The organism is uncultured Streptococcus sp., from assembly GCF_902463925.1.
Taxonomy (GTDB): Bacteria; Bacillota; Bacilli; order Lactobacillales; family Streptococcaceae; genus Streptococcus.
On record NZ_CABQHE010000004.1, the window covers coordinates 56,291 to 161,550 of the forward strand.

Here is a 105,260-nt window from a genome sequence, read left to right on the forward strand (position 1 = left end):
TTAGCTTCCTTATAAATCTTGCAGCGCTAGCCTAAATCTTTGAAAAAAGATAATTATGGCTTGCCTGCAAAAAAATTTATGACAAAGGTCAAATAAAGTCAGAAAAACTATTGACTATTACTGACCAATGTTGTACAATATAAACATAAGGAAATGAAAGCCTTATGAAGGCTGTGTCAATAGCCCATATACCAATAAAAAAGGATTGCAGCTAGTCTGCAAAAATTTTCATCTAAAAGGTCAGTAAAAGTCAAAACCAAATTCTTGACCTGATCAAATGAAAGGTATATGATAAAACTATAAGGAAAAAGGCTTCCTTAATATTCAAGTTTCTTTCTGAAAAACTATTTATGGTTTCGAAAGGGGCTTGGAAGTTAGCTGTATTGAGAGATTCACAGAAAGAAGGTGGCTCTTATGCTAAATGACAATTTATTTAAGACTGAGAAAGTTCTCAGTCTCCTACCAAGAGCAAAACCTGAAATTATTAGAAGAGTAGTTAAAGCTACTAAAAATTTTTAGGATTTTGGTCAGTAAAAGTCAAATCTTACACATTAACATAAAATAACACTCAAAAGATTTCACAAGAAAACACAAAACGAGGTAATTATATGAACAACAACTTTAACAATATGGACGATCTTTTCAATCAATTGATGGGTAACATGGGTGGTTACCGTTCAGAAAACCGTCGCTACATGATTAACGGTCGTGAAGTGACACCTGAAGAATTTGCGATTTACCGTCAAACAGGTCAATTGCCTGGTAATGAAGGTGAAGCAGTCAACCCAACTCAACAACAAGGTAAAGGACCTAAACAAGATGGTATTCTTGCTAAACTTGGTCGTAACTTGACTGAAGAAGCTCGCGAAGGTAAATTGGATCCTGTTATCGGACGTAACAAAGAAATCCAAGAAGCTTGCGAAATCTTGGCTCGTCGTACCAAGAATAACCCAGTCCTTGTCGGGGACGCTGGTGTTGGTAAAACAGCCGTAGTTGAAGGTTTGGCACAAGCCATCGTAAATGGTGATGTCCCAGCTGCTATCAAGAACAAAGAAATCATCTCAATCGATATTTCTGGACTTGAAGCTGGTACTCAATACCGTGGTAGCTTTGAAGAAAACATTCAAAACTTGGTGAATGAAGTCAAAGAAGCTGGAAATATCATCCTCTTCTTCGATGAAATCCACCAAATTCTTGGTGCTGGAAGCACTGGCGATGGTCAAGGATCTAAAGGTCTTGCTGATATCTTGAAACCTGCTCTTTCACGTGGTGAATTGACAGTGATTGGTGCAACAACTCAAGATGAATACCGTAACACTATCTTGAAGAACGCAGCTCTTGCTCGTCGTTTCAATGAAGTTAAGGTTAATGCTCCATCTGCTGAAGATACCTTCAAGATTCTCCAAGGTATTCGTGATCTTTATGAAAAACACCACAATGTTATCTTGCCAGATGATGTTTTGAAAGCAGCGGTAGATTTCTCTGTCCAATACATTCCACAACGTAGCTTGCCAGATAAGGCTATCGACCTTGTCGATGTAACAGCTGCTCACTTGGCTGCTCAACATCCAGTGACTGATGTGAATGCTGTTGAACATGAAATCGAAGAAGAAAAAGCTAAACAAGAAGCTGCAGCTGCCAAAGAAGACTACGAGGCAGCTCTAAACGCTAAGGTTCGTATTGAAGAACTTGAAAAGAAAATTGCTAACCATACAGAAGACCTTAAAGTCACTGCAACTGTTAATGATGTGGCTGAATCTGTAGAACGTATGACTGGTATTCCAGTGTCACAAATGGGTGCAACTGATATCGAACGTTTGAAAGATATGGGTCACCGTTTGCAAACTAAGGTTATCGGTCAAGATAAAGCCGTTGAAGCAGTGGCACGTGCCATCCGTCGTAACCGTGCAGGATTTGACGAAGGTAACCGTCCAATTGGTAGCTTCCTCTTTGTAGGACCTACGGGTGTTGGTAAAACTGAGTTGGCTAAACAATTGGCTCTTGATATGTTCGGAACTAAAGATGCTATCATCCGTTTGGACATGTCAGAATACAGCGACCGCACAGCCGTTTCTAAATTGATTGGTACAACAGCTGGTTATGTTGGTTATGATGACAATAGCAATACTTTGACAGAACGTGTTCGCCGTAACCCTTACTCAATTGTCCTTCTTGACGAAATTGAAAAGGCTGACCCTCAAGTGATTACACTTCTCCTCCAAGTTTTGGACGATGGCCGTTTGACAGATGGTCAAGGTAACACTGTAAACTTCAAGAATACTGTGATTATCGCAACTTCAAACGCTGGTTTTGGTTACGAAGCTAACTTGACAGAAGATGCTGATAAACCAGAACTTATGGATCGTTTGAAACCTTACTTCCGTCCAGAATTCCTTAACCGTTTCAATGCTGTCATCGAATTCTCACACTTGAGCAAAGAAGACCTTTCTAAGATTGTAGACCTTATGCTGGTTGAAGTTAACAAGACTCTTTCTAAGAAAGACATTGACTTGGCAGTTAGCGAAGCTGCTAAAGAATACATGACTGAAGAAGGCTACGATGAAGTCATGGGTGTTCGTCCACTCCGTCGTGTGGTTGAACAACAAATCCGTGACAAAGTCACAGACTTCCACTTGGATAACCTTGATGCTAAACACCTAGAAGCTGATATGGAAGATGGTGTCTTGGTTATCAAAGAAAAAGATGCTAAATAAAAAGCATAAAACCTCCTAATCCTATTTATGAAGCAGAGATGTTAGACGTCTCTGCTTTTTTATGTTCTTTATTGATACTTTGCTTAAGTGATGACGGACGTCAGAGACCGACTTCGTCGTTCCGTAACTAGATTATTTTAAGACTTTTAGCACAGAGGAAAGTCTTGTTTTGTGTATAGCTGTGATTTCCATGTTTATTCTTAATTTTAAAATGAGATGAAATTATAATAATCTTATGAATAGTTAAAAATATATTTTATTTTCAAGAACATGTTGACAATATATATATATATATATAATATTTATGGAAAATTAAATTTAGGTTAGGGATTCTTATGAAAAAGAAAAATTGTTTATTTACATTTTCAGTGATTTTACTATCTATAGCACTAACAGGTTGTTCGGCTAGTAAAAACTTAATAAATACTGCAAAAAACATTTCAGGAGGCGTTACAAGTAAATCTTCAAGTTCTTCAACAACATCAAGCTCTTCAAGTTCTGTAAGTTCAAGTAATTTTAACCCTCAGGACACATCTGATGCCACAATTGGGAGTATTTCAACCTATAACGACTATCTAACGATGTATTCAAAAATTGTTGATGAATATCTAACGAATTATCAAAATGCTGTCGCTGGTACAGTACTAGATGATGCAAATACAATTGAGCAAATGAAACAAGAAACATTGAAATCTTTGGAAGAACAGAAGAAAGAATACGGTGCGATGGGAAACACGAAGATTATTGGTAAAGATAGTCTAGTTGAATTTTTGAAAAATTACCGTAATGGATTGAAGGAATATATAAATAATATTTCAACCCAAATTCAATAATATAATTAAGGAGATTAAATGAAAACAAAAACATTAGCCGTAACAAATGGAGTAGTAGGACTAATCGGAGGAATCTTTCTTCTTTTTGCAGTCTGGTTTATTTTAGGTGTAGCATCTTCGGGATCAGAAGCTGCGACTGGATTAATGACTTTGTTTGTATATCTTGTAAAGCTAGCACTACTAGTACTTGGAATAGTTGGTGCTGTATATTATAAAGGGGATACACCGGTAGGAACTGCTCCTAGTGTACTTTTGATTGTTGGAGGATCGATTTCTCTTATTCCTTTCTTGGGATGGATTGGCGGAATCTTAGGAATAATCGGTGGCTCCTTGTATCTAGCAAGCCTGAAAAAATTTCTTTAATAGTTGAATATGAGAAAATTATTTCAAGGAGTGTAAAATGGATTTATTTTGGCCAATGTTTTTCTTTATGGCATTCGTGGTAATTATCATGATTTTTGCTACAATTTCAGAGGTAATCAATAAATTAGGTAATATAGCAAAATGGCTCGGTTTAGGAGCGATAGCAGGAAATGTGATAAATAATAAAATTAATTCAGACACTGCTATAAAACAAGGTAGGACTTGGAGGAAAAGTCGAAAACATCGTAATAACGGATTTTTAGACGATTTTGAAGAGTTTATCTCACCATCTTATGAATCAGATGAAAAGCATGATTTGTCTGATGAAGAGAGTTTTAGAGAATATCAAGAATTTAAAAAGTGGAAAGCAACTCAAAAAGGTAAGTAGCGTAGGCTACTTACCTTTATTCTTTATCCTCACCTTGATACTTTTGCAAGTGTTCTTGGATGATGCTGAGTCGGGGTTCTAGGTCTTTTTGAAAGACACGTGTTTTATAGCTGAGGTCTTGTTTGATGTCATCAAGCACAAGGTTTTGTTCCTTGATGATGTCAAGGTTACGTTTGATTCTGTCCAAATCGTGAGAAATATTTTCTCGAGATTGGTTGAGGTCTAGGATTTCCTCTTTGATGTCTTCACGTCGTTTATAGGCGTAGTAGGCACCATAGACGAGGGCTCCAAGAGCTAGATAGCGTCCGATTTTCATTCTGTTACCTCTTTAGCAATGCTGTCAGCAAGGCTAGCCAAGGCAGCGAAGTCTGGTTCGTGTTCATCAAAGCTCATGTGGATACCGTCGTCTGCACCGTAACGAGGAACGAGATGAATATGAGCGTGGAAGACGGTTTGTCCAGCAACTTCTTCGTTGTTGTTAAGGACATTCATTCCGATAGCTTTTGTTGCTTTTTGGACGGCACGGGCAATTTTTGGAACACGGCTAAAGACAGTCTCAGCAGTATCTGCAGACATTTCCAAAATGTTGCGGACGTGTTCTTTAGGAATAACCAAGGTATGTCCTTTTGTAGCTTGTGAAATGTCGAGGAAGGCTAGGACCTTGTCGTCCTCGTAGACTTTTGATGATGGGATTTCCCCAGATATAATTTGACAGAAAATACAATTATCCATAATAACGACCTTTCCATGAGTTTTTGTTATAATAGATTATATCATACCAAAGAGAGAAAAGATAATGCTTAAATTAGAAAAGGTGACGGGTGGTTACGCTAATATTCCCGTCCTAAAAGATGTGACCTTTGAGGTGGCTGATGGTGAATTGGTTGGTCTCATTGGTCTTAATGGTGCTGGAAAATCAACAACAATTAACGAGATTATTGGTCTTTTAACACCTTATGGGGGACAGATTGCCATTGATGGGTTAACCATTCAGCAAGATCCAGCCAGCTATCGTCAGAAGATTGGCTATATTCCTGAAACGCCAAGTCTCTATGAAGAGTTGACGCTTCGTGAACATTTGGAAACAGTGTTGATGGCCTATGGTCTTGATGTGACTGAGGGGATGGCACGTGCGGACAAGTACCTCAAACTCTTTCGCTTAGATGAAAAATTGGACTGGTTCCCGACTCAGTTTTCAAAGGGAATGAAGCAGAAGGTCATGATTATCTGTGCCTTTATTGTTGGTCCAAGTCTTCTCATTGTTGATGAGCCCTTCCTAGGTTTGGATCCCTTGGCGATTTCGGACTTGATCGAGCTTTTGGCTGAGGAAAAAGCTAAGGGCAAGGCAATTCTCATGTCTACACACGTTTTGGATTCGGCTGAAAAGATGTGTGACCGATTTGTGATTTTGCACCATGGGCAGGTCTTGGCTCAGGGAACTCTTGAGGAGCTCCGTCAGACTTTTGGCGATGAGAGTGCCAGTCTTAACGATATTTACATGCAGTTAACTAAGGGAGAATTGTCATGATAGCTGAGCTTTTTAGGGAGCGTAGCAAGCGATTCAATACCCGTTGTGCTAAGTATAGTCGCTACGTCTTTAATGACCACTTTATCTTGGTTCTTCTCTTTTTGTTGGGTTTTGTCTTGGTTCAGTATAGCCAGTTGCTTCGACATTTTCCAAAGAATCCGTGGGCAATTGTCCTGGGCCTGCTTGTACTTTGTCTTTTCCTTCCTTTCTGGGGGAACATTGCCACCTATTTAGAGCCTGCTGACAAGCACTATCTCTTGGTGAAGGAAGAAGAAGTGCTAAACCATGTTAAGAAGGCAACAGGACGTGCTTTTAGATTTTGGGTACTCATCCAAACCCTTATTTTTATCTTGTTCGTTCCACTTTTTTTAGCCTTGGGGCTTCCAGTTTGGGGAGTTATCCTTGTAGCTGTGGCTCTGGCTATTCTTAAGTACTTTATTTTCCAGAAAAAGGCTCAACCTTTTTATAAACAGTCTGGCCTGAATTGGACTGAGGCTATTGCAGGAGAAAATAAGCGTCAACAATCGATTCTGAAGTTCTTTTCACTCTTTACCAATGTTAAGGGAATTACATCGAGTGTTAAACGCCGTGCTTATTTGGATGCTATTCTCAAACGTACAAAGAAAGACAAGGAACATACCTGGTACAATCTTTACCTAAGAGCCTTCTTGCGTTCTGGAGATTACTTTGCCCTTAGTTTACGTCTGTTTGCCCTAACACTTTTAGTTATCTTTTTGGTTCCTGAAAAATGGTTGGCTATGGTGCTTGTGGTTGTTTTTGACTACCTTTTGCTCTTCCAGCTCACGGCGCTTAAATCGCACTTTGCTTATCAGAGAATGGCTAACCTTATGCCAGTTGGAAAAGACATGCAGGTGAGCAATCTTAAACGCTTGATTACACAGATTGTACTTGTGTTGACTCTGGTACAGGCTATTTGTCTCTTCGACTTTAAATTTAGCCTGATTCTGGTTGTAGTTATGCTAGTTTTGAGCCTTGTTTACCTACCAGCCAAGCTTAAGAAGATGATTGACTAACACCTATTAAATAAGTTAAAATAGAAGCAAATGACTAAAGAAAAAGGAGATGCCTAGGTGACATCAACAGATAAAGATTTGAGCCTGACTCCTCTCAAAGGAAATAGTGGTAAGGCCTATATGGGAACTTACCCAAACGGAGATCGCGTCTTTGTGAAGATGAATACAACACCAATCTTGGCAGCTCTTGCCAAGGAACAGATTGCGCCCCAGCTCTTGTGGGCTAAGCGTCTGGGAAATGGTGACATGATGAGTGCACAGGAGTGGCTTGATGGTCGTATTTTGACCAAACATGACATGAATAGTAAACAGATTATCCAAATTCTTGGTAATTTGCACCGCTCTAAACACTTGGTTAATCAACTTTTGCAGTTGGATTATCATATTGAAAATCCTTTTGATCTTCTGCACGAATGGGAGGAAAATGCTGCCTACCAATTGCGTGAGAATGGCTTCCTTCAAGGCGTTGTTAGAGATTTGAAACGTCATCTTCCAGAGTTTCGTGCGGAAATTGCAACAATTGTTCATGGAGATGCTCGTCATAGTAACTTTGTTATCACAACCTCAGGATTGATTTATTTGGTTGATTGGGATTCGGTACGTCTAACAGATCGTATGTATGATGTGGCGCAGATTCTCAGCCATTACATTCCATTGGCACATTGGCCACAGTGGTTGTCATACTATGGTTATAAGAACAACGACCTTGTGATGGACAAGATTTACTGGTATGGACAATTTTCATATTTGACACAGATTTCCAAATTCTTTGATAGTCGTGATATGGAACATGCCAACCGAGAGATTTATGAACTTCGTAAATTCAGAGAGACCTTGCACAGGTATTAGAAAGTAGACATGCGAGTTAGAAAACGTAAGGGTGCAGAGGAACACCTAGCGAATCATCCTCAATACGTTATCCTTGAGCCAGAGGCTGCTAAAGGTAAGTGGCATGAGCTTTTTGGTAATGACAACCCTATCCATATCGAGGTAGGATCTGGTAAAGGGGCCTTCATTACTGGTATGGCCCAACAAAACCCTGACATCAACTACATTGGTATTGATATTCAGCTGTCTGTATTGAGCTATGCCTTGGATAAGGTTTTGGCTTCGGGTGCTGAAAATGTCAAGCTCTTGCGCGTGGATGGTTCAGCCTTGACCAATTATTTTGAAGATGGCGAAGTGGATATGATGTATCTGAATTTCTCAGATCCATGGCCTAAGAGTCGCCACGAGAAACGTCGTTTGACTTACAAGACTTTCCTAGATACTTATAAGCAAATTTTGCCTGAAAATGGAGAGATTCACTTTAAGACCGATAACCGTGGACTTTTCGAGTATAGTTTGACTAGTTTTTCACAGTATGGAATGGTTCTCAACAAAGTTTGGTTGGACCTTCATGCCAGTGATTATGAAGGCAACGTCATGACTGAGTACGAGCGTAAATTCTCAGAAAAAGGTCAGGTCATCTACCGAGTAGAGGCTCAGTTTAAAAATTAACTCTTGAAAGCTTGATAAAAATAACGATTAGCCTATTATCGCTAATCGTTTAATGTGGAGAGGTCGCATAGAGGCCGAGTGCGCACGCTTGGAAAGCGTGTAGTCCTTAACGGGGCTCGGGGGTTCGAATCCCCTCCTCTCCTTTGAGTAATAGACAAAAGGTCCCTTCTATGACAGAAGAGACCTTTTTGTTGTCGTTAATTGAAAAATCTTCCTAGTCCCAAGGGCTCTGAATGCCTGCTACCCAACCAGTACAGAGGGCGCTAGTGATATTAAAACCGCCGGTATGGGCATTGATATCAAGGACCTCTCCTGCGAAATGTAGGTGAGGGACTTTTTTACTTTCTAGGGTCTTGGGATTAATTTCCTTAAGGTCAACGCCACCTTTAGTCACAAAGGATTTGGCAAGTGACATTTTACCTGTGATTGGAATTTCCATGTCCTTAAGCTGACTGATAATGTTTTCCAAGTCTTTGGGGTGCAGTTGTTTAACCTTGCTATCAGCCTTATCTTCTGTCAGGAATTCAGCAACACGCTCAGGCACAAGCGCTTTGAGGGTGTTTTTGACAGATTTCTCACGGTTTTCCTCGAAGTAAGTCTTGAGATTATCTTGGTTTTGGTTGGGAAGAAAGTCCAGGTGAGCGATCTCACCACCCTTAACAAAGCTGGAAAGACGTAGGGCAGCTGGTCCAGATAGGCCAAAATGGGTGAAAAGAAGATCGTGGGTAATCTTGTGTTTGCCATAGGACAGAGTGACATCGTCAAGAGAAATTCCCTGTAAAGCCTTGTGTGGAAAGTCGGTTAGGAGTGGACTTTCCGCAGCTTCAAGATCAGTGACATGGAGCTTAAAATGGCGGGCAATATCGTGTCCAAAACCAGTTGAACCAGTCGATGGGTAAGATTTTCCTCCAGTTGTGACGATGAGTTTATCACTGGTAAAAGTCTGGTCTGAAGACTTAACTTGGAATTGCTCATCAACTTTTTTGACAGAGACAACTTCTGTATTGGTAAGGAGGCTAGCACCCAGTTCCTGAATTTTATTTTCCAGAGCTTGGATGATGGTCCGTGATTTATCTGTCTTAGGGAAGACACGTCCGTGATCCTCAACCTTTAGTTTGACACCATTGTCCTCGAAAAAAGCAATGATATCGTGGTTATCAAATTGTGAAAAGACGCTATAGAGGAAACGTCCATTACCAGGAATGCCTGCTAGAAGATCGTCTAAAGTCCCATTGTTAGTAACATTACAACGTCCACCACCAGTACCAGCCAGCTTCTTTCCGAGACGTTTGTTTTTTTCAATTAGGAGGGTTTGTTGGCCATAGAAGGCTGAGGAGATGGTTGCCATCATGCCAGCAGGTCCCCCACCAATAACGATAGTATCAAAATGTTTCATGACCTTATTTTAGCATAATTTAAAAAGGGAGAATAGTTAGTAAATAGTCAGTTTTTTTAGACAATTTATGTTAGAATAGGAATAGAAGTTTAAATTAGAATAGTTATTAACTATGGGGGAAAATATCGTGTCTGAAAATAACATGAAACACCGTTCATCTGTCTACGATAGCATGGTTAAATCACCTAACCGTGCTATGCTTCGTGCGACTGGGATGACAGATGATAGTTTTGAAAAGCCTATTGTTGGGGTTATCTCAACTTGGGCTGAGAACACACCATGTAATATCCACTTGCACGGTTTTGGTCAAATTGCCAAAGAAGGTGTTAAAGACGCAGGTGCTTGGCCAGTTCAATTTGGTACCATTACCGTTGCTGATGGTATTGCCATGGGGACACCAGGGATGCGTTTCTCATTGACATCTCGTGATATCATTGCTGACTCAATCGAAGCAGCTATGGGTGGTCACAACGTCGATGCCTTTGTTGCTATCGGTGGTTGTGATAAGAACATGCCTGGTTCTATGATTGCCATTGCTAACATGGATATTCCAGCGATTTTTGCCTATGGTGGTACCATTGCACCAGGTAATCTTAACGGTAAGGATATCGACTTGGTTTCTGTTTTCGAAGGTATCGGTAAATGGAACCACGGTGATATGACTGCCGAAGAGGTTAAAGAACTTGAATGTAATGCCTGCCCTGGCCCTGGTGGTTGTGGTGGTATGTATACTGCCAATACAATGGCGACAGCAATCGAAGTAATGGGAATGAGTCTTCCAGGATCATCATCTCACCCTGCAGAATCAGCTGAGAAAAAAGCAGATATCGAAGAAGCAGGTCGTGCGGTTGTTAAGATGCTTGAACTAGGTCTTAAACCATCAGATATCTTGACACGTGAAGCCTTTGAAGATGCCATCACTGTCACAATGGCACTTGGTGGTTCAACCAATGCGACACTTCACTTGCTCGCTATTGCTCACGCCGCTAATGTTGATTTGACACTTGAAGATTTCAACGATTTCCAAGAGCGTGTGCCTCACTTGGCTGACTTGAAACCTTCAGGTCAATATGTCTTCCAAGACCTTTACAACGTCGGTGGTGTGCCAGCCGTTATGAAATACCTTCTTAAGAATGGTTTCCTTCACGGTGATCGTATCACATGTACTGGTAAGACTGTTGCAGAAAACTTGGAGGCCTTCGATGATTTGACACCAGGTCAAAAAGTCATCATGCCGCTTGAAAATCCTAAACGTGCTGATGGTCCATTGATTATCTTGAAAGGTAACTTGGCTCCAGAAGGTGCGGTTGCCAAAGTATCAGGGGTTAAAGTTCGTAACATCACTGGTCCTGCTAAAGTATTTGACTCAGAAGAAGATGCCATCGAAGCCGTTCTTTCTGATGAAATCGTTGATGGTGACGTAGTTGTTGTACGTTTTGTAGGCCCTAAGGGTGGTCCTGGTATGCCAGAAATGTTGTCATTGTCATCAATGATCGTTGGTAAAGGTCAAGGGGACAAGGTTGCCCTCTTGACAGATGGACGTTTCTCAGGTGGTACTTACGGACTCGTTGTTGGTCACATTGCTCCTGAAGCTCAGGTTGGTGGACCTATTGCCTACCTCCGTACAGGTGATATGGTTACAGTTGACCAAGATACCAAAGAGATTACTATGCACGTTTCAGACGAAGAGTTGGCGAAACGTAAAGCTGAAACTGAGTTGCCGCCACTTTATAGCCGTGGTGTCCTCGGTAAATATGCTCACATCGTTTCATCAGCATCTCGTGGTGCCGTTACCGACTTCTGGAATATGGATAAATCAGGTAAAGCCTAATTTGCTAACATAAAAGAAATCACACCGGACATAAGTGCGATGTGATTTTTATTACTTAAAAGAGAGAAATGATGTACGAAGATTATATGATTAAACCCTATGTTTCCCAAGATAGAGACCCTAAAGAAGGGGTTAAACCTGTTCCAAAGCGAAACATGGAGCCGTTGGCTGATGGACTGTTAGCTGGTGACATTATTTTGCTCTGGCGAATTAACTTTGGCACTTTTACTAATGAAACTTGGTATCCAAAGTATTTCGAATATACATATGGTATTGATGGACCTAGCCATTTGACTCAACTACTTGAAAATGGGTATGCATATGAGGAATCTGCCTTTGATTCTCTTGATCATCTCAATAGCAGTCAGAAGAAGACCATTCTCAAAGAACGAGGAGTTAAGGGGCTTTCTAAGATGAAGGTAGCTGACTTGGATGAAGCCTTAGCTAAAAATCTATCTGAAGAAGAGCTAGGTCAGTACTTTACGGTACGAGGTATTGCCTTGACTCGAAAGGGAGAGGAAACTCTAGCCAATCATCAAGAGATTATCGATCGTCATCCAAAGAAAAAAATATAGCAAAAAACCGGTTGGAAATGTCCAATCGGTTTTCCTTTTATTTTCCGCCTCGAGGTGAGATACCAAGAGCAATACGTCCATAACGACTGATACGTGTCATCTTCCAGACTGGTGAATAAGTGGTTTCCACCTTGACAGAGTTAATGCCGTCAATGGATTTTAGCTTTTCAGCGATTTCATAAGGCATAGTCTCTTCGCAGCCACAACCAGTATCAGTAAAGGTCATAAGGAAGTAGCAGTGGCCATTTTCATCGACGGTGATTTCATAAATCAGACCAAGATTGTAAATGTCTAGCTCAATCTCAGGGTCGAATACAGTGGTCATTTGTTCAACGATTGGCTCTAAGAAGGGCTGGGCCAAATCATTGACCTTAATATCATCACGGAAGTTTTTCATAGGACTCATTCTTTCTATTTTGCTTTTGTTTATTATGGCATAATTTAGGGCTTTTTTCAATCTCGGATGGCAATGAAGATTTAGTGAGCGAGTAAAGTGACAATAAAAAAACTCCAACAGTTAAACCGTTGAAGATAATGTGATTTATGCTTCAATATCAAGCAGTTTGCAACCAAGGTTGCTCGAATGCACCAATAATTGGAACAAGAATAAAAATCCCAAACCTTGTGGAATTGTTGCCACCATTCCTAGATACAACAGATCTGATACCGACCAAACCTAATTTGGAAGTACCGATTGTTTAAGTCAAAGACTTTCCTTCTATATACATTCATACCCGCGCATAGTTTACCAAAAGCTTAGCTTCCTATCAAGTAAATTATTTGAAGAGTGAAAGGAAAAAAGGGGCTTAAAAAGAGCCCTTCAGATATCCAGAATAACTAGTCAAATTGACAGACAGGAGTGATTGTGATATTCTCATAGTAAGACATTTCAAGAGAATATGAGGCTATTATGAGTATTGAAAAGACCGTCAGCGAGATTGCTGAAATCCTTGGCGTTAGTCGTCAAGCAGTCAATAATCGTGTCAAACAACTTCCAGAAGAAGATCTAGAAAAAAATGCAAAAGGGGTTACTGTCGTTAAACGTAGTGGCTTGATTAAGTTGGAGGAAATCTACAAGAAAACCATCTTTGACGATGAACCAATCGATGAAGAAACAAAGCAACGTGAGTTGTTAGAGATTCTTGTAGACGAGAAAAACTCTGAGATTGCTCGTCTCTATGCTCAGTTGAAGGCCAAGGATGAGCAGTTATCAAACATGGATGATCAATTGCGTGTCAAAGATGTGCAAATTGCTGAAAAAGATAAGCAAATCGATCAACAGCAGCAATTGACCTTGACTGCTATGAAGGACAAAGAAGAGCTTAAATTGGAGCTTGATGAAGCTAAGGTAGAGGTTGACGAAGCCAAGGCTCAAGTGGAAGAAATCCAAACCAAACAAGAAGAAGCTTCTAAAAAAGGTTTCTTTGGACGTCTATTTGGAAAATAAAAAAGAAGCTGGGACTCAGTCTCAGCTTTAACTATTATGGGAGATAAGATGGAAAATTTAGAAACTTATATTGCCTTTGATTTGGAGTTCAACACAGTGGATGGGGTTAGTCATATTATCCAAGTATCGGCAGTTAAGATGAACCAGCATAAGGAAGTGGACCAGTTTGACTCTTTTGTCTATTCGGATGTTCCTTTGCAGTCCTTTATTAATGGTTTGACGGGGATTACAGCGGACAAGATTGCCAAGGCACCAAAGCTAGAGTCTGTTCTGGCGGATTTTAAATCATTTGTTGGTGACACTCCACTTATCGGCTACAATGCACTTAAGTCGGACTTGCCTATTTTGTTGGAAAATGGTTTAGACTTGGAAGAGCAATATGCTTTAGATGTTTTCGATGAGGCCTTTGACCGTCGTGCTTCTGATTTGAACGGTATTGTTAACCTCAAGTTGACCAGTGTAGCTGATTTCTTTGGAATTAAGGGACATGGCCATAACAGCTTGGAGGACGCCCGGATGACTGCTGAGATTTACGAGAAGTTTCTCGAATTAGATGAGAATGCCAAACTTTTGGAGCAACAGGAAGAAGTCAGTAACAATCCTTTTGTTGCTTTAGGTTTGGGCGGCCTTTTCTACTAAAACTTTACAGGAGCTGTAAAGGCTGTAAAGAGTGATAGCTATTTTTTCTGTAAGAAAAGAAAATCCTCTAGGATTAGGGCTTGCATATTACCTTGCGTTATAAGGTAGAATCTAGGTATCAAAGGTGGTGAAGAATCTCCCTTGATAGAAAATCTTAAAAGGAGGTGACAGAGATGTCGCAGTTTTCAACAGGAGAGTTGGCTAAAGCAGCAGAAGTGTCTGTTAGGACTGTTCAGTACTATGATCAGCGAGGCATCTTGACGCCGTCTGAAGTCACAGAAGGTGGTCGGAGAGTCTATCACGAATCAGACTTGGAACGCCTGCAAGTCATTTGTTTCTTAAGAGATTTGGATTTCTCAATTAATCAAATCAAGAAACTCTTGCAAGAGGAGAATAGGGAACAGGTTTTAGAGCTGTTGTTGACAGACCAAATTGAAAGCTTGGAAAAGTCTTCGAAGGAAATAGAGGTCAAACTAAAACGTGCCCGTCACTTGCAAAAAGCAACTGCTAAGCGGCGTCAACTTTCGTTGGAAGATTTGTCAGACATTTCACGTCTTATGGAAAATCAAAAATCATGGCGTCATTTGCAGTTGAGAATGTATGGGAGTGTCATTCTAACCTCCCTTCTTTATCTGATGGGTCTACTGGTTGTCATTTATTATTTTAAGGATCCCAGAGGTTTGTTTATTGTCTGTCCGACATTTTTAATAGCCATAAATCTATTGGTATATCATTATAGAAAGCAGGTCGAATACCTTTGTCCTAATTGTCATAGGACCTTTGATCCAAGTTTTAAAGAATTTGCCATTGCCGGACATACACCTAGGACTCGTAAACTGACTTGTCCTCATTGTCATGTGAAGTCCTACTGTCTAGAGTTGGCTAAGACTAAAACCAAATAATTTATCGAACACAAAAAAACGCTTGAGAATTACTTCTCAGGCGTTTTTAGCTTATTATGTGACTTTAAGTCCGTTTGGCTCCGAAGGTTATACCGTCATAACAAAAAAACTCCAAGCGCGATACAATAAAGGTGTTCAAGCCAATTGTAAAACGAAAGGAGTTAAGACTATGGCGCAAAAAGCTCACAGTTTATCACATACAAAATGGATGTGTTCTACCACATTGTATTTACACCTAAGTATAGACGAAAAATAATCTATAATCAATATAGGAGTAGTCTGGGAGAGATTTTTCATAGACTATGCCAATATAAGGGCATTGAAATAATAGAAGGTCACTTAATGCCAGATCGTGTTCATATGCTAGTAAGTATACCACCACGAATGAGTGTAGCTAGTTTTATGGGATATTTAAAAGGAAAAAGTGCCTTAATGATGTTTGATAAACACGCCAATCTCAAGTACAAGTTTGGAAATCGGCATTTCTGGGTAGAAGGATATTATGTAAGTACGGTAGGACTTAATGAAGCCACAATTAAGAAATATATCCAGGAACAAGAGAAGCATGATATCGATTTGGATAAATTAAGCGTAAAAGAATATGAAAATCCCTTTAGGGATAATGGTAAGTAATGCGAATGCCTCTTTGAGAGACTTGTGACGAGTCAAAAGCAATAAGGCTTAAACAAAGTGAAAGCCAGCGTCTTTAGGCGCTGGCTGGTATTATGGGCTTATAGCCCTTGATTAAACCACCCGTTAGACGGGTGGTTATGATTTTTTAGAATGGCAATTTGCCTGCAAAGGCACCCATTGATTTTTTAGTCGCTTCGTCAATTTGTCCAAGAGCATCGTTAAGTGCTTGAACAGTCATATCTTGAAGTGTTTCCACATCATCAGGATCCACAACAGTATCAGCGAAAGTGATGTTAACGACTTTTTTGTCACCGGTTAATTCAGCCACAACCAAGTCTTGTGCTGATTTTCCAGTGAAGGTTGTAGCAGCCAATTCAGCTTGGCTTTTTTCCATTTGTTTCTGAAGCTTTTGAGCTTGCTTCATCATGTTCTGCATGTTCATCATAATAGTTTCTAGATTCCTTTCATATCAAGGGGTTAGCCCTTGTTTCTTACTTTTTGATGCCTTAATTTGGCTTATAGAATAGGCAGTCAAAACCTCAACTATTATACCATGTTTAGCCTGTTTGACAAAGTGAGGAGAAGTATTGGAGGAATTTGTTAAGACTTGATTTTTTCTTGTTCATAAAAATGTTAGAGCAATTACAAAGCCACCAATCCTTGAATTGTAAGACTTGTTAAAAATAGTGTACAATGGTTTATTGTTAATCCGGTCAAAAATTCGATTGGAGAAAAATAGAAAGAGAAGATGACAATGAAAAAAAGCAATATTTTAGGGATTTTTGTAGGTTTAATTATAGGGCTATATACAGTCTTTGGAATGAGCCTATTTACCTTTTTTAATTTAAAATATCACTCTGTTTATTATGCTCAGCATATTCCTCATAAGAAGGGGACAGAACCAGATCTCGTTATGTTGGTAGAGAATATGGGATGGATTTATACACCTAAAATTGACAATATTAGATATGATGATGATGGAACAAACGCTATTATAGATACTAAAAGCAAATCTTTTTTAACAAAAAGCTCAGGAAGTTTTTTATATGATAAGGATAATATGACTATCGGTTTTGACAGTACGTTTAGATTTGAGGACGTCAGCTATTTTTCAGAAGAAGCAAAAAGAATTCAAGTTAATGAATCGAAAATTAAACGAGAGATTAGGAAAGATTTTTCCCCAATTATGAAGGTTCAAACAAAACCCTTTATCAATCTTCAGTGGTTGTTTAATTTAATTTATCAAAGTAGGTTTAATTAGAGAAAAAGAAAGAGAAGTGACAATGCAAAAAAGAAATATTTTAGGGATTCTTGTAGGACTAGTTATAGGGCTGGTTACAGTCTTAGGAATGAGCCTATTTACCTTTATTAATTTAAAATTTAACTCTGTTTATTATGCTCAGCATATCCCTCATAAGGAGGGGACAGATCCGGACGTCATTATGTTGATGGAGAATATGGGTTGGGCCTATACACCGGAAATAGATGGTATTAGTTATGATGATGATGGGTCGTATGCTATAACTAGAGAAAAAGGAACTAAAACGTCTGTATTAGATCTTACAGGTGATACTCTATTTTTTCACTCGGAGTCAGATGATATGTATCTTCTTAATCGTACTTTTTCTATCCAACATGCTTTTGACAAACGTTATCACAAGATTAAATATAATCAACGAAAAGTCCAAAAAGAAATTAGAGAGACCGTTCAACCTGTGATTGATGCTCAACCAAAACCATTAATTAATCTTCAGTGGCTGTTTAATTTAATTTACCAAAGTAGGTTTAATTAGAGAGTATAATCCTACAGAATGTTTTTGTTGGGATTATTGGTCTGGATGACAGAGTAGCAAAAGCTTGAGGGTTAATAGGCTTATTTCCTTGGTATTCATGACGGCTAACCTTTGAAAACACCTCATTTTTATGCTACTATGAAAGTTATGAAAAAACAGTTACAAGGCTTGACGCAGGTGGAGGTCAAGCGGCGGATAGATGCCGGTAAAATAAATCATTTTAAAGCAAAAACTGGCTCCAGCAATTGGGAGATTTTTAGGCGTAATGTCTTCAACTCCTTTAATATGCTCAATTTTGCAATTTTTGTGGCTTTGATTGCTGTTCAGGCTTGGTCCAATCTATTTTTCTTCGGGATTATCGTGCTTAATGCCTTTACGGGGATGATGACGGAGTTGCGTGCCCGTCGCATGATTGATAAGCTCAATCTCATGAATCAGGATCAGATTCGTGTGGTGCGTGATGGACAGCTTGTTTCTATCGATCCTAAGGATATTGTCTTGGATGATGTCATGCTCTTGTCTGCGGGTGAGCAGGTTCCCAGTGATGCAGTGGTTGTTGATGGGATGGCTGAGCTTAACGAGGCTATGCTGACTGGTGAGAGTGATCACATTCTAAAGAAAGATGGGAAGGAGCTGCTCTCGGGTTCTTATCTTGTGAGTGGTCAGGTCTATGCTAAGGTCATTAACGTAGCTGAGGACAATTACGCCAACAAGCTCATGTTAGAGGCCAAGACTCATAAGCCAATTGTGTCCCGTATCCTTTATAATATGGATAAGATTGCTAAGTTTACGGGAAAGATTGTTATACCATTTGGGCTTGCACTCTTTTTTGAGGCTTACATGATTAAGCAGCTCTCCCTTCAAGAGTCGGTCGTTACCAGTTCGACAGCCCTTCTGGGAATGTTGCCTAAGGGAATTGCTCTTTTGACCATTACATCACTTTTGACGGCTGTCATTAAGCTTGGGATGAAACACATCCTTGTGCAAGAGATGTACTCTGTTGAAACCTTGGCTCGTGTAGACGTGCTTTGTTTAGATAAGACAGGGACGATTACACAAGGAAAGATGACAGTTAAAGGACTGGAACTACTGTCAGAGCGTTTTACGAAAGAGGAGTTGGAGCGTTTGCTTGCGGCTTATATGCAACATAGCAAGGATAAAAACGCAACAGCTCAGGCTATTCGAAATGCTTATGAGGGTCTGGAACATCATTATCAGGTAGGTGATGTTATTCCATTTTCAAGCGATCGTAAATGGGGTGCTGTGAGCATTAATGGGCTTGGAACTCTCTTTTTGGGAGCACCTGAGATGCTTCTTAAGGAGAATCCTAAAGCAGTCGATAAGGCTCAGGCGCGAGGATCTCGTGTTTTGATTTTGGCCTGGAGTCAGTCAGGTATTGCTACAGAGACCATGATTTTGCCGAATGACGTCGAGGCTTTGACCTTACTTGAAATTGCCGATCCTATTCGTGAGGATGCTGCAGAAACTCTGGAATACCTGCGTTCTGAAGATGTGACACTTAAGATTATTTCTGGTGACAATCCGGTGACAGTTTCTCATATTGCCCATCAGGCTGGTTTTGTAGATTATCAAAGCTATATAGACTGTTCTAAGGTCAGTGATGAGGAGTTGGGGGCTTTGGCTGAAGATACGGCAATCTTTGGCCGTGTATCTCCACATCAGAAGAAGTTGTTAATCCAAACCCTTAATGCCAATGGCCATACCACAGCTATGACTGGTGATGGTGTCAACGATATCTTGGCACTACGTGAGGCGGACTGTTCGATTGTTATGGCAGAGGGAGACCCTGCTACACGTCAGATTGCCAACTTGGTGCTTATGGATTCGGAGTTTAAGGATATTCCTGAAATTCTATTTGAGGGACGTCGTGTGGTTAATAATATTGCCCACATTGCACCTATTTTCCTTATTAAAACGGTGTATTCTTTCCTTTTGGGGCTTATCTGTATTGCCAGTATTGTTTTTGGAAAGGCAGAGTACCTCTTGGTCTTCCCATTCATTCAGGTTCAGATGACTTTGGCGGGGCAATTTATCGAGGGTCTTCCACCATTTATTTTGACCTTCGAGCGTAATATACGACCTGTTGAGAAACATTTCCTCAGACGTTCGCTCCAGTTGTCTATTCCTAATGCCTTGATGCTGGTTATCAGTGTTCTTATTTTCCATCTATCTCAGGTCTATCTTGGTATGAGCAATACGGACATGCTGACGCTGTCTTACTATATGATGGGATCAACGGGTGTCCTTGCTGTTATTCGTGCTTGTATCCCGTTGAATAAGGGACGTGTGGCCTTGATTATTTACTCAGTCTTTGGCTTCTTAATCAGTTCTTATTATCTTCGAGATGTGATTGAGATTTCGACACTTAATAGCTACACCTTGCCAATCTATCTGGTAGCAATGGCTATCTGTACACCGCTTTTCTTCTGGATTAGCTACAAACAAGGTGCTTTCCAAAAAGTATAAGTCAAAACTCGAGCTTGATAACAGGCTTGAGTTTTTTTGATACCTCAACAGTAGGAACGGTCTTGATGTGTATGAGATGTGGTACAATAGAGGCATGAAAACAGTAGGGCACTTGACGCCAAAAGTCATTAAAGCTTTTGATTTGGACTACAAGCCTGGTGAAGAAATCACGCTGTCTGCACAACGTAAGAAGCATATGGAAAAGCATCGCCAGGAATTCAGTGATTTTGATGCCACCTATGAACGTATTCCAGAGATTATTGCTCATCCGGACTATATCGGTTGCCATCCTAATGGCCAGTCCTTGGAATACATCAAACGTATTGATGGTAATGTTCTGGTAGCGGTCAGATTATGTGATAAACTTAATGTCCGTACCATGTTTGTGATTAAAGATTCTAAGCTGAAAAATTATCTAAATGCTGGTAGAGCTAAGAAAATGTGATATAATATAGGTAAGAAGTAACAACGAGGGCGGAAGAGGCAGCCGCCACACCTTCGGGTCTGAAAGAGATGCAGGACTGTCACCCTGCCGTTGTTTATCAACCCAAGAAGTCCCTTTAGGGGCTTTTTTATTTTTTAAAGTGTGGTAATAAGACTACCTCACTCTCTGAATGAGGTATAGACGAATCTTATGGGAGAGGAATTGTCAAAATTAACAGAAAATTCTTGACATCCCTCTAAAAAAGAGTACAATAGTTAGTAAATCAGAAAGTAACTGGTCTTAGATTTTCAGGGAGCCTGCGGTGATTGTGAGTAGGTAATCGAGATGAGCGAACATTGGGCTGATTGGATGATAATGAGAAGGTAATACATATTCTTCTCGGTTGGCACCCCTTACCGTGCAACTCCTTGTTAGAGGAGATAGAGATGATGGTCGTTTTTTTGGAGACCATTAACTGAGGTGGTACCGTGTTAAACTAGATTTAATGCCCTCACAGAGTTTTTCTCTGTGAGGTTTTTTGTTTACTTTTATCTTTAAAGAAGTGTTATGTCATTATTCAATGAAAGGTTGGGTATTTATGGATGCATTAAGCGATATTCGAATTGATATTGATAATATTGACAGACAGTTGCTTCGACTACTGGCCCAACGTCAAATACTTGTGGAAAAGGCAGGACGGCTTAAGTCTAAGGGAGACAAGGCTACTGTCCAGGCTAGTGAGCGTGTTGCCCAAGTGATAGCAAACCGTCGTAAGGAGGCACTAGATCTTGGCTTATCGCCAGATGTGGCTGAAAGTGTTTGGAGAAGCATGATTAAAGCATTTATTGCTTTGGAAGAGAAAGTGAACAACGAATAATAATGGTGCCGATACATCCTATAAAGGAGCCTTGCATCAGTCTTATTACTCTCGATAAACCAGTTTGAAAGGAAATATTATGAGAAAAATTTTACCAGCCGATACCTTAACACCAATCTTGGCTTATATGCGTGTTCAAGGGGAACACAAGGTTATCCTTGAATCTATTCCTCGTGAGAAGGAAAATGCACGTTTTTCTATTGTTGCCTACAATCCAGTCTTTGAAGTAACCTTCAATGATGGTGTTCTTTATGAAAATGGTAAGGCGATTGATCAAGATCCTTTCGAATACTTGGACCAAGTAACAGTCAAGGGCATCAAGTCTGATCTCCCTTTCGCAGGCGGTGCTATCGGGTTTGCAGGCTATGATATGATTGGTCTCTATGAAAATATCGGTGAGATTCCTGAAGATACGATTGGAACACCTGATATGCATTTCTTCATCTACGAGTCTTATTTGATTTTTGACCACAAGAAGGAAAAGGTCTATGTGGTTGAGGATAATATCTACTCTGGTCGTGACAACGATGCGGTGCGTCAAGCTCTTGGTCAGGTGGTAACCAACCTCCAGACTCAGGCGCCAAACGAGTTTACACCTAAGGCCTTGCAAGCCTTGCAATTTTCAAATCATATCGAAAAAGAAGTCTTCATGGATATGGTGGCTAAGGCCAAGAAGCTTATTCGTGAGGGAGATATGTTCCAATGTGTGCTTAGCCAACGCTTTTCAGCGGATTTTGAGGGAGATCCTTTGGATTACTACCGTAACTTGCGTGTGACCAACCCATCAAACTATCTTTATTTCTACGATTTTGGAGATTATCAGGTGATTGGTGCTAGCCCAGAGAGCTTGGTTTCAGTGAAAAATGGAGAGGTGGTAACCAATCCGATTGCTGGAACTCGCCCTCGTGGTGCCAATGAGGCGGAAGACGCTGCTCTAGCGGATGAACTCTCACATGATATTAAAGAAACTGCGGAACACCGTATGTTGGTTGACTTGGGACGTAATGATATTGGTAAGATTGCCAAGAATGGTACGGTCAAGGTGACCAAGTATATGGAGGTTGAGTATTTCCGCTATGTGATGCACCTTACCAGTGTGGTTAAGGGACAACTCTTACCGGAATTGACAGCACTGGATGCGCTAAAATCAACTCTACCAGCTGGAACTGTATCAGGAGCACCTAAGATTCGTGCCATGCGTCGTATCTATGAGCTTGAGCAGGAAAAACGTGGTATTTATGCGGGAGCTATTGGTTATCTGTCTGCGACAGGAGATATGGACTTTGCCATTGCCATCCGTACCATGATTCTCAAAAATCAAAAAGCCTATGTTCAAGCAGGTGCAGGTGTTGTCTATGACAGTGTTCCTGAAAATGAATTTTACGAAACGATTAACAAGGCGAAAGCTATGACAAGAATAGGAGATGCCCAATGATTTTATTAGTTGATAACTATGACTCTTTTACCTATAATTTGGCACAATACCTAGGGACATTTACAGAGGTAAAGGTCTTGCGTAACGATGATGCGAACCTCTATGAAGAAGCGGAAAAAGCTGATGGGCTAGTCTTTTCACCGGGTCCGGGTTGGCCAGCTGATGCGGGTAAAATGGAAGCCTTGATTAAGGATTTCGCTGGTAAAAAACCGATGATGGGAATTTGCTTGGGGCATCAAGCTATTGCGGAAACTTTTGGTGGTAAACTCGGCTTGGCTAAAAATGTCATGCATGGGAAACAAAGTAATATCACTTTTGAAACACCATCACCTATTTTCAAGGATATCGACAATGATGTCCCAATCATGCGTTACCATTCCATCGTTGTTGACCAAATGCCAGAGGGCTTTGATGTGACAGCTATCACAACTGATGATCAGGAAATCATGGCCATTCAGCATAAGGAGCTACCTATTTACGGTTTGCAATATCACCCAGAAAGCATCGGAAGTCCAGATGGGCTTAAGATGGTTGAAAATTTCGTAAAAATTGTTGCAGGCTAGTTGGACAGTCTTTGGACTAGATTTGTCTATGCTCAAAATCTCTCGCGTGCATCAGAAAACATTGAACAGTTTTTAAAAGGAAAATAGATATGAAAGAAATATTCCTACAAATCTCAAACCGCCAAGACTTGTCTCAAGACCAAGTCCAAGCAGTCTTTGACCGCATTCTCAAAAATGAAGTCTCAGAAAGCCAAATCGCTGCCTTCCTTATGGGGCTTAAGACTAAGGGGGAAACAGCAGATGAAATCACAGGTATCGTGCGTGCCCTCAAATCACATGCGACTGTCTTGCCTGAGACTTTCACAGATGCTATGTGTAACTGTGGAACTGGCGGGGACCAGTCTTATAGCTTTAACATTTCGACTACTGTTTGCTTTGTCCTAGCAGCAGGCGGTATTCGTATGGCCAAGGCTGGTAACCGTTCGATTTCCTCTAAATCTGGTTCGGCAGACGTGCTTGAAGCTCTTGGAATCAACGTTGCAGCATCACCAGAAACCCTATCTAAAGCACTTGACGAAGTTGGTTTGGCCTTTATCTTTGCCCAAACCATGCACCCAGCTATGCGTTTTATCGGTCCAGCTCGCCAAGCTCTTGGGATTCCAACGATTATGAACTTGGTTGGCCCACTGGCTAATCCACTTGACCTTGAGACACAACTCATGGGGCTCTATCGTGTGGAATTACAAGAAATTGTTGCTAATGCTATTCAACAGTTGGGACGTAAACGTGCGGTTATTATCACAGGTCCTGACAATATGGATGAAGCTGCCCTCTATGGCACTAACACCTACACCCTTTTGGAAGATGGTCACATCAGCCAGCACACTTTCACTTATGAAGATTTGGGTATGGAAAAGGTTGAGTTGTCTGATATCACAGGTGGCGATGCTAAGGAAAATGCAGAGATTCTCCTTAGTGTCTTGAAAAATGAAGCTAGTCCTTATCTTGAAACAACAGTGCTTAATGCAGGCCTTGGCTTCTTTGCCAATGGTAAGGTGGCGACTATTAAAGAAGGTGTTGAGCTTGCTCGTCAATTGATTGCGGACGGCTCAGCCCTAGAAAAACTTCGCCAACTCCAAGAGGTACAAGTATGAGTAAAGCCTTTCTCCCAACAATCTTAGAACAAAAAGAAAAAGAAGTGGCCCAGTTGGTCATGGAAGACTTGCAGTCCTTGCGTCAGACTTATCGTCTTTATGATTTTCTCAAGTCAAATCAAAACAAGCTGCAAATTATTTCTGAAGTGAAAAAAGCTAGTCCAAGTATGGGTGATATTAACCTAGATGTGGATATTGTGGCTCAGGCCAAGACCTATGAGGAAAATGGGGCAGCTATGATTTCTGTTTTGACGGATGAGGTTTTCTTCAAGGGTGATATTTCCTACTTGAAAGAAATTTCGTCACAGGTGGCTATTCCAACCTTGGCTAAGGACTTCATTATTGATGAGAAACAGATTGTGCGTAGTCGTAATGCGGGTGCGACAGTCATTCTCTTGATTGTAGCGGCCTTGCCAGAAGCTCGCCTCAAGGAGCTCTACGATTTTGCGACAAGCCTTGGATTGGAAGTCTTGGTTGAAACGCATAATCTGCCAGAATTGGAAGTGGCTCATCGTATTGGTGCTGAAATCATCGGCGTTAACAACCGTAATTTGGTTACTTTTGAGACAGATATCAACACCAGTCTTGAGTTATCAACGCATTTCAAGGACAAGCCTGTTTATATTTCTGAGTCGGCTATTTTTACAGGTCAAGATGCTGCCCTAGTTGCCCCATATTTTAATGGAATTCTAGTAGGAACTGCCCTTATGACGGCTGACGATGTGGCTGAAAAGGTCAAGGAGTTGCAAATTGACAAAGGTTAAAATTTGTGGGCTATCGACACCAGAAGCAGTGGCAACTGCAGTTGAATCAGGTGCTGACTACATTGGCTTTGTGTTTGCCAAGAGCAAGCGTCAAGTGAGTCTTGAACAAGCTCGCGAGCTGGCTAAAGGTGTGACAGGCCAGACAAAAATCGTCGGTGTCTTTGTTTCACCCAGTCTTGAAGGACTGGAAGAAGCGATCAGTCAGGTTCCCTTAGACATCGTTCAGATTCATGGAACTTTTGATGAAGTTCTGATTCCAGAGATATCAGTACCAGTTATTCGAGCTATTCAGATTTCAGATAGTGATTCTCAAGTCAAGAGCCAGGCGGATTATCTTCTCTTTGATGCTCCCATTGCTGGTAGTGGTCAGACCTTTGACTGGCAGCTTTTGGCTGATAAGCAGATTGAGCAGGATTATTTCATCGCTGGTGGCTTAACTGTGGACAATGTGGCAGAGGCCAAGGAAACTTTCCAGCCCCATGCCTTAGATGTGTCCTCAGGTGTCGAAACAGATGGTCACAAAGATTTAGACAAGATTAAAGCATTTATAGAAAGAGTGAAAGCATGACATATCAACAACCTGATGCAAAAGGATTTTACGGAAAATTCGGTGGTCAGTTCGTTCCAGAAACGCTGATGACGGCCGTTATTGAATTGGACAAGGCCTATCGTGAAGCCAAGGAAGATCCAAGTTTCCAAGCGGAATTGGATGACCTCCTCAAAAACTATGTGGGCCGTGAGACACCTCTTTACCACGCCAAACGTTTGACTGACCATATCGGTGGAGCGCAAATTTATCTTAAACGTGAGGACCTTAACCACACAGGTGCCCACAAGATTAACAATGCCCTTGGTCAAGTCTTACTTGCCAAACGTATGGGCAAGAAGAAAATCATCGCCGAAACGGGTGCAGGTCAACACGGTGTTGCAACAGCGACAGCCGCAGCCCTTTTCGACATGGATTGTACAATCTATATGGGTGAAGAAGATGTTAAACGTCAGGCGCTTAACGTTTTCCGTATGGAATTGCTTGGTGCCAAGGTATTTAGCGTAACAGACGGTTCGCGAGTGCTTAAGGATGCTGTAAATGCAGCCCTCCGTGCTTGGGTAGCAGGTATCGAGGATACGCACTACATCATGGGATCTGCCCTTGGTCCTGCACCATTCCCAGAAATTGTTCGCGACTTCCAATCTGTCATTGGTCGTGAAGCCAAACGCCAATATGCAGAAATTTCTGGCGGTAAATTGCCTGATGCTGTAATGGCTTGTATCGGCGGTGGTTCAAATGCTATCGGTATGTTCTACCCATTTGTTAATGATAAATCAGTAGCTATGTATGGTGCTGAGGCTTCTGGTTTGGGGCTTGATACTGAAAAACATGCCGCAACCTTTGCCAAAGGTCGTCCAGGTATCCTTCATGGAGCGCTTATGGATGTTCTCCAAGATGCGCATGGTCAAATCATGGAAGCCTTCTCTATCTCAGCTGGTCTGGACTACCCAGGGGTTGGTCCTGAGCACTGTTATTTCAACGAAATTGGACGTGCGACTTACGACTCTATCACAGATGAAGAAGCTCTCGAAGGTTTCAAACTTCTGTCACGTTTAGAAGGTATTATCCCAGCTCTTGAGTCTAGCCATGCCATTGCGCTTGCGCAAAAAGTGGCAGCTAAGATGTCGCCAGACCAAAGCCTCATCGTCTGCCTCTCAGGTCGTGGGGACAAGGACGTTATGCAGGTTAAAGAACGTTTCGAAGCTGAAGCAGAAGGGAAATAAACCATGACAAAAACATTAACAAAACACCTACAAGCTATCAAAGACAGTAAACGCGGTATTTTCGTACCTTACATCATGGCGGGTGACCACGCTAAAGGTCTAGACGGACTCTTTGAGACCATTGCTCTCTTGGAAAATAGTGGTGTCTCAGCTATTGAGGTGGGTATTCCATGGTCAGACCCTGTGGCCGATGGTCCCGTTATTGAACTAGCAGGACAACGTAGTTTGGCTAAAAATGTGACTTTAACAGCTATCATCAAGAAGCTTCAAGAACAAAAAACACAGGTACCTCTGGTTATCATGACCTACATCAATCCAGTTTATCAATATGGTATCGAAGCCTTTGTTAAGGACTTGGCTGAGACCTCTGTCAAGGGGCTCATCATTCCTGATTTGCCAAATGAACATGCTGACTTTATCTCCCCTTATTTGAAAGACAGTGACATTGCTCTCGTGCCTTTGGTAAGCTTGACTACAGGTATTGACCGTCAGAAACAGTTGATTGATGGTGCAGACGGCTTTATCTACGCCGTTGCCATCAATGGCGTTACTGGTAAGACTGGTAATTACCGTGATGACCTTGATAAACACTTGGCTAACTTGACTGCTCACGCAGACATTCCAGTCCTCACAGGTTTTGGTGTGTCAACAGAGGAAGACATCAAACGTTTTAACGCTGTGTCAGACGGTGTTATCGTAGGATCAAAAATCGTCCGTGACCTCCACGACGGTAAGGAAAAAGAAGTCGCTGAATTTGTTACATTCGGTTCACACTTTGAAAAATAGCAGATGGTACTCTCCAGAAATGGGGAGTTTTTTTATTGACCTCCAGAAGTTAGATTTTTTCTATCTAACTTCTGGAGGTGCAGTTCATCTTTACATTTCTTTTTAATGTGCTATATGAGGTAGGAAAATATTTTCTCCATAAGAATTATTATATTATGGAAAAAATATTTACCATTTACTACAAGTAAGCAAACAAAATAATGCAAATTGAACATTTTTGGAGGAAAATTAGAGTAAACTAAAAACATCAATAGAGATGTTGAAATAATTCAAAGGCGGATGCTATCATGCTTAAATTTTCTACAAAGAAAATCAAAAAGGCAGGCTGTGTAAGTGTAGGTGCGCTGATTCCAGTTTCAGTTGGTCACTACATTAAAGAAGTAAAAAGTACGGTATAGCTTACTTTTTGAGTATCGCAGAAGCGCAGAAAGATTTTTGTAATTATAATGATTATAAAAGTAATTGAACTTAGAAGCGTTCACTAGAACATTATAATTAGTTATTTTTGTTATGAAAATTTTTATGTGATAACTAATCATTTAAGTAGGTTGATATTATATTAGCTTACTTTTTATTTAAAGATATGAGAGAAAAAAACTTCAGATATTGCTTCAATATCTTTTTCAAGCAACAGTTTCTAATGTTTGTTTAATACTATATACTCTATTCTTTTCGGTTTGTTTAAGAACTCAAAAGGTACTGTTATTGTTAAGTACTCCTACAATAATTGCCTTAATAATTCAACCAATATTAATTGAAAAATTTGCATTCAAAAGCAAAGCTAACTTTTCAAAACATACTATGATGATTATGTTGACTTTGTTAAGTATACTAATTTGCTCATCGAGTAATATGTCTGAGAAAAATATATGGATTTTACATTTTATTTTTATAGGTTATTCTGAAGAAATGTTATATAGAATGATTATCTTAGACAAGTTGAGGTCATCCTATTCAATATTTGAATCAATACTGTTCTACTAGGATTAGTAGAAGTATCATTTGCTACAATAATTCAAAATTTTATTGATTCCCTGGAGTCGTCAAATATTACTAAATTTGAGTTTGCAATTATCTCCTTCGCTGTTTTTCTAGTAATTAATTATGCTTTAAATACTTTTGTAATATGGATTCGGTCAGTTCTTACTAAGAATATTCATTGCATTGATAAAGTTATTAAGGATGTTAATTTAAGTAATAAAAGTAACGAGATTCAAGTAGTTTCTGAAAATGGCGATAATATTTCTGGTGGGGAATTGAAAAAAATAAATATTGCTAGAGCATTGTTAGAAAACAGACCTCTGCTTTTAGTTGATGAATTTGAGTCAGGTTTAGATGAAGAATCATCAAAACTAATAACTGATAAATTATTTGATTCAGAAAACATCATCATAAAGATTTCTCATAATTTAGATAAATCATTTTTAAAAAGATTTGATTCTATAATTTTTATGGAAAAAGGAAAAATTATTGCAAAAGACAAGTATGAATTATTACTTGAAACTTGTGATAATTTTAATGATTTTTTAATGTATACTGCAACTGATGGAGGTAATCACCATGAATACAATATTACGAGTCTGTCATTTGAATAAATCATTTGGAAAACAAGAGGTATTAACCGATCTCAATTTCGAAATTCAAAGAGGTGACATTGTTGGCTTAATTGGGAAGAATGGCTGTGGAAAGACTACTTTAATGAAGATGATCTTAGGACTTACTCCACGCACAAAAGGTAAAATTCAATTTAAAGGGGATTCAGAATATAATACTAAAAGAAATAGTTTAAATAAAATCGGTTTTCTTATAGATTGTAAATTATTTGAAGATTTTTCTGCATATGATAATTTGAAATTATTCTCTATGTATTCTTCATCATTTGATAAGAGTGAACTAGATAAACGGATTAATATGTTGTTAAAATTTGTGGGTTTAGATAGTAGCAAAAAACTAGTAAAATCTTACTCGTTTGGCATGAAGCAGAGATTGGGTTTGGCATTGGCCTTGTTAGATGACCCTGAGTTTCTGATTCTAGATGAACCTTTTGTGGGTTTAGATCCTGCAGGAGTTAGAGTTCTTTTAGACTATATTGTGAAGTTACGTCGTGAAAAAAGGGTTACAATATTAATCTCATCACATCAGTTACATGAAATTGAAGAAATATGTGATTATTTCCTATTTATAAATGGAAAGAGTATTGAAACACATACTAAACTAGGAAAAAATAAAATAATTATTACTTTAGAATATGCAGTGCCGGAGTTGGAACAAAGTCTTAGTAAATTAGTTACCCTAAAAGAAGGTCAGATAATCTTACCACATGATATGATGTTATTGAATTCGATCCTGAAGCTCATTTATAAATATAATTGTGAGATAAAAGAAATCACGGTGAGTGACTCTATTGAAGAATTATTTAGGGGGTGAAAAAATGCAATCAATCGTTTTAGCAGAACTATATAAATTATTGAAACGGAAAAATTTTATTATATTAGCTATACTATCATCGTGGTCTTTGATTTATGGTTTTGGTGCCTTTTTACATTGGGACTTTGTAAAAATAGGGGCTAAATTAGATTTAGTTACCTTTATCACCACGATGTGGACATTTTTATTAATATTAACTATCCCGTTATTATTAATTTTATATACTTCTTCCTTTATTTTAGGAGGAGAGATTCAAGGAGGACAAATTTTATTAGAGGTAAATAGAGTCACTAGTAAGAAAATATTGATAGTCTCTAAGTATATTGTTGTTATCCTATCAATATTATTTTTATATATCTTAAATTGCTTGACGTCGTTAGTCACTTATATCTGCTTTATATCTCATACTGAGTTCGGTTATACACGTTTTTGGGAGCTACATGCTACAAATGTACAATCAATAGTAGTTAGTTTAGTGAATTTAGGATTTATTATTTTGCTTGCTAGCATTGCTTTTTATCTATCACTAAATATTTCGGCAATAATGGCTTCGTTTGCAAGTCTAGGTGTTTATTTTTTATGTCAACTTCTATCAAATATTACTATGATTTCTAAATTCATCCCTGGATATTTTTTTGTTGTGCCTAATTATCACTTTACAATTGGATTATCTCTAATTCATTTACTAAGTTATTTTTTGCTTTGTATACTGTTATTGATTGCTACCATGAGAGGGTTTGAAAGTAAGGCATTTTGAATGATATAATATTAGAAAAAGGAATTTATAGAGACAGATGTATAAAGTAGCAATTTGTGATGATGATAGCTTACAAGTGAGTAATTTAGAAACTCATATTTCAGAATACTTTGATGAAATCAATGTCCAATATGAAATTGATGGATATTACAAAGGAGACCGTATGGTAAATACCATGAGTAGACAAATTGACAACTATCACTTGATATTTTTAGATATTGAAATGGAGGGGCTAAATGGTATAGAGACTGCTAAGTTATTGAGGAATATTGATAAAAACTTTATACTCATTTATGTCACAAGCTATGAGCAATATGCTTTAGAAAGTTTTGAAGTCTCTCCATTTCGTTATCTAATAAAACCTGTATCTATTGAAAAATTAAGAGAGGTTCTCAGAGATGTTCTGGTAGAATTAACTGCAAAACAAAAGTTTATGTTTTATCAGATAGGTATGGAACATTTCCAAATAAGCTTAGATAATATTGTGTGTTTATATTCTGAGTTTGGTAGAAAGATTCACCTTGAATTAGTTAGCGGTAGTGACACATCGTTTTATGGGAGGATATCAGCAATTGAAAAAGAATTACCTCCAACGCATTTTGTTAGGGTTAATAGTGGAACAATGATTAATTTAAATCATATAGCTTCATTTAATCGGAATGATGTAACTATGATAAATGGCAGTTGTATCGCTATTAGTAGAAGTCGGAAGAAAGTCGTGAGAACAGCATATAGCCATTTTATTGAGAGGAGTTTCGGTTTATGATTGATGTATATAAATCAGTGGGACTGCTCTCTCTTTTTTTATTCCAAAGCTTTGTTGTTTGGTTTTATTTACAACACTTTTTTGTGATCAGAATTTCCAAAAGCAAGTTTTATTATTTGATCTTATTTGTTTATTTTATTGGCCACACATCAATAACAATAAATCATAATACATTGTTAGATTTTAAAATCTTATCTTTGCTATTAACTTTCCTGATTCTTTTCCTCTTTTTATCGGGAGATGTGATGAAAAAGGTATTTCATTATTTATTTCTGATCTTTTGGTTTTTGATTCAAGAAGATATAACTATATTGCTATTACATCAAGTTCAACAAACTAAAGAAATCGTAATCTTTTTCGCCCAATTCTTTTTGATGTTGTTAACGCTTTTATTTGTGTTAGGATTAAAACACTTTAAAATAGATAATCTATTTGAGCTGAACAAAATAGAATACGGTATCTTATCGTTGCCTCCATTTTTGTCTATTATTTTACTGTTATATAAGATTCCACTACCTTTAAGTCGAGTTTTGATATTTGATAGTTATTTATTATTGATAAACATTGTCATAATTGTGCTTTACAATTATTTGAGTGAAAAAAATTATAATATTATCAAAGGCAAAATTGCTTTTGATGAAAATAGCATGACCAGTGAAATCATTCAACAAGAAGAAGAACTAGCAATTCTCAGACATGATTTAAAAAATATTGTTTCCTCAATAGATTTTTATGCAGATAGTAATGATTTTGAAAATATCAAAGCAATAACTCGAGAGATATTGGGACAGGAGGTTTTTAATCGCAAAATAACAGGATGTATACCAATTGACGCTATATTAAATCAAAAAATATCTAAAATGAAAAAAGATGGAGTCCAGTTTCATCTAGATTTACAAATCCCCTATAACTTAGATATAAGTTCGATTGCTATAGATTCTTGCGCTATTCTTGGAAATATTATCGACAATGCAATAGAGGAGATTGAACGTAATGGATTAACGAATCCAATCGAAATAGTACTACGTTTTAAGAATAATAAATTAGTTTTTAGAGTGGCGAATCCTATACTTACTTCTGAAATAGATATCAATTACGACGGAATGAAATCTATGAAATTACCTAATAGACGTGGTCTAGGAATAAAAAGTAGTTATGATAGAATCATGAAACTGAAAGGACATCTGAATATTAATATACAGTCAAATCAATTTGTGGTACTAGTTGTTATTCCTTTAAAGATTAAGTAAGTATTGTTTGTAAGTGACTTAGTAAATATATTTTGTGTTATTGAATCCCTGATTTTTCAGTATTACAATAAGGACAATGAAAAAGAAAAGGTTTAGAAATCGTTAATGTTTACCAATAATTCCAGAATTATTTTCCTTAATAGGTTTTTGTCACTGATTATCGAGTACGGTTATGCGATAGCACTGAGCATTATTTTCTCTAAAATCTCAGTGGACTATGTCTTGGGGCTATGGATTGCCAAATTCTTAGGAGGGCTTCTTGCCAATGTGGGACATCAATTTGTAGGAAAAATCACAAATAAAAAATATGTTTTGATTGGTATTGAATTGCTTAAGGCAGTCTGTCTGGCTTTGATCTATCTTGCCATGGGTAGTGTTTTTGTATTTGCTTTGGTGGTTTTGACTGAAGTGCTGACAACTTACTTTAACAGTTTGTTGTCCTCAGCGGTGCCTGTGCTTGTAAAAAAAGTCAACTTACAAAAATTTAACAGTACCTATACCATGATTGGGTCAGCTTCCTATTTCTTAGCACCTATGATAGTTGGTCTCTGGGGTAGCCTTGATTTAGGGAGCTTATTTTTGGTCTACAGTGTGCTAACTCTACTAGCCACCCTCTTATTGTTTAAACTGGGACCGATTATTTTTGACCGTGAGAATAAATCAGAAGAGGAGGTTTCTTCCAGTCAAGGTAGTCCTATTTTTGGAAAGCAGAGTGTCATTCTTAAGATGGTTATGATGACTATACTCTTACAGTCAGTGGGTGTCTTATATGATGCTTATGAGGTTATCTTCCTGACCAAAGATGTCGGTATTTCTAGTCAGGCTTATTCTTACTCTCTGTCCTTCTTGGCCATTGCCTTTCTAGCAACGAGTTCAATTCTATCTTTCAAAAGTCTCACTAAATACTCCCCTATGACCGTTTACTTGTTAGGCTCTCTTGTCTATTTGGGTTACGTTGTCGTCTTTCCATTCGTACCTAACCTACCGACTGTTTTGCTTAGCTATATCTTTTTAGCAGTTGGTCAAACTATTTCTGGAATTTCGCAAAATGTTTACCTGCAAGAGAAGTTGAATCCCCTACAGCTTAATAATCTTTATTTGAAAATCGAAGTCTTGAATCAGGTTTTGACAGGGATTGTTGTATTTGTCAGTGGCATGCTTATTAAGAGAGGTCTGCAAGTCACTACGATTTATTTGGGATATAGTATCCCTATCATTGTACTCGTATTGGGAATAATGCTTATGACTAAACTGTATCAGAAAAATCCTAAGGCATAATTTTTATCCTAAGATAATAAAAACATTCCAAGGTCCTTGAAGTGATCTTGGAATTTTTAAATAAAATAAATCTACAAATGTAGACAAAACCCTTGACGCATTTTCACAATAGCGTTAAAATAAATCTACAAATGTAAACGAGTAACAACATTCAGAAAGGAGCTATCATGCTAACAATTTCATCTGCGGAATGGGAGGTCATGCGAGTGCTCTGGGCTAAGGGGCAGGCGACTTCTTCAGAGATTATAGCGATTCTAGCTAAGAAGCTAGACTGGTCGGCTTCGACTGTTAAGACCTTGCTTGGACGTTTGGCGGACAAGGGTTACCTAACCAGTCAGCGTCAAGGACGAGGCTTTATCTATCAAGCTAGCTTAGGTGAAGATGAAGCGAATTTTCAAGCTTTAGAGGCAGTTTTTGACAAGATTTGTTTGACCAAACACAGTGATTTGTTGGGGCAACTCATGGCAAAGACGCCGATGACTCAAGCTGATGTGGATAAGTTACAGGCCCTGCTTGTGACAAAAGCACCTGTGGATCAGGTGGTTTGTGACTGTATGCCTGGCCAATGTGCTTGTGGGCATCATATGGAGGTGGATTAAAAAATGGCAAAAGAAACCTTTGTGGTTAATGGGATGACCTGTGCATCCTGTGTAGCCAATGTAGAAAATGCTGTTAATAAGTTGGATGGTGTGGACAAGACTGTGGTTAACCTAACCACCGAAAAAATGTCTGTGGATTATGTTGGGGATAAGGTCAGTCCAGAAGCTATTGAAAAAGCTGTGGCTGACGCTGGTTATGAGGCAGAAGTCTACAACCCAGATACAGCTAAGAGTCAGGAAGAACGTGAAGAAGACAAGATTCACAAGGTGCGTGAGCGTCTCATTTGGTCATCAATCTTCACCATTCCTCTCTTTTATCTAGCTATGGGGCCAATGGTCGGTCTACCTGTGCCAAACTTCTTGTCTCCTCATCATGCGGCCTTGACTTATGCCTTGGTGTTGCTAGTTTTGACAGTGCCCGTCATGTGGTTGGGCCGTTCCTTCTATAGTAATGGTTTTCGTACCTTGGCTAAGGGTCATCCTAACATGGATGCCTTGGTAGCCTTGGCAACATCGGCAGCCTTTCTTTATAGTCTCTATGGTACTTATCACATTTCTTTGGGACATGCCCATCACGCCCACCAACTTTATTTTGAGTCAGTGGCTGTTATCTTGACCCTGATTACTCTTGGTAAGTACTTTGAAACCCTCTCTAAGGGTCGAACATCAGAAGCTATCAAGAAACTCATGCACTTGTCAGCCAAGGAAGCAACTGTCCTTCGTGATGGTAAGGAAGTCAAGCTTCCTGTGGATAAGGTTGTTCTTGGTGACCATATTGTGGTCAAACCTGGGGAAAAGATAGCCGTGGATGGTCAGGTGATTTCTGGTAGCTCTGCTATTGATGAGAGTATGCTTACAGGTGAGTCACTTCCTATTGAAAAATCTGTTGGTAAACCAGTGTTTGCAGGTTCTATTAATGGTCAAGGTAGTCTGATTTATGAAGCTGAAAAGATTGGTAAGGACACCTTGCTTTCCCAAATCATCAAATTGGTCGAGGATGCCCAACAAACCAAGGCACCGATTGCTAAGATTGCCGATCAGGTGTCAGCTGTCTTTGTTCCCGTTGTCATGGCTATTGCCCTTGTTTCAGGTCTCTTCTGGTACTTTATCATGGGACAAACCTTTACCTTCGCAATGACTGTCGCAGTCAGCGTCTTGGTTATTGCTTGTCCATGTGCTTTAGGTCTTGCGACACCAACAGCCATCATGGTTGGTACAGGCCTTGGTGCCGAGCATGGTATTCTCTACAAGCGTGGAGATGTGCTCGAGTTAGCTCACAAGGCTGACGTCCTCATTTTTGACAAGACAGGAACCATTACTCAGGGCAAACCTCAGCTCGTTTCTAGCTATACTTATGGCAATGGCGGAGCCGCCTTGCAACTTTTGGCATCCTTGGAAGCCAAGTCTGAACACCCCTTGGGTCAAGCCATCCTTGTGGCAGCAGAAAATGCTAACTTGGACTTGTTAGAAATGGATAATTTCTCAAGTTTGACTGGACGAGGACTTACTGCCATCTATGCAGGAAAAACTTATCTAGCTGGGAATCAAACCCTTATGGCAGAGGAAAAAGTCGACTTGACTTCAGCACAAGCTGATTTCCAAAGCTTGACAGCTGATAGTCAGACACCGATTTTCCTAGCTGAGGATGGCAAGTTAATCGGACTCTTTGGTGTAGCCGATCAGGTTAAAGCAGATAGTGCCGATATGGTGGCAGCTCTTCATCAAATGGGCAAGGAAGTCATCATGTTGACTGGGGATAATGACCAAACAGCTCAAGCCATCGCTCAAAAGGTTGGTATCAAGCGCGTTATCAGTCAAGTGCTTCCGCAAGAAAAATCTAGGGTGATTAGCGACCTGCAAGCAGAAGAAAAATCAGTTATCATGGTTGGTGATGGTATCAATGATGCCCCAGCCCTTGCGACTGCTGATATCGGTATTGCCATGGGTTCAGGGACAGATATTGCCATGGAAAGTGCCGATATGGTCCTTATGAAACCAAATCTCATGGATGTGGTTAAGGCTCTGAAAATTAGTCAGGCGACGATCATAACGATTAAAGAGAACCTCTTTTGGGCCTTTATCTACAATATCTTGTCTATCCCAGTGGCCATGGGTGTCCTCCACCTCTTTGGAGGCCCACTCCTTGACCCAATGATAGCAGGACTGGCCATGAGCTTTAGCTCTGTCTCAGTCGTCCTCAATGCTCTGCGTCTCAAACGTCGCAAAGTCTAAGTGTCGATTGCTTATGCTCCCCATCACTTAAGACGTATATCAAAAAATAATTAAAGCAAAGGAAGAAAGAAAAATGACAAAAACATATAACATTACAGGAATGAAATGCCAAGGCTGTGTCAACACCGTTACCGAAAAACTCTCTGCTGTCAAAGGCGTAGACAAGGTTCAAGTTGACCTCGAAACTAAACAAGTCACTATCGAGGGTAAACCATGGAAGTGGTCACTCAAACGTGCCCTCAAAGGCACTAAGTTCGAACTTGGTGACGAAATTTAAGACAGGAAAAAAACAGCTATCAGGCTGTTTTTTTCTGCCCATAATCTTTTTGAAAATCCCTTCCTTTTGTGATATGATTAAAGTAATTATGTTCTCGAAATTGAGACTAGAAAATCAAGAAAAGAAAACGGTATACCTATGTCTAAACAAACCCTTATCCTTCTCTACGGTGGACGTTCAGCAGAACGTGAAGTGTCTGTGCTCTCAGCTGAGAGTGTTATGCGTGCGGTGGATTACAGCGCATTTAAGGTTAAAACCTACTTTATCACTCAGTCTGGTGATTTTATCAAAACACAAGAATTTACAGAAACACCAGGTGATGACGAGAAGCTCATGACTAATGACACAGTTGAGGTTAGTCAAGCTATCAAACCAAGCGATATTTATGAAGAAGGCGCTGTGGTATTCCCTGTCCTTCATGGTCCTATGGGTGAGGATGGGTCTGTCCAAGGTTTCCTCGAAACCCTCAAATTGCCATATGTGGGTACTAATGTTCTCTCATCAAGTGTGGCTATGGACAAGATTATGACCAAGCATATTCTTGAAGTTGCTGGAGTGCCTCAGGTTGCCTACACAGTCTTCATAGAGGGTGAAGATTTGGAAGCAGCCGTAGCAGAGACGCTTGAAAAATTGACCTTCCCAGTGTTTGTCAAACCTGCTAACATGGGGTCATCTGTTGGGATTTCTAAAGCTGAAAATGAAGTAGAGCTTCGTGCAGCGATTGATTTGGCTCTCAAATATGATAGCCGCATCTTGATTGAGCAAGGTGTGGTTGCCCGTGAAATCGAGGTTGGTATCCTTGGAAATACAACTGTCAAGACGACAGATCCAGGTGAAGTGGTCAAAGACGTTGCTTTCTATGATTACCAAGCTAAGTACATCGACAATAAGATTACCATGGACATCCCAGCTCACGTGCCTGCAGAAGTCATGACACAAATGCGTACCTATGCGGCTAAGGCCTTCCGTGCCCTAGGTGGTTGTGGTCTTGCCCGCTGCGATTTCTTCCTGACAGAGGATGGAGCCATCTACCTTAATGAGCTCAACACCATGCCAGGTTTCACCCAATGGTCAATGTACCCACTACTTTGGGAAAATATGGGACTTTCTTACTCAGACCTAATCAAAGAATTGGTAGCCTTGGGACAAGAAATGTTCGACAAACGTGAAAGCCATTTGATTTAAGAATGATGATTTATAAGACAGACATCTTAGTCTCGGAGAAATCTCTGAGACTGAGGTGTTTTTTTCTTTACAGAAATCCAGATTTTATTTATATCTTTTCTTTATCACCTTGATAAAAAATACATATTATCCAAATAAACTAACAGGTGGTAGAATAAATCTAACGATTCAAATGTAATAAAGCAATTCGTTCGTATTTGATGAAAATTTGTGTCTCACAAATTTCATCAGCGACGAGTCGTGATCAAAGGGCTAGAAGTAGATGTCAGTGAGTACTCACGGAATTTTAGACGCCCTTTGTATCTTGTAGAATTGAACACGGGCTAAATTCCTAGAGCAAAAGATAAACTTCCTAGTGTGCCAGCACACGTCGTCAGTTTCCTATTTGCCACACGGAATTTTAGACGCCCTTTGTATCTTGTAGAATTGAACACGGGCTAAATTCCTAGAGCAAAAGATAAACTTCCTAGTGTGCCAGCACACGTCGTCAGTTTCCTATTTGCCACACGGAATTTTAGACGCCCTTTGTATCTTGTAGAATTGAACACGGGCTAAATTCCTAGAGCAAAAGATAAACTTCCTAGTGTGGTAGCACACGTCGTCAGTTTCCTATTTGTTTTACGGAATTTTAGACGCCTTTTGTATCTTGTTTTGAGGAGGTAGGTTTTGGACTGGTCCATTGTTCAACAGTATTTGCCCTTTTATCAGAAAGCATTCTTTTTAACCTTACATATTGCTGTTCTGGGGATTATTGGGTCCTTCCTTTTGGGCTTGGTGGTGAGCGTTATTCGTCATTATCGAGTTCCAGTTTTGAGTCAGCTTTCGACGGCTTATATTGAGCTGTCTCGTAATACGCCACTCTTGATTCAGCTCTTCTTTCTCTACTTTGGCTTGCCTCGTATAGGTTTGGTTCTATCGTCAGAGGCTTGTGCTGTGGTAGGTTTGATTTTCTTGGGTGGTTCCTATATGGCGGAGTCCTTCCGAAGTGGTCTAGAGGCTGTTAGTCAGACCCAGCATGAAGTGGGTTTGTCTATTGGTTTGACGCCATTCCAAGTCTTTCGCTATGTGGTCCTTCCTCAGGCAGTGGCAGTGGCACTTCCGTCATTTAGTGCTAACGTCATCTTCCTTATCAAGGAAACGTCAGTATTCTCAGCGGTAGCCTTGGCGGATTTAATGTATGTGGCCAAGGATTTGATTGGTCTTTACTACGAAACCGATGTGGCTCTAGGCATGTTGGTGGTAGCATACCTCTTGATGTTGCTGCCGATTTCTCTAGTCTTTAGTTGGATTGAAAGGAGGTTACGCTATGCAGGATTCGGGCTTTCAAGTTCTTCTTCAGGGGAATAATTTCCTACGTATCTTACAAGGTTTAGGCGTAACTATTGGAATTTCCATCGTCTCGGTTCTTCTGTCCCTTTTACTAGGAACCCTTTTGGGGATTGTCATGACTTCGAAGTCTAAGATTGTTCGGCTTTTGTCACGTATTTATCTGGAATTTATTCGTATCATGCCTCAATTAGTCTTGCTCTTTATTGTCTATTTTGGTCTGGCTAGGAACTTTAACATTAATATCTCAGGTGAGCTATCGGCTATTATCGTCTTTACCCTTTGGGGAACGGCTGAGATGGGCGATTTGGTGCGTGGGTCAATCACATCGCTACCTAAACACCAGTTTGAGAGCGGAAGGGCCCTTGGCTTGACCAATGGACAACTCTATACCTATGTGATTATTCCACAAGTCTTGCGTCGCTTGTTGCCTCAGGCTATTAACCTTGTGACACGGATGATTAAGACCACGTCCTTGGTGGTTTTGATTGGGGTGGTTGAGGTGACCAAGGTTGGTCAGCAGATTATCGACAGTAACCGCCTGACTATTCCAACAGCTTCTTTCTGGATTTATGGCACGATTTTGATTCTTTATTTTGCCATTTGTTACCCAGTATCTAAGCTGTCTACTTATCTTGAAAATCGTTGGAGGAATTAAGATGACAGAAAGCATTTTACAAATCAAGGATTTGAAAAAGTCCTTTGGGGACAATGAGATTCTCAAAGGCATCTCCTTGGATGTTAAACAAGGTGAAGTCGTTGTTATCTTGGGTTCCTCAGGTTGTGGGAAATCGACTTTGCTACGTTGTATCAATGGCTTGGAGACCATTCAAGGAGGCGATATTCTCCTTGATGGCAAGTCTATCACTGGCAGTAAGAAGGATTTCCACTTGATTCGTCAGAAAATCGGAATGGTCTTTCAAAGTTATGACCTCTTTCCACACTTGGACATCCTACAAAATCTGATCTTGGGTCCAGTCAAAGCTCAAGGGCGTAATAAGGAAGAAGTCATTGCGGAGGCTGAGAAACTTTTGGACCGTGTGGGACTTCTGGACAAGAAGCATAGCTTCGCACGACAACTGTCAGGTGGTCAAAAGCAGCGTGTGGCCATTGTCCGTTCTCTGCTTATGCATCCAGAGGTTATCCTCTTTGACGAGGTGACGGCTTCGCTTGACCCTGAGATGGTTCGTGAGGTTCTGGAATTGATTAATGACCTGGCTCAAGAAGGGCGTACCATGTTGATTGTCACCCATGAGCTTCAGTTTGCGCGTGCCATCGCTGACCGTATTATCTTTATGGATAAGGGCGTCATCGCTGAGGAAGGTACTGCTGAAGAATTCTTCAATCATCCAAAGACACAGCGGGCTCAAGAGTTCCTTAATGTCTTTGACTTCAGCCAGTTTGGTGCCTATTTGTAACCCATTATTTTTAGTGAAAATAAATTATTTTAGGAGATATTTATGAAATTAACAAAGAAAATTTTTGCCCTATTAGCCCTCGTCTTTGCCTTGGTGGCAGTGACTGCATGCTCAAGTAACAGTAGCTCTGGTAAATCAACAGCCAAAGCACGTACGATCGAAGAAATTAAGAAGAGTGGTGAACTCCGTATCGCCGTCTTTGCGGACAAGAAACCTTTCGGTTATGTAGATAACAAGGGAGCTTACCAAGGTTACGATATTGAACTTGGTAACCGTTTGGCCAAAGATTTGGGTGTTAAACCTAAATACGTTTCAGTAGATGCGGCCAACCGTGCAGAATTCTTGATTTCAAATAAGGTAGATATTACCCTTGCCAACTTTACAGTGACTGATGAACGTAAGAAACAAGTGGATTTTGCCCTTCCTTATATGAAAGTCTCAATCGGTGTGGTATCACCTAAAGACAAGGTAATCAAGGACGTTAAAGAGCTTGAAGGTAAGACTTTGATTGTTACTAAGGGGACAACTGCTGAAACTTACTTTGAAAAGAACTACCCAAATATCAAATTGCAAAAGTATGACCAATATAGTGATGCTTACCAAGCCCTCCTTGATGGTCGTGGTGATGCCTTCTCAACTGATAATACAGAAGTTCTTGCTTGGGCTCTAGAAAATAAAGGTTACGAAGTAGGAATCACATCACTTGGTGACCCAGATACCATTGCCCCAGCGGTTCAAAAAGGTAACAAAGAACTCCTTGACTTTATCAATAAAGACATTAAGAAACTTGGTGAAGAGAATTTCTTCCACAAAGATTATGAAAAAACACTTCACCCAACCTATGGCGATGCAGCAAATGCTGACGATCTCGTCGTTGAAGGTGGCGAAGTGAAATAAGACTGACATCCTTCGTAAGAGGTAAGTCTTGCTTAACAAGAATAAAACAAGTAAACCACCTCGTGGCTATCTAGGTTAACTAGAAGCAGGGGTGGTTTTACTTGTTTTTATAGTTTCTTTTAATCTTCCATTCAACAAAAAGGATATATAAACAAGCTTCCAAACATTCCAAATACGATATAAGGTCTTAGACGATCAAGCAAGGTCTTTCGTTGATTATAAGGCGATTTTGAACCGTCTTTCCAGGTAATACTTTTGTCCTTATCATCCACCAGTTTGTAAGATTCGACATTATAGGTCAGATAATTGTCTTTACGAACATAAATATTCAAATAGTTGTGGCCGTTCTTAGTGGGGAGGTCTGTCAGGTAACCTTCCACAGTGTAGAGCTCCATGTGAAGAGTTCCGTCATTAAGCCGCTTGACTGGGCGAGCTCTAGCAGCATAGATAATATCCTTATTGACTGTATAATGACCATAATAATAAAAACCACCATACAGCAGTGCCAGTAGCACTAAGATAATCAATTCAGCTGTTGGCTCTGGTAGGATGATCTTTCTCCAATTAAGGCGTCATCATTTAGGTTCTTCGATACTTTGACAGGCGCTATTTATATTTTCCTCTCCTTTAGAGGTTGATTAATTTTTTCTTTGTCATGCCTAATCCTTTCATCAACCATTGTAACAAATTCGTCTCCCAAGCAAAAGCTAGCCTGATTTGTGATATAATTGGGAGTGATTGTAGACAAGGAAATCTTATTTCTTGCCAGACTTGTAAAAATAAAACAGAGGATTTTAAGATGAAACTGACACTCCATGAAATTGCCAAGGTTGTTGGCGCTAAAAATGATGTCACAGCCTATGAAGATGTTGCCATTAACCAGATTGAGTTTGATAGCCGTAAGATTACAGAGGGTGACCTCTTTTTGCCACTAAAAGGTGTGCGTGATGGGCATGATTTTATCCAAACAGCCTTTGGCAATGGTGCTCTAGGGACATTCACAGAAAAAGAATTACCAGCTGATCAAGTCCACATCCTAGTTGATGATGCTCTTGAAGCTTTCCAAAAGCTAGCTGCCTACTATCTTGAAAAGATGGGTGTTGATGTCATTGCGGTAACTGGTTCTAACGGTAAGACAACAACCAAGGACATGATTCATGATATCTTAGCAACAACCTATCGTACTTACAAAACTCAAGGTAATTACAACAATGAGATTGGTCTTCCTTATACAGCCCTCCACATGCCTGATGATACAGAAAAAATCGTCCTTGAGATGGGACAAGATCACATGGGAGACATTCACCTCTTGTCAACCTTGGCAAAGCCAAAGACAGCTGTTGTTACCTTAATCGGAGAGGCTCATTTGGAATTCTTCGGTAGTCGTGACAAGATTGCTCAAGGTAAAATGCAAATGCAAGACGGTATGCCTGATGGTAGTCTCTTGCTTGTACCAAGTGATCCAATCGTTGATCCTTTCTTGCCAAGCAATCTTGAAGTGGTACGCTTTGGGGATGGTGCAGAGCTTACAGTCTCTGATTTGATGGAATACAAGGATCACCTCACCTTCTCAACTAACTTCCTAGACGGACAAGTTACCTTGCCAGTCACTGGAAAATACAATGCTACAAATGCTATGGTTGCTGCCTATGTCGCCAAACACTTGGGTGTAACTGAGGAAAATATCCTCACAGCTCTTGCTAACTTGCAGCTTACAAAAAATCGTACTGAATGGAAAAAAGCAGCTAACGGTGCGGATATTCTTTCAGACGTTTACAATGCCAATCCAACAGCCATGAAGCTCATTTTGGAGACCTTCTCAGCTATTCCTAAGAATGAAGGAGGCAAGAAAATCGCTGTCCTAGCTGATATGAAAGAACTCGGTGAACAGTCTGTGCAACTTCATACGCAGATGATTCTAAGCCTGACACCAGATGCTATTGATACGGTGATTTTCTACGGTGAAGACATTGCAGAATTGTCACAACTTGCTAGCCAAATGTTCCCTCTTGGTCATGTTTATTATTTTAAGAAAACAGCTGATGAAGACCAATTTGACGCTATGGTTAAGCACATCAAAGAAAGCCTAGGCGAGCACGATCAAATCTTGCTCAAGGGCTCTAACTCTATGAACCTAGCTAAGGTCGTGGAAGAACTCCAAGCTAAGAATTAAGTTATCCAACCTGCTCTCTGAAGCAGGTTTTTGCTTTACCCTGAAATTTGATATAATAGCAGGCATAGTAGTTTCATCAGGAGAAGAGAATGAAGGATTTTTTGACAACGACCCAAACTCATCCACCCCATGTACCTTTGCCCTATTATTTACTTATGCTCTTGGCAATGGTGTTTTTGAGTTACTTGAGTTGGCTTTGGCATAACAATAATATATGGCGTTGGACCTTTCTTACTATCCAAGCCATTCAACTCTTTGCCCTCTATACCTGGTACCTCTGGCAGGGCTTTCCGCTTTATATTAGTCTACCCCTGTACCATTGCCGCATGGCCATGTTTGCTGTTCTCCTTCTGAAAAATAGTAGGATAAAGAGCTATTTCGCTATTATGGGAGTTGTCGGGACCTACTGTGCATTGGTTTATCCAGTATTTGATCCCTATGAGTTTCCTCATATCACAGGCTTTTCTTTCCTAATTGGTCACTATGCCCTACTGGTCAACAGCCTGAATGTCATTTTTAACAGTTATAAAACCCAACCCATCAGTCAACAACTGATTGTGGTGGCTACCTTGATACTGAATCTAGGTCTTGTAATAGTTAATCAGACCATCGGTGGAAACTATGGCATGCTTAAACACACGCCATTTATTATGGGAACTCCCTTATTTGTCAAATACCTTGCTGTTTCAGGAGCTCTGATTATTCTTATGATAATTATGAAAAAAGGGCTGGAGCATTCTGAAGAGAAATATTAAATAAATGAAGAAACACGCTATCAGAAAGTTGATAGTGTGTTTCTTCATTTTATTTGTTTTATTCTAACACAAAACGCTTTCAGAATTGCTTTCACACTGTAATTTGGATATAATAAAAGAGCTGTGCCTGCGAGAATTATTGCAAGCCTCGACAACAAATGTAGCTTTTAAAAGCCAGAGATTTTCTGAAAGAAGTGCTACAACTATCTTCCTTTTCGATCTGGTAAAAACCGATGACTGTCAGTTCCTATTTAGCATGGAAGTTTTACAATTCCTAAGGAAGCTACTGACGTCCGATACTGCTAAGGAAAAGTATCAAAAAGATTATTTTTAAAGAAGAAAGAAAACTATGAGTATCCAAGACGAAATCAAAAAACGCCGTACTTTTGCCATCATCTCTCACCCCGATGCTGGTAAAACAACAATCACTGAACAATTGCTTTACTTTGGGGGTGAAATCCGTGAAGCTGGTACCGTAAAAGGTAAGAAAACCGGAAACTTCGCTAAGTCAGACTGGATGGATATCGAGAAACAACGTGGTATCTCAGTAACTTCATCTGTGATGCAGTTTGACTATGCCGGCAAACGTGTTAATATCCTTGATACCCCAGGGCACGAGGACTTCTCAGAAGATACCTACCGTACTCTTATGGCGGTTGACGCTGCCGTCATGGTCGTTGACTCAGCCAAAGGTATCGAGGCCCAAACCAAAAAACTTTTCGAAGTTGTCAAACACCGTGGGATTCCTGTCTTTACCTTCATGAACAAATTGGACCGTGATGGACGTGAGCCGCTTGACCTATTGGAAGAATTGGAAGAAGTGCTTGGTATTGCCAGCTACCCAATGAACTGGCCTATCGGTATGGGTAAAGCCTTCGAAGGACTTTATGACCTCTATAACGAACGCTTGGAGCTTTACAAGGGTGACGAGCGCTTTGCCAAGATTGAAGATGGTGATACCCTTTTTGCCAACAACCCATTCTATGAGCAAGCTAAAGAAGATATCGAACTCTTGACAGAAGCGGGTAATGAATTCTCTGAAGAAGCTATTTTAGCTGGTGAATTGACGCCGGTCTTCTTCGGTTCTGCCCTCACTAACTTTGGGGTTCAAACCTTCCTCGATACCTTCCTCAAATTTGCGCCAGAACCACATGGCCACAAGACAGTTGATGGTGACGAGATTGATCCTCTTAACAAGGACTTCTCTGGTTTTGTTTTCAAAATCCAAGCCAACATGGACCCACGTCACCGTGACCGTATCGCCTTTGTTCGTATCGTGTCTGGTGAATTCGAGCGTGGTATGAGTGTTAACCTAACCCGTACTGGTAAAGGAGCTAAGCTCTCAAACGTCACTCAGTTCATGGCCGAATCTCGTGAAAATGTTGAAAATGCCGTGGCAGGAGACATTATCGGGGTTTACGATACAGGAACTTACCAGGTTGGTGATACCCTTACTGTAGGTAAAAATAAATTTGAATTTGAGCCACTACCAACCTTTACGCCAGAGTTGTTCATGAAAGTTTCTGCAAAAAACGTTATGAAACAGAAGTCCTTCCACAAAGGAATTGAACAATTGGTGCAAGAAGGAGCCATCCAGCTCTACACCAACTACCAAACAGGCGAATACATGCTTGGTGCCGTTGGGCAACTTCAGTTTGAAGTTTTCAAACACCGTATGGAAAATGAATACAATGCCGAGGTCGTCATGACTCCAATGGGTAAAAAGACTGTGCGTTGGATTCAACCCGAGGACCTTGATGAACGCATGTCATCAAGTCGAAATATCTTGGCTAAAGACCGCTTTGACCAACCAGTATTTCTCTTTGAAAATGACTTTGCCCTCCGTTGGTTTGCCGATAAATACCCAGATGTAACGTTGGAAGAGAAGATGTAATACGGCACAAAAGATGACGATTTTAAATCGTTCATCTTTTGACGCTAGCCACTATCTTGTGGCTAGCTAGCCGTCTCACTAACTACGTCAGACGAATAATATCGATTCGTCTGACTTCGTGGCGTAGCATCTTTATAATGCAATCTACGCCACGTCCTATGAGATCGTGGCTAAGTCCCTTACTAACTCGAAAATGGAAAATATCGTTTCCGTTTTCTCATGTCGTAATATCTTATATAAACACAAAAACCATAGGACTGCCACTTAAGACTGTCCTATGGTTTCTTTTATTTTTCCGTATTGAGTAACCTGCCTAGGAATCGTTGTAGGGCGAAGAAAACGATGAGGCTGGCTAATGTTTCTCCAAGGAAGGATGAGCTATTGACAATAAACGAATAGAGATAAGGGCTTTGTCCTTTAGGGGCATAGCTTCCCCAAAAGATGACACCGGCTATAAAGTGAATGAGGTAACGAGCAAAGCTACCAAGCAGAATCCCCCCAGTGATCACCATCAGAGACTTGACTTTATTGCCTTGTTTAATGGCTTTATCAAGGGCTGGTTTGACAATACCACTGATACCAATCAGGCTAAAGGCGACAAAATACTCCAGAAAACCTTGTGTTAAGGTTAGCCAACCACCGGCTGCCTGTCCTGTCACCACTTGAAGTAGCCCCCAGATAAGACCGCCCATAGCACCAGCTTTTGAGCCCCAGCGAAAACTGAGGAGAAAGATAGGTACCATCTTAAAGGAAAGGGAAATCCAAGGGCCTAGTGACATAGGCTGGGTAACTAGGTCCAGGATATAAGCAATGGTTGCCAAAAGGGCAACCTCAATCATTGGCCGAATATTTGTTTTCGACATAAAAAAACCTCCTATACCAATCGTCTTGATTGGCTGTTTTTTTGCCACATCAAAACGACGTCATAGAAGTTCCTCTATTTCAATCTATTTTGAGACACATCCCTACGCAGGTCCTAACCTGATCAGGTGGTAAGAGTTTAGGCAAGTCTTGAAGAAAAAATTCAAGCTAGCCATTCTCAGCAATTGCTCCTCTTGTGACCCTTTTATTGTACTACCAGAAACCCATTTCTGCAAGTGTCTGAAATCTTAAAATTGTGGTATAGTTAAAGCAAGGATTATCTTTACAATACAATAAAAAAGGAGAAACAACTATGGGAATTTTTTCAGGACTGCTTGGCAACGCATCTAAAAAAGATAATGATAAGGTTGAGCGCCAATTAGAGGGAATCTTAATTCCAGGTGAACAGGTGGAGTTAGCCTATGTTTTAGTTCGTGACTTGATTGTTTTTACAGAGAAGCGCTTGATTTTAGTCGATAAGCAAGGTGTTACAGGAAAGAAGACTTCCTATAAATCTATCCCTTATCACTCAATCTCTCGTTTTACTGTAGAAAGCTCAGGACATTTTGACCTAGATGCTGAGCTTAAGATTTGGATTTCATCAGCACTGGAGCCTGCAGAGGTCCTTCAATTTAAGAGTGATAATAATGTTTTTGAAATCCAACAAGCTTTGGCAGCAGCAGTGCTAGAGTAATGAGGAAGAAAAATGTTTATTGAAAAAGAACTGAGTTATAAGCGTCACTGGATTAATATTGACTCAGATATTATTTCTGAGCAATCCTACCTTTATACCAAGTATGATATTGACCAAGAAACCATAGAGTATGCCTTGGATAAAAATGAACGAGCTCATATGGATTACAACCGTGAGAATGGGACAATCACCTTTATCTATAATGTTCTGGCGCTTGAAAAGGACAAGGAATACTATGAAACTATCCCTCTGACCTTTATTGTACAAGATACGCGTTTGGTGACCATTAGTAACGAGGATAATGCTTATGTGATAAGCAAGATGCAAGACTATGTGGATAACCATGAGGATTTGTCTATCTACAAGTTGCTCTTTGCAGGACTTGAGATGATTTCAAATGCCTATTATCCCGTTATTGAACGCTTGGATCAGCAAAAAGATGAGGTTAGTCGACGCCTAAGGCAGACCACGACAAGTAAGAATCTGTACGACCTTTCAGATTTGGAAACAGGCATGGTCTATTTGGTGGCTGCAGCTACACAAAACCGTCTCCTTTTGGAACATATTAAGGGGCATGCCATTTATCGTCGTCTCAATGAGGTCGAAAAAGAGCAGTTTGATGATGCCATGATTGAAGCTAGGCAGTTGGTTGCCATGACGGATCTTATTTCTAAGGTCTTACAACAACTATCAGGTTCTTATAATAATATCCTAAACAACAATCTGAACAACAACTTGAGTAATTTGACTATTATTGAGGTACTATTGGGAGTTCTTGCCGTCATTACCGGTTTCTTTGGGATGAATGTTCCTCTACCTTTTATGACTGTCAGTCCAGCTTGGATTTTCATCATTTTTGGTAGTGTGATTCTTTGTTTGGTCTTGGCCCGCTATCTGCGTTGGTTAGTTCATAAATAATTATCAGTGAGTGAAACCGTCTTCTCAAATTGGAGGCGGTTTTAAAACGTTATTTTCTGTCTTTTTATTTCTAAATATGATAGACTAGATGAGTTGTTAAATTAACGACTATAAAATACAAGCAGATGCTTTATCTGCTCACCCAAGTTTCATAAGGTGGCTTCGCACCGCCTTCAAATAGAAAGAAGAATACTTTGAAATTTACAGATTTAAACCTATCAGAAGACATCCAATCAGCTGTTGTAGCTGCCGGTTTTGAAAAACCATCACCTATCCAAGAGTTGACAATTCCACTCGCTCTTGAAGGTAAGGATGTTATCGGTCAGGCCCAAACTGGTACTGGTAAAACAGCTGCCTTTGGTCTGCCTACCCTAAATAAAATTCGTACAGAAGAAAATACAATCCAAGCTCTTGTTATTGCCCCAACACGTGAGTTGGCAGTGCAATCTCAAGAAGAGCTTTTCCGTTTTGGTCGTGACAAAGGTGTTAAGGTTCGCTCAGTCTACGGTGGTTCTAGCATTGAAAAACAAATCAAGGCCCTCCGTTCAGGTGCCCACATCGTTGTAGGGACACCAGGTCGTCTTCTTGACCTTATCAAACGTAAGGCTCTTAAACTCAATAACATTGAGACTTTGATTTTGGATGAAGCTGATGAAATGCTTAACATGGGCTTCCTTGAAGACATTGAAGCTATCATCAGCCGAGTACCAGAGGAACGTCAAACCCTACTCTTCTCAGCAACGATGCCTGATGCCATCAAACGTATTGGTGTGCAGTTCATGAAAGACCCTGAGCATGTGAAAATCAAGGCTAAAGAATTGACCAATGTTAACGTTGACCAATACTTTATCCGAGTGAAGGAACAAGAGAAGTTTGATACTATGACTCGCCTTATGGACGTTGACCAACCAGAATTGTCAATTGTCTTTGGTCGTACCAAACGTCGTGTGGATGAGTTGACACGTGGTTTGAAACTTCGTGGTTTCCGTGCAGAAGGTATCCACGGAGACCTTGACCAAAACAAACGTCTTCGTGTTATCCGTGACTTCAAGAACGACCAAATCGATATCTTGGTTGCGACAGACGTTGCAGCGCGTGGTCTTGACATTTCAGGTGTCACTCACGTCTACAACTACGATATTCCACAAGATCCAGAAAGCTACGTTCACCGTATTGGACGTACAGGTCGTGCAGGGGAATCAGGTCAATCCATTACTTTCGTAGCACCAAACGAAATGGGTTACCTCAGTATCATTGAAAACTTGACTAAGAAACGCATGAAAGGTCTTAAGCCACCAACAGCTCAAGAAGCATTCCAAGCTAAGAAGAAAGTTGCCCTTAAGAAAATTGAACGTGACTTTGCGGATGAAGCTATCCGTGCTAACTTTGACAAGTTCAAGGGTGATGCGGTTAAATTGGCTCAAGAATTCACACCTGAAGAATTGGCACTTTACATCTTGAGCTTGACCGTTCAAGACCCAGAGACAATGCCAGAAGTGGAAATTGCCCGTGAAAAACCATTGCCATTCAAACCATCAGGTGGTGGCTTTGGTGGTAAAGGCGGCAAAGGTGGCCGTGGCAACCGTGGTCGCGATAACAACCGTCGTGGTGGATACCGTGGCGACCGTAACCGCGATGACCGAGACGGTGGCCGTCGTGACTTTAAACGCAAGTCTAAGAAGAACAGTCGTGACTTCGAAAACCGTGGCAACAAACGCCCACACCGTACCTCAAGCGAAAAGAAAAACGGCTTTGTTATCCGTAATAAGGGTGATAAATAAACAATGAAAACGTTCTATGAAAATAGGGCGTTTTCTTATACCTTGAATATACAATATAAGTACATAATAAATTGCACTTATTCTTGAAAATTATCGAATCAAAAAAACACCATTCCAAGTAGAAAAAAAAGATGTTGTTTCGTTGACAATATTTTAGTGTTTATTACTATTTTAGGCGAGAGTTTTATCTCATCAAATTATTGATTTCGATTGACTTTATAGGACATCTTTTAAATTTATTCGAATAGGTTTTATCTCTAGACAAACATTAATTTTTTTGATAATATTAACATTCAATAAAATTAAAAGGAGATGTTGTGAAATTATTTGTTAAATATGGGATATTTCTATTCGCTTCCGTTATAGCTTTGAACTCCTATAATATTAAAGCTGATGAAAGTTCAACAACAAGTACAGATACTAATGTAAGTGATGCTACGGAAACAGCTACACATGAGATAATTATAGGAAATAATGCGAATACACTTTCAAGTTTGAAGAAAGACGAAAAGAATGGAAGTACCGAACCGACTATTACTAATGTTGAAATTTCTGGTGGAGTAGACCCATCAGTTACAGGCACTGATTTCTTTAAGGATGTTGAAATCAATCTTGAAGGAAATAACTTAACTGATGATAACTTCTTAACAGAAGAGGGACTTCATTGGTCAGACAAGACATATACAGAGATTATACAGGGAAAAGAAAATGGTATCATAAATGATCCTGAGAGGTTTGGGGCTTCTAATACACCCTCTACACCTGTTATAGCTTATAGCACGAATGTAGGAGATAGCGGTCGTATCAATTATATAGGTAAGACTTTATCAGGGATAGAGTTAGACTTGCTGTGGACTGTTCTAGAAAGTGATAAAGATGAATGGGCCTCTAACTCTGGATACAATGATAATCGTCCTAAAGGACTTGGATTTGCTGGAGAGCAGTCAATCTTGGGTGCAACAGGAAATTCAATTGTTATCTTATATAATAATGCGAGCAATCTTGCTCTCCATTATCAAATTGTCAAGCATGGAACAAAAATAGAGCAGCCTGTGGTAGTAAGTTTCATATCAACAGATATTGATGCAGCCCAAGGGGTACAGACCAATCTTGCGAATTTGGTTGAAATTATTCCAACGGAGTCTAATCTTATAAAAAAAGATGGCATTATTTATGATGCAACACCGGGTGTAGTAGGCCTTAATGGGTCTAAGGATTTGCCGAAGGGTGGCTATTTAGGTGCAGGTTTTATTTCAAATTTTGATTATACTTTTTATTCGCCAGCACCAGAAAGAGTTAATGATTCTTATTACTATCCAATGGCTGTTCGATATGACATTTTTGGCAGCAGTTTACAAGCGAATATCAAATCTCGCATTTCTAGGTCCATTATAGTTCAGTATGTAGACAATCATGGCAAAGAACTGAAGAAGACAGAATTTTATAAAGGCTTTGATGATGAATCTTATAAGGTTGATTCTATAAGTATTAAAGACTATCGGTTAATTGATGTAAAGAAATTCTCAGAAAGCTGGGGTAGGACAAGGATTCAGTTTGCTTATCAGAAAGAATTTCCAGTTACTTTAAAATTCCAAGATGAAAATGGCAAAGTCTTATCTGAGAGTGTGAAATATATTGCACTTGATGGCCAAAAGGTGACACATACACCAAAAGTGATTAGTGGCTATAGAACGCCAGAAAGATTTGAAGTTTTGGTTAACCAACCACTTACAAAGGTTTTTACTTATAAGAAAATTCAACAACCTATACATCAAGTTCTGATAAATAAGAATAAAGGTAAAGAATCACAGTCACAGATCGCTTTAGTTGGTCATCCTGTGGTGCCACCAAATAGTGCTAGCCAATCATATGATACTAATACTAGAGTGCAATACCATTCTTCAAAAAGCTATGTTCCAACGCCGACTTTTTCTCATTATGGCAACCATTTAGGAATAGAACAATACAATAGCCCAGGTCTACCAATTCCCAAAACTATACCTAAGAGTCAAGAAAAACCATCAAAAAATGAGAAGCAGAAAGATCCATTCTTAGTCAATACCAATATGACTATGGATGAAAAAAAGGACTTTCTTACTTATATTAAGTCGGTTGGTGATGAAGCTCGGAAAAAATATGGTAAAGATCATGATAAAATTAATCATACAATTGCAAATGCCATTGCTCGAGTTCCTTATGCTAATGATAAGCTACAATCAATGACAAATGACTTTGGTGAAGCTTCGGAATTTTTAACTTCTGATGTTGATTATTTACTAGGAAAATCACATACTGATAAATCTTACACAATAGATTTCCCACATCTGGCAGCTCCAATTGCTACTTCTTATAGAAGTGGATTTTTAAAAGAGATAGTTAAATTATTTGCTGGGCTGTCCCCGTATAATAAGTCTGGTTTATCTACTGAAGAGATTCTCTTCCAAAATAATTCCTTAGTGGGGGACTTGCTAACTACTATCGATAAAAAGGATTTTCTCACGGATATTGATGCTTACATCTTGAGATATCATAGTGAGTTTAAAGATATGGATCTTGATCAAGCCATTGAAAAATATTACAGTACTGATAATCTGGAACAGAAACGCCAAGAATACTATTCTCAAGCCTTAGAAGAGCAGTCGAAAAATACACCTACAGATAGCTATATGAGTCTCTTATTAATTGGAAGCGTTGCAAGTTTGTCTGGTATAGCATTGATTGCCTTAAAAAAACTTAAAAATATTGAAGCTGTTGTAAGAAGGTTGTTTAAAGACCCGCTTGGAACTTTTCGAACAGACCTCTGGGAGCCATTAAAGTCTCGAGCTATTACCTTTATCAAACAACCGCTAAAATTCTTCGAGAAAAACCTTACTACTCCAATTAGAAGAAATTTGGTTAGAATGAGCAATAATACCATACAAACCGTTTCTAAAATTAACAAAAACTTCATCAAACCAGTAGCTAATTTTACTATTAATAAAATCGCAAAACCAGTATATAATAGTATTAGGACTGTTGCTAAGCCAATTGTACAGGTTGTTAATAATACCGTGGTTAAACCTATTGGTAAGGTTGTTTATAACAATATAATTAAGCCAGTGTATAATCGTATCGTTAAACCAGTATCTGGGTTTGTCAATAGGAACATTATAAAACCAGTTTATAATAAGATAGTTAAACCTGTTTACAACCGTGTTGTGAAACCAATTGTTAGACCAATTTATCAAAAAGTTGTTAGACCAATTGCAAAAGCAACAAAACGTTATATTGTAAGACCTGTCGTAAATACTGTGAAACGTTTTGTTGTTAATCCAGTCAAGAGATTGTTTGGTCGTAGAAGAGGAAAGAGAATATGACAATGAAAAAAAGCAATATTTTAGGGATTTTTGTAGGACTATTTATAGGGTTGGTTACAATTTTAGGAATGAGCCTATTTAGTTTTTTTAATTTAAAATACCACTCTGTTTATTATGCTCAGCATATTCCTCATAAGGAGGGGACAGAGCCGGACATTGTTATGTTGATGGAGAATAATGGCTGGATTTATACACCGAAAATAGATGGTATTAGCTATGATGATGATGGAATGTACGCTATAACTAGAAATAAAGGAACGGAAAGGTCTATATTAGGTCTTTCAGGTGATACTCTATATTTTAGTTCGGCATCGGGTGATGGCTATCTTTTAAATCATGATTTTTCTATCAAAACTGCTCTTGACAAACGTTATCACAAGATTAAATATAATCAACGAAAAGTCCAAAAAGAAATTAGAGAAACTGTTCAACCTGTGATTGATGTTCAATCAAAACCATTAATCAATCTTCAGTGGTTGTTTAATTTAATTTATCAAAGTAGGTTTAATTAGAGAATAAGATAGCATAGAAGCATTTTGTAAGATTATTTATACCTAAAGATGAGTTTATCTATATTACGGCATTTACTGTGGATATAATTCAGGACACCTTGCCGGGTGTCTTTTTTATTTACTAAATTTGGAGTAATACTACTGATTTTAAAGCTATTTAGAGCATGTAGAATTATTCATGCACGTGCGTTGTATACCACTATGAGAATCTTTCTAAAAGGTAGTGATTTGACATTGATTGAAGACTATATCATTCAGCTTTGGGAGAATAAATTAAATAATAGGACATGAAAATGTCTAAACTGGAAAGCACCTTATGAAGTCTTCTAAGAGGAAAGTATGCACTTAATTTGATCATTCAAGACAAACAAATACACGGTTATTTTTCCGTGTGTTCTTTGATATAAGCTAGCTTTTTCTCTCGGATTTTTTTCTTAAAGAGTGCTTCGGCGCTCATGGCTTCAGACTTGCTGTCAAAGGCTTCTGAGTAGAGGAGTTTAACTGGTAGGCGAGCTCTGGTATACTTGGCGCCTTTGCCTGCGTTATGGGTTTTGAGGCGGCGTTCGACGTCTGTGGTATAGCCTGTATAGAGGGTGCCATCGGCACACTCAACCACATACATGTAGGCCTTGCTATCCTTTGCTGTCATCGTTTAGGACTCACCTTCAGCCTTTTTTCCAAAGTAAATCTCAAAGATTTCGTCAGTATAATCCCCATTTTCCTTATGCACAAAGAGAGGCGGAAGGATTTTCAAGCCATCTGTCGAGCCGTCTTTAATGGCTTCAATCAGGAGCATATTTGCCTCACGTCCCATCTTAGGATAGATAAACTGGATGCGTTTAGGTGCTAGATTGTACTGGCGCATGGTGTCGATGATATCCAAAAAGCGGTCAGGGCGATGCACCATGGCAATGCGTCCGTTAGATTTGAGGGCATGACGTGCGATCTGGCAAATTTCCTCTAGATTAGTCGTGATTTCGTGACGGGCCAAGAGGTAGTGCTCGGACAGATTCTTCTTGGATGTTTCTGTCGCCTTAAAGTAGGGAGGGTTACAGAGGATAAGGTCCACCTGTGATCGTGGGGCATGGTCAAGCAAATTTTTTAGGTCGTCATTGACAACAGTAACCTGGTCCTCTAGTTGGTTGAGGGTGACAGAACGTTTGGCCATGTCAGCCAGGCGTTCTTGTAGCTCAACCAAGGTAATTGGTGCCTCAGTGCGTGTACTAGCAAAGAGGCCAACGGCACCATTTCCCGAACAGAGGTCGACGATTAACCCCTTCTTTGGAATTTTTGGGAATCGAGAGAGGAGGACACTGTCGATAGAATAGCTGAAGACCTCCTTGTTTTGTATGATTTTTACATCTGTGGAGAAGAGTTGGTCAATGCGTTCTCCATCTTTTAAAATTGGATTTGTCATAGCTTTTATTGTAACAAAAAACAGCTCCCAAAGGAACTGTTGTGAGTGATTACTCTAGGACACCAAAGGTGTAGCCTTGGTCTTTGAAGTATTCGATGATTTGTGGAAGGGTCTGAACTGTGAGCTCCTTACCGGCAGTGTCGTGCATAAGGACAACCTTAACATGACTCTCAGGGAAATATTTTTGTGAACCATCCAAGTAGGCCATCATGCTTTCAGATGTCGTTGGGCGAACAGAAGCTGGTTCTGCATCACCACAAAGCATGTTCCAGTCCATCCACTGGACACCTTCCTTGGCGAGGGCTTGGTCAGTACTTTCTAGACCGTGCCATGACATGTGACCACCAGGATAACGGAAAATTCTTGTCTTGAAGTCCTTACCTAGGATGGCTTGAAAATTAGCCATGGTTTGGTTAACCTCAGAAACAATCTGACTTTGATTAGGAATACGTCCTGGATAAAGGAGATTAAAGTTATGGCTGAGGCTATGGTTGGCAATCGCGTGTCCTTCTGTAATTTGGCGTTTGAGGATGTCCGCATTTTCTTGTGTAATGGTGTAACCAATGTGGAAGAATGTGGCATGAACACCATATTCTTTCAAAATATCCATGACTTGTGGTGTCAATGTAGGATCAATCCCATCGTCAAAAGTTAAAAAGACTACCTTGTCGTCGATATCCTGAGATTCGCCTCGAATAGTATTATTCACAGCAGTAACATCGTAAGCATAGTCAGAAGCTGCAATGCTGTGGTTACTGCCTTTCTTAAGTTGTGTCTTATCATCTTCTTTGGCTTTTTCTGAAGATGAACTTGCACCATTAGCGACTTGTTCAGTCTTTTCAGCCTTGGCTACTTGTTCAGATTTCGTGTTATGGCGTTGGAATAGGACAAAGCCTAGAATAGCCAGTACGGTCAAGTTTGCAATAATGAGGCAAAGATTAAGTGCCTTTCGATTTTTCCCTATAATCTCAATACTTTTTTTCATAGTTACATTATAGCTCAAACAATTAGAAACTGCCACAACATTTCCAATTGTTTTACAAAGAAATTCTATGAAAAAGCGTTCCTTTTTTTGGTATAATAGTTAAAAATTGTAGAAAAAGAGGTAAAAACGTGTTTTACGCTTATTTACGTGGGCTTGTTGTCTTCCTTCTTTGGATTATCAATGGTAATGCCCATTACCACAATCGCGATAAATTATTGAACAAGGATGAAAACTATATCTTGGTTGCTCCGCACCGCACTTGGTGGGACCCTGTTTATATGGCTTTTTCAGCTCGTCCTAAGCAGTTTATTTTCATGGCTAAGAAAGAACTCTTCAAGAGCCGTATCTTTGGTTGGTGGATCCGCATGTGTGGCGCCTTCCCAATTGACCGTGAAAATCCTGGTCAGGAGGCTATCAAGTACCCGGTTAACATGCTTAAGAAGAGTAATCGTAGCTTGATTATGTTCCCAAGTGGTAGTCGTCATTCTTCTGATGTTAAGGGTGGGGTTGCGGTTATCGCTAAGATGGCTAAGGTTAAGATTATGCCAGTTGTCTATCAAGGACCTCGTGAACTCAAGGGGCTCTTGACAGGTGAACGTGTGGATATGAACTATGGTAATCCTATTGATATTTCAGATTTGAAGCGTTTGAATGACGAGAATATTCAAGAGGTTGCTCGTCGTATCCAATCTGAATTTGATCGTCTTGATGAAGAAGCTTTGAGCTATCAAACAGGCAAGAAACCAAACCCATTGACTTATATTTACCGTCTACCTCTCGGTCTTGTGGCTATCCTTGCAGTGATTTTGACTATGGCTTTCTCATATGTAGCTAGCTTTGTTTGGAATCCTGAAAAACATCGTGCCAAAGAAACACAGAAATAAGCTAATGACTCTGTCAGACATAAATCTGATGGAGTTTTTTTCTTTTTGATATATTTTTCAAGTTTTTTACGAATAAGAAAGAAAATATATCAATTAAGGAGACTAGCGTGAAGGAAAAGATTCTATCCTATGTTAACGATAATCGTCTATTTGTGAGTATTATTGGTGTACTAATGGTGGTTTTCTGCTTCTTTCTGTGGATGACTTGTGGTGCCGGCAACAGCATGGAGGCAGAGACGTCTTATACAGATGTGACAACCTTGTCTATCTCTTCATCTAAACAAAGCTCAAAATCACTTACGGAAGCGTCTTCTCAGTCACAAACTGAAGGAAGTGAAAAAGTTAAGTCAAAAGTAACGGTAGATGTTAAGGGGGCTGTGGTCAAGCCAGATGTTTATAGCTTAAAAGCAAGCGCTAGGGTAACCGATGCCATCAAAGTCGCTGGAGGAATGACTGAGGATGCGGATGCTAAGAGTGTTAATTTAGCCGCAAGCTTGTCAGATGAAGAGGTTATTTATGTAGCTAATAAAGATGAAAATGTTTCTGTCCTTGATCAATCAGCTACTGATCATGTCTCTGACAAAGGAGGGCAGGCTGTATCTAAGGATGGCAAAATTAACTTAAATACAGCGACCAAAGAGCAGTTACACACTATTTCTGGAATTGGAGCCAAGCGGGCAGAGGATATCATTGACTATCGTGAAAGTCATGGCGGCTTTCAATCCGTAGATGACTTGAAAAATGTCTCAGGAATTGGTGATAAAACTTTAGATAAAATCAGAGAGTCCATCTATGTGGCTTAAAAAATCTCCAATCAATCTTTTTTCCCTAGCGCTTTTAATAGTTGCTCTTTATTTTACTATTTTTATATCTAATTTCTATGCTATTGGTGCTTTTGTCTTTCTTATGGTCTGTTTTTTGAAGCATCATTGGAAGAATAAGGTAGCCCTAAAGTTGGTGGGACTTGTAGGTAGTTTCTTTTTGGTCTACTTTTTATTTTTGCACTACAGAGCTACTATACAAGATAAACAAGCCCCTGCTGAAATCAATCAGGTGACCCTGGTTGCAGATACGCTCTCAGTTAATGGTGAGCAATTATCAGCAATCGGTAAGTCAAATGGCCAAGCCTATCAGGTCTTTTACCGGCTAAAATCTGAGAAGGAGCAGCATTTTTTTAAGACTACTAGTCAAACGCTTGTTTTAAAAGGAAAAATAAAGTTATCCTCGTCAACAGGTCAACGTAATTTTCAAGGCTTTGATTATCAGTCTTATCTAGCTAGTCAGAGTATTTATAGGATTGCTCAGATTGAGCGCTTGGACCAAGTGGTGCCTCAAAAATCCACCTCTCCTCTAGCTTTTTTTCATCAACTGAGGAGGAGGGCTTTGGTTCATATTCAGACGCATTTTCCTAATCCGATGAGACACTATATGACAGGGCTGCTCTTTGGGTATTTGGATAAGGAGTTTGATGAGCAGAGTCAACTCTACACCAGTTTGGGGATTATTCATCTTTTTGCGCTTTCGGGTATGCAGGTTGGATTTTTTCTGGGATGGTTTCGCTATGGACTTCTTCGTTTGGGTCTTCCCAAAAATTATATCCTGGCTATCTTATTGCCTTTTTCGATTTTCTATGGCTTAATGACTGGTTGGACGGCTTCGGTCTTACGTTCTTTGATTCAAAGCCTCTTGGCTGAGTGTGGTATTAAAAAACTGAACAATATGGGCATAACGTTGCTTCTATTATTTCTAGTCTTGCCTCATTTTCTTTTAACGGTAGGAGGTGTTTTAAGTTGTTCTTATGCCTTCTTGTTGTGTTTATTTGATTTTGAGGAGATGTCGTCCTTTAAAAAGTCAATCTATATGAGTTTGATATTAAGTCTTGGGACTTTGCCTTTTTTGACCTACTATTATGGAACTTTTCAACCATTGAGTTTGATTCTGACGGCAATCTTCTCAGTAGTTTTCGATAGCTTTCTCTTACCTATCTTAACAGTACTTTTTACACTTTCAGGACTGGTAATCTTTTCTCAAATTAACCCACTTTTTGAATGGATGGAGACCTTTTTGACTTGGATACAATCCTGGATAGGCCAGCCTTTAATTCTAGGGAAACCTAGTTTGTTTCAGTTTGGCTTGATGATAGTTGTATTGGTTTTACTCTTTGATTTTTGGAAAAAGCCTCAGTTTAGAATATGCCTCTTGATGATTTTTAGTCTTTTGATGATCTGGGTTAAACATCCTTTGATCAATGAGGTGACGGTGGTTGACGTTGGTCAAGGAGACAGTATTTTTTTAAGGAGTATGAAAGGTGAGACGATCCTGATAGACGTAGGTGGAAAGGTAACTTTCGGCTCTAAGGAAAAATGGCAAGAAGGGAGCCAGACGAGTAATGCGGAGAAAACCTTAATTCCCTATCTACAGGCAAGGGGAGTGTCTCAAATTGACTATCTGGTTCTGACTCATACGGATACAGACCATATTGGTGATTTGGAGGAAGTGGCTAAACGGTTTAAGATTAAGGAAATTTGTGTCAGTAAGGGGGCTTTGACTAAGCCTAGTTTTGCCAAACGTCTTCGATTTCTTAAACGTCCCGTTCGCACCTTAAAGGCTGGTGATAAGCTGCCTATGATGGGAAGTAAGCTACAGGTTCTTTATCCCAATAAAATTGGTGATGGTGGTAACAATGATTCACTTGTTCTCTATGGAAAGTTATTGGGGACCAGTTTTCTGTTTACTGGTGATTTGGAAAAAGAAGGAGAGGAGGAATTGATGTCCAGCTATCCAAATTTAAAAGTGAGTGTCCTCAAGGCAGGACATCACGGCTCTAAAGGCTCTTCATCAGAAGCTTTTTTGGATCAGTTAGAACCATCACTTGCGCTTGTCTCAGCTGGTGAAAATAATCGTTATAAGCATCCAAATGATGAAACATTAGAGCGTTTCAAAGAACGTCACATTAAAGTTTTACGCACAGACCAGGATGGTGCTATTCGGTTTAAGGGATGGTTCAAACTATTAAGTGAAACTGTCCGATAATTTTCAGATTTCTTAATTTGTAATGCACCTCAATCTATGGTAGAATGTAAAGGCTAATATTCCAGTATAAGAAAGATTGAACAGTATGCGTAAAATTATCATCAATGGTGGTAAGAAACTTCAAGGAGAAGTTACAGTATCAGGAGCTAAAAATTCAGTTGTTGCTTTGATTCCAGCCATCATTTTATCTGATGGAGTGGTTACTCTTGACGGGGTACCAGCAATCAGCGACGTCGATAATCTAATTGAGATCATTGAAGTAATGGGTGGTTCTGTTAAGCGTGATGGCGAAACACTTGAAATTGACCCTCGAGGAGTTAAAGATATGCCAATGCCATTTGGTAAGATTAACAGCCTTCGTGCTTCTTATTATTTCTATGGTAGTTTGCTTGGGCGTTATGGTCAAGCTACAGTAGGATTTCCTGGGGGCTGTGATTTAGGACCACGTCCTATTGACCTTCACCTTAAGGCGTTTGAAGCGATGGGTGCTAGCATTTCCTATGAATCCGAGTCTATGCGTATTGCGACTGATGCTGGTAAACGCATTCAGGGTGCTCATATTTACATGGATACGGTCAGTGTTGGAGCGACCATCAATACCATGTTGGCTGCGGCTAAGGCTGATGGTCGTACAGTTATTGAAAATGCCGCTCGTGAACCTGAAATTATTGATGTGGCAACGCTTCTCAACAATATGGGTGCGCGTGTACGTGGTGCTGGTACAGAAATTATCACGATTGATGGTGTAGAGAGCCTACATGGTACTCGCCATCAGGTTATTCCAGACCGTATTGAAGCGGGTTCATACATTGCTATGGCAGCAGCTATCGGTAAGGGGATTAAAATTAAAAATGTTCTCTATGAACATCTTGAAAGTTTTATTGCTAAGCTTGAAGCAATGGGTGTTCGCATGATTGTTGAAGAGGATGCAATTTTTGTGGAAGAACAGGGCGATTTAAAACCTGTTGACATTAAGACATCACCTTATCCAGGTTTTGCGACGGATTTACAACAACCAATGACACCATTGTTGCTGAAAGCAAGTGGCCGAGGAAAAATCATTGATACAATCTATGAGAAGCGTGTAAATCACGTTCCTGAACTGGCTCGTATGGGTGCTGATATTCAAGTGCTTGGTGGTCAGATTATTTATAATGGGCCAACGCAACTTTCTGGTGTACCTGTAAAAGCTAGTGATTTGCGTGCGGGTGCTGCACTCGTTACTGCAGGACTTATGGCAGATGGTCAGACTGAAATAACAAATATTGAATTTATCCTTCGAGGGTATTCAAATATCATTGAGAAACTTTCTGATCTTGGTGCAGATATTCGTTTGATTGAAGATTAAGTCTAAGGTTCAACCGCTTCTTGTTGAGCCTTTTTCCATTTCTAAAACTGTGTTATAATACTATCATGGATATTTGGACTAGTCTGGGTGCTTTTGCCTTCTTTGAGTCAGAGCGCCTTTCTTTTAGACCACTCGTCTTTTTAGATCGTTTTGATTTACATGAGATTGTGTCGAATCCAGAGAATTTACAATTTTTCTTTCCTGCTACCAAAACTCAGTATGAAACAGATTGCCTCTTGGTACATTATTTCATGAAGGAGCCTTTGGGTGTTTGGGCAATTGTAGATCGAGAGTCTAATAAGTTGATTGGGATCGTTCGCTTTGAAAAGATAGATGTCCAGAAAAGGACTGCAGAGATCGGTTATTTTTTGAATGCTTCATACTGGGGTAGAGGTCTAATGACTGAGACAGTTACTTGTTTGTCAGATTTGGCATTGACGGCTATGGGAATGGAGCGCATTATCCTTATTGCTCATTTGGAAAACAAGGCATCGATTCGTGTGGCAGAAAAATCTGGCTTTAAATTGGTGTCTCGTTTCAAAGGAGCAGACCGATACACCCGTACCATGCGAGATTATCTCCGCTTTGAGAAGGAGGGGAACTGTGAGTAAACATCAAGAAATTCTAGATTATCTAGAGGCTTTGCCCATCGGTAAACGAGTTAGTGTGCGTAGTATTTCTAACCACTTGCAGGTTTCTGATGGAACTGCTTATCGAGCTATTAAAGAAGCTGAAAATCGAGGACTAGTTGAAACGCGTCCTCGAAGTGGAACAGTTCGAATTGAAAAGAAAGTCCAGGTCCGCCTTGACAAACTGACCTTTGCGGAGATTGCAGAGATTACAGAGTCTGAGGTGATTTCGGGTCATGAAGGTTTGGAACGTGTCTTCAGTAAGTTCTACATTGGAGCCATGACTATTGAGAATATCACCCGTTATCTAACAAAAGGCGACCTTCTCATTGTTGGAGATAGGGAAGATATCCAGTTATTAGCCCTCGAATACAATAATGCTATTCTGGTAACTGGAGGCTTTCAGGTTTCTGATAGGGTTAAAGAGCTTTCTCGTTTGAAGCAGTTTCCAGTCATGGTCACTACTTACGATACATTTACTGTGGCGACTATGATTAACCAGGCACTTTCGAATGTTCGTATCAAAACAGATATTAAAACAGTCGCTCAAGTCTATACTAGACGAGAAGACTACAACTATATGACTCCAGAAATGACAGTCAAAGATTTTCAAAATTTGGTTAAACGGACCAACCTTGTTCGTTTTCCTATTGTGTCTGAGGATGATAGGGTTATTGGGATTGTGACCATGCGTGATGTGGCTAATCAGCTTCCGACCACTATGGCTAAGGCTATTATGACAAAACCGACAGTGACTCGTTTGGAGACTAGCCTTGCGACTGTGGCCCAAAAGATGATTTTTGAAGACTATGACATGATTCCTGTTGTGGATGACGAAAAACATTATCTAGGGACTATTACTCGTCGTCAGGTTTTAGAGGAACTTCAAGATAATAATCGTGGTGATCTCCATACATTTAGCGATCAAATGATAGCTAACCTTAATCGTGAAAAGAATGCCTTTAGTTTTGAGGTAGAACCGGCCATGATTGATAATTCTGGGAACCTTACACAGGGTGTTCTTGTAGAAATGGTTAAAGAGGTTGTTTACCGAACGATGGAGAAACAAGAACAAAATAGTCTGGTGATTGAAGAGATGATGTTTTACTTTCTTCAGGCGGCTCAAATTGATGATAAGGTGACGATTACACCCAGTATCATTGCGGAAACCAGACGCAGAGCTCATTTAGACCTTATGGTTACTTATGGTAATCATACGGTTTGTAAGTCAGTAGTAGTGGTCAAGAAAACTTAATAAGCCATTTAAAATTTAAAGAAATAAAGAAAACGGAGAAAATAATGATTACACTAAAATCAGCACGTGAAATTGAAGCGATGGATAGAGCGGGAGATTTTCTTGCAAGTATCCACATTGGCCTACGTGACCTCTTGAAACCAGGAGTGGATATGTGGGAAGTAGAAGAGTATGTACGCCGTCGTTGTAAAGAAGAAAATGTTCTTCCCCTTCAGATTGGAGTTGAGGGAAGCATTATGGATTACCCTTATGCGACATGCTGTGGTCTTAATGATGAAGTAGCACACGCCTTTCCACGTCATTATATCTTGAAAGATGGAGACCTCTTGAAAGTTGATATGGTCTTGTCAGAACCTATAGATAAGTCAGTCCTTGATGTGTCAAAATTGGACTTTGACAATGTTGCTCAGGTTAAAAAATACACAGAATCATATGCTGGCGGTTTGGCTGACTCATGTTGGGCTTATGCGATTGGAACGCCATCTGACGAAGTTAAAAAACTTATGGAAGTAACACGTGAGGCTATGTATCTTGGTATTGAACAAGCGGTAGTCGGTAACCGTATCGGTGATATCGGGGCAGCTATCCAAGAATACGCTGAAAGTCGTGGTTACGGTGTTGTTCGTGATTTGGTTGGACACGGAGTTGGGCCAACAATGCACGAAGAACCAATGGTGCCAAACTATGGGGTGGCTGGACGAGGTCTCCGTCTCAAAGAAGGAATGGTTTTGACTATCGAGCCAATGATTAACACTGGTACTTGGGAAATTGATACTGACCTTGAAACAGGTTGGGCTCACAAAACTCTTGACGGTGGACTTTCTTGTCAATATGAGCACCAATTTGTTATTACTAAGGATGGTCCAGTAATTTTGACTTCTCAAGGCGAAGAGAGAACTTACTAATATGAAACGACAAGGCTTAATGGCCCGTCTCCTGGATAAACTCCAGTGGCGCCCTTTGAAGGTTTATCTTAGGCATTATCGTAGTGCAGAGATAGACATTTCAACTATCGCAGTGGCTTACTATCTCATTTTGACGGTTTTTCCGCTCATTGTCATTGCGGCCAATGTCTTTCCCTATCTGAATATTGATACGACTGATCTCTTGAAGTTTATGAATGAGCATCTTCCTAAGCAGTTTTATGCACCTGCAGCCAACGTTGTTCAGGATATCTTCTCGACACCTTCTGGACAGTTGTTGGGAGTTGCCTCTTTGACGGGATTTTGGACTATGATTAAGTCCTTGTCTTCCCTTCAAAAGGCGATTAACAAGGTGTATGGTGCTTCAGAACACCGTGATGTCTTTATTAGTCACATTATCGGTGGTTTCATGAGTCTGGTCATTTTGTTCCTGCTCACCTTTGCACTAATGCTGTCTACGATTATTCAGTCGGTCCTTCGAGTTATCAATCAGACCTATCCTATTGGTTCCAAGATGACTCAGCTTATTTTAAATAGTATCCAACCTCTAAGTATTGCAGTTGTCTTCCTGGGAATGATGGTGCTTTATTTCGTGCTTCCAAATGTGAAGATTCGAAAAATCCGCTACGTTATGCCAGGGACTATCTTTACGACTTTAGTGATTGGGTATTTAAGCAATTTGTTTGGAACCTATGTGATTCGTACCTTGAGTCGATTGGTTGACATCAAGTTATTTGGATCCATTATGATTTTCGTCTTCATGCTTTGGTTCATCTTTTTGGCCAGGATTTTGATTTTGGGTGCCGTCTTTAATGCGACCTATCAAGAGCTTAGACAAGGTGAACTGAAAAGTAGAAGAGGAGATGTGATTACTATTATTCAGAGTTTTTCTGGAGATGGTAGTGACAGCAAAAAACACAAAAATAATGAGGATGATTCCTAGATGATAAAGAGAGCTTGGTGAGATCCAGGCTCTTTTGACGGGATTATTGATTTTTCGTAGCTAATAAAAACATTGATTATGGAGGAAAAATGAAAAAACAAACTGTTCGTGATTTAACACATATTGCTATCGTGGCGGCCCTTTATGTAGTCTTGACTGTTGTGCCACCTTTTAACTTAATTTCCTATGGTCCTTACCAGTTCCGAATTGCAGAAATGTTCAATCTTTTAGGATTTTATAATCGCAAGTATATCATTGCCGTTACTTTGGGCTGTGTGATTGCTAATTTCTTTAGTTTTAACATGATTGATGTGGTTGTTGGAAGTCTCTCAACGCTAGTCTTTGTTGGTTCAGGAGTTTATTTCTTTGACCGCTTTAAGAATCAAGATATTTTGGGTGGCCTCTTTGATAAGGCTCATGTTTTCTTTGCCTTTTACTTTTCATTCTTCATGGTGACGATTGCGGCTGAGTTGACCCTAGTTACTCAAGCACCATTTTGGGCAACTTGGTTTACTGTTGCTATGGGAGAATTGGCCTCTCTCTTAGTTGGTGCAATTCTTATTAAGAAATTGGCCAAAGTCATTGATTTTGTTTCCTAAATTAACGCCTGTAAAGGCGTTTTTTGTTACTTTTATGTTAAAATGTTCCTATGGAAAGACGAATGAAAGAGCTGGTTGCTAAACTTAACCAGTATGCAAAAGAGTATTATACGGAAGATAATCCATCGGTGTCAGACGCAGACTACGATAAGCTCTATCGTGAGCTTGTAGCTTTGGAGGCTGAGCACCCTGAATATGTTCAAGCAGATAGTCCTACGCATCGTGTGGGAGGTCTGGTCCTGGATGGTTTTGAAAAATATCAACACGAGTATCCGCTTTATAGTTTGCAGGATGCTTTTTCACGAGAAGAGCTGGATGCCTTTGATAAGAGGGTTAAGGACGAATTTCCTAATGCTGATTATATGGCTGAACTCAAAATTGATGGTCTCTCTATCTCGCTGACCTATGTGGATGGTGTTCTCCAGGTAGGTGCGACACGTGGTGATGGTTCTGTCGGTGAAAATATCACTGAAAATGTCAAGCGTATCTCAGATATCCCTCTTAAGTTGGACCAACCGCTTAATATTACGGTGCGTGGGGAGTGTTATCTGCCACGAGCTGAGTTTGAACGCATCAACATTCAGCGTCAAGAGAATGGTGAAGCCGAATTTGCCAATCCACGTAATGCTGCAGCAGGGACTCTTCGTCAGTTGGATACCAAAGTGGTTGCGGAGCGTCGTTTAGCGACTTTCCTTTATCAGGAAGCTAGTCCAACGGAGCGTCTCACACAAAATGATGTCTTAAATGAAGTGGCAGAACTAGGTTTCTCAGTTAATCCACGACGCATTGTCACATCGTCGATGGATGAGATTTGGGACTTTATTCAAGCTGTCGGTCAGGATCGTGATGACTTGGCTTACGATATTGATGGCGTTGTTATCAAGGTCAATAGTTTAGCCATGCAAGAGGAATTAGGTTTTACAGTCAAAGCACCACGTTGGGCCATTGCCTATAAATTCCCTGCTGAGGAAAAGGAAGCAGAGCTTCTTTCAGTAGACTGGCAGGTAGGTCGTACAGGTGTAGTCACGCCGACTGCTAATTTGACTCCGGTGCAATTAGCGGGGACAACGGTAAGTCGAGCCACCCTTCATAATGTGGATTATATTGCTGAAAAAGACATTCGTATCGGTGATACCGTTATTGTCTACAAAGCTGGTGATATTATCCCTGCTGTTCTTCGTGTGGTAGACAGTAAGCGTACAACACAAGAAGTAATGCCAGTTCCGAGTCAATGTCCATCTTGTGGTAGTGGTCTTTTACATTTTGAAGATGAGGTTGCTCTACGTTGTATTAATCCTTCTTGTTCTGCTCAGATTAAGGAAGGCCTCATCCATTTTGCCTCTCGTGATGCCATGAACATCGCAGGAATGGGACCTTCAGTGGTTGAAAAGCTTTTTAAAGCTGAATTGGTTAAAGATGTAGCTGATATCTATGGCTTGAACAGTCAAGATTTCCTCCAATTGGAAGGTTTCAAGGAAAAGTCTGCTGAAAAACTTTATGCAGCCATTCAAGCCTCAAAAGAAAATTCTGCAGAGAAATTGCTCTATGGTTTGGGGATTCGTCATGTTGGTGCCAAGGTTAGTAAGCAATTGTTAGAAGCTTTTGGAAGTATACAAGAGTTAGCAAGCGCAGATGTCGAGGCAATTGCTGCTGTAGATGGTTTAGGAGAGGTTATTGCCAAATCCATCCAGCGCTATTTTGCCAAGGAAGAAGCTCAAGTTCTTATGAAAGAACTGGAAACTTATGGGGTTAATTTGTCCTATCTTGGACAAAAGGTGGCAGATGATGCCATCTTATCTGGTAAGACAGTTGTTTTGACAGGGAAATTGGAGCATCTTAAACGTAGTGAAGCAAAGGCAAAACTCGAAGCCCTGGGTGCTAAGGTGACAGGTTCTGTCTCTAAGAAAACAGATTTAGTAGTTGCAGGTAGTGATGCCGGAAGTAAGTTGGAAAAAGCACAAAGCCTAGGAATTGAAGTAAAAGATGAGGCTTGGTTGCTGGATTTATAGGAGTTCAATATGAAACAAAAACGTGCCCGCTTAATTTATAATCCAACATCTGGACAAGAAATTATGAAAAAAAATGTTGCTGAGGTCTTGGATATTCTGGAAGGTGCTGGATTTGAAGCGTCAGCCTTTCAAACAACACCAGATGAAAACTCAGCAAAAAATGAGGCCACTCGTGCAGCCAAAGCAGGCTTTGACTTAGTTATTGCTGCAGGTGGCGATGGAACAATCAATGAGGTTGTTTCTGGGATTGCCTCGCTTAAAAAACGCCCACAAATGGCGGTTATTCCAACGGGAACGACAAATGACTTTGCACGCGCCTTGAAGATTCCAAGAGGGAATCCTGTTGAAGCAGCCAAGGTTATTGCTAAAAATCAAACCCTTCAAATGGATATTGGTCGTGCCTATGATGACAAATACTTTATCAATATTGCGGCTGCGGGTTCCTTTACGGAACTAACTTATAGTGTGCCTAGCCGCTTAAAGACAGTGCTTGGTTATTTGGCTTACCTTGTTAAGGGGGCAGAGTTGCTACCACAAGTTAAGAAGGTTCCTGTCCGCATTACGCATGACGAGGGTGTCTTTGAAGGTGGTCTTTCCATGATTTTCGTTGCCTTGACCAATTCAGTTGGTGGCTTTGAAACGATTGCCCCAGATGCTAAACTGGATGATGGTAAATTTACATTAATTATGGTTAAGACAGCTAATCTCTTTGAATTGGTAGACCTCATTCGTCTGGTTCTCCAAGGTGGTAAACACATCTACGATAAGAGAATTTCCTATATTAAAACGAGCTCGCTGTATATTGAGCCTCTAAGTGATGATCGTATGATGATTAACCTTGATGGTGAATACGGTGGTGATGCACCGATTCATCTCCAAAATCTTAAGAATCACATTGAATTCTATGCTAATATTGATGAGATTTCTGATGATGCTATCACGCTTCCAGATACAGACGAATTGGCTCTCGAAGCTATTGCACAAAAATTCAGTACAGAAGCTGAAAAAATTGAGAATGATTAAGGTTAACCTTTTAAGCAACCTAGGTTAGGTTGCTTTTTTATTACAATCATAAAAACAATGACAGCATCAAAAACCAAACGTTTCTTGTACTTTATGTCCGAATTGGAAAAGGGAAATGAGATTTCAAAAACGGACTACCTAGCTCGCTTTAGCATAAGTGAGCGTACGCTTAAAGAGGATGTGAGTGAACTCAAGGAAAATTTGCTTGAGCTCCGCCCCAATATGAAGGTTAAGTATTCCAGAAAATACGGTTCCTATCATGCCCAGTATGAACAGGGTTATGGTAACCTTAAATACAATCAGGCAGTTATCCTATCTAAGATTCTTTTAGAGAGCCGTGCCCTTCGAAAGGATGAAGTAGCAGAGATAATTAACATCTTTGTTGAGAGGGCTGTAGACGACAAGGAGCGCCGACGTATCAAGCGATTGACTGAGCTAGAATTAGATAGTTATCAAGAACTTAAGATTTATCAGGAACAAGATAAGTCACTCTTACCGGCTATTTCAGCCATTTTCGATGTCATTGTGGACCAACGTCCATTGTCATTTAGTTACCGTAAGTCAGGAGAAAAAGTGGAGGAATATAAGGTCTTTCCAATTTCAGTCATTTTTGATAACCATTATTTCTACTGTATTTCTTACAAACTGGATGACAACCTTACTTGTGATTATCAGTTCTCTGAAATCCGTTATTTCCGTGTGGATCGTTTCCAGACCATTCATAAATCCGAAAATGATTTGGCTTTCACGCTCAGTCCAGAACAAAAAGACCGTCTTATTACAGATGAGCAGGTGCGTTATCAGGCTTTCTCAATGCTTTCTGGTAACGAGTGGGCTAGAATTACCTTTGAGTATAAAGGACTTTACCGTGATGTCTTGGAATCCGATACTCCAAAACTAAAATTGCTTGAGGAGAGCATTAGTGATGGTGTTGATCAGGTCCGTTATGAGATTGAAACTTTTAGTTCATTAGGTTTTTAAAAGTATATTCAACGCTTTGATGGGGACTTTGTTTTCCTTAAGATTGAAGCAATAGATAACTAATGAAAAAGGTATTCGCTTATCCGAATGCCTTTTTAAATCTGACAAAAATAATGTAATTGTGTTAAAATAGGAGTACAGAAATGTTATCATTTCCATAAGGAGGGAAAATATGGAAGAAAAGAAAAAAGAAATGCAAAAACAAGTCCTAACTCTTTTAGGAATCTTGATTTTTGCTTTTATCAACGTATTCATCTTTGATAATAAGATGGGCGCTGGTTTTTCTGCCTTCTCAACTATCACCCTGATGAGTATTGGACTCTTGTCTATGCGCACCAGTCTGCGAGTTTTGGCCATTATTTCCTATCTCATCAATGTGGTAGCAGCCGTTTTTGGCTTCAACTACGTTGGTTTTCTAACAGCAGTTCAGGCTATTGAACTTATCTTCGTTATCTGGTATCTTTATCCACGTGACACGTTTTTGAGACGAGATACAACTGATAAATACACTTACCGCTATCGTTGGATTCATTTGCTCTTGACGGTTTTGATCTCAATTGGAGGTTATATCGTTTTTGCAGTTGTTTCTAGTATTTGGGATGGTTCCTTCCTAGAATACGGTGGGAACACAGCTCTCATCTTTGCCATGCAATATCTGCTCTTTTTGAGCATTACCAAGTCAAGACAAGATGAACCGACCAAGGTTGCCCATTTGTTCCAAAAGGAACGCCGTACTAAGGAAATGAAAGCGGCAATAGAGGCCGAACGTCAAGCCAAAGAAAGAGCACTTGCACAAGCCTTCGATGTACCTTTAAAGGCACCTAGTCAAACGGCTGCAAAATTTGGTAACAACATGATCAAATTTGCATCTGTCTGGCTTTTGGTGATGGACATGTCCATCTTAGCTTATTTCTTCCGTCCAAATGATGTTGGCTTCGGGTTTGACGCCTTCTTTGTGCTCTTGACCATTGTCTTATCCTTGATTTTCAAATCTGAGGAAGACAAAGAGGATGTTTTCTCTATCATCTATCATAAGATTCGTCCTATCCAACCTATTTTCTTTATTTTGCTTTTGATTGCCCATGCGCATAAGTTTAGCTATGGTGCAGCTTACGCTCTCTTGTTCTCAGCTGCTTATTTCTTCTGGGCTATCAATAAGATTAATATGAAGACTCTTTTGACCTTTACGGTTATCATTTATTTCTTCCCAGTCTTTGGTTATCTCTCTAACCCATACCGTCTGGGTGCTGAAAACCTTAAGATGGTAGGTGAACTGGTGACAGATCGTGAGAAGTCTAATACCTTCTATCTCGGTCATTATTGGTCACTTCTAGGTCTACAGAGTGATGGTGAATATGAAGGAATCCCTACTTCTTGGCAGGCTGCTAAGTTCGCTGATATTCAGACATTCTCTGATGATAGTGATATTACTTCAGGTGTCTTCCAACTGAATAGTCACAATGATTATGATTATGATTTGCATTTAACAAATAACAAGGGCACCATTGAAGTCACAACTGGCTCTGGAAAAGATAAGAAAGAATATCAGTTCACTGACTTTGCCAGAACCTATTATCGATATGAAAAATTGAAAAAAACAGATAACCAAAAGCGTTATAAAGATTTTTACAAGGTAGGTACTGTTTCGACTGAGTTGGGAACTTATAATCTTTATCTCGAAATGAATCAAGATTGGGTTGATGAGTATCAAAAAGATCCTACTAATGTTGACTACCGTTTGCTTATCTCTGGTGACAAATTGACACCAAAAGAAGCTTACGAAAAAGCATATCATTACTAAAAAATATCTCTGCACATTGCAGAGATATTTTTGTTTGTCAGTCTTTATATCCTCGTTTAGCCAACTCTCGTACAAGTACAGCTCCCAAAATCGCAGGAACTAATTGTCCCAGGAGGAGATTAATAACGAGAGCAACATAAGGAAGTTTGAGTAAGGCACTAAGCCATATTGGTACTACTAAGGATGGAACGAGTAAAATTGGTAGAATGATAAACCAGCTAGATAACTTAGCTTTACGGATGAGGTAGATGCTACCAGTTGTTAAAAAGCTAGCACAGAAACCACCGACAACATCAATCAATCCCAAACCACCAAAAGAGTTAGCGATGGCATTAGCCAGACTAATTGGAAATACTAAAAATGGGAAGATGTAGGTTAATCCATATAAAGCAGTGGCCAGACGCATTTGAACTGCACCAAATGAAATGGCTTGAGATACAAAGAGGATAGCGATGTAAAGGGCCATGATAATAGCTGAGAGAACAAGCTTTTGTGTAGGGTTAAGTTTATTTTTCATCATTTCTCCTTAGTTGAGTAAAGTAAAAGAGTAGCAGTTCTACTCTTTTTAGGGATTTAGGTCTAGAGTTATTTTATAAGTCAATCTCTAAGACAATAGGTGTGTGATCTTGGCGATCGCCAGAGTCAATCATGTCTGATTTTGTGACCGTGTCGGCAATACGATTTGAAGTCAACCAGTAGTCGATTCTCCAGCCGGTATTGTTGATTTTAGATGTTTTGCTACGTTGGGCCCACCATGTGTAGGCTCCTGTAACGTCGCCATTGAGGTGACGGTAGGTATCTGTGAAACCTTTGGCAAGGAGGTTAGTGAAGCCAGCACGTTCTTCATCTGTAAATCCTGGTGAACGACGATTACTTGAAGGATTGGCCAAGTCGATTTCCTTGTGGGCAACATTGTAGTCACCAGTCGCAAGAACGGGTTTCTGAGCATCCAATGTAGCTAGGTAATCCGCATATTTTTCATCCCAGATTTGACGTTCAAGCAGACGTTTGAGGCCATCACCAGCGTTTGGTGTGTAGACCTGTGTCACAAAGAAATTGTCAAATTCGAGAGTGATGATACGTCCTTCACAGTCCATGGTTGAAGGTGCCCCGATTTCAGGATAGGTAATGACTGGTGTCAATTCTTTTTTATACAAGAACATGGTTCCAGCATAACCTTTACGGGCAGGTTCAACAGATGAACGCCAAGTATTGTCATAGTCAGGGAAGTAGTCTTCCAAGATTTGCAAATGCTTTTTAGTCGGACCTTTAGCAGACAGTTTTGTCTCTTGAATAGCAATGATGTCTGCATTTTCAGCGACCAAGGTATCGATGACAGCGCGTGATAATTGAGCGCGTGCAGAATCACTAGTAAGGGCGGCATTTAGGGAATCAATATTCCAAGAAATTAATTTCATATGTACAGTTTCCTTCATTGAATTGTTCCTATCTATTGTAACAGAAAAAAAGGTGTCAGGCGAGTTATGAGATTGATAAGGGAAGCTAGGAGGAGTATACTTATCTTAGATTGAGAGGTACATATTAATGAAAAAGCAATCCTACATTTATTACTTGTTTTGGGCTCTCTTGTTGTTACAAATCATTCTTACCATCATGACTAGTCTGTCACGGGGAATTATTCTGCCCATTGCCATTTTTCCAGGGATGAGTCTCTTCTTTCTGTTTTGCTTAAGGTATCTCTTGCATTACACCCTTAAGCAATCTCCTTCAGAACCCTTATTTGTCTTTCGTAGGAGTGGTCTTGGAACTAGTTTAAATCCTCAAAATCCTCTGGGTTATAAGCTTAGACTCTTAGTGGTCATGGGTGTTTTAGTTCTCCTTTTCTGCCTAACCCTATTAGCCTTTCTTGGAAAATAGAGTCTTAGGCTTTTTTATTTGTATTTATCACTAATTAGTGATAATGTTATTCTCATAACAAATAAAAGAATTACTGGAGGAAAGATTTATGACGATTGAACTTGGCATTTCAACTTTTGGAGAAACAACTCTCCTAGAATCAACTGGAAAAGCTATCTCTCATGACCAACGTATTCGAGAACTCGTTGAAGAGATTGAATTGGCGGATCAGGTTGGACTAGACATTTATGCGATTGGAGAGCATCACCGTGAAGATTTTGCAGTGTCAGCACCGGAAATTATACTTGCAGCAGGTGCTGTGAATACCAAGAAAATTCGTTTATCTAGTGCAGTAACCATTTTGTCGTCTATTGACCCAGTTCGTGTTTATCAGCAGTATGCAACCATTGATGCTCTGTCAAATGGTCGTGCAGAAATTATGGCGGGGAGAGGCTCTTTTGTTGAGAGTTTTCCACTTTTTGGCTATGATCTTTCAGACTATGATGAACTTTTCAATGAAAAACTAGACATGCTTCTGGAAGTGAAAAAGCAAACGAATTTAACTTGGAAAGGTAAACATACTCAATCTGTTGACAATCGCCCTGTGTATCCGCGAGCAGTCCAAGAAGACTTTCCGGTATGGGTAGCGACAGGTGGTCACATTGAGTCGACCATTCAAATTGCAGAAAAAGGTCTGCCAATTGCCTATGCTACAATTGGAGGAAATCCGAAGGCCTTTGCAAAATTAGTTGAGGTTTATAAGGAAATCGGTGCTCGAAATGGTTATTCGGATGAACAACTTAAGGTGGCTGCTCATTCTTGGGGTTGGATTGAGGAAAATAATTTCCAAGCGATAGAAAATTATTTTTATCCAACGAAACAAACGGTGGATAACATTGCTAAAGATCGTCCACACTGGTCTGAAATGACCAAAGAGCAGTACTATGCTAGTGTTGGACCAAACGGAGCCATGTTCGTTGGAGATCCTGCTCACGTCGCTCAAAAAATCATTCGTATTATTGAGGATTTACAGCTAGATCGCTTCATGCTTCATCTCCCAATTGGTTCTATGCTTCATGAAGACGTACTAAAGGCCATTAAACTGTATGGTGAAGAAGTGGCACCAATTGTTCGTCGTTATTTTGAAAATAAAGGATAATAGGTTGAAGGTAAGCCTCAAGTTCTCTCTACTATTGTCATCAACCCTGTTCTATGATAGGATGGAAGATAATTGATAAAGAGAATAGGAAAATTATGCGAAAGCTATCAGAAACAGAATGGATAAGTCGTTTTGAGCAAGTTTAGGGACTTAAGCCAAAACCTGATGAACTACAACCGGCTTATCAGTCTGGCCTTATTGGAGCCTCGAAAAATTATAAGTATATCTATATACTCTTAGGACCCTAGTTGCCATTGGTCTGACTCTTGTCTCTAGTTCAATGAGGAACGATAAACAAACCAAGTCGTCTTCTACAGTGGCTAGCTCTATAGTCTCATCAAGGGAGACTACTAGCACTTCATCTAGTGAAAATACTAAGTCAAACGAATCTATCAGTGCAAGTATTGATACACCTGATCCTAACCATGCCAAGGAAGCCTATACTGAAAATCCGTGCTGGACCAATGATAAGGCTAGTCAACTTGCTAGTTTGATGGTTTCTTGGGGAAAGCAGATGAATCAGCCTGGATACAAAGAAATTACAAATGAAGCCTCTTCTTTGCCTATCCGTTGGATGTCGGACAATAGTTTGTCTATGGATGCAACCTATGCTGCAAATGGCAATAGCAGTTCTGAGTATACCATTATTTCAGTTTATGAGAGATGGGAAAATGCTTCCGTTCATCGCTATTTCTTTACGATTAAAAAAGACGGAATGCCCTTTGTTCTTTATTCACCAACTACTAATGGTGGTGTGTATTATGTCAAAGAAACAGAAAATGCAGACCTTAAATCAGGATATGCAGACATTGTAAACAATTAAAAACTAGGAATCCAACTGGATTCCTAGTTTTTAATTTGAAGACAAGTCAGGCTGTGCTCAGCTCGTCTACAGTTATTCGCTCTTATTTAACCTTCTTAGCTAACATGGTTGCAAATTGAAGGGCAATGGGATTGCCATGTTCATCCAAACGGTGAAGGTGACCAAGATTTTCATTATACTTGACTAACTCCCAGTCACTATAATAATTTTTCAACTCACCCTCTTTAAACGTAAATGGGAAAGGCATGGTACAAGGGTGTTCCTCGGTATCCATGGCACAGACAATCAGATTGTATCCACCTAGGACAGTACGCTCTTGCATATTCTTGATAATAGCCGGAATTTGATCGGGATCAAGGAACATGAAGACTACTGTTGAGAGGATGAAATCAAAGGTCTCAGACTCAGGAAGAGCAGCAGCGTTGATATCGTAGTATCCAGCTCTAACATTGTAATTTTCCTCATCTGCAATCATTTGGATACGTTGTGTAGCTTCATTATTAATATCAACGGCTGTAACATCATGCCCAAGTGAAGCCAAATAAAGAGCGTTACGACCATGGCCACATCCTAAATCAAGGGTACGACCAGGTTTAATATGTCCAGACTGGACGGCTTCAAGAACCTCAGAGTGGGCTTTAGTATCATACTTTTTAGCCATGTAGTCCTCTGGCTTGCAGTAGAAGGAAAGATAGCATTCTAAATCATCGGAAGCAGGAGCGATTCGATGCCAAGCTTGTGGTTGGACAAAAGGAATTTCTGTTTCAGGCGTGAAGAGGTGCTCTGCAGTAATCTGTCCTCCTTCATCTAATTCGTAAAAGTTAAGAGCTCCTGATAGGATAGTCAGTTTAGCCCAGGTTCCAACCTTAGTGTTATGTTTTTGCGTCACCATTTCTGGGAGTGTTGTGGTTGTCCAGTTTGGAAGACGTTTGTAGCAAACAAGTTGCTGATCTATTGTCATATGTTGAGTTCCCTTCGATAGGTATGTCTCTATTATAGCAAAAGTATGGAAAAAGAAAAAAGGCTTAGCTGAACTGCATCCCAAAAGTTAAATAGAGAAAGTCTAACTTTTGGGGTGTTTTTATTATGAAATTGATTTATGAAGATAAAGTTCAAATATATGAACTGATAAAGATTCTAAAGCGACGGCTAAGAGCTTAGAAGCCGAGTAGGCTGAAGCAAAGGTGGCTTATGAAAAAACATAAGAGTACTACCAAGAAATAGTCCTATAAGGAAGTTAGAGCTTGTCTCTAGTTTTTTGTAGAAAATTTAAATCTGTCAAGTTTTTTTCTTGACACATAAAAATGATATGGTATACTAGTTAAGGTAGAGAGGCAGTAAGTGCCTCCACCATAATAAAAAACTAAAGAAAAGAGAAATTAAAAATGGCAGTAAAAATCCGTTTGACTCGTATGGGTTCTAAGAAAAAACCTTTCTACCGTATTAACGTTGCAGACTCACGTGCTCCACGTGATGGACGTTTCATCGAAACAGTTGGTACTTACAACCCACTCGTTGAAGAAAACCAAGTAACACTTAAAGAAGAACGTGTTCTTGAGTGGTTGTCTAAAGGTGCACAACCTTCAGACACAGTTCGTAACATCCTTTCAAAAGAAGGTGTTATGAAAAAATTCCACGAATCAAAATTCTCAAAATAATTTTTTAGCTTATGGATACCATTGAAAATCTTATTATCGCTATCATTAACCCCTTAATTACTTCACCAGATCAGTTGACCATCAAGATTATTGACGGTCCTGAGTTTTTGGAGTACCATCTTGATCTTGCTCAATCCGATATTGGGCGTGTTATCGGGAAAAAAGGACGTACTATTAAGGCGATAAGAGCGATTGTCTATTCGGTACCTACTCAAGGTAAAAAAGTTCGTCTTGTTATTGACGAAAAAGAGAAAGCTTAAGAGGTGACCCTAGGGTTACCTTTTTTGTATATTTTGGTTATAGCTAGCAGTCTTTGGTATAATAAGAGGGTTAAAGTGGTATTAGGTTAATAGAAAAACTAGGTTAACTAGTTTAATGGTTAGTTTAATGGCTAAGTCAAAGCATTAGCTTAAAAAGGAGCAATTATGATTTATCAAGAAGCATTGGATTGGATTCATGGTCAATTAAAATTTGGTATTAAGCCTGGCTTGGAACGTATGGCCTGGATGCTTGAAGAACTAGGAAATCCACAGGACAATCTTAAGGCTGTGCATATTGTGGGAACAAATGGTAAGGGATCTACTGTCAATGCCTTACAAACGATTTTTTCTCAAGCAGGTTATGAAGTCGGAACTTTTATCTCACCTTACATTATTGATTTTAAGGAACGGATTTCTATCAATGGTCAGATGATTTCAGAAGAGGACTTACTTAATCTGGTTAATCGTGTGAAGCCTGTGGTTGAACGGTTGCCAAAAGAGACGGAGCATGAAGATGCGACAGAGTTTGAAATTATCACAGTATTGATGTTCCTCTATTTTGGTCAGGTCCATCCTGTTGATATCGCATTCATTGAAGCTGGAATGGGTGGTCTTCATGATTCGACTAATCTCTTTAAGCCCTTGGCAGTCCTATGCCCTTCGATTGGTTTAGACCATCAGGCTATTTTGGGGAATACTCATGCCGAAATTGCTGCTGAGAAGGCCGGTGTTTTGAAGAATGGAGCTCCCTTTATTTATGCGACTGACCGTACTGATGTTCGAGATGTTTTCGAGAAGAAAGCGCGTGAAGAAGGGTCTAAGACCTATGAGCTAGGGAGAGATTTCACGGCTACAGGATCAAGCCATTCCTTTGATTTTACCTATGGAGAGCAAAGGTTAGATGATATAGTCTTGGCTATGGTTGGTCAACACCAAGTAGCAAATGCTAGCTTGGCTATCATGGCTTCTTTATTGCTTCAAAAAGATTATCCCAAAGTAACGCCTGAACTCATAAAGGATGCCCTGGCTCATGCCAATTGGCGAGGGCGAACAGAATTTTTAAGATCTAATCTCATGATTGATGGTGCTCATAATAATGAGAGTGTTAAAGTTTTGATTGATTTGTTGCAATCAGAATATGCAGATAAGGAGATTGAACTTCTCTTTGCAGCGATTGACACCAAGCCTATTGATGGCATGCTTGCCCAACTAAAATCGGTTGGTGACTTGACTGTAACGAGTTTTGTCTATCCAAACAGTGTTAAACTAGATCAATACCCAGAGGCTTATAAGCAGGTACCAGACTTCAAAACATGGATTAAAGAACATGTGACGACTGACAAAAAGAAACTTTATGTGATTACGGGATCTCTATACTTCATTTCTCAGGTCAGAAAATGGGTTTTAGAGCAGGCAAGTGATGTTTAAGACTTGAAAGATGCCATTTAGGGGCGTATAATAGCCCTCGTATGTTTTAAAAGTAAGGAGATCACAATGTTTCAACGTCTGAAAAACATTTTAATCGGTGAACCTTTAACTCATGATGATAGTGGTGATGGGCACTTATTGTCCAAGATTCAGGCCTTGGCTATGTTGTCGAGTGATGCACTTTCATCTATCGCCTATGGTCCAGAGCAGGTTGTCTTGGTTCTGACAGCTGTATCTAGTACGGCTATTTGGTGGTCAATCCCTATTGGACTTTTGGTTCTCGTCCTTTTGGCCAGTCTTACCATCTCTTATAGACAGGTTATCAAAGCCTATCCTCAAGGTGGTGGCGCCTATATGGTAACGACGGAGAATCTGTCTCCTAAGTTTGGCTTGATAGCTGGTGGTAGTCTTTTGGTCGATTACATGTTGACGGTTGCTGTTTCAGTGGCCTCAGGTGCAGATGCCATTACTTCAGCCCTTCCCTTCCTTCATCCTTTCAATCTTGAAATATCAATGATTTTGGTGCTTGTTTTGATGGTTATGAATCTTAGGGGAATGCGTGAATCGGCAAAATCTTTGATGATACCCGTTTATCTCTTCATTGTTTCGACGCTATTCTTGTTGGGATTTGGTTTCTTTCAAATTTTAACGGGCCATATGCCTTACGCAGCCACAGCGCATTTAGGACAACCAATTACAGGTGTGTCATTGATTCTTATTTTAAGGGCCTTTACTTCAGGTTCTGCCTCATTGACAGGGGTAGAAGCTATCTCCAATGCGGTGCCTTTCTTTAAGAAACCTAAGGCTAAAAATGCAGCATCAACCCTCTTCATTATGTCAAGTATTTTGGGGATTATGTTTGCCGGAATTACCTTCCTTAACTGGTGGACTGGTATTACACCTCATTCAGGTGTGACCATCTTGTCACAAATGGCTAGAGAAATTCTTGGTCAGTCATGGATTGGTAGTATCTTGTTCTATATTTTCCAGTTCTCAACTGCCATGATTCTTGCAGTAGCTGCCAACACTGGCTTTTCAGCCTTTCCGATGTTGTCCTTTAACATGGCCCAGAATAAATACATGCCTCATATGTATCTTGAAAAAGGTGCACGTATGGGATACTCTAACGGAATCTTGACGCTAGCTATTGGGGCCATTACTCTCTTATTCATTTTCCGAGGAAATACAGAACGTTTGATTCCTCTTTATACTATTGGGGTGTTCATTCCTTTTGCACTTTCTCAAACAGGTATGGTTGTCCATTGGATTCGTGAATACGGCAAGGGGTTCTGGAAGCATTCTTTAGCTAATATTTTAGGTGCTTTAATTTGTTACGCTATTGTCCTCATTCTCTTCCTCTTTCGCTTAGGGGATATTTGGCCATTCTTCCCAATTATTGCTATTTTGATGTGGATGTTCCTTAAGATTAAGAAACATTACAATGGAGTTGCTCAACAGTTGCGTATTAATGGTCAAGTCAAAGAACATCATTATCAAGGCAACATTGTTCTTATCTTGGTGGGAAATGTTACAAAGGCTAATATTGGTGCCATTTCTTATGCACGTTCTATTGGAGATAAGGTTATTGCTATGCATGTGTCTACTAAGGATACAGAGAGTAAGGATAAGGAAACCGAACAAGAATTTAAAAAATATTTCCCAGAAATCGAGATGGTTCATATCCAATCACCTTACAGTTCAATTACGCAGTCAACTATTCAATATGTAGATGAAGTGGCTACTCAGGCTGAAAAGGATAATGCGACTCTGACTGTTATGATTCCACAGTTTGTTCCGAAAAAATCATGGCAAACCATACTTCATAATCAGATGAGTTTACGATTGAAATATTATCTCAAATGGCGTGAGAATATTGTCATTTCATCCTATTCTTACCACTTAAAAGATTAAATAAAGACAAGCGAAGACAGTAGTCATGTGACGGGGAGTCTTCGCTTTTATTATGTGACTTTAAGTCCGTTTCGCTCCGAAGGTGCGAAACAAATAAACCACCCGTTAGACGGGTGGTTATGATTGGCTAGGATTCAGCTTAGCAATTTTATTTTTTGCAAGAAAAATCCAGCAAAATAAGGTATAATAGATAGTATTATAACGTTGAAAGAGGAAATTATGGCAAATCAAGAAAAAGTAGAACAAGCAGTCTATCAACTATTGGAAGCTCTAGGTGAAAATCCTGAGCGTGAGGGACTTTTGGACACACCAAAACGTGTGGCTAAGATGTATGCTGAAATGTTTTCAGGTCTAAATGAAGACCCTAAGGATCAATTTACAGCTGTCTTTTCAGAAGTTCATGACGAAGTTGTCCTTGTCAAGGATATTCCTTTTTACTCTATGTGTGAGCACCATTTGGTTCCATTTTATGGTAAGGCCCATGTGGCTTATTTGCCAAGTGGAGACAAGGTGACAGGACTTTCCAAATTAGCGCGTGCGGTTGAAGTAGCTGCTCGTCGTCCACAGTTGCAAGAACGTCTTACAGATCAAGTTGCTACAGCACTTGAAGAAGCTCTGAATCCTCGAGGAGTTTTTGTCATGGTTGAAGCAGAGCACATGTGTATGACCATGCGAGGTATTAAGAAACCGGGAAGTAAGACAATCACAACTGTCGCTAAGGGCCTTTATAAAGAAGACCGTGAAGAACGCAAGGAAATTCTTTCATTGATGCGTGATTTTTAGGAGTTAAGATGTTTATTGGCAAACATGAGATTGCAGGTAAGGCCTGTATTATGGGAATCTTGAATGTCACCCCTGATTCATTCTCAGATGGTGGCGATTTTGACACTGTAGAGGATGCGTTGGCTCAGGTTGAGCGTATGATTGCCCAGGGAGCAGCCGTTATCGATGTAGGTGGCGAATCTACAGGACCAGGAGCAGAATTTGTGACCGAGGAAGAGGAGATTGCTCGTATCGTGCCAGTTATTCAGGCTATCAAGGCAAAATATGATGTGCTCATCAGTATTGATACCTATAAGACAGCTACTGCCAGAGCTGCTCTTGAAGCAGGGGCAGATATTCTAAATGACGTCTGGGCTGGACTCTATGATGGTCAGATGCTAGCTTTAGCAGCTGAAAAGAATGTGCCGATTATCCTCATGCATAATCAAAAAGAAGAAGTATACAATGATGTCACAGAAGATGTCTGTACATTCCTCAGTCAACGTGCCCAGGCCGCCTTGGAAGCAGGTGTGGCCAAGGACAATATCTGGATTGATCCAGGCTTTGGCTTTGCGAAAAATGTCCAACACAATATTGACTTGCTAAAAGGCTTGGACAAGGTCGTTGCCTTGGGCTATCCTGTTCTTTTTGGGATTTCTCGTAAGCGTGTTGTGAACTACCTACTAGGTGGAAATACCCAAGCTAAGGACCGTGATCAGGGAACGGCTGCTCTATCTGGCTATGCTGTTACCAAGGGCTGTCAGATTGTTCGTGTGCATAATGTTGATGCCAATCGTGATATTGTTAAAACTATTTCAGGAATTTTATGATACTAAAAAAAGCTCAATTGAGCTTTTTTTCTTAGTCTTGAATTGTCCAAACGCTGACAGATTTTTCAGAAACTGGGAAGTCTCCCCATCCGTCTTCGTCAATGGTTACAGTATCAGAGCAGTTTCCAAGAATGTCATAGAAGGTTTGGCCGGCCCAATCACTACCAATTTCCATAGACTTGCTGTTAGCAGCATCATTAGAGATTGTTACAGCTAATGGAGCGCCATCTTCGTTGCCAGAGCGTGTCCATCCAATACAGTTTGGATCATCAAAGTAGTCTGTTTGCTCTCCGTAAGCTAGGTCTTTACGAGCGTAGAGCAAGGTATCTAGAATCTCTTGGAAATTTTCTTGGGCAAATTCACCTTCAATGCCATAGTAGTCACCATAAAATAGGCAAGGAAGACCGTCTTCACGGAGAAGAATGAGAGCATAAGCAGCTGGTTTAAACCATTCTTCAACCGTAGATTCTAGAGCTTGTCCGCGTTGGGTGTCGTGGTTGTCTACGAAAGTTACAGCATGTTCAGGATGATTTTTAACCAAGGTATGATCGAAAATAGTTGTCAAATCATAATCAGCTCCAGCTAGGCTAGCGTCGTAGATATTATTGTGGAGACGAACGTCTACTAGGTCAAATCGATTTTCTGTCTTTTCAAGATAAGTATTGTTGTCTTCTTCATTGGCATTCCAAAATTCACCAAAAACATAGAAATCTTGACCTTGTTTTTCTTTGACATCGCGAATAAAATTACGCATAAAGAAAGAATCAATGTGCTTGATGGCATCCATTCGGAAACCTTGGACCCCAGTTGTTTCGACGAACCAGTCAGCCCATTCGTAAATATTTTCTATAACCTCAGGATGTTTATAATCTAGGTTGGCATACATAAGGTAGTCAAAGTTACCATTTTCATTGTCAACCAAGTCATTGTGTGCCCAGCCCTTGTTGTCACCTTGGATAAGATAAATACCATTTTTATTTCTTTTGGCATCGAAGTCAGTCCCATTAAAGTGGTACCAGTGCCATTCAAAGTCGTTGTAAGCTTTCTGACGTCCGTCAAAAGTGAAATGAGTCCAACCCTCGATTTCAAACGGTTCGCTGATTTCTTGGGTACGGTCCTCGGGGTCAACTTCTACCACATCAAAGGTTTCAAGTTTATCCGCGGCTGCCTTGTGGTTGAGCACAACATCGGCCATAGGGACGATACCAACATTTTTGAGTTGTTTGATGGCATTAAGGTATTCTTCCTTGAGACCATATTTGGTGCGTATGGTTCCTTTTTGGTCGAATTCCCCAAGGTCAAAGAGGTCATAGACTCCGTAACCAACATCATCTTTGTTAGTAGCTTTGAAAGCAGGTGGCATCCAAACATGGCTGATGCCAAGGTTTGCTAGATGTTGGGCATCATCAGCTAAGTTGTTCCAATGTTGGCCGTCACTTGGGAGATACCATTCAAAGTATTGCATTGCAGTTTGATTTGTCATAGTTTTTTCCTTATTATTTGAGATAGTCTTAGTTTAGATATCAGGAATTTTTAAATTCCTGTGACTTTATTTTACCAAATCAGAAGAATTACGCAATCGATTGCATTGCCGAAAAACAATAACTTCAGATTTGTCTAAAATATCATACTAATTAGAGCCCAACTTTTCACCTTTTTTGTGTTAGAATAAAAATGAGTTTAGTCGTCTTAAGGAGAAGATATGGATAAAATTATTTTAAATGGTTGCCGTTTTTATGGCTATCACGGGGCTTTTGCTGAGGAGCAAACCCTAGGGCAAATTTTTGTGGTTGACCTGGAACTGGAAGTTGATTTGATCAGGGCTTCACAAAGTGACAATCTATCAGATACAGTTCATTATGGTTTGGTTTTTGAAGCAGTTCAGAAACAGGTGGAAGAAGAAAAGTATATTTTGATTGAGCGTTTAGCTGGTGCTATTTGTGAGGACTTGTTTAATCAATTTGCGCCAATCCAATCTATTAAAATTAGAATTACTAAAGAAAACCCACCAATTAATGGGCATTATAGAAGTGTTGGAATTGAGTTGGAGCGTAGCCGATGACAAGAGTTTATTTGAGCTTGGGATCTAATATAGGAAATCGTCAAGGCTATCTTCAAAAAGCGGTTGAGAGCTTGAATCGATTGCCTGAGACGGAAGTTAAAGCAGTGTCCTCTTATTATGAGACGGCTGCTTGGGGATTAACAGACCAGGCTGATTTTTTGAATCTCGCTTTAGCACTTGATACTCAGTTGCCAGCTGAAACCTTACTAAGTTCTTGCCAGCAAATTGAAAAAAATCTTGACCGCGTTCGACATGAACACTGGGGCCCTCGGACTGTGGATATTGATATTCTTTTATATGGGCAGGAAACCTGGGGGACTGAGCACCTTAAAGTGCCTCATCCTTTCATGAATCAAAGGGCCTTTGTTTTGGTTCCTCTGCTAGAAATTGCCGGGGATTTAGTTGAGCCTCAAACTGGTCAAGCCTACGAAAAATATTTGAGTCAATTAGACACTAGTGATGTCCGCAAATTGGAGCAATTGGACTAGTTTTTCCTAAAATTCTCTGTCGTCAAGATGGGGATTTTTTGCTATAATTAATCTTGGCTTTTTGTTGTATTTTTCTTTTAATTTTTTGGGAAAAATACTAACTCATTTTTAGGTTGTGATAGTAATAAGGGGGAATTTTTCACAATACCTACAAAGAAATAAATGTATAGAAAAAGTATGGGAAATAACATGTTAGATGAACTTAAAGAAGACTTAGTGGGGATTGATATTCGTTTCGACGAACCCTTAAAACGTTATACTTACACCAAGGTTGGAGGTCCAGCGGATTATTTGGCCTTTCCACGTAACCGATATGAGCTCTCTCGTATTGTCAAATTTGCAAACAAGCACGACATTCCGTGGATGGTGCTTGGTAATGCCAGTAATTTGATTGTTCGTGACGGTGGTATCCGAGGTTTTGTGATTATGTTTGACAAGCTTAATGGTATCGCTGTTAATGGTTATCAAGTTGAAGCTGAAGCGGGAGCTAACTTGATTGCAACAACCAAGGTAGCACGTTTCCAAAGTTTGACTGGTTTTGAATTTGCAGCAGGGATTCCAGGTAGTGTTGGTGGTGCCGTCTTTATGAATGCTGGTGCCTATGGTGGCGAGATTGCCCATATCTTGGTTTCTGCTCAGGTTCTTACAAAAGACGGTGAAATTCGTACGATTGATGCAAGAGATATGCGTTTTGGTTATCGTCGTTCGGTGCTCCAAGAAACAGGAGAAGTGGTTATTTCAGCAAAATTCAACCTCAAACCAGGAGACTACGAGCAAATCAAGAATGAGATGAACCGTCTTAATCACTTGCGAGAACTTAAACAACCTCTTGAATACCCATCATGTGGTTCGGTCTTCAAACGTCCGCCAGGTCATTTTGCAGGTCAGCTTATTATGGAAGCCAACCTCAAGGGACATCGTATCGGTGGTGTTGAGGTTTCAACTAAGCATGCTGGTTTCATGGTCAACGTCGATCAAGGAACAGCAAAAGACTATGAAGACCTTATTGCAGATGTTATCGCTAAGGTTAAGGAAAATTCGGGTGTTACACTAGAGCCTGAAGTTCGCATCATTGGCGACAAATTAAATTAATAATACTAATCCTATTTTTGTTATCCATGGAGGATTTATGACAATTGACTAATCCGATTATTGCCTTTCAGAACGTCTCGAAAGTATTTGAAGACAGTGGCACACAAGTTTTAAAAGACATCAACTTTGAACTGGAAGAAGGTAAGTTCTATACCCTACTTGGGGCTTCTGGTTCTGGTAAATCAACTATCTTGAACATCATTGCTGGTCTCTTGGATGCGACCAGTGGTGACGTTCTTTTGGATGGAAAGCGTATTAATGATATCCCTATCAATAAAAGGGATGTCCATACCGTTTTCCAATCTTATGCCCTCTTCCCACACATGAATGTCTTTGACAATGTGGCTTTTGCGCTTAAGTTAAAAAAAGTGCCTAAAAAGGAAATTGAAGAGCGTGTAAAAGAAGCCTTGAAAATGGTTCAACTAGATGGTTATCAAAAGCGCTCGATTCAAAAATTATCAGGTGGTCAACGCCAACGTGTGGCCATTGCCCGTGCGATTATCAATCAGCCACGTGTGGTCCTTTTGGATGAGCCCTTGTCAGCACTGGATTTGAAGTTACGTACTGAAATGCAATACGAGTTGCGTGAACTACAGCAACGTCTAGGTATTACTTTTGTCTTCGTCACTCACGACCAGGAAGAAGCATTGGCCATGTCAGACTGGATTTTTGTTATGAACGATGGTGAAATTGTTCAATCAGGAACGCCTGTTGATATCTATGACGAGCCTATCAACCATTTCGTTGCAACCTTTATCGGAGAATCTAATATCCTACCAGGAGTCATGATTGAGGACTATTTGGTTGAGTTCAACGGAAAACGTTTCGAATCTGTGGATGGAGGAATGCGTCCAAACGAACCTGTCGAAGTGGTTATCCGTCCTGAAGATTTACAAATCACGCTTCCTGAAGAAGGTAAACTGCAAGTTCGCGTGGAAACGCAGCTCTTCCGTGGGGTCCACTATGAAATCATCGCCTATGACAATCTTGGCAATGAATGGATGATTCACTCAACCCGTAAGGCGATTGAGGGTGAGATTATCGGTCTTGATTTTACGCCTGAGGATATTCATATCATGCGTCTTAATGAGACAGAAGAAGAATTCGATGCGCGTATTGAAGAATATGTGGAAGTGGAAGAACATGAAGATGGCTTGATTAATGCCATTGAGGAGGAGCGCTATGAAGAAAACAGCTAGCCTCTTCTCGGTACCTTACCTTCTTTGGCTCCTACTCTTCGTAGTTGCTCCAGTGCTTATGCTACTCTATCAGTCTTTCTTTGATATCAGTGGCAACTTTACATTGGATAATTATGGCACCTTCTTTTCCAGTTGGACTTACTTAAGGATGAGTTTTAACTCGGTTCTTTATGCAGCCATCATTACTCTAGTAACCCTCCTCATTTCTTATCCGACGGCATATCTCTTAACCAGATTGAAGCATAAGCAACTTTGGTTGATGTTGGTCATTTTGCCAACCTGGGTCAATCTCCTTCTGAAAGCCTATGCTTTTATGGGGATTTTTGGCCAACAGGGTGGCATCAATGCCTTTCTTGGTTTCTTTGGGATTGCCCCTATGCAAATTCTCTTTACGGATTTCTCTTTCATTTTTGTAGCCAGTTACATTGAAATTCCATTTATGATTCTACCGATTTTTAATGCTCTAGATGATTTGGATGAGAATATTGTCAATGCAAGTAAGGATTTAGGAGCTAATGATTGGCAGACCTTTACCAAGGTTATCTTTCCTTTGTCACTTAATGGGGTACGCTCTGGTGTTCAATCGGTCTTCATTCCTAGTCTCAGTCTCTTTATGCTGACACGCTTGATTGGTGGTAACCGAGTTATCACCCTAGGGACAGCTATCGAACAGCACTTCCTCACGACACAAAACTGGGGAATGGGGGCAACCATTGGTGTTGTTCTTATTGCTGCTATGATTGCGACAATGTGGTTAACAAAGGAGAGACGTCAATGAAAAAATTTGCAAATCTCTATTTAGCTTTTGTCTTTGTTATCCTTTACCTGCCAATCTTTTATTTAATCGCCTATTCTTTCAACAGTGGTGGCGATATGAATAGTTTCACAGGTTTTACTCTGGATAACTACCAGAGCATGTTTTCAGATAGCCGTCTTATGTTAATTCTGGCTCAAACCTTCTTTTTAGCTTTCCTTAGCGCTCTTCTGGCAACGATTATTGGTACCTTTGGGTCTGTCTTTATCTATGAGAGTAAACAGAAGCATCAGACTGGGATTTTATCCCTAAATAACGTGCTCATGGTTGCACCGGATGTTATGATTGGTGCGAGTTTCTTGATTCTCTTTACCTTGATTGGTTTCCAACTTGGCTTTGTATCGGTTTTGTTGAGTCATATTGCCTTCTCAATCCCAATCGTGGTTCTCATGGTTTTGCCACGCCTTAAGGAAATGAATCGAGACATGGTGCATGCAGCTTATGACCTGGGTGCGACCCAATGGCAGATGTTACGTGAGGTTATGTTGCCATACTTGACACCTGGCATTATCGCTGGTTATTTCATGGCCTTTACCTATTCTTTGGATGACTTCGCAGTAACCTTCTTTGTAACGGGTAATGGTTTTTCAACACTTGCTGTGGAAATTTACTCACGTGCTCGCAAAGGTATTTCCCTAGAAATCAATGCTCTATCAACGGTTGTCTTCCTGTTCTCTATTCTTCTAGTCATTGGATATTATATGATTACTCAGGAGAGAAAGGAGGAGCATGATGCGTAAACTCTATCAATTTCTGGCAGGGATTTTAGCAATTATTTTCTTCCTTTGGGGAATTGCTGCCTACATGCAAAGTCGCACCGGAAATGCTTCGGACAAACTTGTTATTTATAACTGGGGTGACTATATTGACCCTGATCTCTTGACCAAGTTCACTAAAGAAACAGGAATCAAGGTCCAGTATGAAACATTTGATTCTAACGAAGCTATGTATACTAAAATTAAGCAAGGTGGTACGACTTACGACATCGCTGTACCTTCAGACTACACCATTGATAAGATGGTTAAGGAAGACCTTTTGGTGAAGTTAGATAAATCTAAAATCAAAGGTTTTGATCAGATTGGCTCAAGTTTTAAAGGGCTTAGTTTTGACCCTCATAATGACTATTCCATCCCTTATTTCTGGGGAACTGTCGGCATTGTTTATAATACAAAATTGGTGAAAAAAGCACCACAGCACTGGGATGATCTTTGGTCACCAGATTACAAAAATCAGATTATGCTAGTTGATGGCGCGCGTGAAGTCCTTGGTTTCTCACTGAATAGCCTGGGATATAGCTTGAATACGAAGAATATGACTGAATTACGTTTGGCTGAAACTAAACTTAATAGTCTAACACCAAATATCAAGGCTATTGTTGGTGACGAGATGAAGGGCTACATGGTTCAAGGTGATGCAGCTATTGGAGTAACCTTCTCAGGGGAAGCTAGTGAGATGCTTGATAAAAATGAGGATCTACGTTATGTGGTTCCATCTGAAGGCTCAAATCTATGGTTTGATAATCTGGTCATTCCTAAAACAGTGAAGCATGAAAAAGAAGCTTATGCTTTTATCAACTTTATGCTTAAACCGGAAAATGCAGCTCAAAATGCTGAATATATCGGCTATGCCACACCTAACGAGGCTGCTAAAGCCTTACTTCCAAAGAGTATTACGGATGATAAAGCTTTTTATCCATCAGAATCAACCATCAAAAACCTCGAAGTCTATAATAACTTAGGTCAAAAATGGCTTGGCATTTATAACGATATTTACCTTCAAGTTAAAATGTATCGTAAATAAAAAGTTTCCTTTTGGACTGTTAGATTTTAAGCTTAGTCACAAAATACGAGAGGCCGAAACGCTAGTGTTTCAGCCTCTTTTCTGATTGTCCAAGTTCTTGAAAACGATATACTATTTTTCTTGAATAATTGTATTACTGTGCTATAATAAAGAAAAGAAATTTTTAATGTTTATTGTGGAGGACTTAACATGCAGGCAGCATTTCTCTTTTTACTGATTTCATTCCTGATTATTTTGGGAATTCTCATCAGTATGCTTTACGTTGTACGTCAACAGTCAGTGGCCATCGTTGAACGTTTTGGACGCTATCAAAAAATCGCAACGAGTGGTATTCACATGCGTTTGCCATTCGGTATTGATAAAATTGCAGCCCGTATTCAACTACGTTTGCTTCAAAGTGAGATTGTGGTTGAAACCAAGACAAAGGACAATGTCTTTGTTATGATGAATGTGGCTACTCAATATCGTGTTAATGAGCAAAATGTTACAGATGCTTACTATAAACTCATGCGTCCAGAGGCTCAAATTAAATCATACATTGAGGACGCCCTTCGTTCATCAGTTCCTAAATTGACGCTTGATGAGCTTTTTGAGAAGAAAGATGAGATCGCCCTTGAGGTTCAACATCAAGTAGCCGAAGAAATGACAACTTATGGTTACATCATTGTTAAGACCTTGATTACCAAGGTTGAGCCAGATGCTGAAGTTAAGCAGTCTATGAACGAAATCAATGCTGCCCAACGTAAGCGTGTCGCAGCCCAAGAATTGGCAGAAGCTGATAAAATCAAGATTGTCACAGCAGCCGAAGCAGAAGCTGAAAAAGATCGTCTTCACGGGGTCGGTATTGCCCAACAACGTAAGGCTATCGTTGATGGATTGGCTGAATCTATTGCAGAACTAAAAGAGGCTAATGTGGGAATGTCTGAAGAGCAGATTATGTCTATTCTTTTGACTAACCAATATCTAGATACCCTTAATACTTTTGCGGCTAAAGGCAATCAAACCTTATTCCTGCCAAATAATCCAAACGGTGTAGATGATATTCGTACCCAAATTTTGTCAGCCTTGAAGGCAGATAATAAAAATTAAGCACAAAAAGAAGCCAGATCTATACAATCTGACTTTTTTTGTTTTATTTTTCTAGGAATTGCGTCAAACGGATAACTTCAATCTTATAGCCATCTGGATCAGTGATGAAGTAGTACATTTTTGGTTTACCAGGAAGACCTGAGAGGTCTGTGACAGTATAGCCAGCCTCTTTGTGAGCTTGGTGTGTAGCTTCTAGGTCATCAACACCAACGGCGATATGACCATATCCATCCCCAAGATCATAAGCTTCATGGTCGTAGTTGTAAGTTAATTCCAACTCATAATCAGGATCATCTTCGAGTTGCAAGTAGACAAGGGTGAACTTATATTCTGGGAAATCGTTACGACGGACTTCCTTAAAACCAAGCGCTTCTTGATAAAATTTTAGTGAAGCTTCTAGGTCTTTGACACGGACACAAGTGTGTAGAAATTTAGTCATGTGAGAGACTCCTTTTATCTAATTCTGTAAGTTTATGATAGCATTTTGGAACCGTTTTTTCTAGTTTTTGCTCTTTTGTGCTATAATGACGAAAAAGAATCTGTGGAGGATGATAATGACGATTTTAGCAATTGATTTTGGAGGGACTCAGGTGAAGTCAGCACTTGTTTCAGAGCAGTTTGCCATTGAAAAGAGTCTGCCGACGCAGTCATCCCCACAAACCTTGGAACAAGCTATTGACGTGATTGATCAGATAGTTACTTCAGTTGAAGTAGACTTATCAGGTATTGCAATTAGTGTTCCTGGGACTGTTGATACTAATGAGGGAGTGATTTATCACGGCGGTTTATTGAGATTCTTCCACGGTTTTCGTATTAAAGAGGTCCTCGAAGCTAAGTACCATCTACCTGTAATGGCACTTAATGATGGTAAAGCAGCGGCCTTGGCAGAGCTAGCCACAGGTCATTTGCAAGGAGTGACCAATGGTGCAGCTCTTGTTTTGGGTTCGGGTCTAGGTGGTGGATTTATTATTAATGGTAAACTTTTTCAAGGAAGTCACTTTCAAGCGGGGGAGTTGACCTTTCTTTTACCAGTTCAAATGGAAAAAGTTGATCCTTTATTGATGCGAGGCATGACTTTGTCGGCTGTTGGTTTGATCACCAAGGTAAATGAAGTGCTGGGTAACTCTGACTTAAAGGATGGTTTAGCAGCATTTGAGGCCATAAATGCAAGAGACGAGACAGTCTATTCGCTTTTTGAAAGCTATTGCCGTAGTCTAGCCATTACCATTTTGAATCTTCAAACCATCTTAGATGTGGAAACCTTTGTCATTGGAGGTGGCATTTCAGCCCAGCCGATTCTTATCGAGGAGGTCAACCGCCAGTTTGATAAGGTTCACCATGAGATTGACTTTATCGGTAAAATTATTAAACGTCCCAAGATTGTTGCTTGTCATCATCATAATGGAGCTAATATAATTGGGGCAGCCTATTTTCTTAAGCAGAAATAAACAGATAGTAAATTCAATTACTTGCAAAAATATACATAAAATACTTAACTTTTTTGAGGCGATCGGCTAATTCCGTTCGTTTTTTACTATTAACACTTTACAATATTCAGAAAATTCGCTATAATGGGACCATTAAAATTTTGGAGGTGTCTTTATGACAATTTATAATTTCTCAGCAGGACCTGCTACATTACCAAAACCAGTGCTTGAAAAAGCCCAAGCTGAATTGCTTAACTACCAAGATTCCGGTATGTCCGTGCTAGAAATGTCCCACCGTTCTCCAGAATTTGACAAAATTGTTAAAGATGCGGAAGCGACACTTCGTGAGCTCATGGCCATTCCTGATAACTATAAGGTTATTTTCTTGCAAGGTGGCGCTTCAACGCAATTTACAATGGTCCCACTTAACCTCGCACAAGGTAAGAAAGCTTACTACCTTGTAGGTGGTTCATGGGGTAAAAAAGCTTATACAGAAGCTGTTAAACTTTCAAAAACTATTCCTTTAGAACCAATTCTTTTGGCTTCTTCAGAAGAAACTGTTTACGATCACATTCCAAGTTTCGACTCAGCAACAATTGATCCAGAAGCTGCCTATGTTCACTTGACAACGAACAATACCATTGAAGGAACAGCTATCTACGATTTGCCTGATACCAATGGTGTACCAATTGTAGCTGATATGTCTTCAAATATTTTGGCTGCTCGCTACAATGTCGAGGACTTTGCCCTTATCTATGCTGGTGCTCAGAAAAATATTGGACCTGCTGGGGTGACAGTAGTTATCGTTCGTGAAGACTTCCTTAACGACCAACCACAATTGTCTGCCATGTTGGATTACCGTATTCAAGCTGAAGCAGGATCACTTTACAATACACCACCATGTTTCAACATCTATATTTCAAAACTCGTCTTTGACTGGGTTAAAAATGAAATCGGTGGCGTGGACAAGATGGCTGAAATTCAACGTGAGAAATCAGGACTTCTCTATGATTACATTGAGTCATCTGATTTCTATACAAATCCTGTCAAAGATGCCAAGGATCGTTCTGTCTGCAACATTCCATTTGTAACACCAAGTAAAGAGTTGGATGCTAAGTTTGTAGCAGAAGCAGATGCTCTTGGTTTCAAGAATATCAAAGGACACCGTTCAGTAGGTGGTATGCGTGCTAGTGTTTATAACGCTTTCCCACGTCAGGGTGTACTTGACTTGATTGACTTTATGAAGAAATTTGAAGCCGAAAATAAATAATTAGGTAAAGAGATGGAAATTAGACAAGCCTTCCCAAATGAAATTGGGGCTATCATGACTGTGATTGAGAGTGCTAGAACTTCCTTAGCAGAAGCGGGGAGTACCCAATGGCAAGGAGCTGATGGTTACCCTACTGAAGAAACTATCTTTGACGATGTCCTTAATGGGCAGGCCTATGTAGGAATTGTTGATGGTCAAATCGTTTCTTATGCTGCGGTGATTGTTGATGGAGACCCTGCTTACGACAAAATCTATGATGGGGACTGGAAACACCACAATAAGCGCTACATTACTTTTCATAGAATTGCCGTTTTAAGTGAATTTACGGGTCAGGGCATTGCTCAAATCTTCATTCAAGGTCTTATTGAGGGAACGGATGCTCATGATTTCCGTTGCGATACGCATGAAAAGAATACTGTCATGCAGCATATTTTGGAGAAACTTGGCTATGTCTATTGTGGCAAGGTTCCTATTGATGGTGAACGTCTTGCTTATCAGAAAATCAAAACTAAGAGAGAGAAAGCCTTTTATCAAGAACTTGATGAAGCAGCTCACCACGGGATACATTGATTTAAGAGGAATAAAATTATGGTATTTAGTGTAAAAACGTATAACAATATTAACCAGATTGGTTTGAAGGAACTTGGAAATCATTTCCAAATTGATGGTGATTTAGCGGAAAATCCGGATGCCTATATCATTCGTAGTCAAAATCTCCATAACACTGTCTTCCCTGACAACTTGAAAGCTATTGCGCGTGCTGGTGCAGGTACTAACAATATCCCAGTTGACGAAGCAACTGAAAAAGGAATTGTTGTCTTCAATACTCCAGGAGCTAATGCTAATGCAGTTAAAGAAGCTGTTTTGGCCTCTATCTTACTCTCAGCACGTGACTATATTGCGGCCAATGCTTGGGTTAACACACTTAGTGGTGATGATGTTCCTAAGCAAATTGAAGCAGGTAAGAAACAGTTTGCTGGTAGCGAGATTGCTGGTAAGACATTGGGTGTTATCGGGCTGGGTGCCATTGGTGCGCGTATTGCTAACGATGCCTACCGTTTGGGAATGAAGGTCTATGGCTACGACCCATATGTTTCTATTGAAGCAGCTTGGAATATTTCTCACCACGTTAAGCGTGTTTCTGATCTCAAAGAAATCTTTGAAAACTGTGATTATATCACTGTTCACGTTCCATTGACACCTGATACGAAAGGTACTTTCAATGCAGATGCCTTTAGCCTCATGCAAAAAGGAACAACAATCATCAACTTTGCCCGTGCAGAATTAGTAGAGAATGATGCGCTCTTTGATGCTTTGGAAACAGGTGTAGTAAAACGTTACATCACTGACTTTGGGACAGAAGAGCTGCTTAATAAGCCTAATGTGACAGTCTTTCCACACGTTGGTGGTTCAACGGGTGAAGCAGAGCTTAACTGTGCTATTATGGCTGGTCAAACTATCCGTCGCTTCATGGAAACAGGTGAAATTGTCAATTCTGTTAACTTCCCACGTGTACAACAGGTTTTGAGTGCTCCATATCGTATCACTTTGATTAATAAAAACGTGCCTAACATTGTGGCCCGTATTTCAACAGCGGTCTCTGATTTTAATATCAATATTGATAATATCATTAACCGTTCAAAGGGAGAGTATGCTTATACCCTTCTTGACCTTGATGAGACAGACAAGTCTAAGATTGATGAATTGGTCGCTAAGTTTGAGGCAAGCGATAACATCGTACGAGTACGTTTGATTAAAGGTAAATAATTCAGGAATAAGCTGACAGGAACAAGGTTTTCCTGTCTTTTTTTGTTATAATGAACTTATGTATTATCGTCAGTATTATGTATCCCCTATTGGTCGCCTGTCCTTGGTAGCTGGTGAGGAAGTCCTCTATGGCATATGGTTAAAAGGACAAAATTATTTTCAGGCTGGTTTTAAGGAAGAGGAGTTATCGGACACCTCAAATCCTATTTTAGAAGTGACCAAGAATTGGTTAGAGGCTTATTTTAAAGGTGAGAATCCAAGTCCAGATGCCCTCCCTCTAGCTGATAGAGGGACAGCCTTTCAGCTAAAGGTTTGGTCAGCTTTACGGGACATTCCTGTGGGGGAGAGCAGAACCTATAGTCAGATTGGTAAAGTGATTTTATGTCAATCGGCACAGGCTGTAGGAACTGCTGTTGGTAAGAATCCTTGGTTGATTCTCGTCCCCTGCCATCGGGTTCTTCCTAGTAGTGGTCATATAGGAAAATATGCAGCAGGAGAAGACGCCAAGCATTTCTTACTTCATTTAGAAGGTTTTAGGTTTGACAAGCCTTAGATAGATAGCTTATGCTAGAGAAAAGGAGAAAAACATGTATACTTTTTATGAATATCCAAAATGCAGCACTTGTCGTAAGGCAAAGGCAGAACTCAATCAATTAGGTTTAGATGTTGAATCTATTAATATTAAGGAAAACCCACCTTCGGCTCAGTTTTTAAAAGGGCTTTTGGCAGGGTCAGATTTAGAACTTAAGAAATTCTTTAATACAAGTGGACAATCCTACCGCTCTCTAGGTTTAAAGGATAAGCTACCAACACTCTCTCTTGATGAAGCTGTTGAACTCTTGGCCTCAGATGGGATGCTGATAAAACGTCCTATCTTGATTAAGGATGGTAAGGTTTTACAGGTTGGTTACCGTACGCCTTACCAAGACTTAAATTTATAAAAAATAAGCAAAAAATCTTGCCACAGTAAATAGAAGTATGGTAAGATTAAAACAGTTGCCGCTATAGTTAAATGGTATAATAGAGCAATGGTAATGCTCCGTTCCGAGTTCAATTCTCGGTGGTGGCATCTGTGAATGAATCCAGCCTCAGGGTTGGATTTTTTTATATTCAAAGAGGTTGATTTATACCTCTCAATTTTTCAAAAGTATTTACTGAAAACTCTTGAAATTCAAAAAAAAAGGAGTAGACTAATAGGTGATTAAACCTAGGAGGCAACTCGTGAAATACTACGTTCAATTCATGTTGATTTGTTTGTTTGCCGTGATTGGCGAAGCGCTTTCAACCTTTTTTAAATTACCTGTACCTGGAAGTATCATTGGCTTATTCTTACTTCTGATTGCTCTACAGCTTAAGTGGATTCGTCTACGTCATATTCATGCAGTAGCAGAGTTTTTAATTGCCAATATGACTATTCTATTTTTGCCAGCAGGTGTCGGTATTATGGAACGATGGAATGCTATTTCAGCGAATATTGTCCCTATTATTTTGATTATTATGGGAGCCTTGGTTCTTAATATTGTAGTGATTGCAGTAGTTGTCGTCTTTATCAAAAAACACTTTGAAGGCGATTATGAGGAGGTTAATCGTGGCTAATTTTTTTAACACACCTTTGTTTGGGTTAACACTTTCTGTACTAGCTTACACAATAGGACTCTTGATTTATCGCCGTTTTCCTAATCCTTTGACAACGCCTCTTCTTGTATCGACTGCCTTGATTATCGTCATTTTGCACTATACAGGTATTTCCTACAAGGATTACTATGTAGGTGGCTCTTATCTTAACAGTTTGATTATTCCTTCAACCGTAGCGCTAGCAGTTCCTTTTTATAAAAATCTACACCTCATGCGTCATCACTATAAGAGTATCTTGATTGGATCAACAGTTGCCTGTGTTCTTAACACTACTTATACCGCCTTGATTGCTAAGCTTTTTGGGATGGATTATTTCTTAGCCATCTCTCTCTTTCCTAAGTCTGTAACGACTGCCATGGCTGTAGGGATTTCGGAAAAAATGCAGGGGATTACGACAGTAACTTTGGTTGTAGTAGTTATTACGGGAATTTTAACCTCTGTTTTGGGTCCTGTCTTTTTAAAAATGATTGGCATTAAAGATCCGGTCGCTATTGGTCTTTCCCTAGGAGGAACTGGGCATGCCGTTGGTACTGGAACTGCCTTCAGATATGGTCAGGTTGCAGGTGCCATGGGTGGTCTATCAATCGCTGTAACAGGGATTTTATATGTCTTTATTAGTCCTATTGTGGCTAGTTTAATTCTGAGATAAAAAATTAAGGTTTGGATAGGTTTTCCAAGCCTTTTTAGCTATGAAAAACAAGCAAAATCTGACCTTTTATGCTATAATTAAGATTATGAATTACGGAGATTATATCTGGGATTTAGGTGGTACCTTGTTGGATAATTACCAGGTATCAACCCAAGCCTTTCTAGCAACTTTAGAACAATTTGAGCGTACAGCAGAATTTCAAGCAGTCTATGATGCCCTTAAGGTGTCAACCAGTACTGCCATTGCCATGTTTGCGCCTGATATAACTGATTTTCGAACCCTCTATAAGCAAGAGGAAGCCAAACATTTACAAGAACCTGTGCTTTTTGAAGGTGCTAAGGATGTCCTTGCTAAGATTGTGGCTGAGGGTGGGCGTAATTTTTTGGTTAGCCACCGCAATCACTTGGTGCTAGAAATCCTTGATAAAGCAGAAATTACCTCTTATTTTACAGAGGTTGTAACTTCTGAAAATGGCTTTGCTAGAAAGCCGAGTCCAGATAGTTTCCTTTATTTAATTAACAAATACGATATTAAACACGGCTTGGTCATTGGTGACCGCCAGATAGATATAGAGGCAGGAAAAGCAGCGGGTTTGGATACCTTGCTTATTGATGGCCATAAATCATTATTGGAGATTGTGACATAGATGACTGATGAATTAAAAAATCTTGAAGAAAAAGCGCAAGAATATGATGCCAGCCAGATTCAGGTCTTAGAGGGACTTGAAGCGGTACGTATGCGCCCAGGAATGTATATTGGATCCACCTCAAAAGAAGGATTGCATCACTTGGTATGGGAGATTGTCGATAACTCAATCGATGAGGCCTTAGCAGGCTTCGCCACGCATATCAAAGTTTTTATTGAACCGGATAATTCTATCACGGTTGTTGACGATGGTCGTGGTATCCCAGTCGATATTCAAGAAAAAACAGGCCGTCCTGCTGTTGAGACAGTCTTTACAGTTCTTCATGCTGGTGGTAAATTCGGCGGAGGTGGTTATAAGGTCTCTGGTGGTTTGCACGGGGTTGGTTCTTCGGTCGTTAATGCCCTCTCAACACAACTTGATGTTAAGGTTTATAAAAATGGCCATATCCACTTCCAAGAGTATAAACGTGGGGTCGTGGTAGCAGATTTAGCAGTAATTGGTGAAACAGAGAAACATGGTACGACTGTTCACTTCACGCCAGACCCAGAGATTTTCCAAGAAACAACCGAGTTTGACTTTGGAAAATTGGCTAAACGTATCCAAGAGCTAGCCTTTCTGAACAAGGGTCTACGTATCTCTATTACAGATAAGCGTGAAGGTCTTGAACAAGAGAAACATTATCACTACGAAGGTGGTATCACGTCTTATGTGAAATACATCAATGAAAACAAGGATGTTATCTTTGATGAACCCATCTACACTGATGGTGAGATGGATGGCATTTCAGTCGAAGTTGCTATGCAGTATACGACCGGCTACCATGAAACGGTGATGAGTTTTGCCAATAATATCCACACTCATGAAGGTGGTACTCATGAACAAGGTTTCCGCACGGCTCTTACTCGTGTTATCAATGATTATGCACGTCAGAATAAGATTCTCAAAGAAAAAGATGATAATCTGACTGGTGATGATGTTCGTGAAGGTTTGACTGCTATCATCTCTGTCAAGCATCCAAACCCACAGTTTGAAGGGCAAACCAAGACCAAACTTGGAAACTCAGAAGTGGTTAAGATTACCAATCGTCTCTTCAGTGAAGCCCTAAGTCGCTTCCTCTTGGAAAATCCTGCTATTGCTAAAAAGATTGTTGAAAAAGGAATTCTGGCTTCTAAGGCCCGTATCGCCGCTAAGCGTGCTCGTGAAGTGACACGTAAGAAGTCAGGTCTTGAAATTTCAAACCTTCCAGGGAAGTTAGCAGATTGTTCGTCAAACAATGCCGAAATGAATGAGCTCTTCATTGTCGAAGGGGACTCAGCCGGTGGTTCTGCTAAATCAGGTCGTAACCGTGAATTCCAAGCCATTCTGCCAATTCGTGGTAAAATTTTGAACGTTGAAAAGGCTAGCATGGATAAGATTCTAGCCAATGAAGAAATTCGTTCTCTCTTCACCGCAATGGGAACAGGTTTTGGAGCTGAATTTGATGTCAGCAAGGCACGTTACCACAAGTTGGTCATCATGACCGATGCCGATGTCGATGGGGCTCACATCCGTACCTTGCTTCTGACTTTGATTTACCGCTTTATGCGTCCAGTCCTGGAAGCAGGCTATGTCTACATTGCTCAACCACCAATTTATGGGGTTAAGGTTGGTTCTGAGATTAAAGAATACATCCAACCTGGTGTAGATCAAGAAGACAAATTACGTGCTGCTCTTGAAAATTATAGTGTGGGACGTTCAAAACCTACGGTACAACGTTATAAAGGTTTGGGTGAGATGGATGACCACCAACTTTGGGAAACAACCATGGACCCTGAAAATCGTTTGATGGCACGTGTTTCTGTGGATGATGCTGCAGAGGCTGATAAGATTTTCGATATGCTGATGGGAGACAAGGTTGAACCTCGCCGCGAATTTATCGAAGAAAATGCCGTTTACAGTACTCTAGATATCTAATATTCTTTTAGAAAAAGGTGCAATGCTAGGATAACTATGATATAATCGTAATGTTATTCTACATTTATGAACATAATAGACGATTAAGGAGAAACTATGTCTAGCGGAATTGTTTTACTGATTGTAGTGGCAGTTATACTTGTAATTGTCGCTTACTTAGTCGGTATTCTTATTAGAAAACGAAATGATTCGCGGATTGCACAGCTTGAAGAACGCAAGCAAAAATTGTTTGACTTGCCAATTAACGAAGAAATTGAAGAAGTTAAAAAGCTTCACTTGATTGGACAAAGTCAAACAACTTTCCGTGAATGGAATCAGAAATGGATAGACATTTCGACAAATTCATTTGCAGATATTGAAAATCATATTTTCGAAGCTGAAAACATGAATGATACCTTCCATTTCTTTAAAGCTAGTGGTGAGATCAATAATATTGAGAGTCAGTTAGATCTTGTGGAAGAAGACATTAAGTCTATTCGTGAGGCGCTCTCAACCTTGAAAGAACAAGAAGAAAAGAATAGTGCTCGTGTTAAACACGCACTTGACTTGTACGAAGAGTTGCAAAATTCTATTGAAGAAAACTCTGATAATTTTGGCTCTACTATGGGTGAAATCAATAAACAGCTTAAAAACATTGAATCTGAGTTTGCTGAATTTGTGACTCTTAATTCATCAGGTGACCCTGTTGAGGCATCAAGCATTTTGGACCGTGCAGAGGAGCACACCATTGCTTTGGGTCAAATTTCAGAAAAGATTCCAGCCATTGTAGCTAAGTTGGAAGATGATTTTCCAGATCAGTTGGATGATTTGGAATCTGGCTACCGCAAGTTGATTGAGCAAAATTACCACTTCCCTGAGAAAAATATCGAGCGTCGCTTCCAGGAAATTCGTGAAGCTATCCGTTCAAACTCAAGTGAGTTGGTTTCTCTTGATCTGGATCGTGCGGAAGAAGAAAACGCTGATATTCAAGAAAAGATTGACAACTTGTATAGCATTTTCGAACGTGAAATTGCATCATACAAGGCTGTTATACGTCAAAAGAAAATTTTGCCAGATTATCTCAAGCATGCTAAAGAAAACAACAAGAAACTTCAAGAAGAGCTTGAGCGTCTCATGTTGACTTACATTTTCGACGAAACTTATGCAGCAGATGTACGTAGCTTTGTTTCAGATATTTCGAGTGTTGAAACAGCAGTTCTTCCAACCCTTGAAAACTTTGATAACCAGGTGAAACCTTTCTCAGAACTTGAAAAAATCTTCGAAAAGAGTCTCAATACCTTGTCTGCTGTTGAAAATGGACAGGTTGAGGTTTTTGAAAATCTTCGAGCTATCGCGAAAAATGAAGCTAAGGCGCGTGACGAGCTTGATGTTTATGTTAATAAATTGCATGTTATCAAGCGTTATATGGAAAAACGTAATCTTCCAGGTATTCCTGAATCCTTCTTGAGTGTATTCTTCTCAACAAGTGCACAAATTGAAGCTCTAATGGATGAGCTCAGCCGTGGATGTATTAATATTGATGCAGTAATGCGTTTGACTGAAACGTCAAAAAATGCTATTGAACATTTGGAAGAGACTGCTTATTTGGTTGTTCAAAATGCAACCTTGACTGAACAACTCTTGCAGTACTCGAACCGTTACCGCTCTTTCGAACCTGCTGTTCAAAGTAGCTTTGAGCATGCGCTTAAGTTGTTCGAAGTCGACCATGACTATGATGCATCTTTGGAAGAAATCTCTTACGCCTTGGAAACAGTAGAACCAGGTGTAACAGATCGTTTTGTATCGTCTTACGAAAAAACACGCGAACAAATTCGTATGTAGAAGAGAGATTCTGGGCCTCGGTCCAGGATTTTTTTGAAGAAACTTATCTCTTTTTAGGTTAATGATAAGCCTAATAAAAAGTTATATAGGTATTAAAGAATAGAGGTAATTATGTCAGAAGTAAAAGGCTTATTAGTTATGGATGTAGACTCAACTCTGGTCCAAGAAGAAGTAATTGATTTATTGGGGGAAGAGGCTGGTGTTGGTCGAGAGGTCGCTGAAATCACAGAGCGGGCCATGCGTGGAGAATTAGATTTCAGACAGGCTCTGAATGAGCGTGTGGCAACCCTTAAGGGATTACCTGACAGCATATTTGAGAAGGTCTATGCCCGCATTCATTTCAACAAGGGAGCCAAGGAACTTGTGGATGAACTCCACTCACGTGGCTTCAAGGTAGGTTTAGTTTCTGGTGGTTTCCATGAGACAGTTGATAGACTGGCAAAAGAGGCAGGTATTGATTATGTGAAGGCTAATCACCTTGAGGTGGTCGATGGTCTCTTAACTGGTAAGGTTTATGGTGAGATTGTTACCAAAGATGTCAAGGTAGCCAAACTTAAAGATTGGGCAGCAGAAAATGGTCTTAAACTCTCTCAAACCATTGCTATGGGTGATGGAGCCAATGATTTGCCTATGATTAAGACAGCCGGCATAGGCATCGCCTTTTGTGCCAAACCAATTGTCCGTGAACAAGCTCCTTATCAAATCACAGAACCAAATTTATATAAGGTGATTCAGATTTTGGATGAGGTTAAGACAAAGTAGATATAAAAAGAGTCCGTTGGACCATTCCAATGGACTTTTTGTACGTCAAAAAAGTACCGAATCGGTGCCACTTTTTTCAAGTTGTATACGGACTAAGCCCTATTTTAACTCGCTGTATTGTTTCGAATGGTTTCAAAACTTTTGTTATCACGATTTTCGGTTGACATCTCTTAGAACTCATCTTATCACAGAAGAGTCTAGTATTGAATTGGGAGAAGGGACATGTTATACGAATATCCAGCTATTTTTTACATGATTGAGGAAGCTTACAGGATTAGTTTTCCCATTTTTGGTCGGATTATTCAGGTAGCTTCTTTGTTTGATGTTATGATGAAATCGTCAGTTTTTTTGGCTCATATTATTACTAATTATGGAGACAAGGACTTACCTGTGCCGACGGCGATAAGCAGTATTCCTAATGAGGAAGAGCTTGTGGTTTTCATTTTACCCCCTACAGGAATTATAGAGCCATTAATTAATGAACTACTTCTAATATTCTTTTTGGAGGGAGTGTTCTATTTTTGTTTTTACATTTGGCATCTCAAAGCTATACTAGTATTTAGAATAGCTTTGAGATGCTTTTTATGTCACTTTCAGTTCGTGTTTCGCTCCGGAGGTGCGAAAAATAAATAAACCACCACTCACTATATGTGATTACATACCAAAAAGGGTGGTTATGATTTTCTGGATAATACTCACATAAAAAATAAATAGCTATACATTGACTTGATCTAATATTGGCTATCATTTTTTATGTTCCAATAATATTTAAAAATAATTGACACAAATAAATTATTGCAATACAATAATTTTAGAAAATAAATTATTGTATCACAATAATGGAGGTGCTTTATATGAACAGATTTTTAAAAATAATCGGTTATGGTCTATTCCTTGCACAATATGTTATTTGGTTGCTTGTTTTTCTATTATTAATAGGAGTAGTGGGAATTTTCTTTGGAGGACAGACGAGACACGGAAGTTTTATATTTGATTATGGAAATTTTATAATCAATATTCCAATTATTTTTCCTTTGTTGGTTCTTTTTATGACAATAGCTATGTGCTTTATTGTTATTAAATTGTTAAAAATTTGGAGTATTCTGATGATAGATTTTAGTGATGGTAAATAC

General features: G+C 39.8%; 103 protein-coding genes, 2 tRNA genes, 3 pseudogenes and 1 riboswitch. Of the genes and pseudogenes, 93 read left to right on the forward strand and 15 right to left on the reverse strand.

The window, feature by feature from the left end; translation table 11 throughout:
* Positions 1 to 608: 608 nt before the first annotated feature.
* From RDY04_RS04140 to RDY04_RS04155, 4 genes are all read left to right on the forward strand, one after another.
* Positions 609 to 2,714, forward strand: coding sequence for an AAA family ATPase (locus RDY04_RS04140; protein ID WP_070850081.1), 2,106 nt, complete (start codon positions 609 to 611; stop codon positions 2,712 to 2,714).
* A 335-nt stretch (positions 2,715 to 3,049) separates the two neighbouring features.
* Positions 3,050 to 3,547, forward strand: coding sequence for a hypothetical protein (locus RDY04_RS04145; protein ID WP_303951829.1), 498 nt, complete (start codon positions 3,050 to 3,052; stop codon positions 3,545 to 3,547).
* Positions 3,548 to 3,565: 18 nt separating this feature from the next.
* Positions 3,566 to 3,910, forward strand: a complete 345-nt coding sequence (locus RDY04_RS04150; RefSeq protein WP_303951831.1) for a hypothetical protein — start codon at positions 3,566 to 3,568, stop codon at positions 3,908 to 3,910.
* Positions 3,911 to 3,947: 37 nt separating this feature from the next.
* Complete coding sequence (locus tag RDY04_RS04155) at positions 3,948 to 4,298, forward strand: ribonuclease (protein WP_303951835.1); 351 nt, start codon at positions 3,948 to 3,950, stop codon at positions 4,296 to 4,298.
* Between the two features lie 16 nt (positions 4,299 to 4,314).
* Here the strand turns inward: RDY04_RS04155 and RDY04_RS04160 are convergent, their stop codons facing one another.
* Positions 4,315 to 4,614 carry a hypothetical protein gene (locus RDY04_RS04160; protein WP_303951838.1) on the reverse strand — a complete coding sequence of 100 codons (300 nt, stop codon included), beginning with the start codon at positions 4,612 to 4,614 and terminating at the stop codon, positions 4,315 to 4,317.
* Complete coding sequence (locus RDY04_RS04165; protein WP_303951842.1) at positions 4,611 to 5,030, reverse strand: HIT family protein; 420 nt, start codon at positions 5,028 to 5,030, stop codon at positions 4,611 to 4,613. The genes RDY04_RS04160 and RDY04_RS04165 overlap by 4 nt, the downstream gene beginning before the upstream one ends.
* 64 nt (positions 5,031 to 5,094) lie before the next feature.
* Here RDY04_RS04165 and RDY04_RS04170 point away from each other — a divergent pair, with 64 nt between their 5' ends.
* From RDY04_RS04170 to RDY04_RS04190, 5 genes are all read left to right on the forward strand, one after another.
* Positions 5,095 to 5,826: an ABC transporter ATP-binding protein gene (locus RDY04_RS04170; protein ID WP_303951845.1), complete on the forward strand. Its 732-nt coding sequence runs from the start codon at positions 5,095 to 5,097 to the stop codon at positions 5,824 to 5,826.
* Positions 5,826 to 6,860: an ABC transporter permease gene (locus RDY04_RS04175; RefSeq protein WP_374110366.1), complete on the forward strand. Its 1,035-nt coding sequence runs from the start codon at positions 5,826 to 5,828 to the stop codon at positions 6,858 to 6,860. Before RDY04_RS04170 ends, RDY04_RS04175 begins: the two co-directional genes overlap by 1 nt.
* A 57-nt stretch (positions 6,861 to 6,917) precedes the next feature.
* Complete coding sequence (ccrZ, locus tag RDY04_RS04180) at positions 6,918 to 7,709, forward strand: cell cycle regulator CcrZ (protein ID WP_295496680.1); 792 nt, start codon at positions 6,918 to 6,920, stop codon at positions 7,707 to 7,709.
* A 9-nt stretch (positions 7,710 to 7,718) separates the two neighbouring features.
* On the forward strand, positions 7,719 to 8,360 hold the full coding sequence (gene trmB / locus RDY04_RS04185) for a tRNA (guanosine(46)-N7)-methyltransferase TrmB (RefSeq protein ID WP_303951854.1): 642 nt from the start codon (positions 7,719 to 7,721) through the stop codon (positions 8,358 to 8,360).
* 56 nt (positions 8,361 to 8,416) lie between these two features.
* Positions 8,417 to 8,503 (forward strand) — tRNA-Ser (locus RDY04_RS04190).
* A gap of 71 nt (positions 8,504 to 8,574) precedes the next feature.
* Here the strand turns inward: RDY04_RS04190 and RDY04_RS04195 are convergent.
* Positions 8,575 to 9,756, reverse strand: coding sequence for an NAD(P)/FAD-dependent oxidoreductase (locus tag RDY04_RS04195; protein ID WP_303951856.1), 1,182 nt, complete (start codon positions 9,754 to 9,756; stop codon positions 8,575 to 8,577).
* Between the two features lie 112 nt (positions 9,757 to 9,868).
* Here RDY04_RS04195 and ilvD point away from each other — a divergent pair, with 112 nt between their 5' ends.
* Positions 9,869 to 11,587, forward strand: a complete 1,719-nt coding sequence (gene ilvD, locus RDY04_RS04200) for a dihydroxy-acid dehydratase (protein ID WP_303951859.1) — start codon at positions 9,869 to 9,871, stop codon at positions 11,585 to 11,587.
* Positions 11,588 to 11,658: 71 nt separating this feature from the next.
* On the forward strand, positions 11,659 to 12,162 hold the full coding sequence (locus RDY04_RS04205; protein WP_303951862.1) for a hypothetical protein: 504 nt from the start codon (positions 11,659 to 11,661) through the stop codon (positions 12,160 to 12,162).
* A gap of 37 nt (positions 12,163 to 12,199) precedes the next feature.
* On the opposite strand, the gene RDY04_RS04210 is transcribed toward RDY04_RS04205, so the two are convergent.
* Positions 12,200 to 12,559, reverse strand: coding sequence for a metal-sulfur cluster assembly factor (locus RDY04_RS04210; protein ID WP_037598415.1), 360 nt, complete (start codon positions 12,557 to 12,559; stop codon positions 12,200 to 12,202).
* A gap of 513 nt (positions 12,560 to 13,072) precedes the next feature.
* On the opposite strand from RDY04_RS04210, the gene RDY04_RS04215 reads away from it, so the two are divergent.
* The 4 genes and pseudogenes from RDY04_RS04215 to tnpA all read left to right on the forward strand — a co-directional run bounded on the left by RDY04_RS04215 (position 13,073) and on the right by tnpA (position 15,783).
* The gene (locus RDY04_RS04215) at positions 13,073 to 13,609 is read left to right on the forward strand and encodes a DUF536 domain-containing protein (protein WP_002884601.1); all 537 of its coding nucleotides are present in this window, start codon (positions 13,073 to 13,075) and stop codon (positions 13,607 to 13,609) included.
* Positions 13,610 to 13,657: 48 nt separating this feature from the next.
* Positions 13,658 to 14,248, forward strand: a complete 591-nt coding sequence (locus RDY04_RS04220) for a 3'-5' exonuclease (RefSeq protein WP_303951867.1) — start codon at positions 13,658 to 13,660, stop codon at positions 14,246 to 14,248.
* Positions 14,249 to 14,421: 173 nt separating this feature from the next.
* Positions 14,422 to 15,150, forward strand: coding sequence for a MerR family transcriptional regulator (locus RDY04_RS04225; RefSeq protein ID WP_303951870.1), 729 nt, complete (start codon positions 14,422 to 14,424; stop codon positions 15,148 to 15,150).
* 169 nt (positions 15,151 to 15,319) lie between these two features.
* Positions 15,320 to 15,783 (forward strand): annotated as a pseudogene (gene tnpA, locus RDY04_RS04230) (IS200/IS605 family transposase).
* A 145-nt stretch (positions 15,784 to 15,928) separates the two neighbouring features.
* On the opposite strand, the gene RDY04_RS04235 reads toward tnpA, so the two are convergent.
* A complete protein-coding gene (locus tag RDY04_RS04235) occupies positions 15,929 to 16,228 on the reverse strand; it encodes a YbaB/EbfC family nucleoid-associated protein (RefSeq protein ID WP_303951873.1) in 300 nt (99 codons plus the stop codon).
* 309 nt (positions 16,229 to 16,537) lie between these two features.
* Between RDY04_RS04235 and RDY04_RS04240 the strand changes: the two genes are divergently transcribed.
* The 26 genes from RDY04_RS04240 (at position 16,538) to RDY04_RS04365 (ending at position 42,191) form a co-directional block, all read left to right on the forward strand.
* Positions 16,538 to 17,044: a hypothetical protein gene (locus RDY04_RS04240; RefSeq protein ID WP_303951944.1), complete on the forward strand. Its 507-nt coding sequence runs from the start codon at positions 16,538 to 16,540 to the stop codon at positions 17,042 to 17,044.
* 22 nt (positions 17,045 to 17,066) lie between these two features.
* Positions 17,067 to 17,576, forward strand: coding sequence for a hypothetical protein (locus tag RDY04_RS04245; protein ID WP_303951876.1), 510 nt, complete (start codon positions 17,067 to 17,069; stop codon positions 17,574 to 17,576).
* A gap of 138 nt (positions 17,577 to 17,714) precedes the next feature.
* Positions 17,715 to 20,063, forward strand: a complete 2,349-nt coding sequence (locus tag RDY04_RS04250) for a cation-translocating P-type ATPase (RefSeq protein ID WP_303951878.1) — start codon at positions 17,715 to 17,717, stop codon at positions 20,061 to 20,063.
* A 94-nt stretch (positions 20,064 to 20,157) separates the two neighbouring features.
* On the forward strand, positions 20,158 to 20,508 hold the full coding sequence (locus RDY04_RS04255; RefSeq protein ID WP_101799845.1) for a PBECR2 nuclease fold domain-containing protein: 351 nt from the start codon (positions 20,158 to 20,160) through the stop codon (positions 20,506 to 20,508).
* 577 nt (positions 20,509 to 21,085) lie between these two features.
* On the forward strand, positions 21,086 to 21,364 hold the full coding sequence (locus RDY04_RS04260) for a chorismate mutase (RefSeq protein WP_303951882.1): 279 nt from the start codon (positions 21,086 to 21,088) through the stop codon (positions 21,362 to 21,364).
* A gap of 79 nt (positions 21,365 to 21,443) precedes the next feature.
* Entirely contained in the window at positions 21,444 to 22,799 is a 1,356-nt protein-coding gene (gene trpE / locus RDY04_RS04265; protein WP_303951885.1) for an anthranilate synthase component I, read from the forward strand.
* Entirely contained in the window at positions 22,796 to 23,362 is a 567-nt protein-coding gene (locus tag RDY04_RS04270; protein ID WP_003093386.1) for an aminodeoxychorismate/anthranilate synthase component II, read from the forward strand. The genes trpE and RDY04_RS04270 overlap by 4 nt, the downstream gene beginning before the upstream one ends.
* Before the next feature lie 89 nt (positions 23,363 to 23,451).
* Entirely contained in the window at positions 23,452 to 24,456 is a 1,005-nt protein-coding gene (trpD, locus tag RDY04_RS04275; RefSeq protein WP_003094346.1) for an anthranilate phosphoribosyltransferase, read from the forward strand.
* Entirely contained in the window at positions 24,453 to 25,220 is a 768-nt protein-coding gene (gene trpC / locus RDY04_RS04280; RefSeq protein ID WP_303951893.1) for an indole-3-glycerol phosphate synthase TrpC, read from the forward strand. The genes trpD and trpC overlap by 4 nt, the downstream gene beginning before the upstream one ends.
* Entirely contained in the window at positions 25,207 to 25,788 is a 582-nt protein-coding gene (locus RDY04_RS04285; protein ID WP_303951896.1) for a phosphoribosylanthranilate isomerase, read from the forward strand. The genes trpC and RDY04_RS04285 overlap by 14 nt, the downstream gene beginning before the upstream one ends.
* The gene (gene trpB, locus RDY04_RS04290) at positions 25,785 to 26,993 is read left to right on the forward strand and encodes a tryptophan synthase subunit beta (RefSeq protein ID WP_002891598.1); all 1,209 of its coding nucleotides are present in this window, start codon (positions 25,785 to 25,787) and stop codon (positions 26,991 to 26,993) included. Before RDY04_RS04285 ends, trpB begins: the two co-directional genes overlap by 4 nt.
* Positions 26,994 to 26,996: 3 nt before the next feature.
* Positions 26,997 to 27,779 (forward strand): tryptophan synthase subunit alpha, encoded by a 783-nt coding sequence (trpA, locus tag RDY04_RS04295; RefSeq protein ID WP_303951898.1) that lies wholly within the window; start codon positions 26,997 to 26,999, stop codon positions 27,777 to 27,779.
* Positions 27,780 to 28,954: 1,175 nt separating this feature from the next.
* Positions 28,955 to 29,374: an ATP-binding cassette domain-containing protein gene (locus RDY04_RS04300; RefSeq protein WP_303951947.1), complete on the forward strand. Its 420-nt coding sequence runs from the start codon at positions 28,955 to 28,957 to the stop codon at positions 29,372 to 29,374.
* Positions 29,340 to 30,206 (forward strand): ABC transporter ATP-binding protein, encoded by an 867-nt coding sequence (locus RDY04_RS04305; RefSeq protein ID WP_303951901.1) that lies wholly within the window; start codon positions 29,340 to 29,342, stop codon positions 30,204 to 30,206. The genes RDY04_RS04300 and RDY04_RS04305 overlap by 35 nt, the downstream gene beginning before the upstream one ends.
* 4 nt (positions 30,207 to 30,210) lie before the next feature.
* Entirely contained in the window at positions 30,211 to 30,963 is a 753-nt protein-coding gene (locus RDY04_RS04310) for a hypothetical protein (protein WP_303951904.1), read from the forward strand.
* Positions 30,964 to 31,000: 37 nt separating this feature from the next.
* Positions 31,001 to 31,729, forward strand: coding sequence for a LytTR family DNA-binding domain-containing protein (locus RDY04_RS04315; RefSeq protein ID WP_303951906.1), 729 nt, complete (start codon positions 31,001 to 31,003; stop codon positions 31,727 to 31,729).
* A complete protein-coding gene (locus RDY04_RS04320; protein WP_303951909.1) occupies positions 31,726 to 32,979 on the forward strand; it encodes a GHKL domain-containing protein in 1,254 nt (417 codons plus the stop codon). Before RDY04_RS04315 ends, RDY04_RS04320 begins: the two co-directional genes overlap by 4 nt.
* A gap of 147 nt (positions 32,980 to 33,126) precedes the next feature.
* Positions 33,127 to 34,257, forward strand: a complete 1,131-nt coding sequence (locus tag RDY04_RS04325) for an MFS transporter (RefSeq protein WP_303951911.1) — start codon at positions 33,127 to 33,129, stop codon at positions 34,255 to 34,257.
* A gap of 167 nt (positions 34,258 to 34,424) precedes the next feature.
* Positions 34,425 to 34,856 carry a CopY/TcrY family copper transport repressor gene (locus RDY04_RS04330; protein WP_303951914.1) on the forward strand — a complete coding sequence of 144 codons (432 nt, stop codon included), beginning with the start codon at positions 34,425 to 34,427 and terminating at the stop codon, positions 34,854 to 34,856.
* A gap of 3 nt (positions 34,857 to 34,859) precedes the next feature.
* Positions 34,860 to 37,088 carry a cation-translocating P-type ATPase gene (locus RDY04_RS04335; RefSeq protein WP_303951916.1) on the forward strand — a complete coding sequence of 743 codons (2,229 nt, stop codon included), beginning with the start codon at positions 34,860 to 34,862 and terminating at the stop codon, positions 37,086 to 37,088.
* 73 nt (positions 37,089 to 37,161) lie between these two features.
* On the forward strand, positions 37,162 to 37,365 hold the full coding sequence (gene copZ, locus RDY04_RS04340) for a copper chaperone CopZ (protein WP_270537324.1): 204 nt from the start codon (positions 37,162 to 37,164) through the stop codon (positions 37,363 to 37,365).
* A gap of 138 nt (positions 37,366 to 37,503) precedes the next feature.
* Positions 37,504 to 38,550: a D-alanine--D-alanine ligase gene (locus RDY04_RS04345; protein ID WP_303951926.1), complete on the forward strand. Its 1,047-nt coding sequence runs from the start codon at positions 37,504 to 37,506 to the stop codon at positions 38,548 to 38,550.
* A gap of 666 nt (positions 38,551 to 39,216) precedes the next feature.
* Positions 39,217 to 39,897, forward strand: a complete 681-nt coding sequence (locus RDY04_RS04350; protein WP_303949832.1) for an amino acid ABC transporter permease — start codon at positions 39,217 to 39,219, stop codon at positions 39,895 to 39,897.
* Complete coding sequence (locus RDY04_RS04355; protein ID WP_303949834.1) at positions 39,857 to 40,534, forward strand: amino acid ABC transporter permease; 678 nt, start codon at positions 39,857 to 39,859, stop codon at positions 40,532 to 40,534. Before RDY04_RS04350 ends, RDY04_RS04355 begins: the two co-directional genes overlap by 41 nt.
* A 1-nt stretch (position 40,535) precedes the next feature.
* The gene (locus tag RDY04_RS04360; protein WP_045771962.1) at positions 40,536 to 41,294 is read left to right on the forward strand and encodes an amino acid ABC transporter ATP-binding protein; all 759 of its coding nucleotides are present in this window, start codon (positions 40,536 to 40,538) and stop codon (positions 41,292 to 41,294) included.
* Between the two features lie 42 nt (positions 41,295 to 41,336).
* Positions 41,337 to 42,191, forward strand: coding sequence for a cysteine ABC transporter substrate-binding protein (locus tag RDY04_RS04365; protein ID WP_003094464.1), 855 nt, complete (start codon positions 41,337 to 41,339; stop codon positions 42,189 to 42,191).
* A gap of 131 nt (positions 42,192 to 42,322) precedes the next feature.
* Here RDY04_RS04365 and RDY04_RS04370 read toward each other — a convergent pair whose 3' ends face one another.
* Entirely contained in the window at positions 42,323 to 42,718 is a 396-nt protein-coding gene (locus RDY04_RS04370) for a hypothetical protein (protein WP_374110364.1), read from the reverse strand.
* Positions 42,719 to 42,990: 272 nt separating this feature from the next.
* Between RDY04_RS04370 and murF the strand changes: the two genes are divergently transcribed.
* From murF to RDY04_RS04385, 3 genes are all read left to right on the forward strand, one after another.
* Positions 42,991 to 44,364: a UDP-N-acetylmuramoyl-tripeptide--D-alanyl-D-alanine ligase gene (murF, locus tag RDY04_RS04375; protein WP_303949840.1), complete on the forward strand. Its 1,374-nt coding sequence runs from the start codon at positions 42,991 to 42,993 to the stop codon at positions 44,362 to 44,364.
* Positions 44,365 to 44,453: 89 nt separating this feature from the next.
* The gene (locus tag RDY04_RS04380) at positions 44,454 to 45,119 is read left to right on the forward strand and encodes a YwaF family protein (protein ID WP_303949842.1); all 666 of its coding nucleotides are present in this window, start codon (positions 44,454 to 44,456) and stop codon (positions 45,117 to 45,119) included.
* Positions 45,120 to 45,468: 349 nt separating this feature from the next.
* Complete coding sequence (locus tag RDY04_RS04385) at positions 45,469 to 47,013, forward strand: peptide chain release factor 3 (protein WP_002884210.1); 1,545 nt, start codon at positions 45,469 to 45,471, stop codon at positions 47,011 to 47,013.
* Between the two features lie 287 nt (positions 47,014 to 47,300).
* Here the strand turns inward: RDY04_RS04385 and thiT are convergent, their stop codons facing one another.
* Entirely contained in the window at positions 47,301 to 47,876 is a 576-nt protein-coding gene (gene thiT / locus RDY04_RS04390) for an energy-coupled thiamine transporter ThiT (protein ID WP_303949854.1), read from the reverse strand.
* A gap of 82 nt (positions 47,877 to 47,958) precedes the next feature.
* A riboswitch (TPP riboswitch) is annotated at positions 47,959 to 48,079 on the reverse strand.
* 108 nt (positions 48,080 to 48,187) lie between these two features.
* Here thiT and RDY04_RS04395 point away from each other — a divergent pair.
* The 5 genes from RDY04_RS04395 (at position 48,188) to RDY04_RS04415 (ending at position 55,135) form a co-directional block, all read left to right on the forward strand.
* Positions 48,188 to 48,568 (forward strand): PH domain-containing protein, encoded by a 381-nt coding sequence (locus RDY04_RS04395; RefSeq protein ID WP_073686131.1) that lies wholly within the window; start codon positions 48,188 to 48,190, stop codon positions 48,566 to 48,568.
* Positions 48,569 to 48,580: 12 nt separating this feature from the next.
* On the forward strand, positions 48,581 to 49,486 hold the full coding sequence (locus tag RDY04_RS04400) for a magnesium transporter CorA family protein (RefSeq protein ID WP_303949860.1): 906 nt from the start codon (positions 48,581 to 48,583) through the stop codon (positions 49,484 to 49,486).
* 194 nt (positions 49,487 to 49,680) lie between these two features.
* A complete protein-coding gene (locus RDY04_RS04405; protein WP_303949863.1) occupies positions 49,681 to 51,267 on the forward strand; it encodes a DEAD/DEAH box helicase in 1,587 nt (528 codons plus the stop codon).
* 317 nt (positions 51,268 to 51,584) lie between these two features.
* Positions 51,585 to 54,623 (forward strand): MucBP domain-containing protein, encoded by a 3,039-nt coding sequence (locus tag RDY04_RS04410; protein ID WP_303949865.1) that lies wholly within the window; start codon positions 51,585 to 51,587, stop codon positions 54,621 to 54,623.
* A 2-nt stretch (positions 54,624 to 54,625) separates the two neighbouring features.
* Entirely contained in the window at positions 54,626 to 55,135 is a 510-nt protein-coding gene (locus RDY04_RS04415; protein WP_303949900.1) for a hypothetical protein, read from the forward strand.
* A gap of 379 nt (positions 55,136 to 55,514) precedes the next feature.
* Here RDY04_RS04415 and RDY04_RS04420 read toward each other — a convergent pair whose 3' ends face one another.
* From RDY04_RS04420 to RDY04_RS04430, 3 genes are read right to left on the reverse strand one after another with little or no spacing between them, the layout of a single operon-like run.
* Entirely contained in the window at positions 55,515 to 55,784 is a 270-nt protein-coding gene (locus RDY04_RS04420; protein WP_303949868.1) for a GIY-YIG nuclease family protein, read from the reverse strand.
* A 3-nt stretch (positions 55,785 to 55,787) separates the two neighbouring features.
* Positions 55,788 to 56,552: a tRNA1(Val) (adenine(37)-N6)-methyltransferase gene (locus RDY04_RS04425; protein ID WP_303949870.1), complete on the reverse strand. Its 765-nt coding sequence runs from the start codon at positions 56,550 to 56,552 to the stop codon at positions 55,788 to 55,790.
* A gap of 49 nt (positions 56,553 to 56,601) precedes the next feature.
* The gene (locus tag RDY04_RS04430; protein ID WP_303949872.1) at positions 56,602 to 57,537 is read right to left on the reverse strand and encodes a polysaccharide deacetylase family protein; all 936 of its coding nucleotides are present in this window, start codon (positions 57,535 to 57,537) and stop codon (positions 56,602 to 56,604) included.
* Positions 57,538 to 57,665: 128 nt separating this feature from the next.
* On the opposite strand from RDY04_RS04430, the gene RDY04_RS04435 reads away from it, so the two are divergent.
* The 13 genes and pseudogenes from RDY04_RS04435 (at position 57,666) to RDY04_RS04495 (ending at position 72,965) form a co-directional block, all read left to right on the forward strand.
* Entirely contained in the window at positions 57,666 to 58,421 is a 756-nt protein-coding gene (locus tag RDY04_RS04435; protein WP_303949874.1) for a 1-acyl-sn-glycerol-3-phosphate acyltransferase, read from the forward strand.
* A 107-nt stretch (positions 58,422 to 58,528) separates the two neighbouring features.
* The gene (locus RDY04_RS04440; RefSeq protein WP_303949876.1) at positions 58,529 to 59,224 is read left to right on the forward strand and encodes a helix-hairpin-helix domain-containing protein; all 696 of its coding nucleotides are present in this window, start codon (positions 58,529 to 58,531) and stop codon (positions 59,222 to 59,224) included.
* Positions 59,214 to 61,454: a DNA internalization-related competence protein ComEC/Rec2 gene (locus RDY04_RS04445; protein ID WP_303949879.1), complete on the forward strand. Its 2,241-nt coding sequence runs from the start codon at positions 59,214 to 59,216 to the stop codon at positions 61,452 to 61,454. The genes RDY04_RS04440 and RDY04_RS04445 overlap by 11 nt, the downstream gene beginning before the upstream one ends.
* A gap of 85 nt (positions 61,455 to 61,539) precedes the next feature.
* Positions 61,540 to 62,802 carry a UDP-N-acetylglucosamine 1-carboxyvinyltransferase gene (locus RDY04_RS04450; protein ID WP_303949882.1) on the forward strand — a complete coding sequence of 421 codons (1,263 nt, stop codon included), beginning with the start codon at positions 61,540 to 61,542 and terminating at the stop codon, positions 62,800 to 62,802.
* Positions 62,803 to 62,867: 65 nt separating this feature from the next.
* On the forward strand, positions 62,868 to 63,413 hold the full coding sequence (locus RDY04_RS04455; RefSeq protein WP_303949884.1) for a GNAT family N-acetyltransferase: 546 nt from the start codon (positions 62,868 to 62,870) through the stop codon (positions 63,411 to 63,413).
* Positions 63,406 to 64,686: a CBS-HotDog domain-containing transcription factor SpxR gene (spxR, locus tag RDY04_RS04460; protein ID WP_303949886.1), complete on the forward strand. Its 1,281-nt coding sequence runs from the start codon at positions 63,406 to 63,408 to the stop codon at positions 64,684 to 64,686. Before RDY04_RS04455 ends, spxR begins: the two co-directional genes overlap by 8 nt.
* 44 nt (positions 64,687 to 64,730) lie before the next feature.
* A complete protein-coding gene (locus tag RDY04_RS04465; RefSeq protein WP_295494068.1) occupies positions 64,731 to 65,591 on the forward strand; it encodes a methionyl aminopeptidase in 861 nt (286 codons plus the stop codon).
* Position 65,592: 1 nt separating this feature from the next.
* A complete protein-coding gene (locus RDY04_RS04470) occupies positions 65,593 to 66,552 on the forward strand; it encodes a YihY/virulence factor BrkB family protein (protein ID WP_295494070.1) in 960 nt (319 codons plus the stop codon).
* Positions 66,553 to 66,641: 89 nt separating this feature from the next.
* Positions 66,642 to 67,151, forward strand: coding sequence for a QueT transporter family protein (locus RDY04_RS04475; protein ID WP_002891556.1), 510 nt, complete (start codon positions 66,642 to 66,644; stop codon positions 67,149 to 67,151).
* Positions 67,152 to 67,201: 50 nt separating this feature from the next.
* Complete coding sequence (gene ligA, locus RDY04_RS04480; RefSeq protein WP_303949894.1) at positions 67,202 to 69,160, forward strand: NAD-dependent DNA ligase LigA; 1,959 nt, start codon at positions 67,202 to 67,204, stop codon at positions 69,158 to 69,160.
* 9 nt (positions 69,161 to 69,169) lie between these two features.
* Complete coding sequence (locus RDY04_RS04485; RefSeq protein WP_303949896.1) at positions 69,170 to 70,183, forward strand: diacylglycerol kinase; 1,014 nt, start codon at positions 69,170 to 69,172, stop codon at positions 70,181 to 70,183.
* A gap of 57 nt (positions 70,184 to 70,240) precedes the next feature.
* Positions 70,241 to 71,227 (forward strand): annotated as a pseudogene (locus RDY04_RS04490) (helix-turn-helix transcriptional regulator).
* Between the two features lie 109 nt (positions 71,228 to 71,336).
* Positions 71,337 to 72,965: a hypothetical protein gene (locus RDY04_RS04495; protein WP_308000825.1), complete on the forward strand. Its 1,629-nt coding sequence runs from the start codon at positions 71,337 to 71,339 to the stop codon at positions 72,963 to 72,965.
* Between the two features lie 37 nt (positions 72,966 to 73,002).
* Here the strand turns inward: RDY04_RS04495 and RDY04_RS04500 are convergent, their stop codons facing one another.
* Together RDY04_RS04500 and RDY04_RS04505 are read right to left on the reverse strand one after the other, a co-directional pair.
* Positions 73,003 to 73,482 carry a QueT transporter family protein gene (locus RDY04_RS04500; protein ID WP_303951447.1) on the reverse strand — a complete coding sequence of 160 codons (480 nt, stop codon included), beginning with the start codon at positions 73,480 to 73,482 and terminating at the stop codon, positions 73,003 to 73,005.
* A gap of 73 nt (positions 73,483 to 73,555) precedes the next feature.
* Complete coding sequence (locus RDY04_RS04505; protein WP_303951381.1) at positions 73,556 to 74,383, reverse strand: exodeoxyribonuclease III; 828 nt, start codon at positions 74,381 to 74,383, stop codon at positions 73,556 to 73,558.
* A gap of 548 nt (positions 74,384 to 74,931) precedes the next feature.
* Here RDY04_RS04505 and RDY04_RS04510 point away from each other — a divergent pair.
* Entirely contained in the window at positions 74,932 to 75,981 is a 1,050-nt protein-coding gene (locus tag RDY04_RS04510) for an LLM class flavin-dependent oxidoreductase (protein WP_303951383.1), read from the forward strand.
* 280 nt (positions 75,982 to 76,261) lie between these two features.
* Positions 76,262 to 76,804 (forward strand): DUF4767 domain-containing protein, encoded by a 543-nt coding sequence (locus tag RDY04_RS04515; protein ID WP_303951384.1) that lies wholly within the window; start codon positions 76,262 to 76,264, stop codon positions 76,802 to 76,804.
* An 82-nt stretch (positions 76,805 to 76,886) separates the two neighbouring features.
* Here the strand turns inward: RDY04_RS04515 and tehB are convergent, their stop codons facing one another.
* Positions 76,887 to 77,765: an SAM-dependent methyltransferase TehB gene (gene tehB, locus RDY04_RS04520; protein WP_303951385.1), complete on the reverse strand. Its 879-nt coding sequence runs from the start codon at positions 77,763 to 77,765 to the stop codon at positions 76,887 to 76,889.
* A 424-nt stretch (positions 77,766 to 78,189) separates the two neighbouring features.
* Here tehB and rpsP point away from each other — a divergent pair, with 424 nt between their 5' ends.
* The 6 genes from rpsP to folP all read left to right on the forward strand — a co-directional run bounded on the left by rpsP (position 78,190) and on the right by folP (position 83,653).
* Positions 78,190 to 78,462, forward strand: a complete 273-nt coding sequence (gene rpsP / locus RDY04_RS04525) for a 30S ribosomal protein S16 (RefSeq protein WP_002884675.1) — start codon at positions 78,190 to 78,192, stop codon at positions 78,460 to 78,462.
* Positions 78,463 to 78,473: 11 nt separating this feature from the next.
* Entirely contained in the window at positions 78,474 to 78,722 is a 249-nt protein-coding gene (locus RDY04_RS04530) for a KH domain-containing protein (RefSeq protein ID WP_303951399.1), read from the forward strand.
* Between the two features lie 165 nt (positions 78,723 to 78,887).
* Positions 78,888 to 80,150: a folylpolyglutamate synthase/dihydrofolate synthase family protein gene (locus RDY04_RS04535; RefSeq protein WP_303951400.1), complete on the forward strand. Its 1,263-nt coding sequence runs from the start codon at positions 78,888 to 78,890 to the stop codon at positions 80,148 to 80,150.
* Positions 80,151 to 80,216: 66 nt separating this feature from the next.
* On the forward strand, positions 80,217 to 82,061 hold the full coding sequence (locus RDY04_RS04540; protein WP_303951402.1) for an APC family permease: 1,845 nt from the start codon (positions 80,217 to 80,219) through the stop codon (positions 82,059 to 82,061).
* 219 nt (positions 82,062 to 82,280) lie between these two features.
* A complete protein-coding gene (folE, locus tag RDY04_RS04545; protein ID WP_002884345.1) occupies positions 82,281 to 82,844 on the forward strand; it encodes a GTP cyclohydrolase I FolE in 564 nt (187 codons plus the stop codon).
* 8 nt (positions 82,845 to 82,852) lie between these two features.
* The gene (gene folP, locus RDY04_RS04550) at positions 82,853 to 83,653 is read left to right on the forward strand and encodes a dihydropteroate synthase (protein ID WP_303951406.1); all 801 of its coding nucleotides are present in this window, start codon (positions 82,853 to 82,855) and stop codon (positions 83,651 to 83,653) included.
* 31 nt (positions 83,654 to 83,684) lie between these two features.
* Here the strand turns inward: folP and RDY04_RS04555 are convergent, their stop codons facing one another.
* Positions 83,685 to 85,136, reverse strand: a complete 1,452-nt coding sequence (locus RDY04_RS04555) for an alpha-amylase (protein ID WP_303951408.1) — start codon at positions 85,134 to 85,136, stop codon at positions 83,685 to 83,687.
* 219 nt (positions 85,137 to 85,355) lie between these two features.
* Between RDY04_RS04555 and folB the strand changes: the two genes are divergently transcribed.
* The 8 genes from folB (at position 85,356) to RDY04_RS04595 (ending at position 92,197) form a co-directional block, all read left to right on the forward strand.
* Positions 85,356 to 85,715 carry a dihydroneopterin aldolase gene (gene folB, locus RDY04_RS04560; protein WP_303951410.1) on the forward strand — a complete coding sequence of 120 codons (360 nt, stop codon included), beginning with the start codon at positions 85,356 to 85,358 and terminating at the stop codon, positions 85,713 to 85,715.
* Positions 85,712 to 86,203: a 2-amino-4-hydroxy-6-hydroxymethyldihydropteridine diphosphokinase gene (gene folK, locus RDY04_RS04565; protein ID WP_303951412.1), complete on the forward strand. Its 492-nt coding sequence runs from the start codon at positions 85,712 to 85,714 to the stop codon at positions 86,201 to 86,203. The genes folB and folK overlap by 4 nt, the downstream gene beginning before the upstream one ends.
* 189 nt (positions 86,204 to 86,392) lie before the next feature.
* A complete protein-coding gene (gene murB / locus RDY04_RS04570; protein WP_303951450.1) occupies positions 86,393 to 87,295 on the forward strand; it encodes a UDP-N-acetylmuramate dehydrogenase in 903 nt (300 codons plus the stop codon).
* Positions 87,296 to 87,339: 44 nt separating this feature from the next.
* Entirely contained in the window at positions 87,340 to 88,494 is a 1,155-nt protein-coding gene (locus RDY04_RS04575; RefSeq protein WP_003094460.1) for an ABC transporter ATP-binding protein, read from the forward strand.
* Positions 88,478 to 89,272: an ABC transporter permease gene (locus tag RDY04_RS04580; RefSeq protein ID WP_048673786.1), complete on the forward strand. Its 795-nt coding sequence runs from the start codon at positions 88,478 to 88,480 to the stop codon at positions 89,270 to 89,272. Before RDY04_RS04575 ends, RDY04_RS04580 begins: the two co-directional genes overlap by 17 nt.
* Entirely contained in the window at positions 89,269 to 90,048 is a 780-nt protein-coding gene (locus tag RDY04_RS04585; RefSeq protein WP_303951416.1) for an ABC transporter permease, read from the forward strand. Before RDY04_RS04580 ends, RDY04_RS04585 begins: the two co-directional genes overlap by 4 nt.
* Positions 90,041 to 91,108 (forward strand): PotD/PotF family extracellular solute-binding protein, encoded by a 1,068-nt coding sequence (locus RDY04_RS04590; protein ID WP_303951453.1) that lies wholly within the window; start codon positions 90,041 to 90,043, stop codon positions 91,106 to 91,108. The genes RDY04_RS04585 and RDY04_RS04590 overlap by 8 nt, the downstream gene beginning before the upstream one ends.
* A gap of 189 nt (positions 91,109 to 91,297) precedes the next feature.
* A complete protein-coding gene (locus tag RDY04_RS04595; RefSeq protein WP_002891518.1) occupies positions 91,298 to 92,197 on the forward strand; it encodes an SPFH domain-containing protein in 900 nt (299 codons plus the stop codon).
* Between the two features lie 43 nt (positions 92,198 to 92,240).
* On the opposite strand, the gene RDY04_RS04600 is transcribed toward RDY04_RS04595, so the two are convergent.
* Positions 92,241 to 92,636: a VOC family protein gene (locus RDY04_RS04600; RefSeq protein ID WP_303951419.1), complete on the reverse strand. Its 396-nt coding sequence runs from the start codon at positions 92,634 to 92,636 to the stop codon at positions 92,241 to 92,243.
* A gap of 115 nt (positions 92,637 to 92,751) precedes the next feature.
* Between RDY04_RS04600 and RDY04_RS04605 the strand changes: the two genes are divergently transcribed.
* The 15 genes and pseudogenes from RDY04_RS04605 to RDY04_RS04675 all read left to right on the forward strand — a co-directional run.
* A complete protein-coding gene (locus RDY04_RS04605; protein ID WP_303951421.1) occupies positions 92,752 to 93,645 on the forward strand; it encodes an ROK family protein in 894 nt (297 codons plus the stop codon).
* A gap of 154 nt (positions 93,646 to 93,799) precedes the next feature.
* Complete coding sequence (gene serC, locus RDY04_RS04610; protein WP_303951423.1) at positions 93,800 to 94,894, forward strand: 3-phosphoserine/phosphohydroxythreonine transaminase; 1,095 nt, start codon at positions 93,800 to 93,802, stop codon at positions 94,892 to 94,894.
* Positions 94,895 to 94,906: 12 nt separating this feature from the next.
* Positions 94,907 to 95,464 carry a GNAT family N-acetyltransferase gene (locus tag RDY04_RS04615; RefSeq protein ID WP_303951425.1) on the forward strand — a complete coding sequence of 186 codons (558 nt, stop codon included), beginning with the start codon at positions 94,907 to 94,909 and terminating at the stop codon, positions 95,462 to 95,464.
* 18 nt (positions 95,465 to 95,482) lie between these two features.
* Positions 95,483 to 96,661 (forward strand): 3-phosphoglycerate dehydrogenase family protein, encoded by a 1,179-nt coding sequence (locus RDY04_RS04620; RefSeq protein ID WP_295496079.1) that lies wholly within the window; start codon positions 95,483 to 95,485, stop codon positions 96,659 to 96,661.
* A gap of 58 nt (positions 96,662 to 96,719) precedes the next feature.
* A complete protein-coding gene (locus RDY04_RS04625) occupies positions 96,720 to 97,214 on the forward strand; it encodes a methylated-DNA--[protein]-cysteine S-methyltransferase (RefSeq protein ID WP_303951429.1) in 495 nt (164 codons plus the stop codon).
* 34 nt (positions 97,215 to 97,248) lie between these two features.
* Positions 97,249 to 97,602: an arsenate reductase family protein gene (locus RDY04_RS04630; protein ID WP_303951431.1), complete on the forward strand. Its 354-nt coding sequence runs from the start codon at positions 97,249 to 97,251 to the stop codon at positions 97,600 to 97,602.
* 57 nt (positions 97,603 to 97,659) lie between these two features.
* Positions 97,660 to 97,730, forward strand: a tRNA-Thr gene (locus tag RDY04_RS04635).
* 152 nt (positions 97,731 to 97,882) lie between these two features.
* On the forward strand, positions 97,883 to 98,257 hold the full coding sequence (locus RDY04_RS04640; RefSeq protein WP_126429889.1) for a CidA/LrgA family protein: 375 nt from the start codon (positions 97,883 to 97,885) through the stop codon (positions 98,255 to 98,257).
* Positions 98,235 to 98,945 carry an LrgB family protein gene (locus RDY04_RS04645; protein ID WP_220428504.1) on the forward strand — a complete coding sequence of 237 codons (711 nt, stop codon included), beginning with the start codon at positions 98,235 to 98,237 and terminating at the stop codon, positions 98,943 to 98,945. The genes RDY04_RS04640 and RDY04_RS04645 overlap by 23 nt, the downstream gene beginning before the upstream one ends.
* Before the next feature lie 85 nt (positions 98,946 to 99,030).
* Entirely contained in the window at positions 99,031 to 99,591 is a 561-nt protein-coding gene (locus RDY04_RS04650; RefSeq protein WP_303951434.1) for an HAD-IA family hydrolase, read from the forward strand.
* Positions 99,592 to 101,544 carry a DNA topoisomerase (ATP-hydrolyzing) subunit B gene (gene gyrB, locus RDY04_RS04655; protein WP_303951435.1) on the forward strand — a complete coding sequence of 651 codons (1,953 nt, stop codon included), beginning with the start codon at positions 99,592 to 99,594 and terminating at the stop codon, positions 101,542 to 101,544. It begins immediately after the preceding gene.
* Between the two features lie 96 nt (positions 101,545 to 101,640).
* Positions 101,641 to 103,365 carry a septation ring formation regulator EzrA gene (gene ezrA, locus RDY04_RS04660; protein ID WP_303951439.1) on the forward strand — a complete coding sequence of 575 codons (1,725 nt, stop codon included), beginning with the start codon at positions 101,641 to 101,643 and terminating at the stop codon, positions 103,363 to 103,365.
* A 111-nt stretch (positions 103,366 to 103,476) separates the two neighbouring features.
* Positions 103,477 to 104,127, forward strand: coding sequence for a phosphoserine phosphatase SerB (serB, locus tag RDY04_RS04665; RefSeq protein ID WP_303951441.1), 651 nt, complete (start codon positions 103,477 to 103,479; stop codon positions 104,125 to 104,127).
* 222 nt (positions 104,128 to 104,349) lie between these two features.
* On the forward strand, positions 104,350 to 104,760 hold the full coding sequence (locus tag RDY04_RS04670; RefSeq protein WP_303951444.1) for a hypothetical protein: 411 nt from the start codon (positions 104,350 to 104,352) through the stop codon (positions 104,758 to 104,760).
* Between the two features lie 221 nt (positions 104,761 to 104,981).
* Positions 104,982 to 105,260 (forward strand): annotated as a pseudogene (locus tag RDY04_RS04675) (DUF2975 domain-containing protein); the annotation flags it as partial.

Bases quoted from the DNA above. Each gene is read 5' to 3' on its own strand.
- RDY04_RS04140 (WP_070850081.1), top strand. From the start codon at position 609: ATGAACAACAACTTTAACAATATGGACGATCTTTTCAATCAATTGATG.
- RDY04_RS04145 (WP_303951829.1), top strand. From the start codon at position 3,050: ATGAAAAAGAAAAATTGTTTATTTACATTTTCAGTGATTTTACTATCT.
- RDY04_RS04150 (WP_303951831.1), top strand. From the start codon at position 3,566: ATGAAAACAAAAACATTAGCCGTAACAAATGGAGTAGTAGGACTAATC.
- RDY04_RS04155 (WP_303951835.1), top strand. From the start codon at position 3,948: ATGGATTTATTTTGGCCAATGTTTTTCTTTATGGCATTCGTGGTAATT.
- RDY04_RS04160 (WP_303951838.1), bottom strand. From the start codon at position 4,614: ATGAAAATCGGACGCTATCTAGCTCTTGGAGCCCTCGTCTATGGTGCC.
- RDY04_RS04165 (WP_303951842.1), bottom strand. From the start codon at position 5,030: ATGGATAATTGTATTTTCTGTCAAATTATATCTGGGGAAATCCCATCA.
- RDY04_RS04170 (WP_303951845.1), top strand. From the start codon at position 5,095: ATGCTTAAATTAGAAAAGGTGACGGGTGGTTACGCTAATATTCCCGTC.
- trmB (WP_303951854.1), top strand. From the start codon at position 7,719: ATGCGAGTTAGAAAACGTAAGGGTGCAGAGGAACACCTAGCGAATCAT.
- RDY04_RS04195 (WP_303951856.1), bottom strand. From the start codon at position 9,756: ATGAAACATTTTGATACTATCGTTATTGGTGGGGGACCTGCTGGCATG.
- ilvD (WP_303951859.1), top strand. From the start codon at position 9,869: ATGGGGGAAAATATCGTGTCTGAAAATAACATGAAACACCGTTCATCT.
- RDY04_RS04205 (WP_303951862.1), top strand. From the start codon at position 11,659: ATGTACGAAGATTATATGATTAAACCCTATGTTTCCCAAGATAGAGAC.
- RDY04_RS04210 (WP_037598415.1), bottom strand. From the start codon at position 12,559: ATGAAAAACTTCCGTGATGATATTAAGGTCAATGATTTGGCCCAGCCC.
- RDY04_RS04215 (WP_002884601.1), top strand. From the start codon at position 13,073: ATGAGTATTGAAAAGACCGTCAGCGAGATTGCTGAAATCCTTGGCGTT.
- RDY04_RS04220 (WP_303951867.1), top strand. From the start codon at position 13,658: ATGGAAAATTTAGAAACTTATATTGCCTTTGATTTGGAGTTCAACACA.
- RDY04_RS04225 (WP_303951870.1), top strand. From the start codon at position 14,422: ATGTCGCAGTTTTCAACAGGAGAGTTGGCTAAAGCAGCAGAAGTGTCT.
- RDY04_RS04235 (WP_303951873.1), bottom strand. From the start codon at position 16,228: ATGATGAACATGCAGAACATGATGAAGCAAGCTCAAAAGCTTCAGAAA.
- RDY04_RS04240 (WP_303951944.1), top strand. From the start codon at position 16,538: ATGAAAAAAAGCAATATTTTAGGGATTTTTGTAGGTTTAATTATAGGG.
- RDY04_RS04245 (WP_303951876.1), top strand. From the start codon at position 17,067: ATGCAAAAAAGAAATATTTTAGGGATTCTTGTAGGACTAGTTATAGGG.
- RDY04_RS04250 (WP_303951878.1), top strand. From the start codon at position 17,715: ATGAAAGTTATGAAAAAACAGTTACAAGGCTTGACGCAGGTGGAGGTC.
- RDY04_RS04255 (WP_101799845.1), top strand. From the start codon at position 20,158: ATGAAAACAGTAGGGCACTTGACGCCAAAAGTCATTAAAGCTTTTGAT.
- RDY04_RS04260 (WP_303951882.1), top strand. From the start codon at position 21,086: ATGGATGCATTAAGCGATATTCGAATTGATATTGATAATATTGACAGA.
- trpE (WP_303951885.1), top strand. From the start codon at position 21,444: ATGAGAAAAATTTTACCAGCCGATACCTTAACACCAATCTTGGCTTAT.
- RDY04_RS04270 (WP_003093386.1), top strand. From the start codon at position 22,796: ATGATTTTATTAGTTGATAACTATGACTCTTTTACCTATAATTTGGCA.
- trpD (WP_003094346.1), top strand. From the start codon at position 23,452: ATGAAAGAAATATTCCTACAAATCTCAAACCGCCAAGACTTGTCTCAA.
- trpC (WP_303951893.1), top strand. From the start codon at position 24,453: ATGAGTAAAGCCTTTCTCCCAACAATCTTAGAACAAAAAGAAAAAGAA.
- trpB (WP_002891598.1), top strand. From the start codon at position 25,785: ATGACATATCAACAACCTGATGCAAAAGGATTTTACGGAAAATTCGGT.
- trpA (WP_303951898.1), top strand. From the start codon at position 26,997: ATGACAAAAACATTAACAAAACACCTACAAGCTATCAAAGACAGTAAA.
- RDY04_RS04305 (WP_303951901.1), top strand. From the start codon at position 29,340: ATGAATACAATATTACGAGTCTGTCATTTGAATAAATCATTTGGAAAA.
- RDY04_RS04310 (WP_303951904.1), top strand. From the start codon at position 30,211: ATGCAATCAATCGTTTTAGCAGAACTATATAAATTATTGAAACGGAAA.
- RDY04_RS04315 (WP_303951906.1), top strand. From the start codon at position 31,001: ATGTATAAAGTAGCAATTTGTGATGATGATAGCTTACAAGTGAGTAAT.
- RDY04_RS04320 (WP_303951909.1), top strand. From the start codon at position 31,726: ATGATTGATGTATATAAATCAGTGGGACTGCTCTCTCTTTTTTTATTC.
- RDY04_RS04330 (WP_303951914.1), top strand. From the start codon at position 34,425: ATGCTAACAATTTCATCTGCGGAATGGGAGGTCATGCGAGTGCTCTGG.
- RDY04_RS04335 (WP_303951916.1), top strand. From the start codon at position 34,860: ATGGCAAAAGAAACCTTTGTGGTTAATGGGATGACCTGTGCATCCTGT.
- copZ (WP_270537324.1), top strand. From the start codon at position 37,162: ATGACAAAAACATATAACATTACAGGAATGAAATGCCAAGGCTGTGTC.
- RDY04_RS04345 (WP_303951926.1), top strand. From the start codon at position 37,504: ATGTCTAAACAAACCCTTATCCTTCTCTACGGTGGACGTTCAGCAGAA.
- RDY04_RS04355 (WP_303949834.1), top strand. From the start codon at position 39,857: ATGCAGGATTCGGGCTTTCAAGTTCTTCTTCAGGGGAATAATTTCCTA.
- RDY04_RS04360 (WP_045771962.1), top strand. From the start codon at position 40,536: ATGACAGAAAGCATTTTACAAATCAAGGATTTGAAAAAGTCCTTTGGG.
- RDY04_RS04365 (WP_003094464.1), top strand. From the start codon at position 41,337: ATGAAATTAACAAAGAAAATTTTTGCCCTATTAGCCCTCGTCTTTGCC.
- murF (WP_303949840.1), top strand. From the start codon at position 42,991: ATGAAACTGACACTCCATGAAATTGCCAAGGTTGTTGGCGCTAAAAAT.
- RDY04_RS04380 (WP_303949842.1), top strand. From the start codon at position 44,454: ATGAAGGATTTTTTGACAACGACCCAAACTCATCCACCCCATGTACCT.
- RDY04_RS04385 (WP_002884210.1), top strand. From the start codon at position 45,469: ATGAGTATCCAAGACGAAATCAAAAAACGCCGTACTTTTGCCATCATC.
- thiT (WP_303949854.1), bottom strand. From the start codon at position 47,876: ATGTCGAAAACAAATATTCGGCCAATGATTGAGGTTGCCCTTTTGGCA.
- RDY04_RS04395 (WP_073686131.1), top strand. From the start codon at position 48,188: ATGGGAATTTTTTCAGGACTGCTTGGCAACGCATCTAAAAAAGATAAT.
- RDY04_RS04400 (WP_303949860.1), top strand. From the start codon at position 48,581: ATGTTTATTGAAAAAGAACTGAGTTATAAGCGTCACTGGATTAATATT.
- RDY04_RS04415 (WP_303949900.1), top strand. From the start codon at position 54,626: ATGAAAAAAAGCAATATTTTAGGGATTTTTGTAGGACTATTTATAGGG.
- RDY04_RS04420 (WP_303949868.1), bottom strand. From the start codon at position 55,784: ATGACAGCAAAGGATAGCAAGGCCTACATGTATGTGGTTGAGTGTGCC.
- RDY04_RS04425 (WP_303949870.1), bottom strand. From the start codon at position 56,552: ATGACAAATCCAATTTTAAAAGATGGAGAACGCATTGACCAACTCTTC.
- RDY04_RS04430 (WP_303949872.1), bottom strand. From the start codon at position 57,537: ATGAAAAAAAGTATTGAGATTATAGGGAAAAATCGAAAGGCACTTAAT.
- RDY04_RS04445 (WP_303949879.1), top strand. From the start codon at position 59,214: ATGTGGCTTAAAAAATCTCCAATCAATCTTTTTTCCCTAGCGCTTTTA.
- RDY04_RS04450 (WP_303949882.1), top strand. From the start codon at position 61,540: ATGCGTAAAATTATCATCAATGGTGGTAAGAAACTTCAAGGAGAAGTT.
- RDY04_RS04455 (WP_303949884.1), top strand. From the start codon at position 62,868: ATGGATATTTGGACTAGTCTGGGTGCTTTTGCCTTCTTTGAGTCAGAG.
- RDY04_RS04465 (WP_295494068.1), top strand. From the start codon at position 64,731: ATGATTACACTAAAATCAGCACGTGAAATTGAAGCGATGGATAGAGCG.
- RDY04_RS04470 (WP_295494070.1), top strand. From the start codon at position 65,593: ATGAAACGACAAGGCTTAATGGCCCGTCTCCTGGATAAACTCCAGTGG.
- RDY04_RS04475 (WP_002891556.1), top strand. From the start codon at position 66,642: ATGAAAAAACAAACTGTTCGTGATTTAACACATATTGCTATCGTGGCG.
- ligA (WP_303949894.1), top strand. From the start codon at position 67,202: ATGGAAAGACGAATGAAAGAGCTGGTTGCTAAACTTAACCAGTATGCA.
- RDY04_RS04485 (WP_303949896.1), top strand. From the start codon at position 69,170: ATGAAACAAAAACGTGCCCGCTTAATTTATAATCCAACATCTGGACAA.
- RDY04_RS04495 (WP_308000825.1), top strand. From the start codon at position 71,337: ATGGAAGAAAAGAAAAAAGAAATGCAAAAACAAGTCCTAACTCTTTTA.
- RDY04_RS04500 (WP_303951447.1), bottom strand. From the start codon at position 73,482: ATGAAAAATAAACTTAACCCTACACAAAAGCTTGTTCTCTCAGCTATT.
- RDY04_RS04505 (WP_303951381.1), bottom strand. From the start codon at position 74,383: ATGAAATTAATTTCTTGGAATATTGATTCCCTAAATGCCGCCCTTACT.
- RDY04_RS04510 (WP_303951383.1), top strand. From the start codon at position 74,932: ATGACGATTGAACTTGGCATTTCAACTTTTGGAGAAACAACTCTCCTA.
- RDY04_RS04515 (WP_303951384.1), top strand. From the start codon at position 76,262: ATGAGGAACGATAAACAAACCAAGTCGTCTTCTACAGTGGCTAGCTCT.
- tehB (WP_303951385.1), bottom strand. From the start codon at position 77,765: ATGACAATAGATCAGCAACTTGTTTGCTACAAACGTCTTCCAAACTGG.
- rpsP (WP_002884675.1), top strand. From the start codon at position 78,190: ATGGCAGTAAAAATCCGTTTGACTCGTATGGGTTCTAAGAAAAAACCT.
- RDY04_RS04530 (WP_303951399.1), top strand. From the start codon at position 78,474: ATGGATACCATTGAAAATCTTATTATCGCTATCATTAACCCCTTAATT.
- RDY04_RS04535 (WP_303951400.1), top strand. From the start codon at position 78,888: ATGATTTATCAAGAAGCATTGGATTGGATTCATGGTCAATTAAAATTT.
- RDY04_RS04540 (WP_303951402.1), top strand. From the start codon at position 80,217: ATGTTTCAACGTCTGAAAAACATTTTAATCGGTGAACCTTTAACTCAT.
- folE (WP_002884345.1), top strand. From the start codon at position 82,281: ATGGCAAATCAAGAAAAAGTAGAACAAGCAGTCTATCAACTATTGGAA.
- folP (WP_303951406.1), top strand. From the start codon at position 82,853: ATGTTTATTGGCAAACATGAGATTGCAGGTAAGGCCTGTATTATGGGA.
- RDY04_RS04555 (WP_303951408.1), bottom strand. From the start codon at position 85,136: ATGACAAATCAAACTGCAATGCAATACTTTGAATGGTATCTCCCAAGT.
- folB (WP_303951410.1), top strand. From the start codon at position 85,356: ATGGATAAAATTATTTTAAATGGTTGCCGTTTTTATGGCTATCACGGG.
- folK (WP_303951412.1), top strand. From the start codon at position 85,712: ATGACAAGAGTTTATTTGAGCTTGGGATCTAATATAGGAAATCGTCAA.
- murB (WP_303951450.1), top strand. From the start codon at position 86,393: ATGTTAGATGAACTTAAAGAAGACTTAGTGGGGATTGATATTCGTTTC.
- RDY04_RS04580 (WP_048673786.1), top strand. From the start codon at position 88,478: ATGAAGAAAACAGCTAGCCTCTTCTCGGTACCTTACCTTCTTTGGCTC.
- RDY04_RS04585 (WP_303951416.1), top strand. From the start codon at position 89,269: ATGAAAAAATTTGCAAATCTCTATTTAGCTTTTGTCTTTGTTATCCTT.
- RDY04_RS04590 (WP_303951453.1), top strand. From the start codon at position 90,041: ATGCGTAAACTCTATCAATTTCTGGCAGGGATTTTAGCAATTATTTTC.
- RDY04_RS04595 (WP_002891518.1), top strand. From the start codon at position 91,298: ATGCAGGCAGCATTTCTCTTTTTACTGATTTCATTCCTGATTATTTTG.
- RDY04_RS04600 (WP_303951419.1), bottom strand. From the start codon at position 92,636: ATGACTAAATTTCTACACACTTGTGTCCGTGTCAAAGACCTAGAAGCT.
- RDY04_RS04605 (WP_303951421.1), top strand. From the start codon at position 92,752: ATGACGATTTTAGCAATTGATTTTGGAGGGACTCAGGTGAAGTCAGCA.
- serC (WP_303951423.1), top strand. From the start codon at position 93,800: ATGACAATTTATAATTTCTCAGCAGGACCTGCTACATTACCAAAACCA.
- RDY04_RS04615 (WP_303951425.1), top strand. From the start codon at position 94,907: ATGGAAATTAGACAAGCCTTCCCAAATGAAATTGGGGCTATCATGACT.
- RDY04_RS04620 (WP_295496079.1), top strand. From the start codon at position 95,483: ATGGTATTTAGTGTAAAAACGTATAACAATATTAACCAGATTGGTTTG.
- RDY04_RS04625 (WP_303951429.1), top strand. From the start codon at position 96,720: ATGTATTATCGTCAGTATTATGTATCCCCTATTGGTCGCCTGTCCTTG.
- RDY04_RS04630 (WP_303951431.1), top strand. From the start codon at position 97,249: ATGTATACTTTTTATGAATATCCAAAATGCAGCACTTGTCGTAAGGCA.
- RDY04_RS04645 (WP_220428504.1), top strand. From the start codon at position 98,235: ATGAGGAGGTTAATCGTGGCTAATTTTTTTAACACACCTTTGTTTGGG.
- RDY04_RS04650 (WP_303951434.1), top strand. From the start codon at position 99,031: ATGAATTACGGAGATTATATCTGGGATTTAGGTGGTACCTTGTTGGAT.
- gyrB (WP_303951435.1), top strand. From the start codon at position 99,592: ATGACTGATGAATTAAAAAATCTTGAAGAAAAAGCGCAAGAATATGAT.
- ezrA (WP_303951439.1), top strand. From the start codon at position 101,641: ATGTCTAGCGGAATTGTTTTACTGATTGTAGTGGCAGTTATACTTGTA.
- serB (WP_303951441.1), top strand. From the start codon at position 103,477: ATGTCAGAAGTAAAAGGCTTATTAGTTATGGATGTAGACTCAACTCTG.
- RDY04_RS04670 (WP_303951444.1), top strand. From the start codon at position 104,350: ATGTTATACGAATATCCAGCTATTTTTTACATGATTGAGGAAGCTTAC.